Here is a 115343-nt window from a genome sequence, read left to right as displayed (position 1 = left end):
TCTGCTTATATGGATGAAGAAGGATACTTCTGGTTCCAAGGTCGTGTCGATGATGTTATCAACTCTTCTGGGGAGAGAATCGGGCCATTCGAAGTGGAGAGTAAGCTTGTAGAGCATCCAGCTGTTGCTGAGGCAGGAGTTATTGGTAAGCCTGACGTAACAAGAGGGGAGATTATTAAAGCATTTATCTCCCTGCGCGAAGGCTATGAGCCTACTCAGGAGCTAAAGGATGATATTTATCGTTTTGTGAAGGAAGGATTGTCAGCACACGCAGCTCCTAGGGAAATTGAATTTAAGGATAAACTGCCGAAGACACGTTCTGGTAAAATTATGCGTCGCGTCTTGAAGGCTTGGGAACTGGATCTACCAACAGGTGATTTATCTACAATTGAAGATTAATAGAATGTAAAGAGCAGCCTCCTGGCTGCTCTTTATTTGTATAATGCATAAATTATGAATTGTGATTATTCCCGTATAACGTATATCAAGAAGAAGGGACGCCAGAGTACATGAAAGTGCACTCTGGCGTCCCTATTTGTTTAACAGCTTTAATTCTTCTCAAAAAACACGGTAGCTGAAGGTGAGGACTGACCAATTGTATTTACAGCTGTAATCCGGAATGTTCCACTGATCGGAGCGCTGCTCTTATAGTAAAACTCATTAGACTGCGACGTTCCGAGTTGTTGGTAAATCCCATCATTGTTAGGGCTGTAATGAATGATATATAAACTTACTTGATCATCAGCTGGATTGCTGCTCCAAGAGGCTTTAAAGCCGTCTGGTGTAGCTTGAATATTTGGCTGTCCAGGTTGCTGTGGCGGAGTAGAGGGACTGTTAGAATCAGTCTCAGGCGTCTCTTGAGCTCCATCATCAGGTAATACCTCATCAGGGGTAGTATCTATCTCTGGCACTATTGGATTAACAATCTGTTGGTAACCGGCGATAGCACTCGGCTCAGATGCTTTACCAGCTACGTCTACGGCTACAATATAATAGCTTGCATTTCCAAGCCCAGTAAACTGTTTAGTAGCATCTGCCATAACAATCTGACCTGTTTGCATATAAGGGCCGTTGTTCAAAGAACGATAGAGCCTATAGCCGACTACATCAGGCGAACCGCTTGGAGAGAAGGTGATAACTCCATTGGAGTAGTTCACGTTCTTAGGAGGGGTTGGAGCCCTTCCATCGTCAACTCTCGGATCGACTTTCGTTGGCATGCCTTTATTAGCGTCTCTAGGGATGTAATACTCTAGCGGCTGGCGTTCTCCACGCATAACCGCGAAGGCAGCCTCTAGTTCCTTAATCAGTTCATCAATAGGCTTTTCACGCTTGATGACCATTTGCTCTTTAAGGAAATCTGAAGGTGTTCCATCTCTAGGTATATAATTAGCGCCATTGTAAGTAATGTACTTGGCTTTAACCAGACTGTCATCTCTCTCTGTAGGCACATACTTGACATTAAAGAGATCTGTTACAAATTTGTCAGTCAGCTCTGAAGGGAGTTTTCCACTATATGCTGAGACTGTTTTGGAGATAATTCCCTCAGGTTTTTTGAATTCTTTTGTTGGGAACAAGTCAGGCTTAAGATCGATAGCCTCATTCATGACTTTGGACCATATGCGCTGAGCATGTTTCTTCTGATCATCTACCAAGACATTAACGGATTGTTTATAACCGATCCATACACCCAAGGTAATGTCAGGAGAATAACCCATAAACCAGCTATCACCGTAGTTTTGGCTTGATCCCGTTTTTCCGACAACTGGAATGGTATTGAAATGCTTGTAGTTGTTGCGAACTGTGTCACCAGAACCATTCGTGATAACCGTACGCATCATATCCGTCATCAAGTAGGCAGTTTGATCGGAATACACCTGCACCGGATCTACCTTGTGCTGGTAAACAATCTTACCATTGGAATCTACAATTTTTTCAATCATATAAGCATCTGTGAATTTACCATGGTTGCCAATCGAGCTGTAGGCATTTGTTAATTCTTCTACAGATACACCGTATTTGAGTCCACCCAAGACACCAGTTGATGCTGCGTTATCGGCCTCGACTAGGGTAGTTATTCCGAGTTTCTTAGAGAAGTCCCATGCCTTATCGATACCGATGGCATTATTAAACAACTTCAGTGCGACTGTATTCGTTGAGTTATTCAAGGCTTCACGAGCAGTCATGAGACCCTTGTATCCTCTATAGACATTTCGTGGAATATGATACCCTTTTGAATAATCTTTCAAAATAATAGGTGAGTCATCTACGATACTGCCTGGTTGAACCTTACCTTCCTCAAGGGCGGGTAAATAAGCTGCAATAGGTTTCATAGCCGACCCCGGTTGGCGAACCATCTGTGTAGCATAGTTCATTTCCTCTGTCTTGAAGTCTCTGCCTTCAATCATTCCGAGGATTGCACCGGTTTTATTATCAATCATCATTGCAGCCGTCTGTTCTTTCCCTTTTGTTTGGCTATCAGGGTAGAAGTTACTGTTGTCTTCTGCGATCTTTCGCATAGATCCATAAATGGTACGATCGATGGTTGTGTAGATTCGATATCCACCGGTACTAAGTTGTGAGCGTGCTTCCTTCATCAGATCGCCGTTTTCTTTCGTTTGTTCACCATCAACGTCTGGATGGTTAAGCTTCATTAAAATTTTCGAAGCTTGACGTTCAACTTCCATCATCAGATATGGATAAGTTACATAAGCTTTCTGCGTGCGTGGAGCCAATGATTTCTTAATGTCAAACGCTTTGGCCGTTTTATGCTCTTCAGGGGTGATCTTACCCTCTTCTAACATACGGTCAAGCACGAGATTTTGACGCTTTAGAGCACGCTTGAAAGACTTCTCATCAAATTCTCCGATCCCGTTAAACGCCGAATAGGCAGAAGGGAGTTGTGGAAGACCTGCAAGGTAAGCTGCCTGAGCAATATTCAATTTATTCAGATCGCTGATATTAAAAATACCCTTAGCTGCTGCTTTGATTCCGAACACATTGTAGCCGTTTGAACCGTTACCAAATGGAACTTTATTCAGATAAGCTGTGATAATCTGTTCCTTACTTAAAAATCGCTCCAAGCGTAATGAAAGCAAAATCTCTTTAACTTTCCGGTCACTTGTCTTGTCGCGGCTTAAAAAAGCTTGTCGAGCGAGCTGCTGCGTAAGTGTGCTGCCACCTGTCTGAACAGGTTCATTCAAGAGGCGTTGTTTAACAGCGCGTGCAGTGCCCATAAAGTCGACTCCATTATGTGTATAAAACCGGTTATCTTCTATGGATACAACCGCATCAATGACGAGTTTCGGAATGTCATCATAACTCACCGGTCTTCGATCCTCTTCCGTCCGAAGTTGACCGATGGGGGATCCATCACCAAAGTAGGCGAAACCAGTGACGGCGTTGTCATTCATCTTTTGTTCGATGAGAGCCCTTGATCTTATGGGTTCATCTTTAACAATAGAGGTTACATAACCAAAGACGGCTCCTCCAACGAATAACGTACCCATCAAACCAATAACAAAGAGCCAGCCTATAACCGATCCTATTCTGCGTCCGATGGATCTCTTAGGAGGTCGTTGTTTATCTGGCTCCTTTTTTTTCTCCTCAACCATGTATGTTACTCCTCCTTTTAACGCACCTATTATAGCATAAATCGACGCATTTGAATCATCATATCGCATCCTGTCGTTCCCATTTTACGGAAGTTTTATTTTGTAGGAGACAGAAGAGAGGCATTCCTCCTAAAGTTGGCGTACAAAAAACTTAATAAGATGAGCATGAATGTTTGAGAGCGCGATAATTCTTCCTATTGTTCGCATAGGAAAGGATTTTCTTGCATTCGATTTAGAAGGGCGTAAGAGAATGTATTGATCATTATTTAAATATCATGAATGATCTTTTGATGTGATAAAAATAAGACGGACAAACCTGAAAGTTCGGTCTCACATTTAAGAAACGGAACTAAGAGGTTCATTCGTCTTTAAGTAGACAGGTATAAAAAAACCGGAGGCATAAGCCCCCGGCTGTTAAGAACTCAATCTTAACGGTTGTAGAATTCGACGATTTGCTTCTCATCGATATCTTGAGACAATTCGGAACGCTCTGGAAGACGGATGTACTTACCTTCCATTGCAGTTTCATCGAACTCAAGGTAAGCAGGAAGATGTACGCGATTAGCCAAAGCATCTTTAATTGCAGAAAGGCTACGGCTTCTTTCACGAAGACCGATTACGTCGCCAATGCTAACAGCATAAGAAGCGATGTCCACTTTTTTGCCGTTAACAGTTACGTGACCGTGTGCTACCAATTGACGAGCACCTGCACGGGAGTTGCTGAAGCCAAGACGGTAAACAAGGTTGTCCAGACGGCTTTCGAGCAATACCATAAAGTTCTCACCGGCAATACCTTTCATGTGCTGTGCTTTATCAAACAGGGTGCGGAATTGCTTCTCACCCAAGCCATACATATGACGAAGCTTTTGCTTTTCTTGAAGCTGCAAACCGTAGTTGCTCATTTTTCTACGTTGGTTAGGACCATGTTGTCCTGGAGGGAAAGGGCGTTTCAATTCTTTACCAGTGCCGCTTAGGGAAATACCCAAACGACGACTTAATTTAAATTTAGGACCGGTGTAACGTGCCATGTAATATAGACTCCTTTGTAATTAAGTTTCATTTAGGGCTCTATTTGCGCCGTATTTGTTTCATTCTGTCCGGTATCCGGCAGATCTGACGGGAAAGTTCAGCCGCTGTCCTGTCAGCAACAAATATCGTGAGGGTGACACAACGATTCCGCCCAAATTCAAATGAATGCAATGCATTCTTATCAACAATAAATATTATATGAAAAGCTGATATAAAGTCAAGTTGAAGATAAAGTTTATATACGGATAACTTTGTCTAAATTTGTCGATAGGCCCAAGGACCTAAAAAATATGAACAAAACGTCGAATTCTTAATGCAAAATGGGTAGGAAAAGAGTAAGATATATTTAATAGTAATTATTCTATTTGATTAAGTATACACAATTTAACGCGATAACGCTTGAAAGTGAAAGTGGAATAGGGGAGAAGCAACGGGTACATGTATATTCGTACATATTAGCGGGATGTTTTTTAGCTTATGACCAAGGTCTTTATAATGGTGCAAAGGAGCGCCCTTTATGTCAGAAGAACAACGTAAAGTTTCTGGAAGCTCTCCTGGTTCTACATCCAAGATAATGAATGTCGATCGGATTCTTAACTCGGAATCTTATGCGTGGCATCAATCTATGGATATAACACCTTCGGATTTTCCTTATCTTCAACAATTACTAGAAGAAAGCTTTCAAGAATGGAAGAGGGATAGCTCTGGACTTCAAATGATATTGCAATCTGATTGGGCTATCGTAGGTCCAAAAGGTGAATGGGTGACAGGCGATCCCAAACTGCAGAAGTATTTGTGGATTAAGGATGATGCTACACTTAGGCGAACATTGGAACTACAGGCGGTTACTATCGGTTTAAGTGAAGAGGTTTCTGGTGTTAGAACGATATGTGCTACACCTATTGTTTCAAGGAATCATCATGATGTATTCGCTGTGCTAATTAGTGCCGCGCCTCCGCATATCGACTCTGATCAAATTCAGTTTATGACTGAATCTGCAGCTGTTATGCTTCGCTCTTGTTTTTATCGGCGATTCGAACGTATTTTTGTAGAGGATATGGCAAAAATTCATGAACAAGCTCAGAGAGAGGCCAGTAGACGTTCCAATCTGTTTCATTATGTGAAGCGTATGCATGCTCAGATCAATGTAGATGGAGTACTTACAGAAGTGTTAGACAGTGTCCACGGTCTATATCCTTATGCTAACGTGCATCTTTTCATGTCACAGGACCATCAGAGTAATCATCCGCTAGTAAAGCCGTTACTGCTTCATCATTGGCAGGAGGAAGTGTATGTTCGTACCTTCATGGAGGGATCGCTCACGGTATGTGATGATACTCACCAGCCGGATAATATGGTTGAAATTGGAGTCCCTGTGGGTGGGAAGCAAGGTGTTTATGGTGTTCTCCATCTTCAAGTTGAGCAAGCACAACTGTCGGATATGGATCTTGAATTGCTAGGGATGATGGCGGATGCGGCTGGTACCGCATTCGAGAATGCTAAATTGTACGAGCAGTCGAATCTGATGATTCATGAATTACGTATGATCAACGAATTGACACAGCAGTTAAACAAAAGCTTACAGCTTTCAGACATATATCAATTTGCTAATGATGAACTTTTAAAAATTTTAACGGCAGAGTACTGCTGCATTTTAAGTTACAACGAGGAGCTTGGGGGACTTGAAGTCGTGTCCTGTAATGTTCCAAATCTTGAGAAAGAAGTGTTTGAGAAGAACTATGGTCTAGGTGGACATGTATTTCATTCCAAAGAGCCGCTGTTTATGGCTGATTATTCAGTGGAGCGTCCTGCGGATTCGAAATTAATGGAATCGACGGGATCGAATTCGATGATTGCTACACCTTTGATCGTTAATGGCGAAGTTCGAGGTGTTATTTTGTTAACCCATCGAAAAAGACATTATTTTTCATATGATAATTATCGTCTATTGCAAGCCTTAACGAGTCATATTGGGCTTGCCGTTGGCAACGCCTCATTACATGCAGAAGTACGATGGATGGCGAACCGTGACATGCTGACTGAACTATATGCACGTCATTACCTTGATGAAGCTATTCATGAGTGTCAGAGCCGTGATTTCTGTGGATCGCTCATTGTTGTAGATATTGACCAGTTTAAACAGGTGAATGATACCTTTGGGCATCAGCGGGGCGATAAAATATTGAAGCAGGTCAGTGGGATTGTGAAGACATCCATTCGACAAAGCGATATTGCAGCCAGATGGGGCGGAGAAGAGCTTGCTGTCTACTTGCCGGGTCTCGGCATTGAACAGGCGCTCCAAGTTGCAGAACGAATACGAATAAGAGTTGCAGAAGAGACTGAGCCAAGAGTCACTGTATCTTGTGGGATCTCAGAGTGGAACTGGATGCATGACAGGGTAAGTGTGGAATCTCTATTTTACAGGGCTGATATGGCATTATATGATGCGAAGAATAGTGGTCGTAATCGAATAGTTATTGAACGTACAGAAGTATGTGAATGAAAGGAACCCAGCGGCTATTCGTAGTCGGTGGGTTTTTTTCTGCATAAATGGGGGGGAGGCGGTTAGTCTAAGAGGAATGAATAAATGAAAGGCTGATTGCAATCATGAGAAAAAATCAATGTCGAATTAAACTACTATGGCTTGCTGTAATAGCTATATGCATGTTCATAACAGCTTGTGGTATGAATAAACTATCTGCAGAAGAATCCTTTACACGAGCGGTGGCCGGGCTTTCCGGTATGGATAATCTTGCTTTTAAAGGTAATGTTGTGATCAAAAGTGGGAATGGTGAACTGCATAATCAAGCTGTAGCCTTTGAAGGGCAGTTACAGGACCATAAATTGCTTACTATAACGACTTCAAAGTCACCTCCCTCATCAACTAAAGTTGCTAGTGATTTATCGGAGAACGCGGATTCCGAGGGTCTACAAGGGAAACTTCAGTATGATGGTAAGAAGTGGCATTCTCTTGCTAATGGTCATTCTAATGCAGACTGGATGGCCCGGATGAACCCGTTGGAACAGCTGAAGTTGATGGGTGAGTCTGATAAGAAAATTACAGATGAGGTAGGAGCTGCTAGAGGGACGAAAATACTTCGGATTGAGCTATCTCCAAGTGCTTCTAAGGAAATGACAAAGAACATGCTGACATATCAAATGCAAGCTATTCGCAGTCGAATGGAACAGAAAGGGGATGCTCTATATACTGACGACCCTAAGGTGAAATCTCGACTCTTAACAGTATGGGAGAGAGAAAATCAAACAATGAATCAGTTGCTTGATAAGTCAAATGTAAACACAGTCTTCCATCTAACGATTGATAAGAAAACATACCTACCGAGCAGGTTGTCTTCAGAACGAACCATTTCCACAGCCGGCTCCAAGGGACAGAAAAGAGATGAAACGTTGGTGTCTGACATTCTTTTTATGGACTATCAATAAAATTCAGAGGGAGCGGCTGACGCTATCCCTCTTACCGTGATACAATATAGGAATACGAATTTACCGCTGTTCAATTGAGGTTGTGCAGTGACTAGCTCAAGGGAGGTAAACATTTATGAAGGATCCAAGAATTCAGAAATTAGCAGAAAACCTGGTCGGTTATTCTGTTGATATGCAGCCAGGGGAAAATGTTTTAATTGAAATGATTGGTTCTGAGCGTGACTTGCTCAATGCCATTATTGAAGAAGTGGGAAAAAAGGGAGGACATCCTTTTGTCCAGCTTACAGATAAGACCGTTCAGCGCGCGATGCTGAAAAATGCAACAAAAGAGCAACTTACATTGTGGGCAGAACTTGATTTGGCCCGTATGAAAGAAATGGATTGTTACATTGGTATTCGTGCTGGAGAGAATGTGAATGATCTCGCTGATGTTCCAGAAGAAAACATGAAGTTATACAATGCGCTGTATTCGCACCCTGTACATAGTGAAGAACGTGTTAAACGCACGAAGTGGGTTGTGCTCCGTTATCCGAATGCAAGTATGGCGCAACTAGCGAATACGAGCACGGAGGCTTTTGAAGATTTCTATTTTGATGTCTGCAACTTGGATTACTCCAAGATGGATCGCGCACAAGATCCGCTCGCAGAATTGATGAGAACGACAGATAAGGTTCGTATTGTTGGTCCAGGTACAGATCTGAGTTTCTCTATTAAAGGGATTGGGGCCGAAAAATGCTCAGGACAAAAAAATATTCCTGATGGCGAAGTATACACCGCACCCGTTCGTGACTCCGTAAACGGCACGATTTCTTATAATTCCCCAACGTTATACAATGGTGTTACCTTTGAAAACATTAAATTCCGTTTTGAAAACGGCAAAATCGTAGAGGCAACGAGCAGTGATACTGAACGCCTTAACGAAATCCTTGATTCCGATGAGGGAGCTCGTTATATCGGAGAGTTTGCTATTGGTTTTAACCCTTATATTTTGAACCCGATGAAAGATATCTTGTTTGATGAGAAGATTGCTGGAAGCCTGCACTTTACGCCAGGTCAAGCATATGAAGATACGGACAATGGCAATCGTTCTTCCATCCACTGGGATCTTGTATTGATTCAGCGTCCGGAGTATGGCGGGGGAGAAATCTATTTCGATGATGTATTGATTCGCAAAGACGGTCTATTCGTCATTCCAGAACTAGAGGGGCTAAACCCCGAAAATCTGAAATAAGACGAAATATAGTTGCGCGAGAAAACGGATTCAAGGTATCATGAAGAAGCAATACAAAGCTTCCTAATATCCTAAAGTTACGGAGGGATTCGTATGTCCAATACTAATGCGACAGTCGTAGACATTTCTCAGACCGCAAGTCAATTCTCTTCCTCTATCGTTTTGCAGGCTGAGAACAAGTACATCGATGTTAAGAGTATTTTAGGTTTGTTCACTACACTTGTGAGCCACCAAAGCTATGAGTTACACGTTCATGGCCCAGACGCTGAGGAAGCAAAAAAGGCAATGATCGACGTGTTTACAAAGCATGGCCTTAATGTCACTGTAGTTGCTGAATAAGATCAGCAGAAACATCCTTCCTACTGTAGGAAGGATGTTTTTTTAGATTTAAGAAAGAATGATTATAAATAAGATTTCTAGGGTCTACTTTTTGAAGTGGTTCTTGTATTGACCTGCGATATCGTCTAATATTAGAGGTAGAACCGTGCTGTGATATTGACATAGGGGGGAAGATCATGACTTCATCTGATTTGCAAGAACAGCTCAACCTTAAAGCGATCAGTCTTCTAAATGAAGATGCAGATAAAATTCAAAAGCTCATTGAAGTACAGATGGAGAATCTGGCAACCCGTTATTGCCCTCTCTATGAGGAAGTGCTGGATACCCAAATGTACGGATTTTCAAGAGAAGTTGACTTCGCTGTCCGGGCTGGACTTCTTTCGGAAGTAACAGGGAAACAGCTACTCAGCAAGTTAGAGCGTAATCTGGCTCTTTTATATGAAGCCATGAATCAAGCCGAATAGCCTGTGTTATACAGGCGATACATAGAAACGCATGCGTGAGAAAGTGTCGGCATGCGTTTTTTTGATAAAAAATGTTTTAGAAACTTCAATAGGGATCTGCTACAAAAGACGCGTTATGTGGAAGCTTAAGCTCCGTATAGCGCGTCTTTTGTATGAGAAGTAAGAATATTTATAATCTTGTCTTAGACAAGGTAAAAGGAGAAGCCAAGTATTACATACACAGCCAGCAGCATCAGACCCTCATACCAGTTGGTTGCACCGTCTTGTGTGATGGATTTGGCAATAAAGACGGCTACACCGATGGCGACCAGCTCTATCGTTGTGAATACGATATCCATCGTGTCACCCATAAAAAAGCTGATAAAGACCAGAACAGGAGCAACAAATAGGGCGATCTGCAGGCTGCTGCCAACCGCAATTTCTACTGCCGCACCGATCTTGTTCTTCATAGCCAGCATAATCGCAGCACTATGCTCAGCAGCATTACCTACGATTGCAACAAGGAATGCACCAACAAACAGTTCACTGAGTCCATATTCATGACTTACAGGCTCAAGGACACCTACTAACCACTCACTGACAAAGGCGACCATAACGGTAGCTACAACAAGGTAAAGAATCGAGCGGCCTTTGGACCACGTGGGAGCGTGCTCATGAGCCAGCTCCTCTTGTTCACCGTCATTGCTGACATCATTTAAATAATCCTTATGTGTGATCATAGAGAAGAGCAGCCATGCTAGATAAGCGACGATGAGAATACCAGCGACCACGAGACTGAGAAATTTAGTATCCGACTCTGTTATGGAGTGCGTGTTCAGAAATACAGCCGGAATAAAGAGTGCGATAATTCCAAGAATCATCAGAGAACCATTTAATCCTGCAAGTGTAACGTTATATTTCTGAATCTTAAATTTCAGGCCTCCTGCAAATACACTTAACCCTAGAACAAGCAGTAAATTTCCGATGATAGAACCGGTTATGCTTGCTTTAACCATATCGTATAACCCTTGCTTAACTAAGAGGATAGCAATAATGAGTTCAGCAGCATTACCAAAGGTTGCATTCAGGAAACCACCGAGCCGTTGTCCAGCATAGTGTGCCACGCTTTCTGTCGCTTTTCCGAGAAAGCCTGCGACAAAAATAACTGAAATGGCTGATAAAATAAACTGCAGGGTGAAATTCCAACCCAAGAAATGACCCGCTGCACTAAGTAAGAAAGTAATAACTAACAGCGCTGGACTCAGCCATTTTTTCAACATAAACACCTACCTTATTAATATGTAAAAACTTTAGTATCCATACTTTTATACCCATTACAATGCCTTAAATAAACACAACTTGCAACTAGAGATTTGCTTTTTGGGCCTGTTAGGATTTACAATAACGGATAATGAGGGTGAAGGAGGATATGGCATGGCAGAACAACTTCAACTGGATAACGGGTTAATTCGAATATCGGATGATGTCGTCTCGAAAATTGCTGGAATGGCGGCTTTGGAAACTCCAGGGATCGCAGCGATGTCTGGTGGATTGTCCGAGGGCTGGGCGAAACGTCTTAGCGGCAAAAATGTACAAAAAGGTGTGACAGTAGAGGTAGGTCAGCTTGAAGCGGCGATCGATCTGCGCATTATTGTTTTGTACGAGACACCGATACATGAAGTGTGCCGTATGCTTCAGCAAAACGTTCGTGAGGCTGTAGAGAGCATGACGGGCCTTCGGGTTGTAGAAGTTAACGTTAAAGTAGAAGGCGTAGCTTTCAAAGACGATGAGATCGATGATGCTTCTTATCGTGCTAAATAAGTCGCATAAACAATTAAATTAGCAGAACACAAAAAGACTACCGGGCTGGCCGGTAGTCTTTTTTGACGACGGATTTTACATGTTCTTCTTTATCAGGTCGATTGCTTTCTCTGGAAATACTAAGCATAATCCCCATAGCAAGCATCATAACAAGTAGAGAAGAACCGCCGTAGCTGATGAATGGAAGGGTAACACCCGTGATTGGAATGGTGTTTGTCACACCACCGATATTAATGAACGCCTGAATGGCGATCAAGCCCATAATTCCTATGCCGGTCAATGTACCGAAAGGATCCGGGCAGCGGAGCGCAATAATAATTCCCCTCCATATGAAATACAGATATAGCATTAAAAATATCGTCGTACCAATAAATCCGAACTCTTCTCCGATGACGGAGAAGATAAAGTCGTTGTAGGGATTGGGTAGATAATGAAGTTTCTGAACACCTTCACCGTATCCTGCGCCTGTTACGCCTCCCTGGCCGATGGCAATCAGCGATTGAACTAGGTTATACCCGGTACCTGATTGATCCTTGAAAGGGTCAAGGAATGCCTCGATTCGACCCATCTTATAATTGCTACCTGTCTGGCCCTCGGCATCTCCCCCAGAAGAACCGAATAAGGAACCAATTCCAATGGTTAGAACCAATCCAAGCGCAACAAGAGATATACAGGCTGTAATATGCTTCATACTCGCGCCTCCGGCATAAATAATTAGGCCGCATGTAGCTACAAGAATAAATGTCGAACCCAAGTCGGGCTGAAGCATAATTAGACCGGCTACAACACCTACGATGATCAGTACGGGGAAGAATCCGCCCTTCCATTGACGGATCCGTTCCCCTTTCTTCGAAATCAGAGCTGCGAGGTACACAATGGTAGAGATTTTGGCCAGCTCTGACGGCTGGATTCCCAGCTTACCGAGATTAAACCAGCTGGAAGCACCATTGGTGGCCGCACCGAGAACAACGACCAGAATGAGCAGAATCATCGTAATGAAAAAGACAGGGATAAATAGCTTTTTATATTTCTTGTAATTAATGTTCATGGCAACCAGCATCACAAATGTCCCGAGAACTGCAAAAATAAGCTGTTTTTTAGAAAAGTAAAACGGGTCATAACTAAATTTTTCAGAAAAAACAGTCAAGCTGGAGCTGGAACTGAACACCATGATCAGTCCGAATCCCACCAACAGCAAGGTAAGGATCAGCAGCTGGAAATCCGGCGTCCCTCTCTTGGGCTGTGGTTTTGTTGTTTTCATAACATTACCATTACGCTTCCAGCAGCGATTTCAGTTCCTGCAACTTCTTATTAGCAAGATTCATAACCGGTTGTGGAGCTGGTGTCTCGTATTCTAGACCGTGTGGGAAGGTTGCCTTTCCCAAGTAAACGGCTTCAATCTGGAGTACAGTGTCAGGCTTCTCCAATTTTCCTTCAACAGCGCGTGTGTTGATGCGGAGGTAGTACTCTGACTCGCTTTTCTTATCTTCGATCTTCAAATCATATGTAGCTCTGTAGTATTCCCACTGCCAGCGGACGAAGCCTACCTTCTCTGCACTTTCATCAAGATAAGCTAAATCGCTTTTCAAGCCATCCAAGCCCGTATTTTCAAAAATCATGGCGTTAGTAACCTCCTTAATTAGTCCCTACAAAGTTCTTTAAATATGATAGTATGTTTCAAGAACTTGTGCAAGCCTGCCGGTTCGTCAATTGCAAGGTCCGACAGGCTGTTGTTATATGAAGAGATATGATGATGGCATATTGATCAATTTGAAGTATATGGGTCAACATATTTCTGATACAATGAAGAATATTATAACTTCCAATGTTTGGGGTTCATTAGCTAGAGGTTTATTTATTCTTATGATGATTTCATAGGAAAAGAGGTGCTATTATGAACCGCGCTATATATCAATCGCAATATTACGTCGTCGAAGAAACGAAGAACCACGAGATAATTGTTCATGACATGATCCCTGAATCAGCTTCAGTGGTCGTCATTCATCAGAATTGTGTGATGCTAGTGCGGCAGCATAGAGAAGCCATAGGCGAACAAACCTTGGAGCTGCCAGGAGGTACTATTAAGCCGGGGGAAGAGAAGGTCGTCGCAGTGCAGCGGGAGCTAGAGGAAGAGGCGGGGATCCTGTGCGGTGATATCAAGTATATAGGAAGCGCTTACCCATTGGCTTCACTTGCGAACAGAAGAGTTCATTTTTATTTCACCGATGATGTCCGGCAGGTCACAGAGCTTAGACAGGATAAAGACGAGGACGTTAACCCCGTATGGGTTCCACTCCGAAAAGTTTATCGAGAAGTGAGAGAAGGTAGGAGTAATGACAGCATGATAGGACATGCACTGATGTTATGTGTACTTCATGGATTGCTGAAGTTAGATTGATTCATTGAGACGGGGGAAGGATGAGTGATATGAACGAGGCAGTTGACTTGGAAGGATTATTTCCACAAATGGTGGAATGGCGTCGATATTTACATCAGCATCCTGAAGTTTCTTTTGAGGAACAAAAGACAGCTTCGTTCGTAGAGGCTCGTCTACGAGAAATGAATTATGAAGTAACCTCGGGTCTTGGTGGGCATGGCGTTATGGCTATTCTGAAAGGTGGGCAACCCGGGAGGACGGTCGTACTCCGTGCAGATATGGATGCACTCCCGATCCAGGATGAGAAGAACTGTGAATACAAGTCCACTGTAGAAGGTGTAATGCATGCTTGCGGGCATGATGGTCATACGTCTATATTGCTGGCGGCGGCATCGTATTTCAAGCGAATACAGGAACAGGTTCGAGGAGAGATCAGATTTGTGTTCCAACCAGCTGAGGAGGTATGTCCTGGGGGCGCGCTGGGGATGATTGAGGCGGGGGTATTAGATGGAGCAGATGTGATCTACGGTTTGCATTTGTGGACACCGCTCGCGCTTGGGAAAGCGTCCAGTGCTCCGGGCCCAATGATGGCGGCGGCAGATGAGTTTTTTATTGATATTATTGGTAAGGGCGGCCATGGAGGAATGCCACATATGACGGCTGATGCTGTAGTAGCGGGTTCTGCTCTGGTTATGCAGCTGCAGAGCATTGTTAGTCGGTCTGTCGATCCGCTTCAACCGGCTGTCGTTACAGTGGGAACTATCCAGGGGGGCTCAGCCCAGAATGTAGTTGCTGACCGCTGCCGTATTACCGGAACCGTGCGTACATTTGACGAAGAAACACAAAAGCTTATTCGTACTCGATTAGAGACGATAACAAAGGCGACAGCCGAAACTTACGGAACGGAAAGCTCGGTACAATATCTTACCGGCTACCCAGCTGTTGTGAATGATGAGAAGGAAGCGGAGCGCTTTTTCCAGACTGCCCCAAGCATATTTGGAGAGGAGCATGTTATGTTATCTCCTAAGATCATGCCTGCGGAGGATTTTGCATACTATTTGCGTGAGATACCAGGATGCTTTATGTTTGTAGGAGCGGGGAATATGGCGAAGGGGGCGGTTTATCCACATCATCATCCGAAGTTTGACTTTGATGAGGATGCTATGCTCCATGGATTAAAGCTTATCATTGAAATGACTCGTTCCTATCAGGATGAATAAATATAGGATTCTGCTTTCCGTTTAAGAGAGTACTAGACGCATTGAACCGGGAGAAATTGGGAAGAGTATAACTATGGGAAGTTCAGATCCGTGTATTAGACGGAGATGAACTTCTTTTTGCGAATAAGGCCAAATATTCAAGGGCCAGCCAAGGAGGACTACATGATGACACAAGACAAGCCGTGCATTGTACAGCGGGATCGGACTATCCTTTTGGAGGTGGGTCATACCGGTTTCGAGGAAGCCCGTGAGCAATTGTCACGATATGCCGATCTGGTTAAAAGCCCGCCCTCTTTCCATACATATCGAATCACACCATTGTCGCTCTGGAACGCAGCGTCTTCAGGTTGGACAGCCAAGGAAATATGCGAAAGCTTAGAGTCCATCTCACGCTGGGATGTACCCGCTGCACTAAGCGAAGAGATACAGCGTCTTGTAACGAGATATGGACAGCTGTCGCTAATACAGCATCCTGACCGCGAGCAGTCTCTTATTCTCCGATGCGAGGATGAAGAACTTATGGAGGAGATACGTAGGCAATCGTCGCTCTCCAAGATTGGCCTTCGTTTCATTACCCATTTAGTGGCAGAGATCTCGGCGGACCGAAGAGGGATGCTGAAGCAGGAGTTAACCCGACTTGGATTCCCTGTGATGGACTATGCCGGCTATCAGGATGGGCAATTCCTTCATATTCGATGGCATGGTGAACAAGATGAAGCAGAGGATAAGAATAAAGAGGAGTCTATATTGGGACAGAAACTTCCCTTTCGACTTCGTGATTACCAGCAAGAGGCAGTAGAAGCGTTTCGAGATAGTGGGGGAAAGGGCGGAAGTGGCGTGCTGGTGCTTCCTTGTGGCGCAGGGAAGACGATCATAGGTATGGCAGCGATGCGAGAGCTTCAATGTGAGACGCTTATTCTGACATCGAATACAACCTCTGTCCGGCAATGGATGACAGAATTGGAGGACAAGACAACACTTCAGGCGAACGAAATCGGTGAGTATACAGGACAGCGTAAAGAGGTTCGACCGGTAACGGTGGCTACCTATCAAATTCTAACCCATCGTCATAGTAAAGAGGACGAGTTACGCCATATGAAATTGTTTAATGAGCGAAACTGGGGTCTGATTGTTTACGATGAAGTTCACCTGCTTCCTGCACCCGTTTTTCGTGCCACCGCTGAGATTCAGGCAACGCGGCGACTTGGATTAACCGCTACCCTCATTAGGGAAGATGGACGTGAGCATGATGTATTCTCCCTAATCGGGCCGAAGCGTTATGAAATGCCTTGGAAGTCGCTAGAGGACAAAGGCTGGATCGCATCTGTGGATTGTGTTGAAGTGCGCGTGCCCATGCCAGAACAGTTGAAAGAGAAGTGCCTCTATGCAGGAACTCGTGAGCAGTACCGATTAGCATCAGAGAATCCTGCGAAGATCGATGTGGTGAAACGGCTGCTTCAGCACCATTCGGGCGCACAGATGCTTATCATAGGGCAATACCTGGATCAGTTAGAAAGGATCTCTACTCAGCTCGGTGTTCCACTTATCTCTGGCCAAATGCCACAGTCACAGCGGAATGAGCTATATGCGGCTTTTAGAAAAAGGGAACAACAGGTCCTTGTCGTTTCCAAGGTAGCCAATTTTGCAGTGGATTTACCAGATGCGTCTGTAGCAATTGAGATTTCTGGTAGCTTTGGTTCGAGGCAGGAAGAAGCACAGCGGCTAGGTCGTATTCTTCGTCCAAAATCTGGAGATAACAGAGCGTATTTCTATGCGCTCGTATCGCAAGACAGCCGGGAGGAGACATTTGCACTCCGGAGGCAACTGTTTCTGATTGAACAGGGCTATCGGTATCGAACGGTGACGGAACCCAATTTAATAAACGATACAATGCAAGCTATTGAAGATGATCCGGAACTTGGGAAGGAGGCGGCAGGTACGACATGAGCTTAGAACCATTGTCCAAATACGAAAGACTTGTGTTGCATCGAATTTGGCTATCCTATGCGGGGCAAGTGTTTACAGAGGAGAAATTGCTCGGACTTAACCTGTTGCCTTTGAGTGGCGCTGAAGTCATGACAGCTTTTCTAAAGTTGCGGCAAGAGGGATGGGTCTGTGCGGTCAAAAAGGCCTGGGGTGAGCGGTTATGCTTCATCCCTTCGGACAGATTACTTACGGTTCAAGCTGCATTCTATAGCCCATCGAAGGAACTAGGCGAGGTTTCCACAGCTTCTCTATTATTCGAGGCGAAGCCGGGACTGGTGCTAGATGTATTTAATGCATTGGTGTATACCGCCAAGAATGAGGGGCTCCCCTTAACTTCAAAAGGCACCATACATAAGAAGCATATCCAAAAGCTAGATGATGAAAAGGGTCTCACGGGAGAAGATATCGCTGCTATTGGACTGGAATATGCGCATTCAGACGTGTATCCACCGCGTGTTGCGGTAATGCTCGACTTGATGCTTAGTCTAGGTCTACTAATCAAGGAGAGTCACGCCTTCGTGTTGAAGGAGGATGCCGTAGAAGAATGGATGGATCTTTCATGGGAGGCAATGAACCATCTTCTTTTTCAGAGCATTATGGAAAGATACGGCCGTACTAATCCAGAAATTCAGCATTTCAGGCAACTGTTATGTCACGAAGCATTTAAAGATAACACATGGTACGATGTGAGCCTTATGCTGGATGAAATGATAACAGAAGGAATGGTGAATCCGGAGCATCGGGATGAGCTATATGAAAAGGGGAAAGCATGGCTTCGCTTCCTAGCTGGTGCGGGCTGGGCAGATGTGGGCATAGGCAGTGACGATCACTATCTTATTCGCTGGAAGGTTCCGATAAGAGAGCTAATTCATGGCATTATTACGAGAACGACTGAATCAAGAAATGGCTATTTATTTGTTCAACCCGATTATGAAGTGTTGGTACCGCCAGAAACCCCTTTTGCCGTTCGCTGGCGACTGGCTCGTTGTGCCGAGCATATATCTGATGATCATATGTCCGTTTACCGTCTAACCAAGGGATCTGTTGCGCTTGCAGCAGATCTGGGGATTAGACCAGAGTGTGTGGCTGGTTTTATAACTGAACAGGCGCTGACAGGCGTGCCTGATAACGTAGAGGCTGCCCTTGTACAGTGGGGAAGAGAAGTGGGAAGAACCTCTTTTGCAGAATTGACAGTCTTGCAGTGTGAAACTTCCGATGAAGGCGACCAGATTGCGGCTCATCCTAAACTTACTGAATGGATACATCGTTTGGGTCCGTTGCATTTTGCTGTGCAGCCACAGCGTGTTTCTGAAATTAGAAAAATATTAAACGTAGCAGGTCTTCCTCCAAAACGACAGATCGGCGGATTTGAACAGGTCTTGGGATCAAGTACATCTCATGCAGCTGCGGATGACTATGTTGACGATGGAGCTTTACGCGTTCGATATTTTGAAGGGGACTTTAACCACTTCGCCTCTCCGAGTCTCGTGTACAGTGGAAGAAATGAGCACTACTATGAGCCGGATGTAGATATACCAGATTGCGCAAGTTTATTTCCAGGACTTGAGAAGATTCCGGTGATGTGGACAAGAGATTGGCGTACATATCATGCTACAACAGCTAAACAGATATTAGAGCAAGCGTTAGATTGGAAGATTAAAGTGGAGCTTAGTATAAAGAATGAGAGAGTAGTGTTCATTCCACAGCGATTGCTTCGCAATCCATGGCGTATGCTAGGAATGATCTTTACACCAGATAAGACGGAAGCGGTAACGGCTGAGCTTGGTGAAGGAGATTGGCAAGAAATGAGGCTCATTGTACCTGATTTATCGTGAGGATAGTAATCACTTAATCAAGGAGAAAGCTCTCTGATCTTGGAACGGAGTGGTTCAATCTGATGAGATTCAAACTACAGTTTCCCCCTTCTTAAGCAGCGACTGATATGCTATGATAAAGAAGTCCACCTTTTGAGGAGGACTAATCTGTAAAGAAGTGGGATGAGATCATGAGCGTATCAGAATTGAACACGGTTGATATGGCCGAGGTGCTCACCTACGCCTATGAATTGGGTGACATGATTAATGCTTCCGTCGAAGTGGCGGATTATCTATATTGGAAACAGGCCGTCGAGAATGATCCGAATATTCAGGCTTTGATCCATAAGCTTGAATCGAAGAAGGAATTATTCGAAGAGACCCAGCGGTTTGGTCATTTCCACCCGAACTATCATTCAGCGAAGGATGAAGTTAGCGCAGTAGAAGCGGAGTTGGAAGCGTTTGAGGCTGTTACGCGCTTTAAACTTGCTGAGAAGAACTTGGATGACCTTCTGTTCAATATGTCGGAGAAGATTGCACTATCAGTTTCCGACACGATTAAGGTACCTAGTAATAATGCTCTTCCGAAGAAAGGTTGCGGGAGTGGCGGCGGTTGCCAGTGTGGCTAGCGTAAGGTGTAGATAGAGATAGAGATGAAAGAGAGGCGAGACTACGGATGTTGGCGGAACGAACCGGTTATATTATTTGGGTTAGTGATGTGAAGGCAGCTAGAAACCTTGAAAAGTATGGTAGTGTACATTATATCTCGCGCCGTATGCAATACGTTGTGATGTATGTAAATGCAGAGCGGGCGGAAGAGACTGTTAAGAATATTCGCAGACTTTCCTATGTTCGTAAAATCGAACGCTCGTACCGAAACGAAATCAAGACAGAATATAGCAGTAATGGGCCTGACAAGACCAAGTTTTTCGGACCTTAAGTTTGTTCCTGATTCTGGGTCTTGCCCGTAATATCTATAACGAAATACTTAGCAGCCGAAAGGCTGCTTTTTTTTATTTCTGAAAATTGTGTGGTTTTTTAGGCTGGAATTTTTTTAATATTCAAGAACTATTCACAATGAGAAATGTTTCTGCCTTGTGCATAATTAAGGAATGATGTAATATGTTGGGTATATATACATAGATACAAAGACCCATTTGGTGGAGAGTGATTATCCATGCGCGACAAAGGGACTGAGCGGTGGAGCACCTACGAACCGTTTTACATTACGTTAAATGATAAGAAGGTAGCTGACATTGTAATAACGAATCATGCAAAGAGCCGATATACGGATCGTGTGGAGCATAGTGATACTCCGCATGATGAGATTGGAGCATGGATGTGGGAATGTTTAAAGCAGGATCGCATTGTTCCGTATTATCGAAATGAGCAGGACGTGTATCTTATTGATGATGATCTTGTTGTGGTTGCGGAGTTTTCGGAGTTAGAACACGAACGTGATCTAATTGGAAACCCTCTTCATCGAATGATCATCGTAACTTTTCTGGGAAGAATGTCAGAGACAATAGAACTTCGGGATTTGAAATCCTATTACTCATGGCTGCGCCATTCTCGGCGTATGACGCTAATTAAGAACAGTCGTAAACGGAAGTAAGCATGCGTGCAGTTGCACGGATGCCTTTTTTTTGTACCAAAGAGATGTAATCCGCTAGAATGAAGGAATAATAGTGAATAAGGAAAGGGGCTGTAAAGATGGATGATCGTCCAATGAAATCAATCAACGCCATCCAGAAAGGCTGTGATCTACATACCCATACGCAAGCATCTGATGGAATGAACGAACCTACCGAAAATGTACGCCTTGCTTATGAAAAAGGATTATTTGCAGTTGCAATTACCGACCACGATACGGTTTCCGGCGTTCAAGAGGCAATGGAAGCGGGAGTGAAGTATGGTGTTAAGGTGATTCCTGGAGTGGAAATCAGCACGATGGCTGGTGGAGTAGATATTCATATCTTGGGTTATTTTGTGGATGCGAACAATCCTAAATTTTTAAACCGTCTTGCTAATCTCCGAAATACGAGAAATGAACGAAATGGGAAAATCATTGCCAATCTTCAAAAGTTAGGGATCCCTATTACAATGGAAGAGGTAATCTCTGGATTAGAACGTGAACTAAAACCAGACGAGAGTATCGGGCGTCCACATATTGCAGACACTCTCGTTCGAAAGGGATTCGCCACGGATATGCGTGATGCGTTTGATCGATATTTGGCACAAGGAGCTCCTGCATACGCTCCTCAGCCCCGTATTTCACCTCAAGAAGCATGTCAATGGATTAGGGAGGCTGGTGGGACGGCGGTACTGGCGCATCCGGGGTTATATGGTGATGATAAACTTGTTAGATCCATTCTTGAGCAAGCGCAGTTATCTGGCATTGAAGTATTTCATTCGGATCACAACCAAGAGGACGAACTTCGTTATTTGACATTGGCGGAGGAATTTAAACTGATCGTTACGGCGGGGTCTGATTATCATGGTGAGCGGCAGGACATTGTGTTTCATGGCGACCTTGGAGATAAGAGGGTAACCGAAGAAGTATTGGAGCAGTTAGAGTCAGCGCGTGGAAGGTTTTAAAGATTCGTAACTAGGAGCCACGAAGATAGAGTGTGGTCGATCGTGACATATATAAAGAATCAGGGATATCCGGGGGTCAAAGACCTTTTGGATATCCCTGATTTTGTCTGTAATGACTGAGGCTTAGACCTGTTGTTAATAGATTTTGTTGACAGGTGACTAGTTACGCTGATTTTTGATTACATTCGGCAGACTTTTAATGAGCTTCTCATCAGGTGTCACAAACAATGTCTTCTGGTGATCATAGATCACAAATCCGGGTTTGGATCCGCTTGGTTTACGCACATGACGAATCAGTGTGTAATCCACAGGGACACTACTGGACTCTTTAGCTTGGCTGTAATAAGCGGCAAGTTGTGCGGCTTCCTGAAGTGTATCCTCTCCGAAGCGATCGCTGCGAATAACAACATGAGAACCCGGAATGTCCTTCGTATGTAGCCAAGTATCATTCGAAGAGGCCAGTCGGTTCGTGACATACTCATTTTGCAAATTGTTCTTACCTACGTATAACTCGATTCCCTCTGAGGATGTATACATATGCAGGGTCGGCTTGTCGTTCTTTTTCTTCTTACGGGTCTTGCGGCCGCGGTCGCGGAGATAACCTTGCTGAACAAGTTCATCTCGAATCTCGTCGATATCATTCATTGACGCATGAGAAAGCTGTTGCAGCAGGTTCTCAATATAATTAATCTCCTCGTGTGTCTTGATGAGCTGTTCATCAATAACTGCTAAGCTGTTCTTGTATTTATTGTATTTCTTGAAGTATCGCTGCGCATTATCGGAAGGAGAAAGTAAGGGATCAAGTGGAATGATGATCGTCTTCTGATCCTCGTCGTAGAAGTTAACGAGTTCCACTTGCTTGTCTCCTTTTTGGATCATATGCAGTGAAGCAAAGAGGAGTTCTCCTGAAATACGGTACCGGTCAGCATCTCCTGCTTCTTCCAGATCCTTGTTCAGATTGTCCAGCTTCTTGATGTTTTTAGACCGCTCGTTCTGCAGGAAGCGAAGGAGATCACTCACCTTCTGCTTAACGGTGTCCCGCTGAGCCTTGTCTCCATAGTAGTCTTCTAAGCATTTGCTTGTTGATTCATAGGTCTTCGTATCTCCAGTAAGCATCGTTAGTGGTATAACGGAGAATACGAGTTTTCCTTTGGTGTTTAACCCAGCTGTCGGCGTAAATCGATAGTTTCTGACATCTTCCATGACCTCAGAGAAAGCGGTCCATAAACCGCCACAATTCTTCTCCGTGCCCACATCTTCTGTGCTAGATACATAACCAGCTCGGTGGGCTATTTCTTGTGCCGCTAACGGACTCATTCCACTAAAAGAATCTACGAGCCAAGTTATAGGGTTATCTGGACTAACAAGGCAGGATTCTCGGAATGCTTCCTGTTCGGTATCGAGCGGATTCAGCTTATTTTGCTGAGGTGGCTCTGTATAAGCAAAACCTGGCATAATGACCCGGTAGCTGCTAATGGCCGGTGTGACATGATGAATTCCATCTAGAATGGTGCCTGTGGATGGATCTGTCAGGATAATATTGCTGTGACGCCCCATAAGTTCGATGATGATCAGTTTGGAGGAAAGATCCCCGAGCTCATCCCGCTGACGAACACGGATATGAATAATCCGTTCCATCCCCACCTGCGTGATCTCCTCAATAATCCCACTCTCACAATGCTTGCGCATTAACATGCAGAACATAGGCGCTTCGCTTGGGTTGACGAAGGTCTCTTCTGTTAGATGTACCCGCGGATACGTTGGGTTTGCGGATAGCAAAATTTTAGCGTTTCCTTGCTGTGTGCGGATATGTAATACAATGTCGCGTTCGTTCGGTTGATATATTTTACTGATCCGGGCGCCTTTGCAGGCCTCAAGCTCATGCACGATCGCCCGTGTTACGATTCCATCAAGTGCCATTGGTCATTTCTCCTATCTGCTAGCATTGCCCCTACTTCATTCCTTCTCTATGATGCCACACTTCAGGCAAAAACTTAATAGCTATGCTGTGATATTTGTGAACCTGTCCGAATACATTTACGTTGAGAGGTGGAAAAGCTGTCATCCGCCGGAACAGGAGAAACAACCGGGAGGGAAAGGAAGCATGGAACAAAAGTTATGGCACCAGATGGATGTTGATGAACTGCAACAGGTGATGCGGGTGCATCCGCAGCAGGGCCTCACGGAAGAGGATGCTGAAGAAAGACGTAAAAAAAGCGGTTGGAACGAGTTGTCCGAAGGAGCCAAAATATCTCCGTTCACGCTGTTGTTGAATCAATTCAAGGACTTCATGGTGCTTGTGCTCCTTGGTGCCACACTGGTATCTGGATTGCTTGGAGAATATCTGGATGCCGTGACGATTATCGCGATCATACTGATTAATGGGGTGCTTGGTTTTGTTCAGGAGTTTCGAGCAGAACGTTCACTTCGTGCGCTGAAGCAATTATCAGCACCGACGTCTAAAGTACTTAGGGATGGCAAAGTTATTCATATTGCCGCAAAAGGATTGGTCCCAGGAGATGTCATTTTGGTGGAAAGCGGTGATCGGATCCCCGCAGATGTTCGCTGGTTGGAGACAAGCAGTTGCAGTGTGGAGGAATCGGCGCTAACCGGAGAGTCACTTCCTGTAAATAAGCATTCGGAGGCCATAGCCGAAGAAGATGTGCCACTTGGGGATCGTAAAAATATCGGTTACATGGGCACGATGGTATCGAGAGGGACTGCAAAAGGCGTGGTCATCCGCACAGGGATGGATACCGAGATGGGGAAAATCGCTGATTTGATCCAAAATACAGAATCGCAAGAAACTCCGTTACAGCATCGTCTCGAACAGCTCGGTAAGATTTTAATTGCTGTATCTCTCGTACTCACGATTCTCGTTGTTGTGGCTGGTATTTTGCATGGTCAGCCAGCATCAGGGATGTTCCTTGCAGGTGTTAGCCTTGCCGTTGCTGCTATTCCTGAAGGGTTACCGGCCATCGTCACGATTGCACTGGCTCTCGGTGTACAGCGGATGATTAAACGAAAGGCTATCGTTCGTAAACTCCCATCGGTTGAGACGCTCGGCTGTGCTTCTGTCATCTGCTCGGATAAGACAGGCACGCTAACCCAAAACAAGATGACGGTAACTCGTATCTGGCTTGATGGCCGAATGATGGAAGTGACAGGTCAAGGATATGAGCCTGTTGGTCAGATTCTAAAGAATGGTAAGCCCATTGAATTACGGACGGATCAGACTTTGAGAAGACTTTTGCAAATAGGTGGATTATGTAATAACGCGGAAATTTATGAAGATATAGCTGAAGCTCCAAAGATGAAGAAAAAGAACAAAAATGAAGCAGTATCAACCAATTGGGAGCTTAAAGGAGACCCGACGGAAGGAGCGCTACTTACGCTCTCAGCCAAAATGGGGTTAGGACAAAGCGCATTAGCTACCACATATAAGCGGGATAAGGAATTTCCATTCGATTCCGAGCGGAAGCTGATGTCTGTCGTTGTCAGTCATCAGGGAGGTCGACTGATATGTACGAAAGGTGCTCCTGATGTACTTCTGGATGCCTGCGCGTATATTTTATGGGAAGGTAATATCGTGCCTTTAACTGGAACCTTACGGCAAAAGGTACTTGCTGCGAACGAATCGATGGCTTCCTCTGCACTGCGTGTACTGGGAATGGCTTACCGTGATCTCCGTTCTTATGAAAAACCAGAGACGGAAACGGAAGCGGAATGCCAGCTGATATTCGCAGGTCTTGCCGGTATGATCGACCCGCCGCGGCGTGAAGTTCGAGATGCTATTGCAACCTGTCGCCGTGCAGGCATTAAAACCGTGATGATCACGGGTGATCATCGGACTACAGCGGAAGCTATTGCGAATCAGCTTGGCATTATGCCGCGTAACGGTCTTTCGATGACTGGGCAGGAGCTCTCTAGGCTTGACGATAAGGAACTAGATGCGAAGGTGGATCAGACCTTTGTGTATGCGCGGGTATCACCGGAGCACAAGCTTCGAATTGTGAAGTCGCTTCAGCGAAAGGGTCATGTCGTAGCTATGACCGGAGATGGTGTCAATGATGCGCCTGCGATCAAGGCAGCTGATATCGGGATTGCTATGGGGATTACAGGGACAGATGTCACGAAGGAAGCATCGGCTCTTGTGCTGAGCGATGATAACTTTTCAACAATCGTAGCAGCGATCGAAGAGGGGCGAAGCATCTATGAGAATATCCGCAAGTTTATTAGATATCTCCTCGCCTCAAATGTTGGCGAAATCCTGACCATGTTCTTTGCTATGATGATGGGTCTGCCGTTACCGTTAGTACCGATTCAGATTCTATGGGTGAACCTTGTGACCGACGGTCTTCCGGCGATGGCCCTTGGTGTCGATCAACCTGAGAAGGATCTTATGGAACATAAGCCTCGGGGTGCGAAGGAGAACATATTTGCAAGACGTCTCGGATGGAAAATTATTAGCCGTGGAGTGTTGATTGGTCTGTGTACTCTAGGGGCGTTCTGGCTTACATTACGAACAGCACCTGATCAAGCAGGACAGTTGGCTAAAGCGCAATCTGTTGCTTTTGCCACCTTGGTCATGGCACAGTTAATTCATGTATTTGACTGTAGAAGTTCCAGATCCATTTTCCACCGGAATCCGTTTCAAAATAAATATTTGGTACTCGCTGTACTCTCATCCGTTCTTCTCATGCTGGGTGTTATGTATATTGAGGCGTTGCAGCCAATCTTCAAGACGGTTCCGCTTGGACTTCGGGAGTGGGCAATTACACTTGTTGCAGCTGGTATACCAACGTTCTTAATGGGAATAGGCAGCGTATGGGGAGGGAAACGTCATCGTAATCGTCGCAACATGATGACGAAAAGTGCAAACCTTTCGGCATAAAGTAAATTTGAAAACCCATCTTTCTGCGGTATGCTGATTTTCATCAACAGCTGCAGAGGAGATGGGTTTATTATGATATTCACGAAAATGAACGGACTCGGAAATGACTTTATTATCGTATATGGCGAGCAAGAGATGCCTGTTAATGCTGCAGAATTAGCTGTAAAATGGTGCAACCGATTTTTTGGGATCGGTGCTGACGGACTTGTGTATATCTTGCCTTCTGAGAAAGCAGATTTTCGGATGAGAATTATAAATTCTGACGGTTCAGAAGCAGAGCAATGTGGGAATGCCATTCGTTGTGTGGCTAAATACGTATATGATTACGGGTATACCGTGAATAGTGAGATTACAATTGAAACGCTTGGAGCAGGTGTTCAAAAGGTTGGTCTTCGTTTAGAGGGGGATGTGGTCAAAAGCGTACGCGTTGACATGGGAGAACCGATCCTAGAAGGCTTAATTATTCCTACTACATTGAATCAGAGTCCTGTTGTGAACCAATCCATTGAGGTCGATGGACAGGAATTCAAATTTACAGCAGTGTCGATGGGGAATCCTCACTGCGTAATCTACGTCGAGGATGCCACTCAGTTCGATCTATCCTTGTGGGGGCCAAAGCTTGAAGTTCATCCGTTGTTCCCTAAGAAAATTAACGTTGAATTCGCGACTGTTCGAGCTCGGGATTATGTGGACATGCGAGTGTGGGAGCGTGGGGTTGGACCTACACTAGCTTGTGGGACTGGTGCATGTGCGACGTTAGTGTCTTCCGTGCTGAATGGTACTACAGATCGCGCTGCGGTGATCTCACTGAAAGGTGGAGACTTATTCATCGAGTGGGATGAGAAGGATAATCATGTTTATATGACGGGAGCGGCTGATACGGTATATGAGGGAAGGGTTCCAGAGTAAGTGCATATTTTTGAAATTTTCTTTGAGCTGATGGACTGATATTGGCAAAATAATGAAAGATAAAGAGGCAAAGAAGGGATAGAAGCTACCCTCTTTGTCTCTTTATCTTTTGGAACCATTTATGATACATTAAGGTGAAACTACAGTCAGGCGGGGGGAGTACGATGAGACCGGATCTGCGGCAAGCATGGGGAAATAAGGTACTAATCGGGGACGGGGCGATGGGTACATTTTTATATCAAAAAGGGTTTCCAGTAGGAATATCTTATGAAGAGTTAAATTTGATCTCACCCGAGGTTATAGGTGATGTTCATCGCCAGTATATAGAAGCGGGTGCCCAGATACTTGAGAGTAACACTTTCTCAGCGAACTACGACAAGCTTTCCAAATACGGTCTGGAATCCAAAGTGGATGAGATTAACCGGGCCGGAGTAAGGATTGCTCGTGAAGCTGCTGGCAAGAATGGCTATGTTCTTGGAGCGATGGGTTCCATTCGTGGGGGAAAGCGGAATAATATCTCAACCGATGAGTTGAAGAAGTACTTTCAGCAGCAGATTCATTCTCTACTAACTGAAGGCGTGGATGGAATATTACTAGAGACATTCTATGATGTTGAGGAAATGTTGCTTGCCTTGTCCCAAGTTCGCAAGGTAAGTGATGTGCCTATCATCTCGCAATTCGCAGTAGAGGATATCGCTCGGACGCTTGATGGATATACCATGAATGAAGCGCTTCGTATCGTACATCAGGAAGGTGCGGATGTATTCGGATTTAACTGCCGTACCGGACCTAACGGCATGCTGCGTGCATTGGAGACGCTTCAGGGCTACAAATCAATTCCTATCTCTATATTCCCGAATGCAGGGATTGCGGATTACGTGGATGGGGAATACCGTTATGGAGCGAGTCCAGAGTACTTTGGTCAGATGGCATTAAAGTTTGCTGAGCAGGGAGCTCGAATTATTGGTGGTTGCTGCGGAACTACTCCAGCCCATATTACTAAGATTGCAGCTGCGCTCAGTGACTATCTTCCAGCGCCTTTATCAGACACTTCTATCGAAGAGACGGATCGAATCGTACTGCACGAACAGGTAGAACCACAAGAAACTGTAGAACGCGGCGGAGAACCTACGCTTGTTGATCTTGTGAAGGAGCGGCATACCGTCATTGTTGAGCTGGACCCTCCACGCGATCTGGATATCACGAAGTTTATGAAGGGTGCTGAAGCGCTCAAAAGAGCTGGGGTAGACGCGCTTACGCTGGCTGACAACTCGCTTGCTGTTACCCGGATGAGCAACATGGCACTCGGACACCTTGCTTTTAGTCGTACTGGAATCCGGCCATTGATTCATATTGCTTGCCGAGATCGGAATTTGATCGGAACACAGTCCCACATGATGGGCTTTGATGCACTTGGTATTGATCATGTCCTCGCAGTAACGGGTGACCCTGCAAAGTTCGGAGATTTGCCTGGTTCCAGTTCCGTTTATGACCTTACCTCATTTGAGATTATTCGAATGATTAAGCAGCTCAACCAAGGTGTAGCATTCTCAGGTAAAACGCTCAAGCAGAAGGCGAAGTTTGTTGTTGGAGCAGCGTTTAATCCGAATGTAAGGAACCTTGATAAAGCGGTTCAGCGCTTGGAGAAAAAAATAGCAAGTGGTGCGGACTATGTCATGACCCAGCCAGTCTATGATCCAGAACTCATCGTTCAGTTGAAAGAGGCTACTAAGCATTTAGATATTCCTATTTTCATCGGGATCATGCCTTTAGCAAGCGGACGAAATGCAGAATATCTTCATAACGAGGTTCCAGGTATCCAATTGTCTGATGAGGTTCGTCAGCGGATGGCGGGGCTAGAAGGCGAAGAGGGCCGTGCGATGGGTGTGAAGATCGGCAAGGAATTATTGGATGTTGCAACAAAACATTTCAATGGTATATATTTGATGACTCCGTTTATGTTTTACGAGATGAGTGTTCAGTTGACAGAATACGTATGGGAGTTATCAGGGCGCCGATTGTCCCCCTTGTTTCATTAATAATTTTCAATTACAATAGTATAATGGATGTGATTCCGATGTCATTAAGTATGACCGGATTTGGTCAATCTGCCATCAAATTTGAAGGTTATACCGTTACCTTTGAAGTGAAGTCGGTCAATCACCGGTATTGTGAAGCAGTATTCCGCATGCCGCGCGAATGGGCCTGTTTCGAAGATTCTTTAAGGAGAACTGTACAGTCTCGAATTTCTCGAGGGCGGATCGATGTTTACATTAATAAAGAGAGCGACGGCGAGAGCTTCTCGGCGGTCCTTAATCATGCGATGGTTAAGGCTTATTTGAAAGCCGCGGATGAATTGGAGTGCTACGGCATTGAAGGGAAACCGACAATCACTGACATTCTATCACTGCCAGATGTTTTGGTCAGTCGAAGCGAACAGCTGGGGGAAGATAAACGCCAGCAGTGGAGCGAAATGCTCTGCAGAGGGCTTGACGAGGCATTAGATGGACTGATGCAAATGCGCATTGCAGAGGGAACTCACTTAGCCAAAGATATGGAGCAGCGGATTGAACGCCTTCAGCTCTTGCAAGCAGAGATGGTGAGCCTGGCACCGACCGTGACGGATGAATACCGGACACGCCTGCGTCAGCGATTGGAGGTCTTGAATGACGGCTCGTTGACTTTCGATGAACATATATTTGGAATGGAAATAGCTTTGTTTGCGGAACGCTCCAATATTGATGAGGAACTTACTCGTCTGTATAGTCATTTTGAACAGTGCAGACAGCTACTTCATCAGAGTGGTCCTGTGGGACGTAAGCTGGATTTTCTAATCCAGGAAATGAACAGGGAAGTCAATACGATTGGATCGAAAGCCAATCATCTGACTCTGGTAAACCGTGTTGTCGAAATGAAAGCGGAACTGGAGAAGATTCGTGAACAAGCCGCAAATGTAGAATGAACAGGCTTATTCGGCAAATAGAGTCAAATGTATAGGGGGAGCAACCGCAATATGGCAATCAAACTCATTAATATCGGCTTCGGGAATATCGTATCGGCCAATCGAATCATTTCTATCGTGAGCCCTGAATCGGCTCCGATTAAGCGGATCATTCAAGAAGCAAGGGATCGTCATATGCTGATTGACGCCACATACGGTCGCCGGACAAGGGCTGTAATTATTACCGACAGTGATCATGTTATTCTGTCGGCTGTACAGCCTGAGACGGTTGCTCACCGTTTATCCAGCAAAGATGATGACAACGACGAATAAAGATGGGGAGTATTATGTCTACAAAGGGATTATTAATTGTATTGTCCGGTCCATCCGGTGTAGGAAAAGGAACGGTATGTAGTGCACTTCGACCTCGTATTCCAGATCTCGTATATTCGGTGTCTGCAACGACGAGAAAACCACGTATGGGTGAAGTAGATGGTGTGAACTATTTCTTCAAGGAACGGGAACATTTCCTTTCCATGATTGAGAATGATGAACTCCTGGAATATGCGGAGTATGTCGGTAATTATTATGGTACCCCTCGTGATTTTGTTGAAGAAACCATCGCGAGTGGCAAGGATATCATTCTGGAAATTGAAGTACAGGGCGCCTTGAAAGTGAAGGAGAAATTCCCTGATGGTGTTTTCATTTTCCTTACTCCGCCGTCTCTAGATGAATTGAAGGATCGGATTGTAGGACGAGGCACGGAAAATCAGGCTACGATAGACCATAGGATGTCTGTAGCAGTTGATGAAATGGAATTGATCCGGCACTATGACTATGCGGTGGTCAATGATGAAATCAATCTTGCGTGCAAACGAATAGAATCTATTATTATTGCCGAACACTGTAAAGTTATGAAATAATGTACTTCTGTTTACAGTGTAAAGATAATTAGTATATGAAAATGAGGTGCTTTGAACTATGCTTTATCCATCCATCGATGAAATGATGAACAAAGTAGACAGTAAGTATTCGCTCGTTGTTGCGGCTTCCCGCCGTGCACGTCAACTGCGCGAAGGAGAAATCTCCGAGCTGAAAAACCCGAAGTCCCATAAACAAGTGGGCGTTGCTCTTGAGGAAATTTACGGTGGCTACCTTATTGTAGAAAAAGGCGAAGAGTAGATTTCGGAATAGACAGAATCTAATGAAATTGATTCATGCAGTTTAATAAATGCACTACAAAAATGTGACAACCGAAAGGTTGTTATTTTTTTGAAAATATAAGAAAGTAAGTTTGCATTTATACTTCAAGCTACAGGAGAGAAGCGGCTTTGAGATCCAAAGCTCTGCTTCTTTATTGTTTTAATACAGAAAGCGGGGGGAGCAGTCATGTTAAACGGTAAAGTTATTGTGCTTGGGGTCACGGGTGGTATCGCGGCATATAAAGCCGCTATGCTATGCAGCAGACTCGTCCAAAAGGGAGCCGATGTTCATGTGATTATGACAGAATCGGCTAAGCAATTTATTACTGAGCTAACACTGCAGTCGCTTACTAAAAATCCGGTTTACAGCGACACATTTGATGAACGTGATCCATCTGTTGTGTCTCATATTCATCTGGCTGATCTGGCAGATTTGGTACTGGTTGCTCCTGCAACTGCTAACGTTATTGGCAAAATGGCTCATGGTCTTGCAGATGATATGCTTACAACAACGCTGCTTGCAACGACAGCACCTGTGATGATTTCGCCAGCAATGAATGTTCATATGTATACTCATCCTGCTGTGGTTGCGAATATGGAAACGCTTGTGTCTCGCGGTGTATCTATGATTGAGCCAGGGGAAGGTCTTCTTGCTTGTGGATACGTTGGCAAGGGACGGATGGAGGAACCAGATACCATCGTAGAGGTAGTGGAAAGGTTCTTTGAGCAACAGGAGAAGGACCAAGCAAGGAATATTGATAGGAAATCACCTGAGCTTTTAACGGGTAAGAAGGTGGTTGTTACAGCAGGAGGGACGATTGAGCGGATTGACCCTGTACGTTACATTACGAACGATTCTTCTGGAAAAATGGGATTTGCCATAGCGAAGGTGGCGAAGGAGATGGGAGCTGATGTTCACCTCATAGCCGCTCATACGGATATCCCCCTCCCCGAAGGTGTGAATGCGGAACGCGTAGAATCAGCTCAAGATATGTATGATGCGGTGATGCGCGAGTTTGATGACAGCGATCTGATCATTAAAGCAGCTGCAGTAGCTGATTATCGACCCGTAAATGCAGCCTCTTCAAAGCTGAAAAAGCAGGGAGAGACGATGCTCCTAGAATTGGTCAAGACGACAGATATTCTTGAAACCTTAGGCAAACGCAAACAGTCTCAGTTTCTCGTTGGTTTCGCTGCGGAGACGGACTCGGTTGAACAGTATGCGATGGACAAGCTACGTCGTAAGAACTGTGACCTTATCGTTGCCAATGATGTAACCAAATCCGGTGTGGGATTTGGAACCGATACGAACAGTGTGAGTGTATACGATTCGGAAGGGCTTGCTCTTCATCTTCCGCTTATGTCCAAGGAGGATGTGGCCCGGCGCCTGCTAACCTTGGCAGCCGAGCGGATGACAAAGGGGGAATCCTAAATGGAAATGGCCAGAGTCATTGTGGACGTACCGTCCAAGGATACCGACAGGCCGTTCGATTACCTGATTCCCGAGCGATTGCGCCCTTGGATTGAGGTTGGTAGTAGAGTGGGTGTGCCTTTTGGACACCGGACACTCCAGGGGTTTGTCGTTTCTCTTCATCCTCGCCTTGAAATGGATTATGCCAAAATGAAGTCGATTCAGGAAGTGCTCGATTTTGCTCCTCCATTGTCACCTGAGTTGATAAGGCTTAGCGAATGGATGAAGGAACGCTATGCTTGCCGCCAAATTACAGTATTGCAATCCATGCTTCCGACAGCACTTAAAGGTAAAGCGGAACGGTACATTACACTTGGAAATCCGGAAGAAGATAGTGGGCCCGTAGACGGCCTATTTGCTTTGCCTCAAGAGAATGATATCGAACAAGCAGTTATCGCATTTGTGAAGCAGCGTGGCGAAGTTACGCTTGAGCAGGTGAATCGTGCTTTTCCTGATGATGCAGATCGTATCAAAGTGATGCTATCTCGTGGACTGCTTCGTGAGTATCAACAAATCAAGGACAAGATGCAGAAAAAGACGATGAAGGCTGTGGAACTGGCCGTGGATGTTTCGGCGGCACAGGAAGCGCTAGAATCATTTCCTGCTAAAGCGCAGCGTCAAAAAGAAGTTCTCGAATATCTTATCGAAATGGAATCTTTTCTTCCGATCGCGATGAAAGAAGTGCTCTCCTCGCTTGGAGTAACGGCCGGAACGGTCAAAGCACTTGCAGACAAAGGCTATATTCGTGTAGAGGATATGGAAGTATTCCGTGATCCATATAAAGGCCGGGATTTCAAACCGACCAAGCCGCTTGTTCTTACTCAAGAACAACAGCATGTATACAGCAGAATTGTTCATAAACTGGATCAGTTCCAGCACGGCGTTTTCTTATTGCATGGTGTCACTGGGAGCGGAAAGACAGAGATTTACCTTCAGACGATCCAGCGTTGTCTTGAACAAGATAGACAGTCTATCGTTTTGGTGCCTGAGATCTCACTTACACCACAGATGGTGGAGCGGTTTAAAGGGCGTTTTGGTGATCTTGTGGCCGTAATGCACAGCCGGCTATCCGCAGGGGAACGTTATGACGAATGGAGAAAGATCCATGAAGGCCGGGCATCGGTTGTTGTCGGTGCTCGTTCGGCTGTGTTTGCTCCCTTTGACCGTCTTGGATTGATTATTATGGATGAGGAGCATGAGACTTCTTACAAGCAGGAGGAGACTCCGAAGTATCATGCTAGGGATGTAGCCGTCCGCCGTGCTTCTGAAACGGGGGCTGTTGTCATCTTGGGCTCAGCGACTCCGTCTCTTGAGAGTTATCATGCTGCTAGATCACATTCCCAGGAGGGCTTTGAACCCGAGCTACTAGAGATGCCGACTCGGGCGCTCGGCAATCGTCTGCCGGAGGTCGAAATTGTTGATATGCGTGAGGAGTTAAAGGACGGTAACCGCTCTATGTTTAGCCGTCCCCTTCATGAGGCAATCTCAGCTCGTTTGGAACGGGGGGAGCAGACTGTACTTCTCTTAAACCGGCGTGGACACTCCACGTTTGTCATGTGCCGCAGCTGTGGTTATGTAGCGGGTTGTCCAGAATGTGATATCTCCTTGACGTACCATCAAAAGTCTAACAATCTTCGCTGTCACTACTGCGGATATGCTGAACAGGCTCCGGAAGTGTGTCCAGAATGCGGGAGTGAGCATATTCGTTTCTTCGGAACGGGTACACAGCGAGTGGAGGAGGAGCTGGCCAAGTTATTCCCAGGGATACGGGTCATTCGGATGGATGTGGACACCACAACAGAAAAGGGTTCGCATGAAAAGCTGCTGAAGCAATTTAGAGATAAGAAGGCAGATGTGCTCCTCGGTACCCAGATGGTAGCGAAGGGTTTGGATTTCCCTGATGTAACACTTGTCGGTGTGATTACGGCTGATTCTGCCCTAAATTTACCTGATTTTAGAGCGGCGGAAAAGACATTCCAATTGCTTACTCAGGTAGCTGGTCGTGCTGGTCGACACCAGCTACCGGGAGAGGTCGTTATTCAATCTTATACACCGGAGCATTATTCGATTATTCATGCTAGTGGTCATGACTATTTAACGTTCGTCAAAGATGAACTAAAGCATCGTAAGGCACTTCATTATCCACCGTACTGTAGACTCATTCTCGTGACATTATCCCATGAGCAGCTTCCGCTGCTTGTCCGAGTTGCGGAGAATTATGCTGCAGATTTGAAGGGAAGAGCTGACCAGAGAGGTTGGTTCGGCAGTTTGGATCGTTTTTCCGCAGACGCCTTAGATATTCTAGGGCCTGTCGCATCGCCTATTCCAAGGCTAAAAAATAGATACAGATTCCAATGTATGATAAAATGGCGTGGAACGATGGATGCTGTCTCGCTTGTTCGGCAAGTTGCCGAGGAGCTGCAGGATTCAGTGCGCGACACGAACTTGCAGATCAGCATTGACGTGGACCCGCAAATGTTAATGTAATACTGCATATATTGAATGAAAAGCGTGAGGAAGGTGTCATAATGGCAATACGCATTATTGTTAAAGAACCAGATGATGTATTACACAAGAAAGCAAAGGAAGTTACTAAGATTACACCGAATGTTCAGAAGCTGCTCGATGATATGGCAGATACGATGTACGATGCGGATGGTGTTGGTCTGGCCGCACCTCAAGTCGGCATTTTGAAGCGTCTTATCGTAGTTGACGCAGGTGACGAGCATGGATTAATCAAGATGATAAATCCGGAAATTGTAGAGAGTGATGGCGAGCAATTCGGACCCGAAGGTTGCCTTAGTATCCCTGGATGGAACGGCGATGTGCGCCGCGCGGAACAAGTGAAAGTGAAGGGACTTGATCGCGAGGGGAACGAACTGCTTGTGACGGCGACAGGGCTGCTGTCCCGTGCTTTCCAGCATGAGATTGATCATCTGAACGGTGTATTGTTTACAGATATTGCTGAACGGGTGTATGAATTTGATCCGAATCGCCCTCCACGGAGGGAGCTGGAAAATCGATGAATATTGTATTCATGGGTACACCTGCGTTCGCTGTGCCAAGTCTCGATATGCTTGTAGCTGAAGGCTACAACATTACCGCTGTCGTAACACAACCGGACCGTCCCCAGGGACGTAAGAAGGTGCTTACACCAACTCCAGTAAAAGAAGCGGCTCTTCGTCACGGAATCCCTGTGTTACAACCACAGCGCCTGCGTAGCCCTGAGGCTGTGGCAGAACTGGCGAATTATAAACCGGATATGATTGTGACTGCAGCCTATGGGCAAATCTTGCCTAAGTCTGTGCTCGATATGCCGGCACTTGGCTGTCTTAATGTTCATGGATCGCTTCTCCCTAAATATCGGGGAGGAGCTCCGATTCAGCGTTCTATTATTAATGGTGAGAAAGTCACTGGCATTACGCTGATGTATATGGCTGAAGGACTGGATACCGGCGACATGATAGCTCGTGTCGAAGTTCCTATTCTGGATGACGATACGGCTGGAACGATGTTTGACAAGCTTAGCATCGCGGGAGCAGCTTTGTTAAAAGAACAGCTTCCTCGATTGACTAGTGGCAAAGTGCAGGCTGAGCCTCAGAACGATGAGGAATCTACCTATGCTCCGAACTTGACGCGTGAGGACGAGAAGATTGATTGGAATCGTACATCGCGTGAAATCTACAATCAGATCCGCGGACTTGTTCCCTTTTCCGGTGGCTTTACACTCTGGAATGGTGAAGTGTTTAAGGTATGGTCGGCTGCTTTTCCGGATGTGGATGGTGCAAACGCATCTTCGAGTCAGGCGGGTCCAGGAACCGTGCTTGAACTGACAGAGACTGGTATTGTAGTTAAGACAGGTGACGGTTCGCTGACATTATTAACGGTTCAACCGAGCGGTAAAAAAGCGATGGATGCTTCGCAATTTGTCCGTGGGACAAGCATGACAAGCGGGACGGTGCTGACGTGAGCGGACGTGGAAACGGTGCTCCCAAAGGACGTGCAATGACAGCAAGGGAACTCGCCATGAATGTTCTAACACAGGTTGAGCAGGAAGGGGCTTACAGCAACCTGCTCTTAAATACCGCTCTCCAGAAGGCTTCGCTTGAAAAAGGGGATGCAGGGCTTGCAACGGAGCTTGTATACGGAACCATATCCAGGCTGAATACGCTGGATTACTTCCTCGACCGTTTTGTCAAAAAAGGTACAGCCAAGCTGCAACCTTGGGTCAGAGCACTGCTTCGCCTGAGTTTGTACCAGATTGTATATTTGGACCGGATTCCCGATCATGCTGTTGTTAGTGAGGCTGTGAACCTGGCAAAACGACGTGGTCACCAAGGCATATCTGGTATGGTCAATGGCGTGTTGCGTAGTATACTCCGGCAAAAGGAAGAGCTCGTTATTCCCGATAATCTATCACCAGCAGATCAAATTTCTCTTCGTCACTCCCATCCAAAATGGCTTGTGGAGCGCTGGATTGAACAATATGGCGAGGATACTGCCGAGGCGATCTGCAAGGCTAATAATGAGCCCCCTGCTGTTAGCATCCGGGTGAATACAACGATGATCAGCCGTGAGGCGCTGCTGGAGGAGATGAACAGCCGTGGGTTTGAGGCCGTATCATCCGAACTAAGCCCTTATGGGATTATCGTAAAGAGCGGCGGAAATATGGCTCATACTGAATGGTATCAGGATGGAATGATCTCGATTCAGGATGAGAGCTCGATGCTTGTGGCGGAGGTCGTTGATCCAGCACCCGGTATGCGCGTGCTAGACTGCTGTGCTGCCCCGGGTGGCAAGACGGCTCACATGGGTGAATTGATGAAGGATGATGGCTTGATCATCGCTAATGATCTGCATGCCCATAAACAAAAGCTGATTGCGGAGCAGGCAGAACGGCTTGGATTGGACCGTATTAAGACAGTTACAGGCAATGCCCTTGATCTCGCTCAGACTTATGAGCCAGCCTCCTTTGATCGGGTATTGCTGGATGCACCTTGCTCAGGCCTTGGCGTGATTCGCCGGAAACCTGATCTTAAATGGGTGAAGACCCCGGAGGATATTGGAGAGATTGCATCGCTTCAGCGTGAACTGCTTCAATCTGTGTCTACGCTGGTACGTCCAGGTGGTGTACTCGTATATAGTACATGTACGATTGAGCCAGGGGAGAATGAAGGTGCAGTCGCTGCATTTTTGGCTGACAACCCTAATTTTGAAGTTGCTGATAATGAGAACGGCAGCATGAGCAGAATTATGAAGAATGCACTTCCGAAGGGTGGAGGCGTGCAGATCCTTCCCCAACATTTTCACAGTGACGGATTTTACATTGTTAGACTTCGTCGGCTCTCATAAGAGGCGAATGCTTGTAAGACAATAGGAATGGCCCGCCGTGCCGGCGGGTTTTCTCTTTTACCGTCTCTTTTATTTATGTTAGAATAGGAAGAATGAGAAAAGAGATGCATATGAATGAAAAAGACAGGTGTGGTGAAATGAACCCTTTTATATACGACTATTCGCTAGAAGAGCTTCAGACATGGGCTCAAGAGAACGGAGAACCCGCATTCCGCGGTTCTCAAATATTTGATTGGCTGTACGTAAAACGAGTGAACTCTTTTGAGGAGATGACGAATCTACCGAAGGGTATTCGCCAAAAGCTGGAAGATCAGTTCAGCTTTGTAACCTTGACTGAAATTACCAAGTTTGAGTCGAAGGATGGTACAGTTAAGTTTCTGTTTGGATTACATGATGATCATGCGATTGAGACAGTTATTATGAAGCATAACTACGGTAACAGCATCTGTGTGACGACTCAGGTCGGATGCCGTATTGGTTGTACGTTCTGTGCTTCAACACTTGGAGGCTTGAAACGGAACCTGACTTCTGGTGAGATTGTCGCTCAAGTCGTTCAAGCTCAGAAGATTCTTGATAAAAAAGGTGAGCGTGTCAGCAGCATCGTAATTATGGGCTCTGGTGAACCATTTGAGAACTACGATGCAACGATGAAATTCCTTCGTACCATGATTCATGAGAAGGGACTCAACATTGGACAGCGCCACATCACAGTGTCGACAAGTGGTATTGTGCCTAACATCTATAAGTTTGCTGAAGAGAATACCCAGATTAACCTGGCGATTTCCATCCATGCACCTAACGACACACTTCGGTCCAAGCTGATGCCTGTAAACCGTCGTTTTCCGTTTGATGATGTTATTGAAGCACTTCGTTATTATCAAGCGAAGACGGGACGCCGCATTACGTTCGAGTATGCCTTAATTGGCGGTGTGAACGACCAGGCTGAACATGCAGCAGAGCTTGCAGACGTCATCAAAGATATGAACTGCTATGTAAACCTGATCCCTGTTAACCACGTACCGGAACGGAAATATGTCCGTACGTCGCGTAACGACATTTTCAAATTTCAACGTACGCTGGCGGAGAAAGGCGTAAATGTAACGATCCGCCGTGAACAAGGCCACGATATTGCTGCTGCTTGCGGTCAACTTCGTGCCAAGCATATGGAGTTGGGGTGAGAATAATTTGATCAATACGGTTCATGTCAGCCATGTCGGACGGGTTCGGCAGGTGAATGAGGACTCTGTCTTAATCTGTCAAATGGAGCATGGTTATACACTCGGCATTGTTGCCGACGGAATGGGAGGTCACCTTGCGGGTGATACGGCCAGTAGACTTGCGGTTCAGACCGTGTCTGAAGACTTAGCTTCCTTGGAACCTGATATGTCTATGGATGCTATTCAGGCTGCGCTTAGTGATGCTATCTTACATGCCAATGAAGTGATTTACCAGGAGGCCTCCGCCGATGAGCGGCTGCACAATATGGGTACGACCATTGTAGCAGTGCTACTCCGTGGTCATGAAGGCTGTATTGGGCATATTGGCGATAGCCGTGCCTATAAAGTATCAGCAGGTCAAGTAAGCCGGCTGACAGATGATCACACATTGGTCAATGAATTGTTCAAAAGCGGTCAAATTACTGAGGAGGAGTTAGAGTCTCATCCGCGTAAAAATGTACTTATTCGTGCTCTTGGTACAGATATTGATGTATCTGTTGAAATGAGTGCGGTAACCATTGAAGTGGGAGAGGCGTTGCTACTATGCAGCGACGGGCTAAGTAATCTGGTCAAAAGAGACCGGATAGGACAAATTGTCGGCTCACTCGATATTCCTCTACAGGAAAAAGCGGACCGCCTGCTTCAACTAGCACTTCTCGCCGGAGGCGACGACAACATCACTGTCGCCCTGTTAGAACATCAAGAAGAAGCTGCTGGGCAAAGTAAAAAGGGGTGGAATTCATGATCGGACATGAATTGGCTGGTCGTTACAAGATCATAGAGCGTATCGGCGGCGGTGGAATGGCGCTGGTCTATAAGGCACAGGATATTTTACTGAACCGAAACGTAGCGATCAAAGTGCTACGGCAACAGTTTGTGCACGACGAGGAATTTATCCGCCGATTTAGGCGTGAGGCACAATCTGCGGCATCATTGTCGCATCCAAATGTGGTTAGCATCTACGATGTTGGACAAGAGGATGAAATTCACTATATCGTCATGGAATATATCGAGGGGAATAACCTCAATGAAATCATTAAAGAGCGAGCGCCTCTTCAGGTTGACGAGGCAGTGCGAATTGCGACTCAAATCTGTGATGCGCTCGATCATGCCCATCATAATCAAATCATTCACCGTGATATCAAGCCGCACAACATTTTAATCGGTCGAAATGGCCGGGTAAAGGTAACAGATTTCGGTATCGCAAGAGCGGTAACTTCTACAACGATTACCCAGACGGGTTCCGTTATTGGGTCTGTTCATTATTTCTCTCCAGAGCATGCCAAAGGTGTAGCAACAGGAGAGAAGTCAGATTTATATTCTCTTGGTATTGTGCTGTATCAAATGCTTACGGCGCGTCTTCCGTTTCTTGGAGAAAGCCCGATCAGTGTGGCGCTTAAGCATCTCCAAGAGGAATTTGATGAACCGCGGGAAGTGAACCCGCTTATTCCTCAAAGCGTAGAGAATGTAATTCTGAAGTCGATGCGTAAGAACCCGCAGGAGCGTTATCAATCAGCTGAAGAAATGATGCATGATCTCGAAACTTGTTTGCTGCCTAACCGGCGCAACGAGCAGAAGCTGGATTTTGAAGAGGATGAGGATCAGACTAGAGTGATGCCTGCAATCAAAACGATGCAATCTGGGGATCACACCTACGCTACTCCTGATGATGCAGAAGAGGATGATCAGGAAGAGGAAATTGCCAAGGGAGATGGCTCTAAGAAAAAATGGAAAAAGCCAGCGTTGATTGTTGGTTTAGTCCTTTTGTTTCTGGGTATCCTTGCAGGTGTAGTTATTTATGTGAATAATTTATTTGTAGTGGATGATGTAACGGTTCCTAATGTGGTGAATATGACAGAGGAAGTCGCTATTAGTACACTCGAACAATTGGGTCTGGTTGTTGATGGTGATGTCATTAGAAACTACAAGCAGGGTTTCAATGAAGGCACGGTATATGATCAGAGCAGGAAAGAAGGAACGATCGTTAAGGAAGGCTCTGTCATTCAACTATCGGTTGCAGGACCCAAGCCTTTAAGCAAGATGCCTAAAGTTGTAGGTAAAAAGCTTGACGAAGCACTCCAATTATTGGAAGCTCAGAAAGTTGACGATAACAGGATTAATACCACTGAGGAGCACAGCGATAGCGTGCCAGCTGGGGAAATCATCTCTCAGTCACCAGATGAGGGTGAGGAGTTTGATCCGGATATCACGGTTGTAAAATTGGTTATAAGTAAAGGTAAAGAATCGGTAACGATGCCTGATTTGACGAATATGAGTCGTAGCGAAGCTGAGAGTAAAATCAAATCGCTCGGTCTTGAAGTCGGATCGGTAGATGAAGCACCGAGCTTTACCGTGGAAAAGGGCAAGGTTATTAAGCAATGGCCTTGGAACCCCAATAGCCCTGCAACACCAGGAACGGAGCAGAACTTAACGGTAAGCTCGGGTTATCCACCTGAGGCTATCAAGTATACTTTTAAAGTTCCAGTAGCTCCGATCCGTGAAGGGGAGAAGAGTAAGATTCGTATCGTTTTTTCTGATGCATTAGGAGACAATCGAGAAGGGGAAAGTCGTACAATCAGTACAACAGAAATCATTCCGGTTGAGCTTCTTCTCGCCCCAGAGAAGAACGGCTCTGTTCAGATTTACAGAGATGGTAAGTCGATTGAGACGTACTCTGTGTTTTACTCCGATGCTAAGAACGGGACTGTACCGGTTCCTGAGATCGAACCTCCACAACTCCCGGATGTTCCTGCGACAACCGATCCTTCCACAGAGACTGGTGGCGAGGAAGGTCATAATGAAGGACAGGAGCAAGGAGAGGACCAAGGCGATGGTCAAACGGAAGGGCAATCTGAGGAGAACGATCATTCTGATGATTCTGCTTCGAATAATCGGGGCAATAACGGAAATGGCAAAGGAAAAGGTAAGCATTGGAAAGAGCTTGAGGATAAGATTGAAGCCGCAGGCTGGAGTAGATAAAAGATCTAACATCAAACTATTGAAAGTGAGGCCTGCATATGCTTGAGGGACTGATTGTTAAGGCACTAAGCGGATATTACTATGTCAAACCATTGCGGGAAGGCAATGTTGTATCCGGGGAGGACCCATCGGTTCAATGCAGAGCCCGCGGAATATTTAAGAAAAGAGGCGTATCTCCGCTTGTCGGAGATCGCGTCTTATACACTTTGACTGAGAATGGGGAGGGGACCGTGGAGGAAATACTTCCACGGTCTTCCCAATTGATACGTCCTCCAGTTGCTAATGTGCATCTTGCCGTCCTTTTATTCTCGATAAAAGAACCGGACTTGAGCTTGCTCTTGTTGGACAAGTTTCTCGTACACGTGGAACACGCCGGTTTAGAGGCTTTAATCTGCTTCACGAAGCAAGATCTAGCTGACGAGGGTGATGATTCAGCAGAACGTGCGAGAAGCCTCTACGAGGCTATTGGCTACGAGGTCATCGTTACAAGCTCACAAGAGGGATTGGGAACGGAGATCGTCAAAGAACGTCTCGCGGGTCAAATTAGTGTGTTTTCTGGCCAATCGGGTGTAGGTAAGTCATCACTTCTGAATGCTTTAATGCCAGGCTTGTCTCTAGAGACAAGCGAGATCAGTTTGCGATTGGGCCGTGGTCGTCATACGACTAGGCACGTGGAGTTGATCGAACTGGATAACGGAGGTTTCGTTGTTGATACACCCGGCTTCAGCCAGCTGGACTTTCAAGAACTAGGTGTGGAGGAATTGTCGAGCAGCTTTAGGGAGTTCATTCCATTCGCCGAAAATTGCAGGTTCAGAGGTTGTAGCCATACGCACGAACCTGGCTGCCGTGTGATTGAGGCTAAGGATGAAGGACTTATCGTATCTAGTCGTTATGAACACTATGTTGAATTTCTTACTGAAATGAAAGATAAGAAGCGGAGGTACTAACATATGATTAAAATAGCACCATCGATACTTTCGGCGGATTTTGCAAAGCTTGGTGATGAAGTTGCAAATGTGCAGGCAGGAGGAGCTGACTGGATCCACGTGGATGTAATGGACGGACACTTTGTGCCTAATATTACGCTTGGACCTGCGATTGTACAGGCGATCAGACCTCATACAACATTACCGCTTGATGTTCATCTGATGATCGAACAGCCGGAGCGTTACATTGCTGATTTTGCAAAAGCTGGCGCGGATTATATTACAGTTCATGCTGAGACCTGCCCACACCTCCACCGTGTCATCCATATGATTAAAGAACATGGTGTTAAGGCGGGAGTTGCTATTAATCCTGGAACCCCAGCTCATGTCTTACAGGAGGTACTTCCTGATCTGGACCTGGTTCTCGTCATGACGGTTAATCCTGGATTTGGCGGACAAGCGTTCATTGAGCGTACGGTACAGAAAATTGAGCAAATACGTAAGTGGATTGCAAGTGGTCCAAATCCGAATATATATCTTGAAGTGGATGGCGGCATTACGGCTGAGACGGCTCCGCTAGTTGTAAAGGCAGGCGCCGACGTTCTAGTAGCTGGAAGCGCTGTGTACGGCAAGCCAGATCGAGCGGCTGCTATTGCAGAGATTCGGGCGAGCACGCAGGTCTGAGCTGTAAGTCTGAGAGTGACATGCATAGGGCGGCGATTCGCCGCATAAATATGGTTACATGAGCTAGGTTCTCATGTAGCCTTTTTTGTCGTGTTAACATCGATGGGCTTGGTGCATAAAATAAGCTAGAAGGCATGAGAATGATGGGGAGGGTGAGACATGAAATTCTATACGTTCAGGCTGCCGAAGTTTTTGGGAGGTTTTGTGAAGGCCATTTTGAACACGTTTCACAAAAGCTGACAGCTTGTCCCGGCATAACAAAACCTCCGCCCGGGACGGGCTTGTTGTAGCTAAACCGGGAAAGAGGCATTAAAAAAAGCACCTGCTGCGTTCAGGGTGCTTTTTGTTTAGTCATATGTAGCTAAACGCAAGAAAAACTTCCTGGTCCCGGGCAGCCCTTTAAAAAAGCTGGAGATTGAGAAGTTTTTCTTCAACATAAGAAGGTATAACAATTCATTATACTCGCTTATATTTCTTGCAGAAACGCGATCGTCCTGTTCAATGGACGACGCATTCGTTTCTACTTGTATGGGTGTTGATTCATTATACGCGAGTCACTTTACCGGACTTCAATGCACGAGTGCTAACGTATACACGTTTTGGCTTGCCGTCTACCAGAATACGAACTTTCTGAACGTTTACGCCCCAAGAACGTTTGTTGTGGTTGTTGGCGTGGGAAACGTGGTTACCAGTGCCTGGTTTCTTACCTGTTACATAACATTTGCGAGACATAGATTACACCTCCTTGTTTCATAACCCTGCATAAAACAATACCTAAATATCATATCACAGTAAAAAATGCTGCGTCAACTATCCTAAAAACATTTATTTCTCTTTCTTCTTATAGTACAATGTTATTTAGTCTATAATATTTCCTAAGAAATGTGATGGACTTGTCGGTTTGTCCTCTCTAAGTGGAGAGCAGTACCGAAGGCTTGGAGACGAGAGGCTAGCCCATGACCAGCGTTGTGACTAATTTATTTAATCATAGATGTCTATTCTTTGTTGGGCGATTATCGGCTCAAAGCTCTGAATCGAAATAAAAAAATATAATTGAAGCGTTTTTTTTGTATCAAGCCAGGAAGGGGAATTCTCATTGAGTAAGCGTTCTTTGAATGGAACAGAATTTACCGCGATGGTACTAGCCGGAGCGGAACAACTGCAGCTACATGCAGAACACGTCAATTCCCTAAATGTTTTCCCGGTGCCGGATGGCGACACGGGAACGAATATGAATTTGACGATGACTGCTGGTGTAGCAGAACTGAAAAGCAAGTATTCGGAATCGATCGGGCACAGTGCTGGTGTATTGTCTAAGGGACTTCTGATGGGAGCTCGGGGTAACTCCGGAGTAATTCTGTCCCAGCTGTTCCGCGGCTTTAGCCGCTATGCTGCATCATACACAGAACTGAACTCCACCCAATTTGCAGCTGCACTGCAAACAGGTGTAGATGCTGCTTATAAAGCGGTTGTTAAACCGGTTGAGGGTACAATCCTTACGGTAGCGAAGGAAGCTGCTAAGCATGCTGTTTATTTTTCACGCAGAAGTAGTGATGTTGTGGAATTAATGGAGCAGGTGCTAGCGAAAGCCAAGGAGACGCTGTCCCAAACCCCGGATATGTTGCCGGTTTTGAAGCAGGTTGGTGTTGTAGATTCCGGAGGACAAGGCCTCGTTTACATTTATGAAGGTTTTTTAAGATCGCTGAAAAATGGTGCTCCTTCTGCAGAAGCGGTTACGACGTCTGTAGGACATACTGTATCGCGTGACCTTCCTGAGGGAATTGTTACCCATCCAGATTTGGCCACTGTACAGGTTCCTGTATCAGCACAGTCTCAACTATCTACCGAAGAAATCGAATTTCTATATGATATGGAATTTTTTATCAACCGACAGCTAGGCAACTCTTCGTCTGCAACGTTCGATGAAGATAAATTTAGAAAAGCGCTTGCTGTAAATGGTGATTCTATTATTGTTATTGCAGACGATGACACAATCAAAGTACATGTGCATTCTAAGGCTCCAGGTGAAGTACTTAATTTGGCACTGTTGTATGGTGAAATTACTCAAATTCATATTTTGAATATGCGTGAGCAGCATCGCGATCTGTTATCGACGGGTATGGACATTGCACCGATGCCTGAGTTGTTCGCAGATATTCCTGCTGAGTCCAAAACACCTGAAGCACCTGCGGTTCCTCCTGCTGATGAGCTAGCTCCTTATGGATTTATTGCTGTATCGTCAGGTGAAGGGATCTCGAGTATTTTCAAGAGTCTTGGTGTGGATGTTGTACTAGCCGGTGGTCAGACAATGAACCCAAGTACCGAAGACTTTGTAAACGCCATATCTTCAATTTCTGCTCAGCAGATTTATATTCTGCCGAACAACTCCAACATTGTCCTTGCTGCTCAACAGGCAAGAGAGTTGTTGGAAGGTGAACGGAACGTAACTGTAATTCCGAGTAAGACTATCCCACAGGGAATTGCAGCGGCATTTGAGTTCCAAGAGGACGAGAGTGTTGAGACGAATACGGAGAATATGATTGAAGCTGTTTCAAGGGTGCAGTCTGGGCAAGTTACTTACGCGGTAAGGGACACAACGATTGATGAACTTCATATCAAAGCTGGTGAATTTATTGGTATCCAGAATTCGAAGATCGTTGCCGCAGCACCAGACTTATTGACTGCCTGTCAGGAGTTGCTCGGTAAAATGCTTACTTCTGGTGATGAAATCATCACTCTTCTCACAGGGGAAGATGCGACTGAGGAAATTACAGAGGGTCTGACTACATGGCTAGAGGATAACTATCCGAACGCAGAAGTGGAAGTGCATTACGGCGGACAACCAATATATGCCTATCTGTTCTCTGTTGAAGTCTAATTACGATATTTAATCGTATGATATCGTAAATGCTGTTTATGTTTAGGAGGGGTTCCCGGTGAAGAAAACCGTTATTGTCACTGACAGCACAGCGGATATTCCGGCAGACCTGGTGAAGAAATATGACATAAGAATTGTTCCGTTGCGTCTTATGTTTGGCAGTAATACGTATTTAGACGGAGTCGAAATTACGGCTAGCGAGTTCTATAAGCAACTTGTGGAATCGCCACAACTGCCAACAACTTCTCAGCCCTCTCCGGCGGACTTTGTAGAAGTCTATGAATCGATTCTAAAGGAGTATCCAGGCTGTGCTATTCTGTCGATGCACCTATCTTCCGGTATGAGTGGAACGTATCAGTCGGCATTACTTGCAACCTCGCTGATAGAGGGAGAGCCTGATATTACGGTGTGGGACTCAAAGTCAGCATCTTACGGTTTTGGACTGTTTGCTGTTCATGCGGCTAAGCTAGCTGCAGAAGGATCAACTGTGGATGAGATTATCTCTTCCACAGAAGAACTTCGGAGCAAACGTCGTCTATATTTTCTGGTAGATACACTAGAGTATTTACAGAAGGGTGGACGTATCGGTAAGGCCTCTGCCGTGCTTGGTACGCTGCTAAACATTAAACCGATCTTATCCATTGATGATGAAGGTATTATTTATCCAGTTGAAAAAGTAAGAGGCCGCAAAAAAGCAACTGCCAGAATGATTGAGCTGTTCCAAAAGGATCTGGCAGGTGTTACGAATATTAATGTAGCGGTGGGTCATACGGCAGATCCAGCTTCAGTTGATGACTTTCTAGCGCAACTGTCTACCGTGTTTACGGTGAAAGAAACGGTTCTGTCTGACATTGGCGCCGTCATTGGTACCCATGTGGGACCAGGCACCATTGCCGCGTATATCTGGCCCGCTTGATTGGGGGAGAATAATGAATCTCGATCTAGATCAAATATCCGTACGGCAGATCAACGGCGTGAGCGCTCTGAAAGAAGGAGAGCTTCACGCCTTTGGCGTCTCTACGGTTAAAGACTTATTGGAGTATTATCCGTTCCGGTATGAAGATTACCGCCTTCGCTCGCTTAGCGAGGTGAAGGACGGAGATAAAATTACGATACAGGCTAAAATTGCAGGTATTCCTGTGCTGCAGAGATATGGTAAGAAGTCTCGTCTATCCTGCAAAATGCTAGCTGAGAACTGGATGTTTACGGCAACATGGTTTAACCGCCATTTTCTAAAGGATCAGTTGACCCCAGGACGAGAAATTGTGCTGACGGGCAAATGGGATCAGCGGCGTATGCAATTGACAACGACGGAATCGGAATTCCCGGATAAAGGGGCTTTTCGAAGTGGCACGCTTCAGCCTGTGTACTCAGTTGGCGGGAAGATTACACAATCTTGGATACGTAAGACGATGGTACAAGCCCTGCAGCAATACGGTGACATGATTCCGGAGATTCTTCCGCCATCCCTGCTGCAGAAGTATAATCTAATGCCGCGTAAGCAGGCAATTATGACGATTCATCAGCCTGTGGACTCTAAGGAAGGTCAGGAAGGTCGGCGTCGGATGGTATATGAAGAGCTGTTTATGTTCCAGCTGAAAATGCAAGCTTTCAGGGCGCTCAATCGCGACCGGATGGATGGGGTTGTACATACAGTGGATAATACAACGATTCGGACATTTGTGCGTAGCCTTCCGTTTGAGCTAACAGATGCGCAGAAACGGGTAGAGCTTGAAATTCTGCATGATATGCGTTCACCGTACTGTATGAATCGTCTTCTCCAAGGGGATGTTGGTTCCGGGAAGACCGTTGTGGCTGCGATCGCCTTATATGCAACGGTTCGATCGGGTTTTCAAGGTGCTCTGATGGTTCCTACAGAGATTTTGGCAGAGCAGCATATGCGTTCCTTACAAAAGCTGTTTGAGCCGTTTGGCGTAACGGTAGGGCTCTTAACGGGGAGTGTAACAGGTAAGAAGCGTAAGGATCTGCTTGCTTCACTGCAAATGGGATTGATCGACATCGTAGTGGGTACGCATGCTTTGATCCAAGAAGATGTCTATTTCCGCCAGCTTGGCCTGGTCGTGACGGATGAGCAGCACCGTTTCGGTGTGAACCAGCGAAGTGTTCTTCGCAGGAAGGGCTATAACCCTGACGTGCTTACGATGACGGCGACACCAATTCCTCGGACGATGGCGATCACCGCTTTTGGTGATATGGATGTCTCGACCTTGTCGGAAAGACCGAAGGGCCGTATTCCAATTACGACGTATTGGGTCAAGCATGATCTGATGGAGCGTGTTCTTGGCTTTATTGCAAGAGAGATTGAGCAGGGGCGTCAGGCTTATCTGATCTGTCCGCTTATTGAAGAATCAGACAAGCTGGATGTACAGAACGCGATTGATCTATATGTTCAAATGCAGCAAGCTTTTCCGAAGTATCGGGTAGGACTCCTTCATGGTCGAATGACACCGGGGGAAAAAGATGAAGTGATGCGTGGGTTTTACAGTAATGAGCTGCAATTGCTCATCTCAACTACGGTAGTCGAGGTTGGTGTGGATGTTCCGAATGCAACCTTGATGATTATTATGGATGCTGATCGTTTCGGTCTGTCGCAGCTTCATCAGCTTCGTGGCCGAGTGGGACGAGGGGCTCATGCTTCTTACTGTATTCTTGTGGCGGATCCCAAATCTGAGGTAGGACAAGAGCGAATGCAGGTTATGACCGAAACCGAGGATGGCTTCGAAGTCGCACGCCGGGATCTGGATCTGCGGGGACCAGGTGACTTCTTCGGAACGAAGCAGAGTGGTGTTCCTGAGTTTCGACTGGCAGATATGGTTGCGGATTTTGAAGTGGTGGAGCAGGCAAGAGGAGATGCTGCCGAACTCGTTAGCGATGCGTCATTCTGGACTTCACCGACTTATACTCCTTTAAGAGCCTATTTGCAGAAGGAACAAATTTTCCAAGGTGATCTTATCGATTAATTGAATCAGATAGCACAATGGACGGGCCCTCGTCATATACTGAAACAATGACAGTAGTTATAACGGGAGGTGCCGAACGTTTTGAGTTATCAACAATACGGAATTAGCCCACAGCTTGTGGAACGAATTAAGCAGAAGCTGAAGAATCCTGCCGTCAAGGACAGGGTGAAGGCAGTGGTTCAAGGTCTGTCTAAGATTGATCTTCAGAATAGCGCAAAAGTTCAGCAATTAGTACGGACATGCACAAGTCTTCTGAATGAAAAGCTCACTCCTGCACAGGAACAGCAGATTGTTCAGTTTGTCCTTGCCCAGCGAATTGACCCGAGCAACACATTTCACCTCATTAAACTATGGGGGATGTTTCGCTAAACCCAGTGGTGAGGGCCAAGTAAATAGAGAAGAGCCTCTGCAAACTTTGCAGGGGCTTTTTCAAATGGTGGGTATGTGATTTAGCTGCCAATAGGTTGAATGCATTCAGGGGTTTCGTTCTTGACTGAATTGACAGTTATCCCGACGAGGGTGGCTCTCATCTCGGTTGCAGGGTAGGGTTCGAGTAGTCGTTTAAGCTCATCGCGACTTGTGCTGCGGCTCATCCATAGTGACTCATCCTCTGGTCTAAGAATGACCGGCATGCGGTCATGAATATCTTGCATCAGTGAATTGGGCTGAGTGGTGATGACCGTGCACGTACTTAGCTTGCTCCCATCCGGTGCGGTCCATATGTCGTATAAGCCCGCCATGCTGAAAATACTACCATCTTTCATCCCGATTCGGTGAGGCTTTTTAGTACCTTCAGTACGCTGCCATTCGTAGAAACCATCAGCCGGGATGAGGCATCTTTTTCGCAGGAAGGGGGTCTTATAAGCGGGCTTCTCTTCAAGGGTCTCGCTACGAGCGTTGATCATCTTAGCACTACCTGTGCTATCGCGAGCCCAGGAGGGGACAAGACCCCAGCGAAGCTGCCCGATTCGTCGGCGAACTCCGTCGTGAATGACAGCGGCAACCATCTGGGTAGGTGCAATGTTATAGCGGGGCGCGTGGAAAGGATCGGTAGCGTCAGGATCGATCAAGAATCGATTCAATAATTCTTCCCAAGTTACAGTTAGTGTGAATCGGCCGCACATATTATCTGCCTCCTTCTGGAACAATGATAATAGTTATATTTTATTTAGATGAATAAAGTATACACGTAATTTAGGCTCGCGAAAAATATGACATTCCTCTATAATAGTAGGTGCGTTTTTGCAACATGTGATTTTTACATTAGAAATGGAGGCAATTCAGTGTTTGATTTAAAAGCCAATGGAACTTCGGTCAAGACCGAAATTGTTGCTGGAGCAACTACATTTTTCACCATGGCGTACATTATGGTCGTAAACCCTCTGATCCTTTCCGGAGCGGGTGTGCCATTTGAACAGAGCTTTACTGCAACTGTGATTGCAGCGGTTATCGGTACCTTACTGATGGGTCTTGTGGCTCGTTATCCAATTGCTGTTGCGCCAGGGATGGGGCTTAATGCTTACTTTACATATTCGGTCGTTCAAGGACATGCGAACTTGTCTTATATCGAGGCGTTCTCGGCTGTATTCATTGCAGGGATTCTGTTCTTGCTTCTGTCGATGACTTCGCTGCGCAGTCGATTGATTGAAATGATTCCCCAGAACTTGAAGCATGCCATTACCGCAGGAATCGGATTATTCATTGCTTTTCTTGGGTTACGGATGAGTGGGATCGTGGCGGCTCACCCAGATAATCTTGTAGCCCTAGGTGATCTGCATCAGCCTAAAGTGGTATTAGCGCTGGTCGGTCTTACGGTAACCTTAATTCTATTGTCTCGTAATGTAAAAGGTGCGCTGTTTATCGGGATGATTATTACCGGTATTATCGCTTATTTTGCCGGGATGCTGTCCTTCTCAGAGGGAATCGTCTCTGTACCTACGCTTCCTGAAGGAATCTTGGTCTGGAATCCGATTGAGGCAGCTGGTGATGTCATTTCGCATAGCTTGTACGCTGTTGTGTTCTCCTTCCTGCTTGTCACCTTATTTGATACTACAGGTACAGTGGTGGGTGTAGCTGAGCAGGCTGGTCTAATGAAGGATAACAAGCTGCCTCGTTCTGAGCGAGCTATGTTCTCTGATTCCATCGCAACGGTTGCGGGTTCCATGGTGGGTACAAGCCCTACAACGGCATATGTCGAATCTGCTGCTGGTGTGGGTGCAGGTGGACGAACAGGGCTGACTGCGGTTGTGGTTGCAGTGTTGTTCGTAATTGCCGCCTTTTTTAGTCCGCTCGTTGGAGCAGTATCTGGGTTATCTGCGATTACCGCTCCATCCCTTATTGTCGTTGGTTGCTTAATGTTAGGCAATGTTAAAAGCATTCGTTGGGACGACTTCGACGAAGCGTTTCCTGCATTCCTCGTTATTCTGACTATGCCGCTTACATCTAGTATCTCGACTGGGATTGCACTTGGCTTTATCTCCTATCCATTGATGAAGGTGGTTAAGGGGAATTTCCGCGCGGTGCATCCACTTATGTATGTCTTTGCTTTATTGTTTTTATTGCAGTTGGCATTTGTTCCACACTGATTGTTTGTACGTTCATGACTGAAAAATGTTAAAAAGCCGGAGAATTCTCCCTGTGATTACGGGTGGGGTTCTCTGGCTTTTTTAGTGTTGGTCTGATTCGTCTGAATGCTGGTGAAGAAGATGGCTCAGTTTCTGGTCAATCTCTTTTAATTGCCGGTCATAATGACGGTAGGTGATATACCCGATCACTGCTTTTATGGCAAAGAATAAGAGAGCAGCGATGGCAATGAGTACATAATGATGGCCTACTTGATGTAGCCACTGTTCCAGGCTATTCAATGGTGTATGGTTCACCCTTTCAGAAGGATAATTACTTACATTCAGCATTTTGCCAAAAGTTCATATCACATGATTATCCTGTTCGAATGAGGGCTATTTTATGAATTTCCATTGTGCCAAATGCTCATCGGACTCAGCGTAATGATAATGGATGTGAGTCCAAGGTTGTTCTTCGCATTAGCGCAGCTCATTTCGCTTCCTTGGTGTAATCTTTCAGGAGTCTCGCCAGCTCCGACATATACTTGGTCAGCTGTACGCTGATCTCTGCTCGCATGACATCACGGGTCATGCCAAACTGGTCTTCATATCCCCGGCAATAATAGCGATGATAGATGACCAGATCGGATTGCTCTTCAGTCAATATTTTGATATTACGCTGCTTGAGCTCACGCCGTATTCGGTACATATCCTGCATGATCTGTTCGAGAATCTTCTGGCTTGCGAGGATGTACAAGCGCTTTAGAATATTGGTGGAGTACTCTGCATCAGCGATGCTTTTCTGAACCATCTTCTCCATATGCGGCAGCAGGATATAGTCACGAATCATCGTGCGTTCCTCTGGTGTAATGATCTTGCTTCCATGAGGCGTATGCTGCTGTTCATACTGCTCGACATGCTCTGTTAACAGCATTTTGGATTTCCAGCGTTCGTTACCATCAAGCTTGCTCATTTATAATGCCCTCCAATTTGTTCAGCTCTTTCTCGTGCTACGCCCGCTGCCTTCAGAGAAGACGCGCGCATAATGGCGCTGCTCCCGTACCGATGCTTGATCTCATCAATGACCCGTTCTTTGCGAAATGCAAGGGGGCGGTCATCAAAGAGGGTGAGCTGAATAACGCTATCGTCTGTTAGTTGCGACAAGGAAATGCTTAAGTTACTGAGAGGCAGACCGCTCCAATGATCGATGAACAGCTTGCGTGCAGCGGCAGCAACTTCATGGGTGAGTGCTGTTGGTTCAGGAAGCGTCATCTGCCGGCTGAACCAAGCTGTACGCTCACCGTCGGTCTCTGCGGCAGAGACCGAAACTACAGACCCCACATAGTTATGTCGCCTTGTACGCTGGCACACTTCAACGACAAGCTCAAGTAGAACAACTTCAATATCTTGCAGTCTGCGATACAGGCTCCAGCGGAGCGCTTTACCGTGGCTGATGGATTTAAGCTGATGCCGTATTCCGGATACGACGGGGCTAGGATCAATGCCGCGGGCAGTCTGCCAATAGTATGCAGCTTGAATATCACTTTGTTTACCCATTTCCCGGCGCATCCGTTGTTTAAATTCACCGAATTCCATGCGGGCAATATCACCGATGCAGCTCAGGCCCATCCGAGTGAAATGGCGAGTCATGGCAGAGGCTACCATGAACATATGGTGTACAGGTAGCTTCCATAATGTAGACTCCAGTTTGTCGAAGGATAGTTCAAAGATGCCTTCGGGCATCTTTTTGGCATAGTTATCGGTGGCCATCTTGGCGAGAATCTTCGTGGGACCGATCCCGACTCGGGTCCACACACCCGTGGATAACAGTACATGGTTCTGGATCGTCTTCGCCATCTCGTAAGGGGAACCGAAGTAAGTGATGGAGCCTGTGACATCTAGAAACTGCTCGTCGACACTGTACGGCTCTACGAGATCTGTATAGGATTCAAAGATTTGTGTGATAAATAAGGATACTTGAATATAGGTCTGCATTCTAGGACGAATGACAATCAGATCCGGGCACTTAGCCAGAGCCTCCCCGACTCTTGATGCTGTTGTCACACCACGAGATTTTGCGATGGGGCACGCCGCGAGCACAATTCCATTAAGCCTTGCGGGGTCTCCCACAGCGACAGGCTTATCCCGATATTCCGGATGAGCCGCCTTCTCTACTGAAGCGTAAAAAGACTGTCCGTCGATTAAAAAAATATGTCTCGACATGGGTTAACCCTCCATTGAAATACTGTAAATAACTGTTCTCTGTATGGTTGATAAATGGATCTATGGCTGAAATACGAATCAAGATACGAACAAGAGAATGCTTGCCTATCCCCGTAGTGAATGGAGCCTAGACCCCTGCCTCGAATCTTTTCCGTATCTTCATTTACTCTTCATTATTATATACCGAACATGTGTTCTATATGCAAGTGGTAAATACAGTTTGATGGAGGGGATAGAATTAAATTAATGTGGTGTGGTGTCATAATTATTGATAAATACATAATTAAGCATCTATATATAACAGCGAATGGTATCTTGCCTGCTATGATATTACCGAGAGCGGGGAAGAAGCAGGAATCATGGACGGTGGTGTCGTATCTCCAGTGGCATGACTTCAAGCCTTAATGTCTCCCTCCCATGAAAAAAAGGTGTGCATCAAGTGAATGATCAGCTTGATACACACCTTAGTACAACTAGTAAAGGCTATAATTAACCCTAAGGGTTTGTTGAGTCCCACCAACCTCTAGTAATATTCATGAAGAGATAGTTTCCTCCACTTAATGCAGGAAGTAAATTAATATCAATTGTATGAGGGGTATAACGATAAAGTGAATATGTGCACGATTGTTTATCCCAACATAATTTTTGTAAGTAACGCCACCGGAAGCAACCGTTTTCCCAAAGTTAATGGAAGTTACTGAACTATCAGGTAGTCCAGAAAGTAATTTGTATTTCACTTTAAACTTCATTAAAGCCTCTTACTTCACCATTATTAAATATTCTAAGCCCAGCGAGGTAAATCAAAGACTGTTGTCAGGATTACAACAGGAACGAAGCATATATCTGCTAAATTGAACCATCTAAGGAATAGGAGAACAGGATGACTACACTAAGAATAGCCGTAATAGGGATAGGACATGGACCGTATGATGATTCACGGCTTACTCATACCCCAAGATATTTTTTTACCAAAGTCGAAAATATAGGTGATGAGATATGTTTATTCGACTTTATATAAATGCAAAGAGTGAACCTGAAGCAGGTTTAGTTTTAGAGAAAGTTCTTAATGAACCTGTACTAAAAAAAGGAAATTCAGAAGGTAGAACCATATTGGAAGATAGATGGGGTATATGTTGTAGAAATTAAAATGTTAATTTCAGAAGGTGAAACTGAGGTAGGAATAAATGAGATTTTAGAAAACATTGCAGACAAATGGACACGATTTGGGAGTCCTACAACTGAGCTTCTAGCTTCTGATACAACTGAAAATAGTAATTTTATATTAGAAGGACAAAATGATAAATATTCATTTTGAGTAATAGGAGATCAATTACAAGTCTCACCTGGGTACAATTAGGATTGTAAATGGAACTAAGAACACTTATAAAACTGATGGAAAGGAAAACGCTACTTTATTTTTACAGGGAGGTAAAATCTTTGATTGATTTAAAAGCACCTATCATCCCTTGGGAAGGAATGGGAGGTATAAAGCTATATAGCCACATCAATGAGTTCTATTCAATGATAGAACAATTTGGTAAACAGCCGAAACTATTAGGGAAATATCTAATAAGGTATGAAATAGATAACTCAATAGATTTATGGTTTAATTTATTAAATGGTAAGTTATTCAAAATAACTGCTGCGAGTAACTATAATGGTACTTTATTTAATAAAATTAGAATTGGAATGCATATTGATGATGTTATAAAGCTAGAACCAAGTTTTGTATATGATGATTTTGAAGAAATTTATTGTAGTACTAAAGGAGTTTACCTTGAAACAGACCCGATTAAACAAACAGTTTTATGGATTTCAGTTTATATCAAAGAAATAGATAATCCAGATTTTGAGAGAGGAATTTGGTAGAACACCTTCGAAACCTTGAGTGGCTAAATGCCGTTTAAGGTTTCTTTTTTATCGACCTGATTTAAGTAGTAAAATTCATTTGAGTAGACTAGAGGAAGTTAAGAACTTTGATGAATTATTGAAAGTTGTTTTGTAGTTAAAGGAAAAGGATTACCATTTACACAATATTAAGATTAACCGATCTGATAAATACGGGGAAAATGAAAATTATATTATGTAGGAGAGGAACTTCCCAAAATAATAGATGTAGATACTTTAAAACAAAAATTAATATTAATGTCCAAAAGTAACTCATGCGATTATATCTTTTGTCTATTTGATTGAAACCCCAGCAAATATGGATGTTTTTTTTAAAATGAAGTTTGGAAAATCAATAAGTAATTCCCTATCAAAAACAAAAGTTAAATACGATGGACAATCAATTTATAGGGTAGAAAAGAAAACTAATAACCAGTATCTAAAAAAAGGCTATGGAGTTTATCTTGACGGATTACACAAAGACCATTTAGAAGTAATAGATAAAACAGGGTATGTGAAATACGTTTTGAATTTAAATGGTACTTTAAACCCTGATAAGACTAAGAAAGCACTTGGACGAGTAGTTAAGGATTGGAAATGAAAGTGGAGGGATTTAAATGGATAAAAAGTTAGAAGGAATATTGGACATTCTAGGTAAACTTAATTTAAGTATTAATATTTTAAACAAAGAAGATTTAGATGAACAGTACGGGAACCTTGAGGATTTTAGGACTTTAACTAGAGATTTAGATATTTTACTAAACAATTTTAATTCTGTGGATAAGAATGATGGTGATGAAGTAGAAAAAATGTTATTTGAAATTCATAGAATTATAACGACATTTGAATGGCATTTATCAGAAATCAGTGATTTGAACACAACAATTTTAAAAGTATATAAAGACAAAATTAAAAATGCCTAGTCTAGTAATGTGAAGACTTAAAAGAGAGTTATCGTCATTTTAAATAATTTAGACTCCTCGTACCGGGACCTGCTAGCCGTGACTCTATAATTATTGAAAGAATGAGCAAAATTATAAAAAAAGATGGTAGGTTTTTTGAAAGTGATGGAGAGACAAGTAGTACTCAATATTCCAATGCTAATGAATTGCTTGATAGCTACAATATTAAACTGATTAGTCGGGAATCTACCCCACCAATTAAAAATACTTTTTCGAAATGATTCATCCTAACCGCCTTGCGTTTATCGCTTGGCGGTTTACTATTAATTCAACGCTGTATCGCTAACAACACAAATATTCGCCAAAAAAGTATGAGCGGCAGCAAGTTCAATATAAGGGTAAGGGTAATGTTCCGAAGCAGACGATAATATCAAACAAAAGGAATATATACGATGTCACCCCAAGCTCAAATCATACTATAGTTACTACAACTCCCGGGTCGACTGGTAAACCAAACTCAAGCGTTGATATCGTTGACTTAAAGACGGGAGAATTGTTAACGAGAAGATGGTATGGTCCTGACGGAAGGGCAACGAGGGATGTAGATTATACACATCATAAGACTCCTCAAAGTCACCCTAAGGCACCGCACGAACATAGATGGACTTATAATAAAAATGGTAATCCTGATAGAAGCAAGTAAAGGAGGGATTTGAGTGGAATATACTGAACTCGTTCAAAGAGTATGGTGGGGCGAAGAGTTCCCGTTTTACTATCATAATGAGGAGTACTGGATTAGTAGAAATAAAGAAGGATACTATCTAACAAGAGGGGAGGATAGTTACACGCAATCATTTAGGACAGCAGATGAATTGCTTAGAGAAGGACAAATTAATGGGAAGACTATCTTCGAGATTTGGGATTTAATAGAGATTTAAAGTTTATTACCAAGTTTAATTCTTAAACGCCTATGAAAATATCGAATTAAATATAGAAGAAAAATTTACTTTAATGATCTGAGGAGAGCTCAGCTAGCGTAATCAGAGATCATCTAACTCAAGACATATTAGTATTCATAAGAATACAATTTATTATTGGGCGATGCTGGATGAGGATGGTCTGGTCATGCTGTAACCTCTTTCATGCGAGAGATTGCATATGTGGCCAAATTAGATAGTCAAGACTAGAGTTTATGGGAATTTAGATAGTAAGTCTGGTCAAGTGGTCTTTACTAAATTTGTTAGATCGGTGGTGTCTGCGATTTTAGATGTAGAACAATTAAAAGAAGCAATAATACTTTGGCAGATTGAGAAACAAACCAAAGAACAATTTTTAATAAATTTTAATAATTATATGGTTGAACAGAAGGAGGAGTTTTTGATTTTGATTTAATAATGTTTTAGTTTATTTTATTTGAGTCAAACGTCCAGTTTGTCACAAATTAACCATACAAAATTCACAAAGGAAAATTTGGAGGATAAATTGAAACTTATTGGAAGTAAAACAGAACAAGAAATCAGGGAACATCTTATTAAATCAAATCAGTTACTTTTCAAAAGTGAAGAGAAAAAAAGGCTACTTGAAGTTATAGAGTGTGAATTTCCAGACATGAAAGCAGCATATATTATTTATTGGATACCTGAACAAGGTGAGGATCTTTATAAGATACTAATAAACGATAGTTTAGTAGCAGAAATTGAATTAGAACGTAATAGTTATGAGGTAAAACCAAAAGTTAAAACTTTAACAGTTTCGCAGTATTTAAAAGGGCTTAGTAAGCAAAATCAAATTAAATTGGCTGTTGCTCTTGATTTAGTAAAACATGACTTAAAGATGTAGATTAATTTCATATCTTGCCTTGAAAGGTTATTGTCTTTCAAGGTTTTTTTTGTTGGTGGGTATACCTAATGCGAATATTTAACATCCCTTTAACACTTCTTCTAGGTCGAACTCAATGAAAGGCGGGAATTAGCGAAAGTCGGATAAGCCTTATTGAGGCAAGCGCGAATGTTTTACATTCTATGAAAATTTTTAAATTAGATCGCTTTCCTAGCAAGGGGGCTCTCAAAAACTAATAGGTCCTTATGAATGAAGCTTTGGGAAGACGAATGGAAGTAAGAAAGAAACTACGAAAACCCGCTACATTCATGGGTTTTCGTAGTTCTTGTAGAGAGCTTCATCTTAGAGATTTAGCCTTTATGCAAAAACACTCTTCATTTCATAGATTTTTTGGAGCGTGTGGACAAGATTCTTCTTCTCGTCATCGTTCTCTGTGTGGAGATATCCCTCCACAAGCCGATACCCGAACATGAGAAGGATCAGCTCGTAGACGCAATGATCGGCGATAGAGGATGCATCTGTATACTCCGAAAATCCTTTGTAATATGCAGGGACACATCGCTTATAGTATTCGACCATGTGATCGATATCTGCTTCATCCGCAATCAGGCTTGCGATATCCTCACCTAGGTAGCCCCATCCAGATGTATCCCAGTCGATGAGCACAATTGTACCGTCCGCATAGATCAGGTTAGTCACCCAGAAATCCCGGTGGCATAGCACGAGGGGCAATTTCTCGATGCGGGCGAGGATCTCGTCTGCGTGCTCATCAATGTCGATGAGCATTTGCCGTAAATGCTGTGGGAATTCGCAGTCTTCCGAACGTATATAATCGTAGACGAGCGGCCATGATCGATAATGCAGATACGTATTCTTCATAAGATCCGCATGGCTCAGATTGGTCAGGCTCTGCAGTACAGCGGGTTGCTCCGCATACAGTTTTCCTTGATAGCGCCCTAGCTCCAGCGCGGCCTGTTCATACATGTTACCGGTCAAGTCTAAACCGGATACGCCATCGATAAATTCCAGCCACAACTGAAACTGATCTTCTTCGGCATTGATCTCGGCGTGATAACATATCGGCCAGCGGAAGGTATCCGAGAACGTCGCGCCTAAGTCAGACGTATAGAGATCATATTCCCGGCGCCATGAACCCGGATCGCCGTAACGCTCCCATTTCTTTTGAGTTTTCAGCACGATGCGGTACGGCAATTTTTCACCATCCGCGGCTTCGGCAGTCCCCGTTACTAGGCACACATCTCCTACAGTTCCGCCCTGTAATGGTATGGTGTGGCAGTCAGCAGAGACGATGTCCTTCTTAAAAAGTTGGCTTAAGGTATAGATTAGCGTTTCGAATTTAATGTTCATATTTTCATTCCTCCGTTTTTCTTTGTTTGCTTGCTCCGCATAGCGATCGTTTTGTTTCGAGCTCTTTTATCGATGAGGTAGCTCGTTTTATCCTGGATATACTTGTTCTCATACTGTTGAGCGATATAATGCTCCCACCGTTCACGTGGCAACGAACCGTCTTTCAGCGCGGCGAGAACGCCACAACCCGGCTCGGTCTGATGGCGACAATCTGTAAATCGGCACTGAGTAAACCATTCCTCTACATCGGTAAAGCCTGTGCGGATACCTTCGTCGGCATCAAAAAGCCCGAGTTCACGCATACCAGGTGTATCGATGACCATCGCACCGGAGGGGAGCATGAACAGTTGACGGTGCGTTGTTGTATGCCGCCCTCGGCTGTCAACCTCCCGAATCTCCTGAACCTTCATTACGTTCTGTTCGATTAACACGTTAAGCAAAGACGATTTACCGACCCCTGACATACCGAGAAATACGACTGTTTTAGCAGGTAATAAGTAAGGAGCGAGTTCGTTTAGCCCTTGACCTGTATGACTGCAGATCGCGTGAACCGGCACATCAGGAATGCTCTGTGTGACTTCTGCGAGTGAGAGATAATAATCTGGAGCGAGATCCGCCTTGGTCAGAATGATGACCGGCTGGCCGCCGCTCTGTCTAGCTTGTGTCACATATCGCATGATTCGGTTAACGTTGAAATCCATATTTAGAGAAGAGAGGATAAACACGTAGTCAAAATTGGTTGCAACGACCTGTTCCAATACGGTTTTGGCATAGTCTGCAGCATGCCCTGAGTAATCCGCGCGTGAGAACTTGGAGCGGCGGGGCAGTACTTTAACGATGAGAGATTCTCCGCTCTCGTTGTAGTGCAGCAAGACAAAATCACCGACGCTTGGAAAGTCTACGCGTGTTTCCGCGCTGTGATAGAACGCTCCTTTGAGTACCGCCTTTACTTCGCCACGCTCGGTCATGATCGTGAAGCGCTCCCGCCGAAGCTCTGTCACCCTGCCGGGCAATAATCCGTCTTGAATTGCTTCTATTTCTGTGTAGCCATAAGTTTTCAAATCCACCATATTTTTTTGTTAGCTCCTTTAATATTGTTTTTTTGGACGCAAAAATGCCACGGACAAGCAGCCTCTAAAGAAGCTGCTGTCGCGCGGCATTATGACGCAAAAAAGATACGACCTTTATCGTATCTCGCAAACAGCAATATTCACGAAAGGTTACTTTGGATGGCATACCAAATAATACGGGCATTTTCCCGCCTTATTTCAAATATGCCTACTATTCAGTTTTAATACTGAACCACCATATAAGTAGTCGCCATTAAAAACATCTCCCTTCGTGTTAGGAACTTGCTTATCGCTAAGCTGTATATAAATTAACCTATTTTAGAAAAAATTTCAATGCCAAAAACGCAGATTGTGTTAGCCTGCTCTACTGATGTGGAGTTATTGACAAACACCCTACTGCGTGTTACTTTATAGCGGTAACTAGCAACACTTAATACCAGTGATACAGAATAGCAAGAGGTGATTGTTCTGGAAAACCTAACGGAAATGCTTAAAGGAGTACTTGAGGGCTGTGTCCTTGAAATTATAAGTCGTAAAGAAACCTACTGATATGAAATCACGCGGAGGCTAAATGACCTCGGCTTTACAGATGTTGTGGATGGAACGGTATACACAATCCTGGTCCGGCTTGAAAAAAACAAGTTGGTGGAGATCACCAAAAAGCCCTCCGATATGGGACCGCCGCGTAAATTTTTTATGCTTAACGACGCAGGGCATAAGGAATTACAGAAGTTCTGGGGGAAACGGGAGTTTGTATCTTCGAAAATCAACGAGTTAAAGGAGAGACAAGAATGAATTTTTGGGAAAAAATTACCGGAAGCGACATCAATAAAGAAATGAAAACTTTTGAGTTACGAGTCAAAAAGCTGCCAGTTGATTATCAAGAGGCATGGGAAAAGATTCATACGAGTCTTTGGGAACATTCAGATTTCACGGGTCGTAATCTCATGCCGATTTTTGAAGGTGTACTTAGCTTTTTCGAAGAAACAGCGGCAGAAGGTCAAAGTGTCCAAGAGGTTTTGGGTGATGATATCCGAGGCTTCTGTTTAGCATTGGCTGGCGAAGAAGGAGCAAACTCTTTACGCGACAAGTGGCGCAAGCAACTCAATAATAATATTGCAAAAAAGTTAGGTAAGTAGGAGGGTGAAATGAGAATACAAGATATCATCGAAGGCAAAAAAGAGTGGCGGGCACATGTAGCGCGTGTTAAAGGGCTCCCGGAAGACTATCAGATTGTTTATAAAGAGATTCAAAAATATTTCTTTAAGGTCGGTCCTGTTGACCTAACCGCTGGAATGAGTGTGCTTTCGGGAATGATCGATCTTTTTGAAGAGGGTGCAGCCTTGGGAAAGGGTGTACTCGAAGTGACAGGCAGTGACGTAGCCGCTTTCTGCGACGAACTAATGAATAATTCAAAAGCTTAAAGTATTGAGGATAAAACAAAGTTAAAAATAGAAGGGAAAGCCGTATCGGATTAAATTCTGATATGGCATTTTTTGTGTATAGAATAGTTCTGAATTGTTTCGGATATATATTTAATTTAATGAAATTAGACTGCGTGCCATACAGACTCAGGATTGGGAAAGTTGCTACGTAAGTGATTTTGATACTCCGGCACGTCGTTTTTTAGAGTGTGCAATTGAATTACCACCTACCATTTCAGGGGTGAAGAAGTTCGTAGAGGAGAATGCTGATTTTTCTTCAACGAATGGACGAATTATGTTTACTATTGAAAAACTAAACGGAGAAAGTATAGGCGGAATCAATTTAAATAGTATTGACGAGAGAAATGGTACGTTTAGCATTGGAATCGTAATCGATAAAGAGTATCGTGGTCAGGGCCACGGTACAAGGGCTATGGAGATCTTATTAAGGTATGCATTTCTGGAGCGAAGACTTCATAAATTTAATGACTATGTTCTCGAAGGAAATGAAGGTTCATCAAGGATGATGCAAAAACTTGGCTGCGTTCAAGAAGGTGTGCGGAGACAGGTAGTATATATAAATGGTCAATATTTAGATTTGATTCTGTTTGGTTTAACTAAAGATGAGTTTATGCAGAAGCAAGCGGAAAAACGCAAGATGGGATAACAAAGGTACAAATGATCTTGATTTTCTGTATGAAATTGACAAGGGATATAACAATCTTTTATAGAATAGTATCAGTAATGAAGGGAATGTATTCTTAGGGGGCTCGGAGCGTAGGTGAAATCTCCATTAACAGGTCTAAAAGTAGTTATTATTGGGGTTTTTGTTTTTTTTACTGCGCCCTGGATATTGTTATATATCGGTCTTTCATTAACGGAAAATCCTCCTAAACCTGCGTATACATATGGGGAATTCCCCTTTCACCTGGAATATGAAATCGATGGTCAAGTAAAGACCGTAGAAGATACAGTCATTGTCGAGTTTGATGGATTTGGACTTAGTGAAGGTTCTGGCGGTAAGTACGTACAGTGGAAGAAATCCTTGGCCAGTGGGAATAAGGAGATTGTCTTATATAAAGAGGGCAAAGGAAAAGAAAAAGTATCACTGCTCTTGTCCGTTTTAAATCAATCTTATGGATTGGAAAATGAGTTACAGAACGGAGAAACTACAGTTCCGGGTGTAATAAGAAGAGAAGGGAACATAACATCAGGTGCACACTTACACGAATACGAATTATTAACGGAGTATAAGATGAAATGGATCAAATTCGAATATGGCGAATCTATAATAAAGTAACCTGAGTAGCAATTCCAAAGCGATAAGGAGTGTGAAAGCTTCATAATGAAGATTCATTTTCTTGGGACCGCTGCGTCTGAAGGATTTCCTAATGTATTTTGCCGCTGCGATGCTTGTCTTACAGCTCGTAAACTCGGTGGGAAAAACATTCGCACAAGAGCTTCAGTCATCGTCGATGATTCCTGGAAGTTCGATTACTCAGCTGATTCACAAATGCAGGCTCTACGAGATCAGATTGATATGGGGCGAATCGAGCATCTACTCGTGACTCACACCCATTACGATCATTTTTACCCGAATGATCTGATCAGCCGGATTGAAGGCTTCGCGCATGGGATCAAGCATCCGTTACGGATTTACGGTAATGATCTAGCCATGTATCATGCTCACAAAGCCCTTGGGAAGTTTGAAGGCTCCAGATTTAGCTTCCAGCGCTTGATGCCTTTTCAACCGGCAGCAATTGGATCTGCTCTTGTTACGCCGCTGCTTGCAGATCACGATCCGATGGAAACTTGCTTGATCTACTGTGTTGAGAAAGATGGGAAAACTCTTTTATATAGTAATGATACAGGTTGGTTCCCTGATGTAACCTGGGCTTGGCTGAAGGGTAGAAAGATAGATTTGGCAATACTGGACTGTACACATGGAAATACAGGAGATAAGAAGCAGCGTGGTCATATGTCTGTAGAAACGATTCTGGAGGTCCAGAACGTATTCAACCAAGAGCAAATTCTTACGGAGGAGGGGCGGATTTATGTCACGCATTTCACCCATAACTCCGGCCTCCTGCATGACGATTGGATGAGAATCTTCGAACCTTATGGCATTGGGGTTGCGTATGACGGACTTATTCTTCATGTTTAATGATCTTTATTACTACATAAAAGGGCGCTCCGCAAGATCCTAAGATCTTAGGAGACGCCCTTTTCGGGTTTGATATAACAAATTAGAAGCATCAGCCTATATTTTGTGTTTTGGCAGGAGCTGGGGCCGCGCTGGGCGACTTCCGCTTAGCCAAATCCATTTTGCGCTGCAGTATGCCTAGCACAACATCCGCGAAGATAGCTAACACCGCAGCAGGGATAGCACCTGCAAAAATCCGAAGCGAGTTATTACTGTTCAGTCCTGCGTATATTTCACGCCCTAATCCGCCTCCTCCAACGAGAGGGGCGATCGTTACGACACCGATGGCAATAACGGCCGCAATACGAAGCCCTGACATGATATACGTCAGCGAAAGGGGGAAGCGCACTTTAACGAGCAATTGGAAGGGGCTCATACCGATTCCTTTACCCGATTCGAGGTAGCTTGGATCGACTTGCTTTAAACCGACGTAGGTATTACGAGCAATCGGATTAAGTGAATATAGGAAGAGTCCGACCATAACGGTCTTCGTTCCAAGTCCCAGCCACAGCATGAGGACGACGAGCATAGCAAGGCTCGGTACGACCTGAAGAATATTCGTTATAAATAGAATGATCTTGGCTGCCCATTTGTTTTTGGAGCAGAGAATGCCGAGGGGCACACCGATGATGACGGCTAGTCCGAGACCGATACCAACCATGGTGAGATGCTGAAGAAAATACTCCCAGAGCATATCTTTATTTCGTGATATATAGGACAAGAAGTCTGCAAATGTTAATTGTTCACTTTCCATAGTAACCCTCCTTTAGCTTTTCAAGAGGCCCTGCTCTTTCAAGTACGAAATGGCAACCTCTCGCTCACTTTTCTTCTCAATGTCCACCTGATAGTTGAGCGATATCATCGTATCTGCATCCAGATGACCGATTAAAGGCGCTATTGTATCCTGAATTTCAGGATGCTCTTTCAAAAGGTCCGAACGAAGTACCGGACTTGCATCATATGGAGGGAAGAATTGTTTGTCATCTTGAAGTGTCTGTAACTCGTAGGCTTTTAGCCGGGAATCTGTAGAATAGGCCAAAACAATATCGACTTGCTTATTAGCTACCGCACTATATACCAGACTGATCTCCATAGGGAATACCTGGCCGAATTTGATGTCATATGCTTTGGAGAAGGCAGGGTACCCATCACTGCTTCGTTCCAGCCAGGTGGTATCTACCCCGAGCTTCATCTTATCCATGTCTTGTTTAACATCGGAAATTTTGGTATACCCATTCGATTCCGCAATATCCTTTCTGACGGTGAACGCGTAGGTATTCTCAAAGCCCAGAGGGTCCATCCAAGTGAAACCGAAGTGTTCCCGAAATCCTTCTTGCGCTTCCTTCAAGACGGTGTCACGGTCTTTCGAGCCGCTGATTGGAAAATGGTTGTTAAAAATTTCACCGGTATAGAATGTCGCCATCTGGACGTCGTTTCTTTTCATCGCATCGATGATAAGGGAACTTGACGCTAAGTCAGGAATAATATCCACCTTCAGGTTGGTTTGGTCTTCGATCAAGGCTTTATACATTTCAGCAATAATTTTGGATTCGGTATAGGTTTGAGTCCCAATCGTAATCTCACTCTTTACTCCGCATGCTGAGGTGAATGAGGCAAGAGCGATCATACAGACTAGCATCGGTATCCATTTGAGTTTATTCAGTTTCATCACGTCTCCCTTATTCGGTCTGGTTCGCGGTTTCAAATTCATGTTACTCATACCGCAGCGTCCCGGGCCTGATTCTGATGGTAGTGTTTACTGAGCCAGCTCTCTAGGAGACCAAGCAGACCATCGGCTACAAGTGCCAGGAGAATGGCGCCAATACCACCGATGAATATCATCTCAGGCTTGTTAACCCCAAGTCCGGATACAATAAGCTGTCCCAAACCGCCAGCACCAATCAGGGAAGCGAGTGTCGCCCAACTGATGATGTAGACAGTAGTGATACGGATACCTGACATGATATAAGGGAGAGATAGAGGAAGCTGAATCTTCAGAATGGTCTGAGCAGTACTGTATCCCATTCCTTTGGCTGAAGTCAGCACACCTTTATCCACGGAATGAAAGCCGTCGTAAGTATTCCGCAGAATTGGCATTAAGGAGTATAGGAAGAGCGCCAGAATGGCGGGCTTCATCCCAATACCGAGTAAGGGAATGAGAATAGCTAGAAGTGCCAAGCTGGGAACAGTCTGAAATAGGTTCGTAATGAAAAATACAATACTATTAATCCAGTTTATCCGGTTGTATACAAGCAGTATTCCGATCGGTACTGCAACAATTGTCCCAAGTAATACGGAAGAGAACGAGAGGACCAGATGCTCCTGTAATGCCTTCAAAATATCCGGATAACGATCCGTAATAAAGCTCCAGAATGCGTTCATATTACTCATCCTCTCCGTTCGGCAGCGGAGGGGCCATAGCTGGATATACTTCGGCCAAATGTTTAACTACACTACCTCTTGTAATTAATCCGAGGAACCGGTTGTTACTATCAATAATCGGGAGATTGCTAAGCTGATGATTGTCCATAATCTCAATGGCTTGGGTCAGCGAGCTTCCGGAAGCTACGGAGTAACGGACTGGATGCATCACATCAGCTACAGTTTTCCCTTCTTCTCCGTATTGATCGAGAACTCGGTAGATTGAAACTGCGCCGTGAAGCTGGCGATTACGGTCTACAATAAGCAGCGAGTCTACCCGCTTCATCTCCATCAATTTGATAGCTTCAGCTAATCCTCTGCTTGGGAATGCTGTGACCGGATTCGTAATCATCACTTCATCTACAAGCGGAATTTCGTAGCTGCTTTCATTTTCATTTTGCAGACGGTTCGAACCGATAAAGTTACGTACATAATCGTTCGCAGGATGTCTTAGTATCGTATCCGGTCTACCGGTCTGCATCACTTCACCATCTTTCATAAGAACGATGGTATCTGCAATTTTGATCGCTTCATCCATATCATGCGTTACAAAAATAATGGTCTTATGGAGATCCTGCTGAAGCCGAATTAGTTCATCCTGAAGCTGCTCACGGCTGATGGGATCCAGTGCGGAGAACGGTTCATCCATGAGAATGATATCAGGTTCAGCGGCAAGTGCCCGCACTACACCTACGCGCTGCTGTTGTCCACCACTAAGCTCTGAGGGATAGCGGGAGCCGTAGGTTTTGTGGTCCAGTCCGACCATATCAAGCAATTCATTTACCTTTTGGTCTGTTTTGTCTTTATCCCATTTCTTCAGACGCGGAACGACACCCGCATTCTTGGAAATATTCATATGCGGAAATAAACCAACGCTTTGAATGACATAACCGATATTGCGCCGCAGTTCTACCGGATTCATCTCGGAGATATCCTTGCCGTCAATGAGCACTTTGCCTGAAGATGGCGTGTTAAGTGCATTGATCAGCTTCATGGTTGTAGATTTACCACATCCACTTGGACCGATTAGGACGGTGATTTCACCTTTTTTGAATTCGAGGTTAATGTCTTTCAGTGCGTGAAAGCCATTATCATAAACTTTGTTCACATGCTCTAGTACTATCATTCAATCGCCCCTTTGGAAGAAGTCCATATTATCAGGAGCATTCGGCATATGATCCGGCAGAGAGTAGAGGGTTACAACACATGTGTGATTCCAGAATTAAGAGAAGGCATCAGCCTTATATATGTAATAGCTGAAATGAAGCCAAGCAAGTTAGCTTTAAAAAATATCAAAATGGATAGGATTAATTGCATGGTTAAGGGATGGAAAAGCGTTAAAGAGGAACCCTGAAGGGTGCTAACAAATTCAAGTCATAATTTTCGTTACGGTATTGACTTATATACCGAAAATTCCACCTTTATATGCATAGTAGCTTGCTAAACTGTGTAATCCCCTGATGCATCCATCCGAAACATTTCAAGCCTGTATGCCATGCATACAAAAAAGTATGCGTTCTCACACATGAATTCCTGAAATACCTGTGATAGGTCAAGCAGCTCTTTAATGATGCTACTGCTTCTCTCAGCCCAAATGGATATATGCAAAATGCGTAAGCAGGTAACGAACCATCACTTGAGTAGGTCCGATTAACCGTAATAATATGCTTATAACAATTACCCACTGTGCACGGAGATGAAACATGTACATAGGACGATTTTGCAGGATTACTTTTTATAGGAAGTAGGATGGAGGCTTTGAATCGGATGAAAAATGATGTGATTCCATATAAAGAAGCTGCCCTAGGTCCTTACGGCCTAGTGAGCAGCTCTTAGTCGGATTGAAATATAAAATTATTGATGATTAGCTGTTTGGGCAACAGGCTCCAGAGATACTTCTCCGTGCTGGTCAGATGAATCGTAAATCGCTTGAATAATCTGGGAGGAGAGGATGACTGTATCGATATGCGAAGGTTGCTTTTCTCCGGTTTGAATGCATCGAATGAAACCATCGATTTCATTCTGGAACATGCTTCCGTGATTGAATTTTGGTGTTGTTTCAGTTAGTGCACCGTCATTTGTACTGTAAAAGGTGAAGTCTGCGCCATACTTCAATCGGATCCCACCTTTGTCACCTAAGAAGTCGATGTAACTCTCATCGGTACCAATATTTTGTGCCCATGCACCGTTTAGAGAAATAGTTGGACCTTCAGTGCGCACAAGAGCTGTGACGAAATCATCAACATCATAAGTGCCGTCGTATTTCGGTGGACCTGCCCACATGTTGAGGAAGGTATAATTCTCCATATCCTTGCCTAGTTTGCAGTAGGTTTGTCCAGAAACAGTCTTCGGCTTTGGATCGCCAGTACAGTACATTACGATATCGAGGTAGTGAACGCCCCAATCGATCAAAGCGCCGCCACCCGCGATGGATTTAGTTGTGAAGGCACCGCCCAATCCTGGAATGGAGCGATGGGAGCGGAAGCTCGCATATACATGATAGATTTCACCAAGATCACCATTTTGGATCATCTTCCTAATTCTGTTAACGCTTTCATTATACCGGTTGACAACCCCAATATTGAGCGTCTTACCTGTTTCGTGCTGAACCTTTTGCATTTCCAGTGCTTCAGCATAGGTCCGTGCTGCTGGTTTTTCGCATAATACATGCTTGCCTGCTCGCAAGCAGTCAATAGCGATGGATGCATGACCATCATTCGGTGTACAGATCGATACGGCATCAACCTCAGGGTCATTTAGAATCTGATGATAATCCTCAATGGCTTGACCGCACTCGTATTTAGTTACAGCGGCATCGGCCCGTTCCTTTACAAGATCGCAGAAATATTTAATTTCAGCATCTGTATTAGCCATGTAAGCAGGGATATGGGCACTGTTCGCAATCGTGCCGCAGCCAATCACGGCAATTGTAATTTTGTTCATCGGTTCTCCTCCAGAATCGTGGATTGATGATGCAGTGATTACATGAGCCTATCGCTTGATGTTATTGCTTGCCCCGAGTATAGCATATTGAATTAGGATTGGGAGTATAAAAATAGGATGAAAACATTATTTTTCCTCTTGGATTTTAAAGGATATTTTCTGTAACTAATTTTACAATGTTGAAAGATGCACAATATGGTTGATTTTGATAAAATAAAAAAAGGAGTTACAATGCGATTTATAAACAAATATTCTGAGGAAAGGAGCGTCTTTCGTCTAGAAGAAAATCCACTTTTAGGTGAGGAATATTTTGATTTGGTTAGAAGCATAATGAAATGATAAGCTCATTTGTTTAAAATTGTTACTAGATTAGAATTATTATAAAAAAGCTTGACATTTTTCGTTTTTTGGTTGATTATAATAATTACAAAGTACGTTCAAGGACATGCCAAATCGTCCTGAACTTACTATATAAACTAAATTACAATTAAAAGGAGATATAATCATGTCACTAATCGGAACAGAAGTACTACCATTTAAAGCATCTGCATTTCAAGACGGTAAATTTCTAGATATTACAGAAGAAAACTTCAAAGGTAAATGGAGCGTAGTTTGCTTCTACCCAGCTGACTTCACGTTCGTATGCCCTACTGAGCTTGAAGATCTGCAAAACCAATACGAAACATTGAAAGAGTTGGGTGTAGAAGTATACTCCGTTTCTACAGACACTCATTTTACTCATAAAGCATGGCATGCAAGCTCTGAAGCAATCGGTAAAGTAAAATACATCATGATCGGTGACCCTTCGCATACGATTTCCCGCAACTTTGATGTATTGATCGAAGAAGACGGTCTTGCAGATCGTGGTACTTTCATCATCGATCCAGACGGTATCATCCAGACTGTTGAGATCAACGCTGGTGGTATTGGCCGTGATGCAAGTGCTCTCGTTAACAAGATCAAAGCAGCACAATATGTACGTAATCATCCAGGTGAAGTTTGCCCAGCAAAATGGTCTGAAGGTGCAGCAACATTGAAACCAAGTTTAGATCTTGTAGGCAAAATTTAAGGTGGTAATATAAATGGCACTAGATCAAGATATTAAAAACCAACTAGCACAATATCTTCAAATGTTGGAAGGCGATATTGTACTCAAAGTCAGCGCAGGCGATGATGATGCATCCGCCGAAATGCTTGCTCTGGTTGAGGAAATTTCCAGCATGTCTTCACAGATCACGTTGGAGAAGACACAGTTATCTAGAACACCAAGCTTTAGTGTCAATCGTGTTGGAGAAGACACGGGTGTCATCTTTGCTGGTACGCCACTCGGACATGAATTTACTTCATTGGTGCTCGCGCTACTACAAGTTAGTGGACGAGCTCCAAAAGTGGAGCAGAGTGTTATTGATCAAATCAAGAGCATTCGTGGCGAATACACGTTTGAAACGTATATCAGCCTGAGCTGCCATAACTGTCCTGATGTTGTACAAGCATTGAACCTGATGAGCGTCCTCAATCCAGGTATTTCGCATACCATGATTGACGGTGCAGCATTCAAAGAAGAGGTAGAGAGCAAACAGATTATGTCTGTGCCTAGCGTATACCTCAATGGTGAGTTTTTCGAAAGTGGTCGTATGACGATTGAAGAAATTCTTGCTAAACTGGGTTCTGCTCCGGACGCTTCTGAGTTTGACAATAAAGATCCTTATGATGTACTTGTTGTTGGTGGTGGTCCATCAGGTGCAAGTGCAGCGATTTATGCAGCGCGTAAAGGGATCCGCACAGGTATTGTTGCTGAACGTTTTGGCGGTCAGGTTAATGATACAATGGGCATTGAGAACTTTATTAGTGTGAAATACACTGAGGGTCCTAAGCTCGTAGCGGCTATTGAAGAACAGGTGAAAGAATATAACATCGATGTGATGAAGCTGCAGCGTGCTAAACGTCTGGAGAAGAAGGATCTCATCGAGATTGAGCTTGAGAATGGCGCGGTTCTGAAGAGTAAAACCGTGATCATATCCACCGGTGCTCGCTGGAGAAATGTCGGCGTTCCGGGTGAAGCTGAATTCAAGAACAAAGGGGTAGCTTATTGCCCACACTGTGACGGTCCTTTGTTTGCAGGCAAAGATGTTGCAGTTATTGGCGGCGGTAATTCCGGCGTAGAAGCAGCGATTGATCTTGCGGGTATTGTGAATCATGTAACGGTTCTTGAGTTTGCTGAAGAGCTCAAAGCCGATGCTGTACTTCAAGATCGTCTCTACAGCCTGCCTAACGTTACGGTAATTAAGAATGCGCAAACCAAAGAAATTACCGGAACGGATAAGGTCAACGGTATCTCCTATATCGAGCGTGAGACAGGAGAAACAAAACATATAGAATTGCAAGGTGTCTTTGTACAGATTGGTCTTGTACCAAACACCGATTGGTTAGCTGATACACTTGAACGCACGCGTATGGGTGAAATCGTGGTAGATAGCCATGGCGCTACAACAATACCTGGTGTGTTCGCTGCTGGTGACTGTACGAATAGTGCTTATAAACAGATCATCATTTCTATGGGATCTGGTGCTACAGCAGCTCTAGGTGCTTTCGATTATCTGATTCGCAATTAATCAATATCGTTATAAGAAACAGCCCTCACTTTATAAAGTGAGGGCTGTTTTATTTGTGGAACTTCTTCATGATTTACAAGTATGATACATATAAGTTTATGTAAAAACGGATAATGGGGGTTATTTTTAGCTTGGAGCAGTTAAATTCGGAAGGGGGTTTCACAGAGCGAGGGCGTATAAGGTTAATGTAGGGAGATACTTGAAGTAATATTTATTGAAAACGTTTTCTTGAACTGTTTTACTAATCTCTATTAAGGAGATAATCGGTTGTGAAAATAATATTCTCAGCATGGGAGGTTGAAAATGGATGGGGAACAATAATTGCAAATTAATAGAAAGACGACCTGCACATGTTTGGACAGAGGCCTTTCCAATAGGGAATGGCCGTTTGGGTGGGATGATCTTCGGGGGAATTAGGAACGAACGGATTCAACTGAACGAAGATTCCTTATGGTACGGAGGACCGAAAGGAAATGACAATCACACTTCTTCTGAGAAGTTGGAGGAGATCCGAAGATTACTGAAGGATGGTAGACCTAAGGAAGCTGAAAAAATGGCTTTATTACATATGACGAATGCTCCTCATTATTTTGGCCCTTATCAACCTCTAGGCGATCTATTCATCCAGGTAGAAGATACTGACAATGCACTTAACTATCGGCGTGAGCTTAATATTCAGACCGGAGTCGCATCTATTGATTACCAAGTAGAGACGACGCAGTATCATAGAGAGATTTTTTCAAGTGCGGTCGACCATGTTATCGTCATCCATTTAACGGCATCTAAGCCAGCAGCTCTATCTATAACAGCGAGAATGAGCAGAAGACCCTTTGAGGGAGAGATTAATCGAGAAGGCCACGATATTCTCACAATGCAAGGACAAGCTGGGGAAGAAGGAGTGCGTTATGCTGGTGTTTTACAAGCCGTAGTGGACGGAGGGGAAATCCTTGTAGTAGGAAATTACTTGGATATTCGTCATGCCAACTCGATTACGTTAATTATGGCGGCGCAGACATCGTTCAGATGCAAGGACCCTTATCAACAGGCGTTAAGGCAAGCTGAGGAAGCTGCATCCATACCGTTTGCTGAGCTTAAGCGAAGACATGTGTCAGATCATCGGCAATTATTTGATAGAGTCAAGCTAGAGTTAAAGGGTGATGATGAGGAACAGCTTGTACAGTGTCCTACATCTGAGCGTCTTACGAATTACCGACTAGGTCGTGTTGATCTTGGTCTTGAAGTCCTGTTCTATCAATACGGAAGATATTTGCTGATAGCTAGTTCTCGGCCCGGGAGTCTCCCAGCCAATCTGCAAGGGATATGGAATGAAAGTTTTACCCCGCCATGGGAATCTGATTTCCACCTGAATATTAATCTACAGATGAATTATTGGGTTGCAGAAGCGGGGAATTTGGCGGAATGTCATGAGCCGTTATTCGACTTCGTAGATAGACTCCTTGTAAACGGTCGCCAGACAGCCAAAAATTTATATGGTGCTAAAGGATTTGTAGCACATACCATGACAAATCTATGGGCGGATAGTGTTATATTCGGGGCATTCACGACTTCTAACATTTGGCCCACAGGTGGTGCGTGGATTGCGCTTCACTTCTGGGAGCACTACAGATATAACGGATCTGAAAGCTTTTTGCGGGAAAGGGCTTATCCGGTGCTTAAGGAAGCAGCTTTATTTTTCCTCGATTATTTGATTGAAGATTCATATGGGCATTTGGTTACATCACCTTCACTATCACCAGAAAATAGCTATATAACTGAGGGCGGCGAGAAAGGTTCCTTATGTTATGGTCCGTCCATGGATTCCCAAATCATATATGCCTTATTTAGTGCTTGTATAGAAGCGGCAGAACTTCTTGAGCTCGATCGACCTTTGCAGGAACAATGGGCAGAAGTCCGAAGTCGGCTTCCTAAGCCACAAGTAGGCAGGCACGGTCAGATTATGGAATGGTCCATTGATTATGAAGAGGCCGAACCAGGTCACAGGCATATTTCGCACTTATTTGCACTGCATCCGGGAGAGCAGATCATACCTCACCGGATGCCTGAATTAGGGGCTGCTGCGAGACGCACGCTTGAGCGAAGATTAGAACATGGTGGTGGTCATACAGGGTGGAGCCAAGCTTGGATTGCGAATTTTTGGTCAAGGCTTGGTGATGGCGATAAAGTATATAGCAGCTTGCAGAACCTATTGTCCAAAGCGGTACATCCGAACCTTTTTGGTGATCATCCACCGTTTCAGATTGATGCAAACTTTGGAGGGGCTGCTGCCATTCAAGAAATGCTCTTGCAATCCCATGCCGGTGAAATCCATCTTCTTCCTGCACTTCCTTTAGAATGGTCCAAGGGTCGTGTTACTGGTTTACGTGCAAGAGGCGGGTTTATCCTTGATATGGAATGGTCACAGGGCCGTTTGTTAGAGGCAAAAATACAATCTACTCACGGGAATATATGCATAATTTATAGTGAAACTCCCATCCGGATTCTGGATTCTCATGATGAAGACATTTTCATTGAACTGAAGGATAAGAAATATCTCTTCAAGGTTCCCGTTGGAGTCACTTATCGAATCCGATTAAAATCCAATCAAGTATAAATAAAAGTTTTTCATTTAAGGGCCCCTTATGCGGGTCTTGAAATAGATCGCATCCAGATTGTATTCAGCCAGTGAACAGAAAATAGGGTGTGCCTTGGAGGTCAGGTGTTCAGCCTTAAACATGTCATCATTTTACAAATGAATGTCTCGTCTGTGCAAATACGATGCCGCTTCAGCCTATCTATAATTAAACTTGAACTCCATCTAATTATTGAGAGGGTGTATGCTGAATGATCGACGAACAAGACGTGCAATTTTATAAAGAGAACGGGTATTTGTTAGTTCGAGGGGTTTTTAATCAAGAAGAAGTAGAGGAGATGCGTGGGGCGATTGATAAGATTATTCAAAGAGCCGCGCAAGCCAAAGCTGATCAGAATCATGCATGGCAAGGAGATTATTTGGACCCCGAGCAGCTCAAGAAGTTAGTGCTAAAGGGGTTTCACGATGTGCAATATCATGATGCCGCTTTCATGCGTGCCGCTATACATCCGCAGATGACAAGAGTATTGAATGGAATCATTGGACCTAACGTGCAGTTGCATCATTCCAAAATGCTAGTGAAGCCGCCGGCAAACGGTGCAGCATTCCCTATGCATCAAGATTATCCTTACTTTCCTCATCGCGATCATACGATGCTTGCGGCTAGTGTTCATCTTGATGATGCAGACATGGAGAACGGCTGCTTATGTGTCATTCCTGGCTCTCACAAACAAGGTGTTTTGCCTCATGTAGGCGCTCACTATCTCAATCATAAGGAATATCCGATATCCTCAGGAACTCCATGTCCGGCTAAGGCTGGAGACGTGTTGTTCTTCAATTACTTAACCATTCATGGTTCGGACGTGAACCGAAGTGAGAGAATACGTAGAAATGTTTTATTCCAGTATCGGGACGCATCGGACATTCCAACGGTAGATACCCATTTCGATTGGGGAATGGGATTAATGATCAGCGGAGAGAATCCTGATTTCAACCATGTAAAGCCGAAGTATGAGATCATAAGTGAAAAATAGCTGATATTTAGAGTATGTGTGGATCTAGATAGATAAGGAGGACTGCTGTATGAAGTAGTCTTCTTTATTGTTAGGATATACAACAGATCCTGCCCACGCAGATTTAATCCTTTCAAAAGGAAAGAGCAGTGGTCATTATTTTACAGGATATTTAACGGATATCAATATCAGATACATTCGTGTGAATTACAGACATTGTTCAACTTTGGATAGAAAGGTATTCTAGGGTGGATCCAAAAGAAATAGATGTAAAGGAGAAGTTATTATGAACATTACATATACACCACCGACGTCTCCATTGACTGATGAGCAAATCCATTTTTTTAGAGAGAATGGTTATTTCTTATGGAAGAAAGGGATGAGCAGCGATATCATAGATGCTTTTAACAGACATATCTTTGATATACGAAATCAACAACCTATGCCTGATTGGGCAGCTTGCGATGAAACAAAAAAATACGCCCTGAGGCTATTTAATCCTCATAAGCACGACAGCTTCTCCCGTCAAATTATGAAACATTCTCTTGTTAGAGGAGCGCTCGCACAACTGATGGGAAACGAGGCTGTATGTGTTCAAAGTATGTATTTCTACAAAGAGCCTGGCTCACCAGGCCAAGCCTCGCATCAAGATTATTATTATATTAAAAATGATCCGATGACAATGATTGCAGCATGGACTGCAATGGAGGAATTAGTGGATGAAGAGAACGGTTGCCTGTGGGTGATACCTGGGACGCATAAGCTTGGTCTTTTGCCTCATGGAGCTGTGAAAAACTTGGAGGAACACGAGCACTGGACCGAAGAAACAGAAGGAATTGACACAAGTAATCAAATTCCCATCATTATGGAGAAAGGAGATATTTTATTCTTTAGTGAGTTACTGATTCATTCGTCAAACAAGAATCGGAGTCAGAACAGATGGCGACGTTCTTACGTGTGTCACTATATTCGTGAAGACTCGAATGTACTACATAGAGAAGACCTTCGCCAGAAGTTTTTGTTATATTAGAAATTAAAGGTCATAAGAGATATTGACAACGTCAGGATGAAATAGACTTGGCGTTTTTTTTGGCAATAAAACACACTATCTTCACATCGTAATTGATAATATATTTTTGTGGCAATAGTTGTTACCGGGGATGCTCATGAGCTAGTTTGATCCTGATACAGGGGGGATGCATATGATAATGATGCAGAATATACGATTAATTCGGGTGAAAATCGAATGAAGAAAGGGGAGCCCATGATCAAGAAGTTACCGCTTGAAGTCATAGCTGCATTACAGCCTCAAGAACCTTATGACGTTGTGTATTGGATGTTATGTGATCGAAGTATGGACGGGGAAGGTTATGCAAATACGTATGTGATTCTAAGTAAGGAAAAGCTATTTATCATATCGAATCCAGAGGATCTGTCGTGTGTAGAGTCGATTGATATCGATGAAATTGAAACCGTATTCACCGTTAATCTTGTTGCCTCAGGTCTGATCGTTCTGAAAGAGAATGAGGAGCGGGTTATCGGAGCATTTACGAATGAACAGATGTCGAGTGCAGCGAGGCTTGTCTCTGTCTTTAATAAGATCAAGAAGCAGGAAGAGATTAACGATGAAGATGTGGAGGAGCGTCAAGAGAACAATACTTGTCCCAAGTGCGGAAAGAGGTATCCGGAGGAAGGCAGACAAATTTGTCCCAAATGCATGAAGAAACATGCCATCTTCTCGAGGCTTCTATCATTCGCTGGACAGTATAAGCTCTTGATGTTTTTTATTGTGTTTTTTATGTTACTCAATTCGGCTACGGGTCTTGCCATTCCCTATCTGCAAGGTACAGTGTTATTCGATCAGGCCCTTGGGAATACCGGAGATTTCGCTGGTCAAATCGGTCTGGTAATCCTGCTTATCTTTGCATTTCGTACGATCTCTTTATTATTCGGTGTCCTATTCAGCATGCTGAATGCAAGACTCTCTGCGAATGTCGTATTTGATCTGAAGGCAAGTGTGTTCGCTGCGATGCAAAGGTTGTCCCTTAGCTTCTTTCAGAAAAAACAAACCGGTCAGCTCATGACAAGGGTTAGTAATGACGCGCAGGAATTACAGTTTTTTTTCGTAGATGGTATTTCTTATTTCATTGTCAATGCGATGAACATCGTTGGAATTACAATCATAATGCTCGTTATGGACTGGAAACTTACCTTGATCTGCCTCATCCCGATTCCATTCGTTTTGCTGATGATAAGGTGGGTATTCCCTAAACTGTGGCGATTATCCTGGCGCAGACATAGACGGATAAGTACACTTAACGCCATGATTAGTGACACGATTCAGGGTACGCGTGTTGTAAAGGCTTTTGGAAAAGAGAATCAAGAGATTCATCGTTTTCATAGAGCGAATACAGCCTATTCTGAATCTGAACAATCCTTTAACTTGATGAGCAGTACGATCTTCCCGATATTAACGATTATCACCCAATTTGGGGGTGTATTGATCTGGGCATTTGGTGGTTGGAGAGTCATGCAGGGAAGTATATCATTCGGTGAGATTATGACATTTGTAAGTTATATCTATATGCTGTATGGTCCGCTACAGTTTATGAATAACATCGTCAATTGGTGGTCCAGTTGTATGAGTGCGGCACAGCGTATTTTTGAAATTCAGGATTCGGTTTCTGATGTCGCTGAAAAGGAAACGGCGGTCCATGTGGATCAGATGAAAGGAGATATCCGCTTGTCTGGCGTCACCTTCGGTTATGAGCCAAATAAGCCAATTCTAAAGGAAGTATCCATGCATGCTAAGCCAGGTCAGATGATTGGTGTCGTTGGACATTCGGGTGCGGGGAAGTCGACACTCGTGAATCTCATCTCCCGTCTCTACGATGTTACAGATGGCGTAATCTCTATCGACGGGGTGAACATAAAGGATCTTAAACTGGATACGATGCGCAAGAACATCGGGATTGTATCTCAAGAGGTATATGTATTCATGGGAACCATTGCTGAAAATATTGCTTACGCAGACCCTGAATGCTCGATGGATGATATCATTCATGCTGCCAGGATTGCGAATGCGCATGATTTCATTGAAAAGCTGCCAGATGGCTACGACACGATCGTAGGCACCGGTGGGCATAGCCTATCGGGTGGCGAGAAGCAGAGGATCTCTATTGCACGGGCAGTTCTTCACAATCCTCGAATACTCATCCTGGATGAAGCAACAGCGTCGCTGGATACAGAGACCGAGCTGCAGATCCAAGAAGCGCTTGAAACATTAATTCAAGGCAGAACAACGATTGCGATTGCGCACCGCTTGTCCACTTTAAGAAATGCTGACTATTTGCTTGTGATGGATGCGGGCAAAGTGGTTGAAGAGGGAACGCACGATCAACTAATGACACAGGAAGGCATTTACCATGGCTTAGTTAAGAAGCATGATGAAGCACTGAGCATGAGAAAGGTGGGTTAATCTGTTAATGCAAACTACGAAATTGAATCAATCGGATTTGTCTGTCGCAGCAAGCATGAACTACCTGACGTCGGATAACACCGTTTTCACCAAAACAGAAGGTCGAATGCTTACGGTGAAAGTGAATGATGAAGAATATCATGGCGTGTATCTACATTGCTCCTTCCCTCATACCAACAATCGAGTTTATATATCGATTCGAACAGGAGAGAACAAAGAGATTGGCATGATTAAATCCATGGATGATGACTTTCCAAAGGATGTTGTTGCCTTGCTGGAGGAGCAAATAAAGATTAGATATTTTGCCCCAGAGATCACGAAAGTGAATGGAATCAAAGAGGAATTCGGTTACTCCTACTGGGATGCAGAAACGAGCGCTGGGAGCTGTGAGTTTACGGTTCGAAATGGCGGAGGCAATGTGAAGATGGTAACGGAGCGCAAGCTTCTCATTATTGACGTGTACGGGAACCGATTCGTCATTGTGGATATCAAACAGCTAAGCGAGAAGGAATATCGATTGGTGGAAATGTATATTTAGGGGGGAGGATGCAATGAACCTTCAATTTACGCTCTCTGAGCAAAATCTCCTAGCTGTTCAGCAAGCTTTAGGAGAGAGTATTACGTACTGTGTGCCCGCTGATTTATCGTTTGAAGGGCGAAGGACGGATGGTTATTTTGTCATCGGAGAGACCAAGTGGGCTCACGTTGTGCATGGAGCTGTGACTGAAGTCTGCAGCATTCATGAGGCACATGATTATAAGGTGGTTCCTTTAATCGGAAATGTGATCATTGAGGCAACACATATGCATACGCAAAGGATTATTATCCGCTGCTCGATGCAGCATGCAGCAAGGCTATCCTACATTGCTCAAATTCTGAATTATATGGCTTCAAATAGTAAGATTCGGATCTACAACAACGAGAGTGAAAATGTATGTTCTCAGTGTGGTGGTTATCTTGTGAAAGGTACGAGGTTGTGTCCGAAGTGTATGAACAAGGGAGCCGCTTTCAAAAAACTTTGGAACGTATCGAAGTCACACTGGAGAATTCTTGCTACGGCACTATTCGTTCTATTATTGATGTCTGTAGTAACCCTTACGGGCCCCTATTTTCAGAAAATACTTGTAAATTCGGCTTTGAAACCGCCAGAGGGAGAAAGCCCCAATACGCAGATATTTCTAATCGCGATTGCTGGGATTGCTTTTGGCTTAGTGGCAGGAGAGCTGTTAGGAGTACTTAGGGGAAGGATCATGGCCCGTGTCAGTTCAAGGATTGCAGCGGATTTGCGTATGCTTGTATTTGAGAAAGTTCAGAGTCTTTCACTGGGCTTTTTAACCTCACAGCGTGCTGGAGATATCATGAACCGAATTAATTCCGATACAGATCGCATTCGGAACTTGATTCAAGAAGTGTTTACAATGGCCATATATCAGGTGATTATGCTGGCCTCCGTAAGTTTTTTGTTATTCTACACGGACTGGACACTTGCACTTATTATTATTTTGCCAGCGCCACTCGTCGTATATATTCAATATTTTGTGTGGCGAGCGGTGCTTCGGAAGCTCTTTCGTAAGCAGTGGAGGGTCCATGATAAAGCCAACTCATTTCTACACGATGTGCTAAGCGGGATTCGAGTGGTTAAGGCATTTGGGAAAGAGGAGCGAGAGATCAAGCGATTTCGGGCATATCACCGTGAGTATGCCGAGGCGACCATCCGGAGTGAAAAAGTGTACAGTTATCTCTCCCCAATCTCTCATTATTTGATCCAGATTGGACAATACTTTGTCTTGCTTGTGGGTTGTAATATGATTCTGGGTGGGGAATTATCTCTCGGAGAGTTGGTTCAATTTACGGGTTATGCCGCAATGATCTATGGCCCCCTTGGGTGGTTAATGAATATGCCGAGATGGATCGCAAACGCCTTGATTGCGGTAGAGCGCGTCTTCTCGGTCATTGATGAACAGCCGGAGATCTTCGATACGGAAAAATCTCAAAATTATAAGATAGATGGGACCATCCGGTTCAAGGATGTTACCTTTGGCTACAAGTCGTATGAACCTGTGCTGAAATCCATTAATGTGGATATTAAGAAAGGCGAAATGATTGGTCTCGTGGGGCATTCAGGTTCGGGAAAATCGACGTTTATCAATCTAATCTCCCGTTTCTATGACGTTAATGAAGGCGTCATAAGCATCGATGGCGTGGATATCAGAGACATCAAGCAGGAGGAACTAAGGTCGCAGATCGGAGTTGTGCTGCAGGAGACATTTTTATTCAGTGGAACCATTATGAACAATATTAGGTATTCCAAGCCGGAGGCAACGATGGAGGAAGTGATACAGGCTGCGAAGATCGCGAATGCTCATCATTTTATTAGCCAATTCCCGGATGGATATGATACCAAGCTTGAAGAGAATGGGAACAATATTTCAGGCGGTGAGAGGCAGCGGCTCGCGATTGCCAGAGCGGTACTGAACAATCCGCGAATTCTAATTCTGGATGAGGCGACAGCTTCACTAGACATTGAGACAGAATCGGAGATCCAAGAAGCGCTGCAGCGTGTCACAAGGAACCGGACGACAATTGCAATTGCACATCGCCTGGCTACATTGAAGAATGCAGATCGACTGTTTGTACTGGATAAAGGAGTTATCGCTGAGATTGGGACTCATGAGGAATTGATTGCGAAGCAAGGTATCTATTATAAGCTGGTTCATGCGCAGCGGAACATGTCGAAGGCGAATTCGGAACAGATCCTGGAGCCAGAGCCTAGCTTGTATACTTAGTTGAAGCAGATTACTGTGATTACTAGAGTTGATACCTTTGCAATGAATAGCGTACCATGGATATGAAAGCGATTTATTAACTATCCTAATCCGTCTAAGGAGTACATATCATGAGTACAAAATGTAAAGTTATCGTTGTTGGCTGCGGAAATATGTCTAATACGTGGGTGGAATATGCAAAAGAAAGAGTAAATACGGAAATTGTAGCACTTGTTGATATTGAATCATCTTTTGCAGAAGCACTTGCCGCTCGTCATGGTTTAAGATGTCCTATATTCACGGATCTGGAAGAAGCTATTCGGGTGAGCAGGGCGAATATCGTATTTGATGTTACGATTCCTGCTAGCCATTACGGGATCAGCACAACGTCATTATTGGGCGGATGTCATGTATTTAGTGAGAAACCACTCGCAGAGTCGATGACACAGTGCCTGAATATTGTTGAGCTTTCTGAGAAGACCGATAGGATCCATGCCGTTATGCAGAATCGCCGTTATGATCCAAGGATTCGTGCCTATAAAAATCTGATTGAAGGATCGATTGGAAAGATTGGTTTTATAGGTGCGGATTTTTTCCTTGGTGCTCACTTTGGTGGATTCCGCGATCTGATGGAAAGTCCGCTGCTCTTAGATATGGCGATACACACCTTTGACCAAGCAAGGTTGATCAGTGGTGCGAATCCAGTCTCTGTATACTGTCAGGAGTTTAACCCTCCGGGATCTTGGTACGCTGGAAATGCGATGGCGGTATGTATTTATGAAATGTCGGACGGCTCAGTATTTAATTACCGCGGTTCGTGGTGCGCGGAAGGGGCTCAGACATCCTGGGAAGCCGCATGGCGTGTAACGGGAGAGAAGGGGACGGCCATCTGGGACGGGAACGATGCGATTTATGCAGAGATTGTTGCAAGTGGGGAACAAGCAGGGAATTTCACTAGGAAATATGAGCGCATAGAAGGTATTCTACCTGCTATGGATAAGACGGGTCATCATGGATGTCTTGAGGATATGTTTCAGGCGCTTGAAGCGGGGACCAAGCCCGAAACAGACTGCAGCGATAATATCTACAGCATGGCCATGGTGTTAGCGGCATTGGAGAGTGCCAAATCTGGGCAGAAGATTATGATCTCCGAGTTTATGAATCGGTAATATAACCTTCTAAAGGTCGGAGGCAGGCTCTAAATGAGTTCCTGTTTTCGACCTTTTTGTTGTTGTTTTTGTTGTTGTCATAGTACGGTGAAGTTTCAATGATCAGCTTCTTCATCTCTCACATGCCGGAACTCTCGTGGTGATCTGCCATTCATCTGCTTGAATAGCTTCGAGAAATAATGTACGGAGGAGAATCCATGCTTCTCCGCAATTTCCGTGACTGAAATATCTGAATTGCACAGATCATCTTTCGCTCGATTGATCCGGAACTGGTTGATGTACTGTGTGGGTGGTAAGCCGGTAGCTTTTTTGAACAATTCGAAGAAGTAACCGCGACTAATACGTAATTCGTTATAGTACATCTCAAGTGGATGGATATTGCCATGGATCAGATCCTGATCAAGTTGTTCTAACACCCTGCGAATTCGGTGATCCAGCATATGGTCATTTTGCAAGACGAATTGAAGAAAGAATTCAATAAATTGGAGAAAATGACTTTGACGCTTGAGATTGCGCATATAGGTATGTTCTGTCATGAAATGGTTCTCGGTATAAAATTTCTCGAAAAAATCAATCCATACCCGTAGCTTTTCCACCTTTATATGTTCGGGGATAGCATAAGGAAATGCTGAATCTATGAGGCCTGGGATCACCTGCTCAGAGTCATAACAAATGACATGAGGACTATCGAAGTGCTGCTTCCGATCTTGGTAGACCCAATCGAAATAACAACAAATATGTACCATCGGATTGTGATGATCTGCAATCCAATCATGTGGCTGTCCTGCAGGAATATATACCAAGGAACCTTGAGTGGGGTTATACGTACGACCACAAGTTCGAAGGATGCCGCTACCTTCTGAAATCAAATAGAGCGATGAGGAATAACAGTGTCGATTCATACTAGTTTGACCTTTGGAGAAAGGATACCGGGTAGCATAATTGACATGGGGATGAAAAGATGAAAAGACCACGATTTCATAACACAACCTTCTGTGATATTTATCATATTGCATGACGATTGTATAAAACACTGACGTTTATGTAAATACACCTTGTGCAGAAATTGCTAGAATGAACCTGTATTTAAACGAGTACAGAGGAGTGAATGAACAAGATGGCTAGCAGAAATCTGTTGACGGATGAACAAATGATGGATTTTATAGCAAAAGGTTATGTTGTGCTTCAGAACGATTTGCCGGAACAGCTCCATAGGAGTGTAATGGATAAGATATATCATGTGCTGCATGAAGAGGGCAATCCGGGAAATAACATTTTGCCCCGGGTCCCTGAAATTCAGCAGTTCTTTGAGACACCTGTTGTAAAGGGGGCTTTGACAAGCATTCTTGGTCCGGACTACTATATGCACCCACATCGACACTGTCATTACAACCAACCGGGTAACCAAGCGCCTGGTGGCGGGGAATGGCATAAGGATGGGTACTGGTCTTCCATGCGTAGTCACCGCCCATGGTGGGCTATGATTTTATATTACACACAAGATATAACTGAGGACTTAGGGCCAACGGCGGTTATGCCGGGTACACAATACTATGAGAAATTTATTGGTGACCGGGGGGAAACGTTACTCCCAACAGGTAAAGCGGGAACGATGGTACTTATCCATTTCGATTTATGGCATAAAGCTTCATATAACATAACGAATTTAGATCGTTATATGCTAAAGTTTCAGTTCGTGCGTCTACGGGCTCCCGAATATCCAAGCTGGAATCATCAGAGCAGCGAGATGATTGTTCCAAGCGGGATGCCACGTTTACATCTGAATTTATGGAAGGATAGTTGGGACTGGCTGCGGGGAGCTAGTGAATCAAGTGAAGATGTCGCTTCCGTAAGTAAGGATCAGCTTGAGCTACTGGCGAGTGACCTGAAGTCTAATGAGGAGGCCGTTCGAGCGAAAGCAGCGGATGAGCTTGGACTGTTGGGTAAGGCGGGAGCTACGCTTGCGAATGATCTGGGAATTCTACTGAATGATGTGGAGATGGTAGCGCTGAACGCAGCGTATGCCCTTGGACACATGGGACCAGCAGGTATTGAAGTATTGATGAATCATATCAACGAAGGAACAACGCAGGTCGCGGTAAGGGCTACATATGGTTTACAGGCTGCTGATATTGAAGCAATTCCAGGGATTGTGAAGTTATTACAGGAGCATCCGAGAGAGAAACGTAGAGCGCTGGCAGCATTCGTACTAGGCATGATCGGACCGAGGGCAAGCGAAGCTGTGCCTGCGTTGATCACATCTTTAGGAGACGAGAGTACATGGGTTCGACGCAATGCGGTTGAAGCTTTGGGCATGATCGGAAATGCTGGAGGAGAGGTATGTGTGGCATTGTCCAAAGCGCTTGAAGCATCGCTTCGTATCGAGGCGTATGATATGGATGCTTTAAATGATTTAAGCAATCAAGGGCATATTTTGAACAAAATCGGTTATACAGCTGCATTGTCTCTGCTCCGCACGTGTAGGGAAGATGACGCTCCATTCATCCTTCGTTCCTTGGAGATGGCCCTGCATAGTAAGGATCGTTACGTAAGAGCCTATGCATTCGAAGCGTTGACACATCTGCGTACAGATGAATCAGTGGATATTCTAATCCGGTATTATCGCACTTCAAGATGGTGTCCTGATACGAACAAAGCGAGTACGTTTTAGAATAGTATAGAAACAGCATATTTGTATATAAAAATTATGTAAAAAAGGCACCCTCGACGTTAAGTCCGTGGTATGATCCCCTTACGATAGACTGTGAGCCTCAAGTTCATACTTATGAGCTGAAGCTGCAGTTTATTGGAGGGGATTTTGTTAAGGAGGAAAGACCCAGCTGTGCTTGAAATCAAAAGTTTCATTGGAACGCATGATCACGATTGGGAAGATGAACAGCAGTGGCGACACCCGTATCTGGAGATTACCGTCATACTTGAGGGTAGCGGCATATTCCGTAGCGAAAATGATGAATGTACGGTGCATGCTGGACAAGTTGTCTTAATCCCGCCGAATGTTCCGCATTCTTTTCATGCCGTCACACCGATACGTTTTGGAGTACTGTTGATTCAAGATTTGCCTGTCTCAACAAGGGAGCTGTTCAATCGGATGATTACAGACGATCTTCCGCGCATCATTACCTTGTCTCCACTGGATCAGGAGCATTATGAACTACTGTTCCGTGAGTGGTTACGAGCGTTTGCATCGACCTTGAAAGAACGCGAACGAAATTATACAGCTTGGATTGAGATCCTATTGTTATTTTTGAATGAGCACTCATACGCTGATCAGCAAGCGCTTTCAATAGCGCGTGTAGGTGATTTTATAAGAGAGCATTTAAGCAGCCCCATTCAAATGTCGGCGTTAGCAGATATGACTGGACTTTCGGAGGATGGTTTTCGCAAAAAATTCTTCAAAGTGTATGAGATGACTCCCAAACAGTATCAGCAAGTATGCCGATTGGCGGAAGCGAAATGGCTCCTCAGCTCATCCGATAAAGACATGCAGAGCATCGCGAATCATATCGGTTTCTCACAGCTGCATTCATTCTCATTATGGTTCAAAAAACTAGAAGGCTGTCCCCCCACCGAATGGAGAAACAGCCAGCGTTTATATCATCAATAATGATGATGAATTAATGTGGATAAACATTGTCGAACTCGATACCGCAAGGGCCGCCGTCCGGATTCGCCTCAAGGTCAACAGGGGTCCCGTCTGCACGGAATAGTGGACGGTAGTGTGTACCGATATGCGTCGCCGATGCATTGGCATAATGGCAAATAAAAGCACGTCTAAATTGATCTTTCGTCTTATTACGGTAGGAGCCGTGAATCAGGTTTCCGTTGAAGAACAGTACATCACCTCGATCCATGATGGCGGGAATCGCTTTCTCCTCCTTAGGAGGTTTTACATAGTGAGTCGTAAAGGATTCATTCGAATCAGCAAGTTCAGGACACACAATTTCATAATCACTGGTCTTCGGAACAACAAGTAGTCCCCCATTCTCGAGTGTTGCAGGATCGATAGCTGTCCAGGCAGCAATGCAGTTACCGGGCTCTACTTGCAAGTAAAAATTGTCCTGGTGTAGCGCCTGTCCGCGTGAGCCTGGGGGCTTGTAATAGAACATACTCTGTGCAGCCAGTGCCTCTTCTCCATATAGATCTTCGAGTGCATCCAGTACAGGTCTATGGAGCATATACGACTTGGCTGTTTCGTTAAAACGATGTGGATGCATGACACGAGGATAACGTTTCAGAGGATCTTCAGCTCCTGCATTCATATCAGGTTCGAAATGACCGGGAATATGCTGATTGCTTATGGCGTCAAATGTTTCATCAATGATTCGAAGATCTTCTTCACTAAATAAACCTTTGACGATGACATACCCCTCAATTTGAAAATGTGATAATTGTTCTGGAGTTAGCTGTTTTAGTACTTTATTCATTATTTATCCATCTCCTTGTTTATATGAAATGATATTGTTCATTGACTTTAGCTTAAATCAATACATAGGAGAGAAGAAGTAGCATATTGGCTGTAAACTACATGGATACTGCTATAGCATAAATAGAAGTGGGGGATGAAGGGTGACTCCTCAATTCCAATTAGACGATGATACAGGCACACCGTATGGGAACATTTTATGTGGACATTTTGTAATGAATGATACGTATGTACTCCGTAGGCCAAAGGCTAGAGGTGACTGGTTAATGGTGTATACCTTGGGGGGAGAAGGATATTTTTGCACCCCGGAGGGAAGGAAAGAGACCCGAGCAGGACAGCTCTGTCTTCTGCGTGAAGGCGTGCCTCATGAGTATGGGACCGTACAGGGCAAGCATTGGGATTTCGTGTGGGTGCATTTTCATAAACTCCTTGAAATGAGCTATTTACCTCAAGAGGAAGTATTGGTCGTTCCCATATCTGATGAATATTCTCAGCAGAGGGTCATGTCCGCATTGGATCATATTTTATACCTGACAAGAGACCGTTCAGATTACTGGTATGCCCTATGTGAGAATTCCGTTCGTGAGATCGTACTGCTTATTGCGCAGCAGCTACAGACGAGACGCGATCCAAGAATTGTGTCTGTACTTCAGAGATTGTCGCAGTCCATGCAAGAGGAGATTAAGATTGGAGATCTGGCAAAAGCAGTCGGTCTGTCTTCTTCCCGATTATCTCATCTCTTTAAACAAGAGGTTGGCGAGGGCATTATCGAGTATGTGAACCGAATGCGAATCAAGCAAGCGGCCTTATTCATGGAGCATATGGGAAGGTCAGCCACGGAAGCTTCATTAGATGTAGGATTCAATAATTATAATCATTTTGCAGCGCTCTTCCGTAAACAGATAGGCGTTAGTCCAAGGACGTACCGGCAAGAAAAAGGAATGCGATAACATATTATAATCGAAGGGTTGGGAAGCGAAATGACACTGAGCATTGGATTGATTGGTACGGGTGGATTTAGCAAGGTACATGCAGATATTCTAACTACAATGGACGGAGTGTCTGTTAAAGCGTTCGTTGGGACTAGCCTGGATAAGGCTGAAAAGGCAGCGCAAGGTTACGCATCTGCCAAGGGTTATGGGGATATTGAGCACATGCTGGATGAGGCGAAGCCGGATGCTGTGTATGTTTGTGTTCCACCTTTTGCACACGGAGAGATTGAGCGTAAACTTGTTGAGAGAGGGATACCATTCCTCGTCGAGAAGCCGCTTGGTATTAACCTTGAAGCTCCTCAAGAGATTCTCAAAGGAGTTACATCTTCTGGATTAATCACCTCTGTTGGATATCATCTCCGTTATACGGATGCGGCATTAAAAGCAGTGGAAGTGCTGCGTGATCGGAAGACGGGTATGGCGCTTGGCTACTGGATGGGGAATATGCCACTCGTTTCATGGTGGAGAAAGCAAGATGGATCTGGGGGGCAGTTCATCGAACAGACTACCCACATGGTGGACATGCTCCGCTTCTTGCTTGGCGAGGTGGATGAAGTGTACGCGGCATTCTCTCAGCGAGTGATGCATGAAGTACATGATGGGGTTACCGTCCCGGATGTAGGAACCGTGACCTTGAAACTAAAGAGTGGAGCTGTAGCGACAATCTCGAATACATGCATGCTTCCGACATCTGAAAAGGTGGGACTAGCCATATATACCGATCAGGGTAGCGTTGATGTTCTAATGGATAAGCTCATAGTGAAAGAGAATAGTGGATCGGTAGAGTATCCGAATATAGCGAATGCTTATCAACGGGAAAATGAAGCTTTTATTCTGGCTGTACGTACTGGTGATACTTCCGGAATCTTATCTAGCTATGAAGATGCTTTCAAGACGATGGAGATTACATACGCCGCTCAGCAGTCAGCGGAGACGGGAATGCCGGTGAAGCTATAAGTAAAAGAAAAGAAAACAGCAGTGAACTTTGAGATGGGAGTTTGCTGCTGTTTTTGTGTTGGTAGGGTGATATTACCGAGGTTTGTGGATATGGTAATATTGGAGGTGACTGTGAATATTTTTAGGGGAGTGGCTGCAATGACACAAATTGAAGAACATTTTCAGGAGTTCCCTGTTCTTGAAACTGAACGAACAAAATTAAGAAAGATAAGTTATTCGGATCAGGATGATATGTACAGCTATTGTAGATTTCCATTGGTATCAAGATATACCGTTTGGGACACTCACCAGTCACTTGATGATACAAGAGCATTTATAGAATTTGTATTAAACCGTTATGACACACAGAAAGTAGGACCTTGGGGAATTGAGCACAAACAATTAAATAAACTAATTGGTAGTTGTAGTTTTGTAAGTTGGGATAATCGAAATAAAAGAGCAGAACTTGGTTATGTATTGTCAAATGAACATTGGAATCAAGGATACATGACCGAGGTTATTGGAAGGATTTTAGAGTTTGGATTCAATGAATTAGGGTTAGTTCGGATTGAAGCAAGATGTCATCTGGATAATATCGGATCCGCGCGAGTAATGGAGAAGACTGGGATGCGATTCGAGGGGGTACTGAGAAGGCATATATGGGCAAAGGGTGCATTTCAGGATGTAAAATTGTATTCAATTATCAAAGACGATTTTGACAAGTGAACTCGAAGAAGAGAGTGATTAAAATTGCGTAAGTCTATGATATGCATGTTTCTACTATTAATATTAATGGGGTGTTCTGAAGACTCCCAATACAAGGGAATTGAATGGGGGACATCAAAAGAAGAAGTAAAGAAGATCGAATCCTTAGAGCTTTTAAATGAATCAGATAAGGAATTAGAATATAAGTATAATACAAACTTAGTTGAAGAGGCTGTACTTCGATATTCTTTTGATGCGAATCATAATGGTTTAATAAATAGAGTTGTAGAATATGATTTCAATAATGAGCAAAATGAGAATCGACTGAAAAACTTAAATCTTGTGTATGAAAAGCTAAAAACTGAATACGGAACAGGTAAGTATACAAAAGATTCAGAGTTCCAGGGTTATAATTGGGCTATAGATGATACATATATTCGAGCAGTATTATCAGAAGGAACTAAGGGCTCAGTATTCGTTATTTATTACGATTATGAGCATTATAAGGCAATACTAAATAACAATTAAAAGGTTGATATGATGTATCAAAAGAGTAGATTAGTTCGTGAATTTTCTTGCTTTTAAGACCATTAGAAAGTTGTGATTTATCAATGATTTTCCGTTCGAAAATAGATACTTTTTTCATTATATTTATTTCCATAACGGTTTTAATTACAGGTGCTGTAACGCTAATACCTCCGTTCATTGATAAAGAAGCATCAACATCGATCGTAATAATTATGTCCGCTACCTTTATGATTTCAGCAGGTTTTATATTATGGATAGCTTTTTCTATTAAGTACGTTTTCTATGAAGATTATCTATTAGTGAAAGGTGGACCATTCAGGAGTAAAATCCCTTATCAAACCATAACAAAAGCTTCTCCAACGAACGATATTTTTACTGGTTATCGAATTTTATCATCTAGGAATGGACTTGAATTATTTTACAAGTCGGCACTACTTGGTAGTGTGAAGATTTCACCACAGAATCGGAAGGAGTTTATCACTGAGTTAAAAAAACGATGTCCAAATGCAGTAATTCAGGAATAAACCATTCAAGGTATTGATATTACGAATCCCCTTAATGGGGCTTTTTTTATGCACTTTCTTCTACGGTTCCATAACCTTATTCCATTCTAAAACGTTACTATTTATAGAACGACAAAGCCAATAATGAATTGTTCAGAAAAGAGAGGGAGTTATGAAAAGCATCATTATAATCATAGTATTCTTGATGTTACTGCCTGATTGTAATCCAACCAGTTACTCACGCTCAAAAAGTAGTAAACCAATAGAAACGGCTTCAACAGGAACTCCGATGTACTTAGATGAAGGGCAATATGCAGGGGATCAATTGGAATTGATCAAACTCATAAACCTACGAATGAAATACTTGTGGGAAGTAGATGAGACAAGTTATATGAAGCTGTTTCATAAGGAAAGTCCGATTAGCGGCATTCCATCATTTAAAATTAAAAGTACAACATTGAGAAGTGAAATCACAATTCGTGAGCACAAAAATGTATATCAGGCAGTAGTAAGCGTCACTGAGTTAAGATATGACAATGCGGAGGAAGAGAATCCAACCTATGTTTTTCAAAAAGATAAAACTAAAGGCGCTGAATGGTGTATTCGAGATATCGATTAAGGGTGGAGAACCAAATCTCTAACAAAGGATGAAAGTTGATAATGAGGAATCTATTCTTGAAGGTTGCATGGACGACGAAGTCGAAGGAAATGGATGCGTTATTGGCTATGGATGATCTAGAGATCTTAGAATTAGGGTCAGGGATGGAGGCAACTGTATACAAAGTAAGTTCCACCATGATGAACCGGAGTTATGCATTGAAACTATGGAATAAACGCCTTCCTACGGATGTGGAGAGGCAGTATCATGTGCTATTGCAATTACTTGAGGCAGGAATGTCTGTCTCCAAGCCATATGGGTGGGGACGGAATTTAAATGGGGAATATATCTTACTCACAAGTTACGATGGTGAGCCACTCCCTTTTAATAGCGTACATAGTAGTCATATGAAAGTAATCGCTCATCAGCTTGTAAAGATCCACAGTCTAAGACTATCTTATTTGGAGGAATACCTCCCCCGATATGATGACATTATGGGCTACTTCTTCCCTCGAAATGAAGTGCACTCTGACATCTTGGAGTTATTACAGAAAATTCTTGAAGATATTAATGTTAGAACGAATTGTCTCATTCATGGAGACTACAACCTTGGCAATATTCTAATCGATCAAGGGCGGTTTACTATCATTGATTGGACCAATGCTCAACAGGGAGATAGTAGGTATGATTTTGCTTGGGCTAGTTTCTTAATCAAGATTTATAATGGCGAGAAATGTTATGCAGAGTTTGTTAAAACCTACATCGAACGTATTCCTACGGATGACAAAGACGTTTATTTGTTTGAGATACTCGCATGTCTGAGATGGATTTGGCTCAGTCGTATAGCGCCCATTCCCTTACATAAAGATACTCTACATCGTGTGAAGAAATTTATAGAGGATCATAGAGAATTAGAAGACATTGTTTTGAAAATGTAAAAGATCAGAAATGACTTCGATTTTGAATTAATAAAGGTGCTAACATCATGTAACAACGAATAAACAAATAAAAAACGAGGATGAGAGAATGAATTCAAATATGCTTAATGATTTTGAACAGCAGTTGAAAAAAGCAAAGATCAAGAGTTGTCTTATGATAAGGGAAGAGCATTTGATTTTTGAGTACTATAAGAATAAAAAAGTTAAAGCTAATCCACAAAAAATCAATTCGTGCACTAAAAGTATTCTATCCATACTTATTGGAATTGCAATTGATAAAGGATATATAAAAAGTATTTCAGAGCCAGTTAGTTGTTATTTTCCTGAACTCATTCATAATCTCGTTGATCCTAGGAAGAGATCTATCACGATTGAAGATTTGCTTACAATGTCGGCGGGGTTTGACTGGCCTGAATTTGGTGAATGGAATTACTTTGCTCCAATGGTGTTTAGTTCTGACCTAGTGAAATATGTGTTTGAGCGAGAGCTGCAAGATAATCCAGGGGATAAAATGAATTATAATTCTGGTTGTTCACATGTATTAACAGCAATTTTACAGAAGGCTACAGGAATGAAAGCTAGTGAATTTGCAAACCTTCATCTCTTCAGACCTTTAGAAATTACGAATACGAATTGGTACGAAGACAGTAAAGGTATTAATCGAGGTGCTGATGGCTTAACTATGAGCACTATTGATATGTTAAAGATAGGGAACTTGATTTTGCATGAAGGTGTTTGGAACGATAAATGTGTTGTGTCTGCAGACTGGTTGAAGAAATCCACACAACCTTATTATTTAACTTATGAATCTATCGGCCATTATGCATATCATTGGTGGGTAAGAGAATTAAATACCAAAAACGACGAAATGAGTAGAACTGAATTGATTTTTGCGTTGGGATTTGGTGGTCAGTATATATGCGTTGTGCCTAAATTAAGAATGGTTATTGCAATAACTAGCGAGCTCTACGAGGATTCGATGAAACCATTAAGAATACTTGAAAAACTCATTGTTAATATCCAGGGGATTTAAAATAGAAGGGAGATTGATTTGATATGTCTGCTTGGCCTAATCTTGCTAGTCTTGTGTTTGGAATTATCGCATGGATTGTCCCAATATATAATATATTTAGATATGATGAACGTTCTAGGAATTGGCCTACTCTTTCTATGGTAAGCATAAGTGCTTGTGCCATTTCGTTGTTTTTCCAGACACTTAGTTTCTATGACCGTGTTAAGGCTGAAGATTGGACTGCTCTTATGGATACAGTAAGTGTTATCGCATCTGTTCCAGCAATTCTGCTCATCGGTACAATCACACTAAATGTAATTACATTATATATATACCGTAAAAGGGCAGCGTAAAGAATGTCGATTTGAATGTGTGCCAAGATTAGAGAGTGGTGTGATGCTATTGAGGGGATTTTTTATAATATGAAAAATAGAAATAAAAATGATTTTAATACTATAAGTTTACGCTTAAAACTCTTATTATTTTTGCTTCTGTTTGTGTTCATATCGGACACAACATTAATGTTACTAAGTTTTAATGACTATCGTTTTATATTTGATACCTCTGGATGGAAAACTCCTATTTTAATTAATTTAATATTCGTACTTTTAATATTTTTTATAACTAGAAAAAAAATAGTATGGGTACCGATTATTCTTTTACTTTTTTTGTTAGTAGCAAATCATTTTGGTTTTTTAATTATGGATTGGCATTATACCCAGGTGGTCTCTCCTAAAGGTACGGAAACCCTAATTATAAAATACCGCCAAGCAACATTAGGAGAAAGTCATTATTGGTATGAATTCTATCAAAAATCTTATTCTATCTTAATGAAAAAACACATTTATGATGACATGGGATTTATCATTTTTAATGGCCCTTTAAATGCTAGACAAGCATTAGGAATTGACGATGCTAACTGGTTGAATGAAAAAGCAGTCATCTTTGAAACAGCAAACGGTAGAAAAAGATTAATTTATACTAAACTATGAGGGACTCCAAAAGCTTCATCAGGTTAAAAGCTTATCAAAGATTCATTAAATAGATCCTTGTCACAACTATAATATATCCTAAGCCCTTGCTATTGTTGGTAAGGGATTTTTCTATCTAATAAAAATTGGTATACTCCAGTAAAAAAGGGTATTATTGTATTCTCGATCAGATAGGTAATATATAATAGATATAACTAAAAATCATCAAAGGAGAGTAATTAAATGTGATGCGTTTTAAACTATTACAACGAAAACAAAAAGAGAAAGATGTTACGAGTGAGCTTAATTTAAGAATGAATATATTCTTTTTTTCTACATTTATTATATTTTGCATCATTATTATTCGGCTTGCCATCCTTCAATTTGTTGAGGGCCCTGAGCTTACCGAGCAAGAGAATTCTGGTCGAACAAAAAATGTCCCTCTTCAACCGGTTAGAGGAAATATTATTGATGCTTCCGGAGTTCCTATAGCTTTTTCTAAGCCGTCAAATGCACTCTATGTAACTTTATTAAAGAATTACGATAACAGGACAGAAATTGGTAAGGAGAATCTTCCTGAAATTGAATCTATTGCAGAGGATATTTATCGAGTATTTGAGAAATATGGAGACAAAGATGGAGAGAGGCTGTCAGTTGAAGAAATAGTAGCACAATTGGATATTCAATTCAAAAAACAAGGAGGATACGAACCCCGAAGGATAAAGGGTGATCTTACTGATCAAGAAGTAGGCTACTTTTTAGAGAATAAAAATACCTTTCCAGGCATTGAAGTTATTGAAGAGAATAAACGATATTACGATAAAGATAGCGTAGCTGTTCAGACAATTGGATATCTTAGGTTTTTCAAAGGCGTCAAAGATTCAGAAAAATATAAAATAATCGATGAACAAAACAAAAAACAAGAAGATCCTAGCTTAATATATACCGAAGACGAGTATGTAGGTAATGATGGATTGGAAAAAATGTTTCAGGAGGATCTTCGAGGTAAAAATGGTTATATGAGCATACCTATTAATCCACAGAATATGGTTGATGGTGTCCCAACACTTATTCCTCCTGTGAAGGGTAATAATGTCTACACCACTATTCATAAAGAAATTCAGCTCCGAACTGAACAAGCAATTTATGATCAATTGAATTGGCTAAAAACAACACAATTTTCAGGACGTACACATCCAGAAGCCCAGACGGGATATGCTGTAGCTATGGAAGTAGATACGGGCAACATTATTGCTATGGCGAGTATTCCAGACTACGATGCTAACGTCTGGACTGAGGGAACAAATGAGTGGGATAAAGTAAAGCCCTATTGGGGGAACGGTACAATAAGTCCCTATAGTTCTGGAAAGTCTGTAAATAATTTAGAATCTGTTATATTGCTTGGTTCTACTATTAAACCATTAAGTGTACTAATTGGACTTAATGAAGGTTTATTTAATGTGGATTCTTATTACCCTGATAAGGGATATTCTGAATTCGGTAGGGATAAAACAAGAGTTCGTAACTCTCAATCCAAAGTTTTAGGATCAATCGATCCCTCAGCTGCTCTCCAGAACTCTTCTAACGCTTTTATGGTCGATATGGTTGGTAGAAAATTATTTGATAAATATGGAGCCCAAGGAATAGAGGTCTGGCATAAATATATGTTGGAATTTGGACTTGGAATCCCTACCGAAGTTGGGCTTCCTGGTGAGTATCGGGGCAGATATGAGTATAAAAATATAAAACAAGCCGGAAGCCCACTAGCAGCATTAGCCTATGCCTCTTTTGGACAGTCTGGGAAATATACAACAATGCAGTTAGCACAATATGCTACTACACTTGCGAACAAAGGAAAACGTATTAAACCACAGCTAGTAAGTGAGATTAGAGATCAGGAAGGAAACGTCATAAAAAAGTTTAAGCGTGAAGTATTGAATGAAATAGACTTTCCAGAACCTTATTGGAATGAAGTTATAAAGGGAATGAATACTCAAGGTATTAAATCATTTGAAGGTTTTCCATATGATTTCGCTCGAAAAACAGGAACATCACAGCAATATATTTTCGATAAAAAAATGAATGCTGATAATGGTATTTTTATTGCTTTTGCCCCACGAGAGAACCCTAAACTGGCAGTAGCTGTTGTGATTCCTGAAGGTGGTTTTGGAGCCTATAGTGCTGCTCCTGTTGCACGTAAGATCTTCGATGCATATGATGAAATATACGGCTTAGACGGTACACCACATCCTAAACAGAAAGATACCTCAGGTCAGAAAGATTAGATGGTAGGAGACTACACTATTGACTGAGATAAAACCCATATTTTTAATTACAGGTGCAAGTGAATCAGGAAAGCAAGGTATTGGTCTGACGAGCTGATAAATGATCACAAGGAATTTAATGAGTGGATATTGAATAAAATGCATATACGGCATTTAGTTCAAGTATGCCTTTGATTAATACCATTGAAAGTTCTCCTACTGTGGTTGCAGCTGAGATTACGAGGCTTGTTGATCAAGTGCTTTCCTTGATAAGGGGCTGATGAGAGGATTAATATTAATAGCTGATTTTTGGAGGAGGTTAATCACATCATTCAAGATCATAATCGTATGAGGTTATTAAAATTACATAAAGAGTATCTTTTAGTATTACTAGTTTCTTTGTTTGTATTGCTTTATTTCATTTATGTTATTGTACCTTATGCTGATTATAAGGGTTTCTTTAATGAAAATGACACACCCGCGAATAAAGAAGCTTTTACTTACGCAGTGTTATGTTACCCAGTAGCGATTTGCTATGCTGTGTTTGTATTTTATTATTTTCGTAAGATTACTTTTTTAAAGAGTTTAAATTATCCCTTGATTATTGTGAATTTATATATTGGTTTATTCCTATGCTTATTAGTCATGGGTGGTGCAATACTATGGTTCATGGTATTAACAATAACTTTTGCAGTAGTAGCAATATTGGTATTATTCATCAATGGTATTAATAAAGACTATCTGTACATAAAGAACCATCATAGCAAGATCCTAGGCTAATAATTTAGTAAGGGGTGATAAATTTGAAGATAAGATATTTTTTTGTGGTGGCGATGTTGTTCGTCAGTATGTCCCTTTTAACGGGGTGTGTACCTGGAGATGGAGCAAATAATAATCAAGACCTTGCGGGATTCTTCTGGGGGATTTGGCATGGATGGATTGCTCCCATCTCATTAATCATTGGATTATTCAACCCTGATATTCGGATATATGAAACATATAACTCGGGATGGTGGTACGATTTTGGATATTACATCGCGATTATAAGTGGCTTCGGTGGGATTTCACTGTTTCGTCGCAATAGAAGAAAATGATACTGCGTTTGCAACGAAAAAAGATTAACGATGGAAGATTAATAATAAAGGGAGGTTTTCTAAAATGAGTAAAGCTACATTTTCCGGATCAACGATGGTGTTTCTTGTAAGTGATATTGAGAAATCAATTGATTTTTATAATAGGCTTGGTTTCAAAGAAGAATTCATTGGTGGTCCAGATGTTCAACATGTACATATGACAAGAGATAACGTAACGTTTATTCTCCATCAAGCACGTGATCCTAAAGATGTAAGACCATTTTCATCGGTTGAAGGTGGATTATATTTCGATGCTTTCTGTTATACCAATGTGCGTCAATTACTAGAAGAGATAAAAGATAAAGATATCCCAATTGTTAGAGGCCCTGATTTAAATGATTTTTTCAGTGAATTTACGATTCAAGATGTAGATGGATATAGAATTTCGTTTGGAGGAAATGGTTAGAAGGGATTCAGAACATGCAAAATTTCTTATTAGTTGTTTTCATTTTTGTATTTTTACTAGGTATAACTTCAGCATTGATTTTCAGAAAAAACACAGGGAAAACAATAGTAATTATATTAATTATGATGTCAATAAACGCATGTATCTTTTTTACAATCTTAAAAATCCATGATAATACCCTGAGGAAGGAAATAAAAAATGTAATAGCATCAAGAAATGGTGAGGTTGTGGATATTCGAAAGATTCAGATAGAAGATGCTGGCTCAACACCGTTTCATGATGAAGTTAGTAGCAAAAATCTTATATATAAAGTGGAATACAAAAAAGATAATCATTATTTTATTGCATGGTATAGAGGCGTCAATACTATAAATGATATACATAGTCAAAACCCTGGTAGACATGGAATGGGTATTGGTGAGAAATGGATATTTATAGAGGATGAATAAGGAAAATCTAATTGAAGGCTGGTACCTTATTAAAATAGTGTACATAAGTATGGATTACTTAATTTGAACATCGGATGTATAATTACGGAAGCTGTAACATGACAAACACCTCAACCTAAGATAAAGCTATCTAAGGGTGGGGTGTTTTGTATTAGAATTAGAATGGAACTGTTAAAACATCAACCTGATAGTATAAAGTGACAACGCTATAAATAGGTTATATACGGATATTTCCCGTGCAATATTCTCAAGTATAATGGGAACTTTTTTAAAAGATTCCAAATAACTTGTTGATTTTATGTCCGAAAAGTAGTCTCAAAAAAAGTTGAATAAACGTAGGTTTATGTACAAAGGAGAACTCTGAGAATGTATTTTGTGTGGAAGGATTATGATCAATCGTATGCGAACGAAATCAATCAATGGTTGAAACATCATGATACCTATAAGTATACCGAAATAGAAGACTGGCATGTCTCATATAAAAACATCATTGATAAAGTCGATTTTTATTATGCCAATGGTTCTGACGGAGAGAAGTGCTACTACGAATTAAATGATGATTATTATTGTAAAGTGGTATTTGATCAAGAACAATTGATTGCTGTATTAGATGTGTATATTAATTCTCTTGGGACAGAAATTATCATAAACCCGATCATTGTTTCTCCCAGCTATCAAGGTAGAGGGTATGGGACTTTGATCACTAATGAATTTACCATGCATAGGAACAGAATTCTTAAAGAAGGTGTTTTTAGCAAAATTAGCGTGATCATAGAAAAAAGTAATATCCCCAGTATTAGATGTTTTGAAAAGTGTGGATTCATGTATGTGAACGATAGTGACAAAGGTGCATTTTTAATATATGAGTATGAGCTTGTTTAGAATATCATCACATATTTTCTATGAATAATGGGAATTAATCTACTTATTGAGGTGAGATGATATGCCAATACACTTGGAAACTGAACGATTAAAATTACGTCCTTTCTATAATACAGATGCAAAAAGAGTTCAAGAACTAGCTGGAGATAGAGAAGTAGCAAAGACCACTCTGGGGATCCCTCACCCCTATACTGTTGAACATGCGGAACAATGGATTTCTAATCACAGTCAAAATATTGAAGCTGGGACGATCTTTCCACTTGCCATCGTATTAACCAACAGTGAGGTTTTATTAGGAACTATGACGTTAAGAGTGGATAAACAGCATAATAAAGGTGAATTAGCCTATTGGGTCGGGAAAGACTTTTGGGGAAAAGGTTATGCTACAGAGGCTGCTTCTTTAATAATGAAATTTGGTTTTTACGAGATTGGTTTAAATCGGATCTGGGCCATGGCGATGTCTAGTAACCCTGCATCGACGAGAGTTATGCAAAAAGTAGGTATGAAAAAAGAAGGAACTTTAGTAGAGCATATTAAAAAGTTTGATAAGTACGAGGATCTTGATGTTTATGGAGTCTTAAAGAATGAATTTACTGATTACCTCAAATGAAGTGAGCGTGCTTTATGGTTAATATATGAGGTATTGGGGAGAGAGTTGATGAGTCATCATTAAATATTTCATTAAAATTAATATAGTTAGCTTACTCTATGCATTGTGTATTTTTATTCCAATCGAGTTAATGTTTCATGTGTATAAAATCAGTAGGTTGACAGGCTGGGACATCCCAATAGTAAGCAGATTTAGTGAGATAACGTTCGTTGGTGAGTTAATTTTGGGTGCCATTCTATTTTATTTCCTAACAAAAAAATGGCTCGGAAGAAGAAATCTAAACTATCTTACTGCAATACTTTGGGTGCCATATTTCTTTATCTTGGGGTATATGTTTACCGCAGTCGTTCCTTTCACAGAAGTTGAAGACGCTGCTAATCCTGCCACAGGATTAATTGCAATTGGCTGGATGCTATTGTTCCCTATTTACATTTGCATCATTAATTATTGTAGTCAAATCAAATTGGAGATGAATAAATTCTCATGAGTAGATTAAAGATGAAAAAGGTTCTGGTCATAGGATTAGTCATTTCTGTTATTGTTAATGTTTATTTGTTAATAAAAACTAATGATAATCTCAACTCAAGACAAAATCAAAATCAATCTAGTATCTGGGCGATATCTGTTAGTGGAGAGAATCTTGCTAAGAACCTAGAGGAGTTTCTTAATTATTCGCAGGAAGCGGAGCCAATGGAGGTTCAAGCTAAGCTTTTCAATTCGTGGAGAATCGTTCAAGGAGAAAGTCGAAACATTCATTATTATCTAGGAGCAATGAATCCGCAGTATATGAAGGAGCATCAAAATAAGTGGAGCCTTTTACAGTATAGTTTATTAAAAGTGGATAGTTTCTTACATGATTTAAACAAGAAATTTTTAGATAAAGGTATTTACTCGATGAATAATAAGGAATTTTTGAAGTTAAAAACTGTAACTTCTGTATATGAAAAAATTCATGAAGAAGTGAAGAAGGATTCTGTCCATCCGGAACTTGTCATCGACTTATTGACTGAAGAAATGCTCATTTTAGACGACTATTATCCAGAAACCTTGAAAAAATTAGAGTCATAGTATATTGGCGAACAATTTGCAAGACAGCGAGGAGGTTTTATAATTGTCCAGAATTATGATCATTGGGTCGGGTGGATCGGGCAAGTCTACATTTGCTAAAGAACTGGGAGATATTTTGGAGAAGCCGGTTTATCATCTAGACGCATATTACTGGAAGCCTGGATGGACACCAACACCCAACGATGAATGGGATCAGTTCTTAAATGAAATCATTTCAGAAGATGAATGGATTATCGATGGAAATTATGGGAGAACTCTTGAACTAAGAATGAAGAGGTCAGATGTTATTGTTTTTTTCGATTTGTCCCCATGGATTACAACGTACAGAGTCATTAAACGAAGAATTAAGTACCATGGCAAGACTAGAGCGGATTTAAATGAAGGATGCCCAGAACAATTAGATTGGAATTTTGTGAAATGGGTGTGGAATTTTCGGAAGAATAAAAGACCGGAAATAAGCATGTACAAGAATATTCATGAAACAAAGATAAGTTGATAGTGTTCCCGGGGGTGTAGAATGAAGCGGAAATACGCAGATCGATTAGATTGGTATCGAGTATTAAGGAGAACATATGCATGTGAATATATTGAAGAAGCTGAGTTTAGCGGGCATATTTCTCTAATCAGTATTGATCAAGTCAGTTCCCCGATAATAATAAGAATTGGTGATGAAAATCTCTGTCTTGCTAATGATGGATACTATTGGATGCAGCATTTTCCTAAAGGATCTAATTATTGTGTAACTACTATGCTAAATGAGAACAAAGAGATTATCCAGTGGTATTTCGACATATCGAAGAGCATTGGACTGAACGAAGAAGGGGTACCTTACTGGGATGATTTATACATAGATATTGTAGTTCTCCCCAATGGAGATTTTTACATTAAAGATGTAGATGAACTTGAAGATGCCTTAAATGAAAAGAAAATTGACGAAGGCGATTTTTTGCTGGCTAAGAACACATTGGATGGATTAATACAAGAAATTACATCGAATGAGAATCGTATTATAAGGAATAGCATGAAACATTTTGAATATCTATTAACTTCAAATATAGAAGGGGAATGAACTTGTCGAACCCGAATAAAGGAAGATGAATTCATGAATATAATAACTAAAAACATTTTTAACCAGGGTCATCACATCCATTATGTAGATACTAAATACGAATCCAATGATGCATTAATTCCATTATTGATATGTCCGGGGTTGTCTGAAACTGCCGAGGAATACGTAGACTTGTTGGCTAGTATTCTGCCAAGGAGAGGAATAGTTTTATCCTTTAGAGGAAGAGGTCAAAGCGGGACCCCATTAAATGGATATGATTTAGGGCAACATGTTACCGATATTGCATCAGTTGTCGATGATGCAGGAATAACTAGGTTTCATATACTAGGGAATTCACGTGGAGTATCGTATGCGTTAGGCTATGCAAGGAGCAATTCGAATAAAGTCGCGTCACTAATCTTGATAGACTATCCTTTAGAGCATAAAGCGATGTCTGAAGATTGGGCAGATGATTATATCCATAATTATTTAGTACCATGTAATCGTATAGACAACATACGTCCTGCTGCTGTTCGAGGAATTCAAACAGAATCAACACAGGAATCTTTACAATTTCACTATGAAGAACCGGTACTCGTGATTCGAGGTTTACTGGAAGGATCTTTGGTATCTAATCATGAACTAGAAAAATACAAGAATAGTTTTATGAATATAGAAATAGAAGAGTTTCAGAAAAGCGGACATGATATAAGAGTTACAGAAAGAGCATTATTATATAAAAAGATAATAGACTTTATAGATTAAGAAGTTATCACTTATATGTTGAATTGAAAAAAACCGCCAAGAGCGGCCAGATAGGCACTTTTGACGGTTATTTCTTGTAAGGGATAATAAAATATAGATGCTATTTGCTAGTATTTCGTTTCAAAACCTCATAATCTGCAGTCGTATAATTACCCATATACCACAGGGAAACCCCGTGAAGTCCATAATACTTGGCTAACCAGATCTTGGCCTCAATGCTCTGTTCATCCTCGTACCAGATCACATGACTTCCACGGTCATCTTCAAATGTAATTTTCTCTAAAAAGTAAGGATAAGAAAATACGGTTTTGCTACCCGACCTAGCTGCTCGCTCCTCGACCAGTTTAATGGCTGGATTCTCAAGAGTCACCGTGCCATCCTTGCGCGAAATCCATTGATTCGCTTGCTTCGAGATCCCCAGAACGATTTTCTCCTTAGGGATATCCTTAAGAACAATTTGGATGGTTTCATTGACTAATGGAAGTGGGGCCGAAGGCAAGTTGCTCTCCAAATGAGTATAGTCGTAGGCCATCACAATCACTTGATCCGCAATTTGACCGATTTGACGTAAGTCATAACCTTTGTACCATTCCGTTGGCGGGACTGCTACCGATAAGGTGAGTCCATCAAGACTTTGACTTAATGCCTTCAAAAAGTCTACAAAAGCAGATCGTTCTGAAGCATTTAACAAGCCTTCAAAATCGATAGAGATCCCAGTAAAACCATACGTATTATTCTTCATTGTATCTTGGACGGATTGAATAAAGGCCTTCTGTGCAGGTAGATCCTTCAGAAACTTGCTTAGCTTTTGATCCTTGTTATCTGAAAATACACTAAGCTCTTTCTGGACTTGATACTGATCAGCAACCTGGATAGCAGACTCCCAGCCTTTAGGTACAGAATAAAAACTATTATTCAGGTCTAGTGAAGCTGTTCCATCTGCCTTATAAGACAGTTCCGACCAACCGAATTTCACTTCATTCATGAACTGCATCTGCTGAGCCTGTTTGAAGGATTCAATAGCGTAATAACCAATGCCTGCTACTTCCGTTTCCTTCATTCGTTCATTAATCATGCGTTCGATAATGACCGCAGCTTCTTTGCGGGTAAGGGAGGCTTTGGGTCTGAATCTACCTGCTTCATCACCAACCATCATCCCGAGCTGGGCACTGTAATAAAGATCTGCTTGATAGCTTGCATCAATTTGAGTAGCGTCTTTAAACTTTCGTTTATTTGCTTCTGCCTTCCAGCCTGAGTTATTCCATGAATCCTGCTCCTGCTTATCTAGTTCTTGAAGTAGCATACGACCGGTGAGTACAGCGACTTCTTCGCGTGTAATCTCTTGCGTAGGTTTAAAGCGGTTATCCTTGATCATAAAATTGATAAGGTCTTGATCATAAGCACTTTCAATATAAGGATAGGACCAACGTTTTGGATCCTGCATATCTTGTAATTTCATCGACTTTGCTGAAGAGGATTCAATTTGAAGTGAAGCCATTAGCATTTTCACAAAAGCTTCTCTCGTCAGCACTGCATCGCCTTTAAACGTACCTTTTCCCATACCCGAAATCACGCCTACTGCAGATAGCTTGTAAATACTGCTGGCAGCCCAATCATTCGGAACGTCAGAAAATGCCTTTGTCTGTGCGCTATATGCCATTGTACTGCTTGAACCAGCGCAAAGCATGATAGCCATCGAAAATAAAGCGATTCTTTTAAGCATATTACCCTCCTAATGTTTACTCTCTAAAAGTTTAAAGTCTCGAAAACTCTCAGATATCTGTGATAGAATCATACAAACAGCTCACAACTAACCCTTATTCTACCATTACGACCATGTTCTTTATAGTATTATTTTACATGTGAGATTGTTTCGCTGATCATCTATGATTCAAAAACAGGAATTAAATGTTATTTAAAGATGATCTACTAAACTTTGAAGCTAATAGAGAAAGGGTGGCTATATGAATATTTTACAGAGTATTATAGGACTGTTGATTTTAATTTTTGGAACGGTAGCGGGCGTTTATTCAGGGAACCTCCTCATATTAATCATTAGTTTTACTTCGGGATTTTTACTGATATCTCTATCTAAATTGGTCGATAATCTAACAGATATAAACCATAAGTTATTGGGTTTACCTTTTACAACAAGCCAGTTAAATACAATCTTAAAATATTCACCTCAATATTTTGTTGAGTCTTCAACGTTGGACGTATATCCGGATAATGAAACCTTATATCCATTAATTAATTTAGAGAATGAGTTGTATATAAGAACAAAAGTATTCTATAAATATCTGAGTCAAAATGAACATCAATACACATTCCGTTTGCCAGAGAAAGGGGCCATAGTTCTTAATTGTTCATCTGCGTATTATCAGGGGGTTGATTTATTCCAATATGGAGAGCAAGTTCTGGTAAAACTATCGGTTCTAAAGTTGAATATATCAATCTATAAAGATCGTTTGATTCTAAAATAGAAAACTTGAAGGGAACGGATTGGCATGGTTGTATTCCCAGATATCGAGACCCATAGACTCTACCTTAGAGAATTGACTTTATTAGATGTTGAATCTGTATGTAAACATTTCTCGGACCCCAACGTAACACAGTATATGGATATTGAGCCATGTAAGACAATGAAAGAAGCAGAAGAAATCATTCAATTCCATATTCACGATTCAGGGTGTAGATACGGAATATTTCATAAAATGGATAATAAACTCATTGGTACATGTGGTTTTCATTGTTGGGTACAAGGGGAAGAGTCTAAAGCCGAAATCGGGTTTGATCTATCGAGTGATTTTTGGGGGCAAGGATTCATGAAGGAAGCTCTCGCGGAACTCATTAGAATCGTCGGTATTGATGTTATGAAGCTTCATTATATTGAAGCAACAGTTGAGCAAGAGAATATTAGGTCACAAAGACTTTTACAAAGCATGAATTTTAGAAGGCATGAAGAGTTGAAAGACGGCCTTATCTATTACACATGCAACGTAGATGAATGATATTCTGCAAGTATCAAAAATCGGTTTCAACTAGTTGTAACAACTAGTTATCACATCAAAGATCCTGCATCTAAAGTTTAGGGATATATCAGAGGTAGATATAAGGAGGAAATTATAATGAATAGTCCGATAATTAACAGAATTGATACTGTGTTTATACATGTAACTGATCTGAAGGAAGCTGTGAGATGGTACTCCAAGCTTTTGGCAATCGAATTTAAAGAGGATACTCAATTTGATGGCCCAATTCATACAATTCCTATGGGTAAGAATAGACCGGGAATAACATTTGATAATCATTGTTTTGATGAAGAATATAGATTTATTCCATCAAATCAACCATTATTTAATCTGAGCACAGAAGATATAGATGAGGCTTATGAATTTGTTAAGAGTATTGGAGCAGAGATTGTAACAGAAATTGCGAGATATTCAGATCTTTCTGACTTTTCCTTCAAGGACCCTTGTGGAAATATCTTGATGATTTGTTCTTGTATAACGGAAAATTGAGGTTCATAGACTAAGATATGAAGGTGAAACTTATGAAAAATTCAAATCTGATCATGACTGGCCTAATTCTGATTATAAGTTTTTTAGTATATCAAATATATGATATGAAACAAGAGGTAAGAATGGTTGATTCCTCTCAGCCACAAATATCGTTCCCGAATGGATTTGATATTTATGGTCAAGTGACTGGGGGAAGTAGTCAGGATGGCTACTGGCTTTATAAAAATGATGAGAAAATATTATATTACTTTTATTATGATCCAGAAACGAATGAAATCGTAAAAACGGAGCGAGGTATATATGATTGATATTTCAAGTATTGACCCCAAACAACCCATTAAGATTATTGTTGGAGCTTCGTCACAATCATATTCTGGTTGGATACAGACGCAAGAATATGAACTGAATTTATTGAATCGAATGGACTGGGACAAGTCATTTGGAGAAAAAAGAATAAGTGCTATTTTATCAGAGCATGTCTGGGAACATCTATCTTTTGAAGAAGGTGTGGAAGCAGCAAAAATCTGTTTTGATTATTTAAGACCTGGTGGATATATTCGTTGTGCTGTTCCAGATGGATATTTCAGGAATGAATGGTATCAGAACATAGTGCAAGTAGGTGGGCCTGGACCCAAAGATCACCCAGCAGCGAGCCATAAAATTGTACATAATTACAAAACACTTAGCATTTTATTCAATGAGGCAGGTTTTGCTGTCAAACTGCTTGAGTATTGTGATGAAGCTGGTCAGTTTCATTATAACGAGTGGGATCCAGAAGAAGGTTTTATCTATCGATCGTATCGTTATGACCATAGAAATAATAATGGGGAATTAGGCTTTGTATCCTTAATCATAGATGCGGTTAAGGGATAGATGGAGGACAATAATGAAGGGCTGCTTAGCTTGCCAAAGTATTCATGTCAAACAAACCAGTTCATATGTAACTAGATTATTACTGTCGATTTATATATTCTTATCTTTTTATTTTTTCACGGGGAGTGTAGATTACGGAGCGCTAATTGCTTTGATACCGCTCTTTATTCCTTATAGATTTGTGTGCTCTGACTGCAAAAGATACTATTTTAGGATGCCTGTATTCAGGGGTTCCCATAATTTAGGGATAAGAAATATTCAAGATAAATTAGTTCTAGCAATGCTACCTTCCATGCTTACAATTCCATGCTTACAATTACACTTTTAGTATATCATTTTCCATATACAGGCCTTCAGCGCATTGTGTATTTAGTAGGGATATATTTTATCAACAGTATGATAATCTTTATTAGTTTATATAATTCTAGAAAACTAAATAAAACACTAAAACTTTTAGTATGGGTATTGACCATTCTAACGACTGTTTTGTTCTCTGTGCTATCTTATCCACAAGATTCAGGGGAAGAAATCTTAGATCTGATATTCAATTAATACATTTTTAATACATTTTATTTATTTACTGCATTCATCATTCATCACTCAAGTGAAGGCTGGTAGGAGCATATCATGACAATCATTGGACTAATTAGGCACGGAATAACCGATTGGAATGAACTTGGTAAGGCTCAAGGAATCTCGGATATTCCTTTGAATCAAGCAGGACTAAGACAAGCAGAGGCTATAGCCAACAGAGTTTCACAAGAACGTTGGGACATGGTTTATTCAAGTGATTTAACGAGGGCTTACAAAACATCCGAAGTGATAAGCGCAGCTTTGGGGATTAACTCTGTTACTACAGATGAGCGACTTAGGGAGATTAACTGTGGGCTTATCGAAGGGACAACAGAAGAAGAGCGGATCTTACAATGGGGAGAGGAGTGGCGCCTTAAGGACATCGGAATGGAGCCCTATGATGAAGTCGCAAGGCGAGGAATCCATTTTCTCGATGAGATAAGCTTTCGGCACCCTGATCAACATGTTCTAATCGTGAGTCACGGAGCGCTAATAGGGTTGACTTTACAACGACTATTACCTGAGTTTTTCACCAAAACATATATTGATAATGCGGCATTAACAGTGATTGAGCGTAATAGAGATAATATTTGGCAATGTAATCTTTATAATTGTACAAAGCACTTGGGAAGTAGATAACCTTCTGGTTAATCTAGCGAGCCATGACCGTAATGCATATTTTTTATTTAGAACCGCCATAATGGCGGTTTTTGTTATAATAAGATTATATTTCAAGAAAAAGGAGTACATCTATTGCCTCAGGCATTGGGAACTCCGCTTGTGATCGACTAATCATTCGGCGTGATCATGCTTATTTGCTGCCTAAGGGCAATGAGCTACCTTTTTCTCCAAAAGGTCCAGTATTTCGGATCAGTTAAGAAAGACAAACTCCCTTCTTCATACGTAGATAGGGAGTTTGTTGTCATAACTAACTTGTTAAACACTTATAAGGAGCGGCGTAATGAACTTGAATCATACCAGATTAATTCTAGTTGAAGGAATACCAGGATCGGGTAAAACATCTACAGCAACGTATATCAAGGACTGGTTGGAGAGAGGGGGAATACCCACTCAATTGTATCTCGAAGGTGATGTAAATCATCCAGCGGACTATGAGTCTGTTGCTTGTCTTGGGATTAAGGAATATGGAGAGCTGAAGGACAAGTTCCCAGAATTAACGGATGTATTAGATCAGGTTACTGATGATGTACAAGAATATAAGCTAACTAGCTATGGAAAATTACAGGAGCAAATTGATACAGAAACCTATAAAGACTTAATCGATGCGTTAAGACAATCAGATGTATATAATCTTTCCCTAGATCTATATCAAGAGTTAACGTTTGAAAAGTGGCAACAATTCGTTAGAGAAGTTCAACAGACTCGTGAAACGGTGGTATTAGAATGTTGTTTTATGCAAAATCCGGTTACGATGATGTTTGGGCGATTTAACTGCTCTGAAGAGAAAATCATAGACTTTATAAAAAGGCTAGAGCAGATCATAATTCCCTTGAATCCTAAGCTCATTTACTTCTATCAAGATGATATTAGATCAACCATTGAAAGAGTTAAAAAAGAGCGTTCAGCAGAGTGGCTGAGACATTTAATATGGTATTTTACGGAACAAGGGTATGGAAAAGAAAATGAATATCAAGGTTTGAATGGAGTCTATGAAGTGTTGAAGAAACGAAAAGAATATGAGTTAAATATTGTAGATCAATTAGATATGAATACAATATCAATGAATAATTCTGCATTTCATTGGGATGTTGTATTACAGGACGTAAGAGATTTCTTGCAAGGAGAAGACGAAATGAACAGAACTTTAAGAGAGGAATAAAATGATGATGTTCCCGGTACTTAAAACCCAAAGGTTGGTCCTTAGACAATTGCGGCAAGAAGATGCAGCTGCTGTATATCATTATTTTTCAACGGATGAAGTAACGGCGTTTTATGATTTGGATCGTTTTACAGAGGTACGGCAAGCAGAAGATTTAATCCAGTTTTGGAATGATAGATTCGATAGCCTCCAAGGGATAAGATGGGGAATTACGCTTAGATCAGAAGATCGAGTTATTGGAACGTGTGGGTTTTTTAATTGGTCTAAAAAACATTATAAAGCTGAAATAGGGTATGAATTATCACCTGAACACTGGAGCCAAGGGTACATGACCGAAGTATTAGAATCTGCTATTTATTTTGGGTTTAAAGATTTGGGATTCAATCGAATCCAGGCTTTGATACATCCTGAGAACGTAAAATCTAGGGGATTGTTAGAGAAATCAGGATTTACGAAAGAAGGATTATTGAATGAGTATTATTTTAAGAATGACAGATTTGTGGACGCGGTAATATTCTCTAAATTGAAAAAGGAGTGAAGCTTATGAGTGCTTCTGATGTTGATAATATTTTTCAACTTTCTGAATTAGGGTTTAAGGTCATTAGTATTTTAATCATCGTAGCGATAATTATAGGGTTAATTGCTTTATTCATTTTTTTCCGAGTTTTAGATGGGAAGAAAGTTATGTTGTTCGGTTTGCAGTTCATTGTTCTAGGTTTTGTTTTCAATGCAATTGCTGATTTTCGGATGTATTATCCTAGCCTAAGCTTCATTACCATCTTCATTGGGATAATCGTAAGTACTATTGGATTGTGTAAGCGGGATTAATGTGTTCATGTACATAGCGGAGAATTGGAGGGAATTTATGAATGCTGGATTAGACCCAGAAACAAAAGAAGATATTCTAAACCTAATAGGAAAAATATCACCACAGGCAAGGATTTTCGTGAACGAAGCATTCCATGAAGACAAGGTGACCGTGTTTTATTATGATCAGTCCATTGATAGTCATGGTGTGTTTTGTATAGCCGAGATGGATGATTGCAATATTGCTTATTATTCTTTTTTATATGGACCTAAGAATGAATGCTATAAAGATCTCATCTGGTTCAAGATAAAGCCATTCATAGATGCAGTGAATGAAAGAGAATTATGTTTTAACATCTATGGAAAAAATATTGAGGCTATAGAGTTTGTACAAAGCCTTGGTTTTAAAGTGGATATGGAAGGATATCACCTTGTGTACAATCGTCAAGAAGCACCAGCAGTATCTCAAACAGATCTAATAGAGAAACAATATGAGGATAGCATGTTGGAAGATTTAGTGCATTTGTTTGATGAGGCATATTTTCAATTAAATAAAGACAATGGATGGCGCACAGATTGGTACTGCACAAATTCACAAACATTCCAATCAAGTCTTCTAGAGAAAATAGAGAAAGATGAGTTTCGATCGTTCTGGATCGATGGACACCTAGTAGGTGCATACATAGTGAATGGTAATTACATTCAGGATATTGTTGTCTCCCCAGAGTATCAAAATCGAGGTTACGGAAGCCTAATCTTGGCTCATTGTATTAGACATATGATGCTTAGTAAGCATCTGAAACAAGTTTATTTACGTATCGCAAAATCTAATGTAAGAGCGAAGCAGCTTTACGAGAGAAATGATTTTGAGGAATTGGCTTGTTTTGCAGAACATACTTTTGAATCAAACAGAGAGGAGTTCAAATGAAATCTTTTAGAATAATCGCTGTCTTATTCGTCGTTTCAGTCCAATTCCTGATATCCGGTTGTGCACAAGATAATAAAAGTTTAATACTTGGAGTCTGGGAAGGTAATCAAGTAACTCAGAAAGTCGGAAGTGATGAGGAGCATTTTAATTATTTAGAAATAACCGACACTACGATTCATGCTAAACATTTTAATACGGTAGCAATCGAAGGTGGAATACCTCAAAAGAAATTTAATGATGAAACAAAAGATATGAAATATGAATGGAAATCAAAGAATGAAATTTTAATAGAAGACTCATTATTTGAAGTAGAATTAAAGAAAAATGAAATGATTTTAAGTAATGAGAATATTGAAATAAACTACTCAAGACAGCGTTAAGGGCATGTAGTTTCAATTTCACGTCATTTACTGGGGATGACTGGAGGAAGAGCACATTGAAGATTTCTCTTAGTAAGGCAGATTTAAACGACGCTTCTGATATTCTTGAAATGCAAATCAAAGCATTCATACCTTTGTTACATAAATATCAGGATTATGAAACAAGTCCTGCGAATGAGACCATTGAACGAGTAATCAGTCGAATGCATCAATCATTCTCGGAGTATTACATCATTAAAAATACCTCCATTCCCGTTGGTGCTATTAGAATCATCAGAAAAAGCAATAAAACATATCGCATCAGTCCTATATTTATTCTACCGGAACATCAAGGACAAAGAATTGCGCAGCAAGTATTTGCAATGATCGAAGAGATGTATAATGACGCGATCGTGTGGGAACTAGACACCATTCTGCAAGAACACGGGAATTGCTACCTATACGAGAAGTTGGGCTATACGAGAACGGAACATATAGAAGTGATAAACGAAAAAATGACAATCGTGTTTTATGAGAAGTATATGACCTAACTGGACGTGAACATGTAAACACTATAAGATAATAATTCAAAACCACAAGAAACAATGATGAAAGGTGCATCTATGATGAAATCAATAAAAATTATGATATTCGGTGCAGCATTAATTTTAGTTAGTTTATTCATTCAAGGAGAACCGGGAATAAGATTTTATGGAAATGAAGTTTTTATTGGGGCTATCGGATTCATTCTAGTCTGTGTGGGCCTCTTTATGAAAGAGGAGTAAGAAGATTTTTCTGTCGCACCTAGTTGCTGACTTTGCGTGGGCCTTACTGACTAAGATGAGAGCCATCTAGGTCAGTTGAGCAACACTTACTTTGGACATTTTTAGAGATTTGATAATATTAATTTCATATAACAATGTATTATCGATCTTATTGTATTTGTATAATCAATGAATAGTGGATGACAGTAAGAGATTATCGAGGGAGGGGAGATTGTGCAAGCAATGCAGAAAGTCGCAATGATCCTTGTGAGCATTGCTGTGGCCTTGATGAGAGAAGCAGGGAGTATAGAAACTAGGGACGGCAAAGATTTTTTTATAAGGCTCAGTGGTGAAGGGAGCAATAATTTTGGAGAGCTGCCGTTTAGAAAAGGAGAGTCGTTCACACTATCAGTGAGTAGTGAAGAGGCAAGATCGCTAGAAATTGGACTAAAGTCTATTTCGACTGAAAAAGTGTACAAAGAACTCGTGAGAGAAGGAACCGGGTCCGTGGTCATTTCTATTCCAGAGGACGGGAAATACCGAGTCTATATAAAAAATAAATCTTCAGATACTGCAGAATTCAAGCTGATCCTTAGTAAGGCAATTGAGGG

117 protein-coding genes and 1 pseudogene (2 of these 118 only partly in view) are annotated in these 115343 nt (G+C 42.6%); 97 read left to right on the top strand and 21 right to left on the bottom strand.

Going from position 1 to position 115343, the window contains the following annotated elements:
* Window positions 1-399, top strand: partial view of an acetate--CoA ligase gene (gene acsA / locus AC3WJJ_RS06650; RefSeq protein ID WP_492539050.1) — the end only. The gene continues 1326 nt to the left of window position 1, outside the view; 399 of the gene's 1725 nt are visible here — the last part of the coding sequence; its start codon lies off the left edge, out of view; it ends in the stop codon at window positions 397-399.
* A gap of 149 nt (window positions 400-548) precedes the next feature.
* On the opposite strand, the gene AC3WJJ_RS06645 is transcribed toward acsA, so the two are convergent.
* Both AC3WJJ_RS06645 and rpsD read right to left on the bottom strand, forming a co-directional pair.
* Complete coding sequence (locus AC3WJJ_RS06645; RefSeq protein ID WP_492539048.1) at window positions 549-3611, bottom strand: transglycosylase domain-containing protein; 3063 nt, start codon at window positions 3609-3611, stop codon at window positions 549-551.
* Window positions 3612-4039: 428 nt separating this feature from the next.
* Entirely contained in the window at window positions 4040-4639 is a 600-nt protein-coding gene (rpsD, locus tag AC3WJJ_RS06640) for a 30S ribosomal protein S4 (RefSeq protein WP_422660465.1), read from the bottom strand.
* 518 nt (window positions 4640-5157) lie between these two features.
* Here rpsD and AC3WJJ_RS06635 point away from each other — a divergent pair.
* From AC3WJJ_RS06635 to AC3WJJ_RS06615, 5 genes are all read left to right on the top strand, one after another.
* Complete coding sequence (locus AC3WJJ_RS06635; protein WP_492539046.1) at window positions 5158-7143, top strand: sensor domain-containing diguanylate cyclase; 1986 nt, start codon at window positions 5158-5160, stop codon at window positions 7141-7143.
* A gap of 104 nt (window positions 7144-7247) precedes the next feature.
* The gene (locus AC3WJJ_RS06630) at window positions 7248-8084 is read left to right on the top strand and encodes a hypothetical protein (RefSeq protein ID WP_492539044.1); all 837 of its coding nucleotides are present in this window, start codon (window positions 7248-7250) and stop codon (window positions 8082-8084) included.
* A 115-nt stretch (window positions 8085-8199) separates the two neighbouring features.
* On the top strand, window positions 8200-9315 hold the full coding sequence (locus AC3WJJ_RS06625) for an aminopeptidase (protein ID WP_492539042.1): 1116 nt from the start codon (window positions 8200-8202) through the stop codon (window positions 9313-9315).
* A gap of 93 nt (window positions 9316-9408) precedes the next feature.
* Window positions 9409-9654, top strand: a complete 246-nt coding sequence (locus AC3WJJ_RS06620) for an HPr family phosphocarrier protein (RefSeq protein WP_422660469.1) — start codon at window positions 9409-9411, stop codon at window positions 9652-9654.
* Window positions 9655-9830: 176 nt separating this feature from the next.
* The gene (locus AC3WJJ_RS06615; RefSeq protein WP_422660470.1) at window positions 9831-10118 is read left to right on the top strand and encodes an Fpa/YlaN family protein; all 288 of its coding nucleotides are present in this window, start codon (window positions 9831-9833) and stop codon (window positions 10116-10118) included.
* A 182-nt stretch (window positions 10119-10300) separates the two neighbouring features.
* On the opposite strand, the gene cax is transcribed toward AC3WJJ_RS06615, so the two are convergent.
* Entirely contained in the window at window positions 10301-11374 is a 1074-nt protein-coding gene (gene cax, locus AC3WJJ_RS06610) for a calcium/proton exchanger (RefSeq protein WP_422661413.1), read from the bottom strand.
* 157 nt (window positions 11375-11531) lie between these two features.
* On the opposite strand from cax, the gene AC3WJJ_RS06605 reads away from it, so the two are divergent.
* Window positions 11532-11918, top strand: coding sequence for an Asp23/Gls24 family envelope stress response protein (locus AC3WJJ_RS06605; RefSeq protein WP_422660471.1), 387 nt, complete (start codon window positions 11532-11534; stop codon window positions 11916-11918).
* 37 nt (window positions 11919-11955) lie between these two features.
* Here the strand turns inward: AC3WJJ_RS06605 and ftsW are convergent, their stop codons facing one another.
* Window positions 11956-13179: a putative lipid II flippase FtsW gene (ftsW, locus tag AC3WJJ_RS06600; RefSeq protein ID WP_492539039.1), complete on the bottom strand. Its 1224-nt coding sequence runs from the start codon at window positions 13177-13179 to the stop codon at window positions 11956-11958.
* A gap of 10 nt (window positions 13180-13189) precedes the next feature.
* Entirely contained in the window at window positions 13190-13537 is a 348-nt protein-coding gene (locus tag AC3WJJ_RS06595; protein ID WP_492539037.1) for a YugN family protein, read from the bottom strand.
* Window positions 13538-13812: 275 nt separating this feature from the next.
* On the opposite strand from AC3WJJ_RS06595, the gene AC3WJJ_RS06590 reads away from it, so the two are divergent.
* From AC3WJJ_RS06590 to AC3WJJ_RS06555, 8 genes are all read left to right on the top strand, one after another.
* A complete protein-coding gene (locus AC3WJJ_RS06590) occupies window positions 13813-14316 on the top strand; it encodes an NUDIX hydrolase (RefSeq protein ID WP_492539035.1) in 504 nt (167 codons plus the stop codon).
* Between the two features lie 29 nt (window positions 14317-14345).
* Window positions 14346-15515: a M20 family metallopeptidase gene (locus AC3WJJ_RS06585; protein WP_492539033.1), complete on the top strand. Its 1170-nt coding sequence runs from the start codon at window positions 14346-14348 to the stop codon at window positions 15513-15515.
* Window positions 15516-15680: 165 nt separating this feature from the next.
* Window positions 15681-17462, top strand: a complete 1782-nt coding sequence (locus AC3WJJ_RS06580; RefSeq protein ID WP_492539031.1) for a DNA repair helicase XPB — start codon at window positions 15681-15683, stop codon at window positions 17460-17462.
* Window positions 17459-19336: a helicase-associated domain-containing protein gene (locus AC3WJJ_RS06575; RefSeq protein WP_492539029.1), complete on the top strand. Its 1878-nt coding sequence runs from the start codon at window positions 17459-17461 to the stop codon at window positions 19334-19336. The genes AC3WJJ_RS06580 and AC3WJJ_RS06575 overlap by 4 nt, the downstream gene beginning before the upstream one ends.
* Window positions 19337-19506: 170 nt before the next feature.
* Entirely contained in the window at window positions 19507-19944 is a 438-nt protein-coding gene (locus tag AC3WJJ_RS06570; RefSeq protein ID WP_492539027.1) for a YlbF/YmcA family competence regulator, read from the top strand.
* Window positions 19945-19991: 47 nt separating this feature from the next.
* Complete coding sequence (locus AC3WJJ_RS06565; RefSeq protein WP_422660479.1) at window positions 19992-20255, top strand: YlbG family protein; 264 nt, start codon at window positions 19992-19994, stop codon at window positions 20253-20255.
* 237 nt (window positions 20256-20492) lie between these two features.
* Window positions 20493-20930, top strand: a complete 438-nt coding sequence (locus tag AC3WJJ_RS06560) for a hypothetical protein (protein ID WP_422660480.1) — start codon at window positions 20493-20495, stop codon at window positions 20928-20930.
* Between the two features lie 98 nt (window positions 20931-21028).
* Window positions 21029-21913 carry a PHP domain-containing protein gene (locus AC3WJJ_RS06555; protein WP_492539025.1) on the top strand — a complete coding sequence of 295 codons (885 nt, stop codon included), beginning with the start codon at window positions 21029-21031 and terminating at the stop codon, window positions 21911-21913.
* Between the two features lie 159 nt (window positions 21914-22072).
* On the opposite strand, the gene AC3WJJ_RS06550 is transcribed toward AC3WJJ_RS06555, so the two are convergent.
* Complete coding sequence (locus tag AC3WJJ_RS06550; RefSeq protein WP_492539024.1) at window positions 22073-23833, bottom strand: Rqc2 family fibronectin-binding protein; 1761 nt, start codon at window positions 23831-23833, stop codon at window positions 22073-22075.
* A 184-nt stretch (window positions 23834-24017) separates the two neighbouring features.
* On the opposite strand from AC3WJJ_RS06550, the gene AC3WJJ_RS06545 reads away from it, so the two are divergent.
* The 18 genes from AC3WJJ_RS06545 (at window position 24018) to spoVM (ending at window position 44728) form a co-directional block, all read left to right on the top strand.
* Window positions 24018-26807, top strand: coding sequence for a calcium-translocating P-type ATPase, SERCA-type (locus AC3WJJ_RS06545; RefSeq protein WP_492539022.1), 2790 nt, complete (start codon window positions 24018-24020; stop codon window positions 26805-26807).
* A gap of 72 nt (window positions 26808-26879) precedes the next feature.
* Complete coding sequence (gene dapF / locus AC3WJJ_RS06540; protein ID WP_492539020.1) at window positions 26880-27716, top strand: diaminopimelate epimerase; 837 nt, start codon at window positions 26880-26882, stop codon at window positions 27714-27716.
* 164 nt (window positions 27717-27880) lie between these two features.
* Complete coding sequence (locus AC3WJJ_RS06535; RefSeq protein WP_492539018.1) at window positions 27881-29755, top strand: bifunctional homocysteine S-methyltransferase/methylenetetrahydrofolate reductase; 1875 nt, start codon at window positions 27881-27883, stop codon at window positions 29753-29755.
* A 38-nt stretch (window positions 29756-29793) separates the two neighbouring features.
* Window positions 29794-30678, top strand: a complete 885-nt coding sequence (locus tag AC3WJJ_RS06530; protein WP_492539016.1) for a YicC/YloC family endoribonuclease — start codon at window positions 29794-29796, stop codon at window positions 30676-30678.
* Window positions 30679-30729: 51 nt separating this feature from the next.
* Complete coding sequence (gene remA, locus AC3WJJ_RS06525) at window positions 30730-30990, top strand: extracellular matrix/biofilm regulator RemA (protein ID WP_006209218.1); 261 nt, start codon at window positions 30730-30732, stop codon at window positions 30988-30990.
* Window positions 30991-31004: 14 nt separating this feature from the next.
* The gene (gene gmk, locus AC3WJJ_RS06520) at window positions 31005-31580 is read left to right on the top strand and encodes a guanylate kinase (protein ID WP_422660487.1); all 576 of its coding nucleotides are present in this window, start codon (window positions 31005-31007) and stop codon (window positions 31578-31580) included.
* 58 nt (window positions 31581-31638) lie between these two features.
* A complete protein-coding gene (rpoZ, locus tag AC3WJJ_RS06515; protein WP_492539014.1) occupies window positions 31639-31839 on the top strand; it encodes a DNA-directed RNA polymerase subunit omega in 201 nt (66 codons plus the stop codon).
* A gap of 207 nt (window positions 31840-32046) precedes the next feature.
* Window positions 32047-33291 (top strand): bifunctional phosphopantothenoylcysteine decarboxylase/phosphopantothenate--cysteine ligase CoaBC, encoded by a 1245-nt coding sequence (coaBC, locus tag AC3WJJ_RS06510; protein ID WP_492539012.1) that lies wholly within the window; start codon window positions 32047-32049, stop codon window positions 33289-33291.
* The gene (gene priA / locus AC3WJJ_RS06505) at window positions 33292-35817 is read left to right on the top strand and encodes a primosomal protein N' (RefSeq protein ID WP_492539010.1); all 2526 of its coding nucleotides are present in this window, start codon (window positions 33292-33294) and stop codon (window positions 35815-35817) included. It abuts the gene before it with no gap.
* 41 nt (window positions 35818-35858) lie between these two features.
* The gene (gene def / locus AC3WJJ_RS06500) at window positions 35859-36356 is read left to right on the top strand and encodes a peptide deformylase (RefSeq protein WP_422660491.1); all 498 of its coding nucleotides are present in this window, start codon (window positions 35859-35861) and stop codon (window positions 36354-36356) included.
* The gene (gene fmt, locus AC3WJJ_RS06495) at window positions 36353-37300 is read left to right on the top strand and encodes a methionyl-tRNA formyltransferase (RefSeq protein WP_492539007.1); all 948 of its coding nucleotides are present in this window, start codon (window positions 36353-36355) and stop codon (window positions 37298-37300) included. Before def ends, fmt begins: the two co-directional genes overlap by 4 nt.
* Before the next feature lie 35 nt (window positions 37301-37335).
* On the top strand, window positions 37336-38682 hold the full coding sequence (gene rsmB / locus AC3WJJ_RS06490; protein ID WP_492539615.1) for a 16S rRNA (cytosine(967)-C(5))-methyltransferase RsmB: 1347 nt from the start codon (window positions 37336-37338) through the stop codon (window positions 38680-38682).
* A 137-nt stretch (window positions 38683-38819) separates the two neighbouring features.
* Window positions 38820-39860, top strand: a complete 1041-nt coding sequence (gene rlmN / locus AC3WJJ_RS06485; protein WP_492539005.1) for a dual-specificity RNA methyltransferase RlmN — start codon at window positions 38820-38822, stop codon at window positions 39858-39860.
* Window positions 39861-39867: 7 nt separating this feature from the next.
* Window positions 39868-40644 (top strand): Stp1/IreP family PP2C-type Ser/Thr phosphatase, encoded by a 777-nt coding sequence (locus AC3WJJ_RS06480; RefSeq protein WP_492539613.1) that lies wholly within the window; start codon window positions 39868-39870, stop codon window positions 40642-40644.
* Window positions 40641-42878 carry a Stk1 family PASTA domain-containing Ser/Thr kinase gene (pknB, locus tag AC3WJJ_RS06475; RefSeq protein WP_492539003.1) on the top strand — a complete coding sequence of 746 codons (2238 nt, stop codon included), beginning with the start codon at window positions 40641-40643 and terminating at the stop codon, window positions 42876-42878. The genes AC3WJJ_RS06480 and pknB overlap by 4 nt, the downstream gene beginning before the upstream one ends.
* 38 nt (window positions 42879-42916) lie before the next feature.
* On the top strand, window positions 42917-43825 hold the full coding sequence (gene rsgA, locus AC3WJJ_RS06470) for a ribosome small subunit-dependent GTPase A (protein WP_492539001.1): 909 nt from the start codon (window positions 42917-42919) through the stop codon (window positions 43823-43825).
* Between the two features lie 3 nt (window positions 43826-43828).
* On the top strand, window positions 43829-44488 hold the full coding sequence (gene rpe / locus AC3WJJ_RS06465; protein ID WP_492538999.1) for a ribulose-phosphate 3-epimerase: 660 nt from the start codon (window positions 43829-43831) through the stop codon (window positions 44486-44488).
* Window positions 44489-44647: 159 nt separating this feature from the next.
* Window positions 44648-44728 carry a stage V sporulation protein SpoVM gene (gene spoVM, locus AC3WJJ_RS06460; RefSeq protein WP_422661416.1) on the top strand — a complete coding sequence of 27 codons (81 nt, stop codon included), beginning with the start codon at window positions 44648-44650 and terminating at the stop codon, window positions 44726-44728.
* A gap of 303 nt (window positions 44729-45031) precedes the next feature.
* On the opposite strand, the gene rpmB is transcribed toward spoVM, so the two are convergent.
* The gene (rpmB, locus tag AC3WJJ_RS06455) at window positions 45032-45220 is read right to left on the bottom strand and encodes a 50S ribosomal protein L28 (RefSeq protein ID WP_054957233.1); all 189 of its coding nucleotides are present in this window, start codon (window positions 45218-45220) and stop codon (window positions 45032-45034) included.
* A 364-nt stretch (window positions 45221-45584) separates the two neighbouring features.
* Here rpmB and AC3WJJ_RS06450 point away from each other — a divergent pair, with 364 nt between their 5' ends.
* From AC3WJJ_RS06450 to AC3WJJ_RS06435, 4 genes are all read left to right on the top strand, one after another.
* Complete coding sequence (locus AC3WJJ_RS06450) at window positions 45585-47366, top strand: DAK2 domain-containing protein (RefSeq protein ID WP_492538997.1); 1782 nt, start codon at window positions 45585-45587, stop codon at window positions 47364-47366.
* Between the two features lie 58 nt (window positions 47367-47424).
* Complete coding sequence (locus AC3WJJ_RS06445; RefSeq protein ID WP_492538995.1) at window positions 47425-48282, top strand: DegV family protein; 858 nt, start codon at window positions 47425-47427, stop codon at window positions 48280-48282.
* Window positions 48283-48295: 13 nt separating this feature from the next.
* On the top strand, window positions 48296-50347 hold the full coding sequence (recG, locus tag AC3WJJ_RS06440; protein WP_492538993.1) for an ATP-dependent DNA helicase RecG: 2052 nt from the start codon (window positions 48296-48298) through the stop codon (window positions 50345-50347).
* 81 nt (window positions 50348-50428) lie between these two features.
* Entirely contained in the window at window positions 50429-50716 is a 288-nt protein-coding gene (locus AC3WJJ_RS06435) for a stage VI sporulation protein F (protein ID WP_422660500.1), read from the top strand.
* Between the two features lie 80 nt (window positions 50717-50796).
* Here the strand turns inward: AC3WJJ_RS06435 and AC3WJJ_RS06430 are convergent, their stop codons facing one another.
* The gene (locus AC3WJJ_RS06430) at window positions 50797-51471 is read right to left on the bottom strand and encodes an SOS response-associated peptidase (protein ID WP_492538991.1); all 675 of its coding nucleotides are present in this window, start codon (window positions 51469-51471) and stop codon (window positions 50797-50799) included.
* Between the two features lie 159 nt (window positions 51472-51630).
* On the opposite strand from AC3WJJ_RS06430, the gene AC3WJJ_RS06425 reads away from it, so the two are divergent.
* Window positions 51631-52932 (top strand): NCS2 family permease, encoded by a 1302-nt coding sequence (locus AC3WJJ_RS06425; protein WP_492538989.1) that lies wholly within the window; start codon window positions 51631-51633, stop codon window positions 52930-52932.
* 81 nt (window positions 52933-53013) lie between these two features.
* On the opposite strand, the gene AC3WJJ_RS06420 is transcribed toward AC3WJJ_RS06425, so the two are convergent.
* The 3 genes from AC3WJJ_RS06420 to AC3WJJ_RS06410 all read right to left on the bottom strand — a co-directional run bounded on the left by AC3WJJ_RS06420 (window position 53014) and on the right by AC3WJJ_RS06410 (window position 55131).
* A complete protein-coding gene (locus tag AC3WJJ_RS06420; RefSeq protein ID WP_492538987.1) occupies window positions 53014-53259 on the bottom strand; it encodes a hypothetical protein in 246 nt (81 codons plus the stop codon).
* A gap of 139 nt (window positions 53260-53398) precedes the next feature.
* Window positions 53399-53881 (bottom strand): YhjD family protein, encoded by a 483-nt coding sequence (locus AC3WJJ_RS06415; RefSeq protein WP_422660503.1) that lies wholly within the window; start codon window positions 53879-53881, stop codon window positions 53399-53401.
* Complete coding sequence (locus tag AC3WJJ_RS06410; RefSeq protein ID WP_492538985.1) at window positions 53878-55131, bottom strand: DNA polymerase IV; 1254 nt, start codon at window positions 55129-55131, stop codon at window positions 53878-53880. The genes AC3WJJ_RS06415 and AC3WJJ_RS06410 overlap by 4 nt, the downstream gene beginning before the upstream one ends.
* A 1147-nt stretch (window positions 55132-56278) precedes the next feature.
* Here AC3WJJ_RS06410 and AC3WJJ_RS06405 point away from each other — a divergent pair.
* The 7 genes from AC3WJJ_RS06405 (at window position 56279) to AC3WJJ_RS06375 (ending at window position 59759) form a co-directional block, all read left to right on the top strand.
* The gene (locus AC3WJJ_RS06405) at window positions 56279-56446 is read left to right on the top strand and encodes a hypothetical protein (protein ID WP_492538983.1); all 168 of its coding nucleotides are present in this window, start codon (window positions 56279-56281) and stop codon (window positions 56444-56446) included.
* 122 nt (window positions 56447-56568) lie between these two features.
* On the top strand, window positions 56569-57000 hold the full coding sequence (locus AC3WJJ_RS06400) for a hypothetical protein (protein ID WP_492538981.1): 432 nt from the start codon (window positions 56569-56571) through the stop codon (window positions 56998-57000).
* Window positions 57001-57316: 316 nt separating this feature from the next.
* Window positions 57317-57619, top strand: coding sequence for a hypothetical protein (locus AC3WJJ_RS06395; protein WP_492538979.1), 303 nt, complete (start codon window positions 57317-57319; stop codon window positions 57617-57619).
* Between the two features lie 16 nt (window positions 57620-57635).
* Window positions 57636-57941 (top strand): hypothetical protein, encoded by a 306-nt coding sequence (locus AC3WJJ_RS06390; RefSeq protein ID WP_492538978.1) that lies wholly within the window; start codon window positions 57636-57638, stop codon window positions 57939-57941.
* 695 nt (window positions 57942-58636) lie between these two features.
* Window positions 58637-58858 carry a hypothetical protein gene (locus AC3WJJ_RS06385; RefSeq protein ID WP_492538976.1) on the top strand — a complete coding sequence of 74 codons (222 nt, stop codon included), beginning with the start codon at window positions 58637-58639 and terminating at the stop codon, window positions 58856-58858.
* A 313-nt stretch (window positions 58859-59171) separates the two neighbouring features.
* Entirely contained in the window at window positions 59172-59312 is a 141-nt protein-coding gene (locus tag AC3WJJ_RS06380; protein WP_492538974.1) for a hypothetical protein, read from the top strand.
* A gap of 90 nt (window positions 59313-59402) precedes the next feature.
* The gene (locus tag AC3WJJ_RS06375; protein WP_492538972.1) at window positions 59403-59759 is read left to right on the top strand and encodes a hypothetical protein; all 357 of its coding nucleotides are present in this window, start codon (window positions 59403-59405) and stop codon (window positions 59757-59759) included.
* Between the two features lie 357 nt (window positions 59760-60116).
* Here the strand turns inward: AC3WJJ_RS06375 and AC3WJJ_RS06370 are convergent, their stop codons facing one another.
* Both AC3WJJ_RS06370 and rsgA (AC3WJJ_RS06365) read right to left on the bottom strand, forming a co-directional pair.
* Window positions 60117-61127, bottom strand: a complete 1011-nt coding sequence (locus AC3WJJ_RS06370) for a phosphotransferase (protein ID WP_492538970.1) — start codon at window positions 61125-61127, stop codon at window positions 60117-60119.
* Entirely contained in the window at window positions 61124-62128 is a 1005-nt protein-coding gene (rsgA, locus tag AC3WJJ_RS06365) for a ribosome small subunit-dependent GTPase A (RefSeq protein ID WP_492538968.1), read from the bottom strand. Before rsgA (AC3WJJ_RS06365) ends, AC3WJJ_RS06370 begins: the two co-directional genes overlap by 4 nt.
* Before the next feature lie 537 nt (window positions 62129-62665).
* Between rsgA (AC3WJJ_RS06365) and AC3WJJ_RS06360 the strand changes: the two are divergent.
* The 6 genes and pseudogenes from AC3WJJ_RS06360 (at window position 62666) to AC3WJJ_RS06335 (ending at window position 65785) form a co-directional block, all read left to right on the top strand.
* Window positions 62666-62992: pseudogene (locus AC3WJJ_RS06360) on the top strand (PadR family transcriptional regulator).
* Window positions 62989-63336, top strand: coding sequence for a DUF1048 domain-containing protein (locus tag AC3WJJ_RS06355; protein ID WP_492538966.1), 348 nt, complete (start codon window positions 62989-62991; stop codon window positions 63334-63336). Before AC3WJJ_RS06360 ends, AC3WJJ_RS06355 begins: the two are co-directional and overlap by 4 nt.
* Before the next feature lie 9 nt (window positions 63337-63345).
* Entirely contained in the window at window positions 63346-63621 is a 276-nt protein-coding gene (locus AC3WJJ_RS06350; RefSeq protein ID WP_492538964.1) for a DUF1048 domain-containing protein, read from the top strand.
* A 124-nt stretch (window positions 63622-63745) separates the two neighbouring features.
* Window positions 63746-64288 carry a GNAT family N-acetyltransferase gene (locus AC3WJJ_RS06345; protein ID WP_492539612.1) on the top strand — a complete coding sequence of 181 codons (543 nt, stop codon included), beginning with the start codon at window positions 63746-63748 and terminating at the stop codon, window positions 64286-64288.
* Between the two features lie 114 nt (window positions 64289-64402).
* A complete protein-coding gene (locus tag AC3WJJ_RS06340; protein WP_492538963.1) occupies window positions 64403-64921 on the top strand; it encodes a hypothetical protein in 519 nt (172 codons plus the stop codon).
* A 45-nt stretch (window positions 64922-64966) separates the two neighbouring features.
* The gene (locus tag AC3WJJ_RS06335; protein ID WP_492538961.1) at window positions 64967-65785 is read left to right on the top strand and encodes an MBL fold metallo-hydrolase; all 819 of its coding nucleotides are present in this window, start codon (window positions 64967-64969) and stop codon (window positions 65783-65785) included.
* 91 nt (window positions 65786-65876) lie between these two features.
* Here AC3WJJ_RS06335 and AC3WJJ_RS06330 read toward each other — a convergent pair whose 3' ends face one another.
* From AC3WJJ_RS06330 to AC3WJJ_RS06315, 4 genes are read right to left on the bottom strand one after another with little or no spacing between them, the layout of a single operon-like run.
* Window positions 65877-66578, bottom strand: a complete 702-nt coding sequence (locus AC3WJJ_RS06330; RefSeq protein ID WP_492538959.1) for an ABC transporter permease — start codon at window positions 66576-66578, stop codon at window positions 65877-65879.
* A 12-nt stretch (window positions 66579-66590) separates the two neighbouring features.
* Entirely contained in the window at window positions 66591-67493 is a 903-nt protein-coding gene (locus tag AC3WJJ_RS06325) for an osmoprotectant ABC transporter substrate-binding protein (protein WP_422661418.1), read from the bottom strand.
* 47 nt (window positions 67494-67540) lie between these two features.
* Window positions 67541-68206, bottom strand: coding sequence for an ABC transporter permease (locus tag AC3WJJ_RS06320; protein ID WP_492538957.1), 666 nt, complete (start codon window positions 68204-68206; stop codon window positions 67541-67543).
* 1 nt (window position 68207) lies between these two features.
* A complete protein-coding gene (locus AC3WJJ_RS06315; protein WP_492538955.1) occupies window positions 68208-69371 on the bottom strand; it encodes an ABC transporter ATP-binding protein in 1164 nt (387 codons plus the stop codon).
* Window positions 69372-69419: 48 nt separating this feature from the next.
* Here AC3WJJ_RS06315 and AC3WJJ_RS06310 point away from each other — a divergent pair, with 48 nt between their 5' ends.
* Window positions 69420-69599, top strand: coding sequence for a hypothetical protein (locus tag AC3WJJ_RS06310; RefSeq protein WP_492538953.1), 180 nt, complete (start codon window positions 69420-69422; stop codon window positions 69597-69599).
* A 500-nt stretch (window positions 69600-70099) separates the two neighbouring features.
* Here AC3WJJ_RS06310 and AC3WJJ_RS06305 read toward each other — a convergent pair whose 3' ends face one another.
* On the bottom strand, window positions 70100-71188 hold the full coding sequence (locus AC3WJJ_RS06305; protein ID WP_492538952.1) for a Gfo/Idh/MocA family protein: 1089 nt from the start codon (window positions 71186-71188) through the stop codon (window positions 70100-70102).
* 505 nt (window positions 71189-71693) lie between these two features.
* Here AC3WJJ_RS06305 and ahpC point away from each other — a divergent pair.
* The 9 genes from ahpC (at window position 71694) to AC3WJJ_RS06260 (ending at window position 84815) form a co-directional block, all read left to right on the top strand.
* The gene (ahpC, locus tag AC3WJJ_RS06300; protein ID WP_422660531.1) at window positions 71694-72257 is read left to right on the top strand and encodes an alkyl hydroperoxide reductase subunit C; all 564 of its coding nucleotides are present in this window, start codon (window positions 71694-71696) and stop codon (window positions 72255-72257) included.
* A 13-nt stretch (window positions 72258-72270) separates the two neighbouring features.
* Complete coding sequence (gene ahpF / locus AC3WJJ_RS06295) at window positions 72271-73800, top strand: alkyl hydroperoxide reductase subunit F (protein WP_492538950.1); 1530 nt, start codon at window positions 72271-72273, stop codon at window positions 73798-73800.
* A gap of 307 nt (window positions 73801-74107) precedes the next feature.
* Window positions 74108-76411, top strand: a complete 2304-nt coding sequence (locus AC3WJJ_RS06290; protein ID WP_492538948.1) for a glycoside hydrolase family 95 protein — start codon at window positions 74108-74110, stop codon at window positions 76409-76411.
* Window positions 76412-76641: 230 nt separating this feature from the next.
* Window positions 76642-77424 (top strand): phytanoyl-CoA dioxygenase family protein, encoded by a 783-nt coding sequence (locus tag AC3WJJ_RS06285; protein ID WP_492538947.1) that lies wholly within the window; start codon window positions 76642-76644, stop codon window positions 77422-77424.
* 265 nt (window positions 77425-77689) lie between these two features.
* Window positions 77690-78433, top strand: a complete 744-nt coding sequence (locus AC3WJJ_RS06280) for a phytanoyl-CoA dioxygenase family protein (protein ID WP_492538945.1) — start codon at window positions 77690-77692, stop codon at window positions 78431-78433.
* A gap of 216 nt (window positions 78434-78649) precedes the next feature.
* Complete coding sequence (locus tag AC3WJJ_RS06275; RefSeq protein ID WP_492538943.1) at window positions 78650-80881, top strand: ABC transporter ATP-binding protein; 2232 nt, start codon at window positions 78650-78652, stop codon at window positions 80879-80881.
* A gap of 7 nt (window positions 80882-80888) precedes the next feature.
* Complete coding sequence (locus AC3WJJ_RS06270) at window positions 80889-81419, top strand: DUF1854 domain-containing protein (RefSeq protein WP_492538941.1); 531 nt, start codon at window positions 80889-80891, stop codon at window positions 81417-81419.
* Window positions 81420-81432: 13 nt separating this feature from the next.
* A complete protein-coding gene (locus AC3WJJ_RS06265; protein ID WP_492538939.1) occupies window positions 81433-83667 on the top strand; it encodes an ABC transporter ATP-binding protein in 2235 nt (744 codons plus the stop codon).
* Window positions 83668-83777: 110 nt separating this feature from the next.
* Window positions 83778-84815: a Gfo/Idh/MocA family protein gene (locus AC3WJJ_RS06260; RefSeq protein ID WP_492538937.1), complete on the top strand. Its 1038-nt coding sequence runs from the start codon at window positions 83778-83780 to the stop codon at window positions 84813-84815.
* A gap of 95 nt (window positions 84816-84910) precedes the next feature.
* Here AC3WJJ_RS06260 and AC3WJJ_RS06255 read toward each other — a convergent pair whose 3' ends face one another.
* On the bottom strand, window positions 84911-85717 hold the full coding sequence (locus AC3WJJ_RS06255; RefSeq protein ID WP_492538934.1) for an AraC family transcriptional regulator: 807 nt from the start codon (window positions 85715-85717) through the stop codon (window positions 84911-84913).
* A gap of 215 nt (window positions 85718-85932) precedes the next feature.
* On the opposite strand from AC3WJJ_RS06255, the gene AC3WJJ_RS06250 reads away from it, so the two are divergent.
* On the top strand, window positions 85933-87486 hold the full coding sequence (locus AC3WJJ_RS06250; protein ID WP_492538933.1) for a HEAT repeat domain-containing protein: 1554 nt from the start codon (window positions 85933-85935) through the stop codon (window positions 87484-87486).
* Between the two features lie 171 nt (window positions 87487-87657).
* The gene (locus AC3WJJ_RS06245; RefSeq protein WP_492538931.1) at window positions 87658-88440 is read left to right on the top strand and encodes a helix-turn-helix domain-containing protein; all 783 of its coding nucleotides are present in this window, start codon (window positions 87658-87660) and stop codon (window positions 88438-88440) included.
* Window positions 88441-88450: 10 nt separating this feature from the next.
* Here the strand turns inward: AC3WJJ_RS06245 and AC3WJJ_RS06240 are convergent, their stop codons facing one another.
* Window positions 88451-89260, bottom strand: a complete 810-nt coding sequence (locus AC3WJJ_RS06240; protein WP_492538929.1) for a phytanoyl-CoA dioxygenase family protein — start codon at window positions 89258-89260, stop codon at window positions 88451-88453.
* Window positions 89261-89402: 142 nt separating this feature from the next.
* Here AC3WJJ_RS06240 and AC3WJJ_RS06235 point away from each other — a divergent pair, with 142 nt between their 5' ends.
* From AC3WJJ_RS06235 to AC3WJJ_RS06140, 20 genes are all read left to right on the top strand, one after another.
* On the top strand, window positions 89403-90209 hold the full coding sequence (locus AC3WJJ_RS06235) for a helix-turn-helix domain-containing protein (RefSeq protein WP_492538927.1): 807 nt from the start codon (window positions 89403-89405) through the stop codon (window positions 90207-90209).
* A gap of 30 nt (window positions 90210-90239) precedes the next feature.
* Entirely contained in the window at window positions 90240-91208 is a 969-nt protein-coding gene (locus AC3WJJ_RS06230) for a Gfo/Idh/MocA family protein (RefSeq protein ID WP_492538925.1), read from the top strand.
* Window positions 91209-91346: 138 nt separating this feature from the next.
* Window positions 91347-91913 carry a GNAT family N-acetyltransferase gene (locus AC3WJJ_RS06225; RefSeq protein ID WP_492538923.1) on the top strand — a complete coding sequence of 189 codons (567 nt, stop codon included), beginning with the start codon at window positions 91347-91349 and terminating at the stop codon, window positions 91911-91913.
* 45 nt (window positions 91914-91958) lie between these two features.
* Window positions 91959-92420 carry a hypothetical protein gene (locus tag AC3WJJ_RS06220; RefSeq protein ID WP_492538921.1) on the top strand — a complete coding sequence of 154 codons (462 nt, stop codon included), beginning with the start codon at window positions 91959-91961 and terminating at the stop codon, window positions 92418-92420.
* A 47-nt stretch (window positions 92421-92467) separates the two neighbouring features.
* Window positions 92468-92944, top strand: a complete 477-nt coding sequence (locus tag AC3WJJ_RS06215) for a PH domain-containing protein (protein ID WP_492538919.1) — start codon at window positions 92468-92470, stop codon at window positions 92942-92944.
* A 151-nt stretch (window positions 92945-93095) separates the two neighbouring features.
* On the top strand, window positions 93096-93542 hold the full coding sequence (locus tag AC3WJJ_RS06210; RefSeq protein WP_422660557.1) for a hypothetical protein: 447 nt from the start codon (window positions 93096-93098) through the stop codon (window positions 93540-93542).
* 56 nt (window positions 93543-93598) lie between these two features.
* The gene (locus AC3WJJ_RS06205) at window positions 93599-94459 is read left to right on the top strand and encodes a phosphotransferase (RefSeq protein ID WP_492538917.1); all 861 of its coding nucleotides are present in this window, start codon (window positions 93599-93601) and stop codon (window positions 94457-94459) included.
* A gap of 88 nt (window positions 94460-94547) precedes the next feature.
* Window positions 94548-95492, top strand: a complete 945-nt coding sequence (locus AC3WJJ_RS06200) for a serine hydrolase domain-containing protein (protein WP_492538915.1) — start codon at window positions 94548-94550, stop codon at window positions 95490-95492.
* A gap of 23 nt (window positions 95493-95515) precedes the next feature.
* Window positions 95516-95824, top strand: a complete 309-nt coding sequence (locus AC3WJJ_RS06195) for a hypothetical protein (RefSeq protein WP_492538913.1) — start codon at window positions 95516-95518, stop codon at window positions 95822-95824.
* A gap of 15 nt (window positions 95825-95839) precedes the next feature.
* Entirely contained in the window at window positions 95840-96463 is a 624-nt protein-coding gene (locus AC3WJJ_RS06190) for a hypothetical protein (RefSeq protein ID WP_492538911.1), read from the top strand.
* Between the two features lie 227 nt (window positions 96464-96690).
* Entirely contained in the window at window positions 96691-98727 is a 2037-nt protein-coding gene (locus AC3WJJ_RS06185) for a peptidoglycan D,D-transpeptidase FtsI family protein (protein WP_492539610.1), read from the top strand.
* A gap of 782 nt (window positions 98728-99509) precedes the next feature.
* Complete coding sequence (locus tag AC3WJJ_RS06180; protein ID WP_492538909.1) at window positions 99510-99800, top strand: hypothetical protein; 291 nt, start codon at window positions 99510-99512, stop codon at window positions 99798-99800.
* 64 nt (window positions 99801-99864) lie between these two features.
* Window positions 99865-100245 carry a VOC family protein gene (locus AC3WJJ_RS06175; RefSeq protein WP_492538908.1) on the top strand — a complete coding sequence of 127 codons (381 nt, stop codon included), beginning with the start codon at window positions 99865-99867 and terminating at the stop codon, window positions 100243-100245.
* A 14-nt stretch (window positions 100246-100259) separates the two neighbouring features.
* On the top strand, window positions 100260-100694 hold the full coding sequence (locus AC3WJJ_RS06170; RefSeq protein WP_492538906.1) for a hypothetical protein: 435 nt from the start codon (window positions 100260-100262) through the stop codon (window positions 100692-100694).
* A 366-nt stretch (window positions 100695-101060) separates the two neighbouring features.
* Complete coding sequence (locus tag AC3WJJ_RS06165; protein WP_492538904.1) at window positions 101061-101576, top strand: GNAT family N-acetyltransferase; 516 nt, start codon at window positions 101061-101063, stop codon at window positions 101574-101576.
* A gap of 73 nt (window positions 101577-101649) precedes the next feature.
* Window positions 101650-102186, top strand: a complete 537-nt coding sequence (locus tag AC3WJJ_RS06160; protein ID WP_492538902.1) for a GNAT family N-acetyltransferase — start codon at window positions 101650-101652, stop codon at window positions 102184-102186.
* 483 nt (window positions 102187-102669) lie between these two features.
* Window positions 102670-103254: a hypothetical protein gene (locus tag AC3WJJ_RS06155; protein ID WP_492538900.1), complete on the top strand. Its 585-nt coding sequence runs from the start codon at window positions 102670-102672 to the stop codon at window positions 103252-103254.
* A gap of 43 nt (window positions 103255-103297) precedes the next feature.
* Window positions 103298-103750, top strand: coding sequence for a DNA topology modulation protein (locus AC3WJJ_RS06150; protein ID WP_492538898.1), 453 nt, complete (start codon window positions 103298-103300; stop codon window positions 103748-103750).
* A 21-nt stretch (window positions 103751-103771) separates the two neighbouring features.
* Window positions 103772-104323 carry a ribonuclease FAU-1 family protein gene (locus AC3WJJ_RS06145; RefSeq protein WP_492538896.1) on the top strand — a complete coding sequence of 184 codons (552 nt, stop codon included), beginning with the start codon at window positions 103772-103774 and terminating at the stop codon, window positions 104321-104323.
* A 33-nt stretch (window positions 104324-104356) separates the two neighbouring features.
* On the top strand, window positions 104357-105067 hold the full coding sequence (locus tag AC3WJJ_RS06140; protein WP_492538894.1) for an alpha/beta fold hydrolase: 711 nt from the start codon (window positions 104357-104359) through the stop codon (window positions 105065-105067).
* Between the two features lie 100 nt (window positions 105068-105167).
* Here the strand turns inward: AC3WJJ_RS06140 and AC3WJJ_RS06135 are convergent, their stop codons facing one another.
* Complete coding sequence (locus AC3WJJ_RS06135) at window positions 105168-106790, bottom strand: glycosyl hydrolase family 18 protein (protein WP_492538892.1); 1623 nt, start codon at window positions 106788-106790, stop codon at window positions 105168-105170.
* Window positions 106791-107031: 241 nt separating this feature from the next.
* On the opposite strand from AC3WJJ_RS06135, the gene AC3WJJ_RS06130 reads away from it, so the two are divergent.
* The 14 genes from AC3WJJ_RS06130 to AC3WJJ_RS06065 form a co-directional block, all read left to right on the top strand.
* The gene (locus AC3WJJ_RS06130) at window positions 107032-107550 is read left to right on the top strand and encodes a hypothetical protein (RefSeq protein WP_492538890.1); all 519 of its coding nucleotides are present in this window, start codon (window positions 107032-107034) and stop codon (window positions 107548-107550) included.
* 24 nt (window positions 107551-107574) lie between these two features.
* Entirely contained in the window at window positions 107575-108078 is a 504-nt protein-coding gene (locus AC3WJJ_RS06125) for a GNAT family N-acetyltransferase (protein WP_492538888.1), read from the top strand.
* Window positions 108079-108195: 117 nt separating this feature from the next.
* Window positions 108196-108588 carry a VOC family protein gene (locus AC3WJJ_RS06120; protein ID WP_492538886.1) on the top strand — a complete coding sequence of 131 codons (393 nt, stop codon included), beginning with the start codon at window positions 108196-108198 and terminating at the stop codon, window positions 108586-108588.
* Between the two features lie 32 nt (window positions 108589-108620).
* Complete coding sequence (locus AC3WJJ_RS06115; protein WP_492538884.1) at window positions 108621-108896, top strand: hypothetical protein; 276 nt, start codon at window positions 108621-108623, stop codon at window positions 108894-108896.
* Window positions 108889-109461, top strand: a complete 573-nt coding sequence (locus AC3WJJ_RS06110) for a class I SAM-dependent methyltransferase (protein ID WP_492538882.1) — start codon at window positions 108889-108891, stop codon at window positions 109459-109461. The genes AC3WJJ_RS06115 and AC3WJJ_RS06110 overlap by 8 nt, the downstream gene beginning before the upstream one ends.
* Window positions 109462-110088: 627 nt before the next feature.
* Complete coding sequence (locus AC3WJJ_RS06105; protein WP_492538880.1) at window positions 110089-110673, top strand: histidine phosphatase family protein; 585 nt, start codon at window positions 110089-110091, stop codon at window positions 110671-110673.
* Between the two features lie 322 nt (window positions 110674-110995).
* Window positions 110996-111874 (top strand): P-loop NTPase family protein, encoded by an 879-nt coding sequence (locus tag AC3WJJ_RS06100; RefSeq protein WP_492538878.1) that lies wholly within the window; start codon window positions 110996-110998, stop codon window positions 111872-111874.
* A gap of 7 nt (window positions 111875-111881) precedes the next feature.
* Entirely contained in the window at window positions 111882-112412 is a 531-nt protein-coding gene (locus tag AC3WJJ_RS06095; protein ID WP_492538876.1) for a GNAT family N-acetyltransferase, read from the top strand.
* 5 nt (window positions 112413-112417) lie between these two features.
* Complete coding sequence (locus AC3WJJ_RS06090) at window positions 112418-112702, top strand: hypothetical protein (protein ID WP_422660579.1); 285 nt, start codon at window positions 112418-112420, stop codon at window positions 112700-112702.
* A 37-nt stretch (window positions 112703-112739) separates the two neighbouring features.
* The gene (locus AC3WJJ_RS06085; RefSeq protein WP_492538874.1) at window positions 112740-113609 is read left to right on the top strand and encodes a GNAT family N-acetyltransferase; all 870 of its coding nucleotides are present in this window, start codon (window positions 112740-112742) and stop codon (window positions 113607-113609) included.
* The gene (locus AC3WJJ_RS06080; protein WP_492538872.1) at window positions 113606-113989 is read left to right on the top strand and encodes a hypothetical protein; all 384 of its coding nucleotides are present in this window, start codon (window positions 113606-113608) and stop codon (window positions 113987-113989) included. The genes AC3WJJ_RS06085 and AC3WJJ_RS06080 overlap by 4 nt, the downstream gene beginning before the upstream one ends.
* Window positions 113990-114045: 56 nt before the next feature.
* Window positions 114046-114519 (top strand): GNAT family N-acetyltransferase, encoded by a 474-nt coding sequence (locus AC3WJJ_RS06075; protein WP_492538870.1) that lies wholly within the window; start codon window positions 114046-114048, stop codon window positions 114517-114519.
* A 75-nt stretch (window positions 114520-114594) separates the two neighbouring features.
* Window positions 114595-114753: a hypothetical protein gene (locus tag AC3WJJ_RS06070; RefSeq protein ID WP_422660582.1), complete on the top strand. Its 159-nt coding sequence runs from the start codon at window positions 114595-114597 to the stop codon at window positions 114751-114753.
* Between the two features lie 213 nt (window positions 114754-114966).
* Window positions 114967-115343 carry the 5' portion of a hypothetical protein gene (locus AC3WJJ_RS06065; RefSeq protein WP_492538868.1) on the top strand. Its footprint extends 13 nt past the window's final position, so only the first 377 of its 390 coding nucleotides appear in the window; it begins with the start codon at window positions 114967-114969; its stop codon lies beyond the right edge, outside the window.

Source organism: Paenibacillus sp. FW507-14B1B (assembly GCF_058781425.1).
Note: the sequence above shows the minus strand (reverse complement) of the source record. Positions and strands in the feature narration are given on the sequence as shown.

What these genes read in the sequence shown, in the direction of transcription:
- AC3WJJ_RS06135 (WP_492538892.1), bottom strand. Translation starts at nt 106,790, where the DNA reads ATGCTTAAAAGAATCGCTTTATTTTCGATGGCTATCATGCTTTGCGCT.
- AC3WJJ_RS06190 (WP_492538911.1), top strand. Translation starts at nt 95,840, where the DNA reads ATGTGTGCCAAGATTAGAGAGTGGTGTGATGCTATTGAGGGGATTTTT.
- AC3WJJ_RS06275 (WP_492538943.1), top strand. Translation starts at nt 78,650, where the DNA reads ATGAAGAAAGGGGAGCCCATGATCAAGAAGTTACCGCTTGAAGTCATA.
- AC3WJJ_RS06240 (WP_492538929.1), bottom strand. Translation starts at nt 89,260, where the DNA reads ATGAATAAAGTACTAAAACAGCTAACTCCAGAACAATTATCACATTTT.
- AC3WJJ_RS06620 (WP_422660469.1), top strand. Translation starts at nt 9,409, where the DNA reads ATGTCCAATACTAATGCGACAGTCGTAGACATTTCTCAGACCGCAAGT.
- rsgA (WP_492539001.1), top strand. Translation starts at nt 42,917, where the DNA reads ATGCTTGAGGGACTGATTGTTAAGGCACTAAGCGGATATTACTATGTC.
- rlmN (WP_492539005.1), top strand. Translation starts at nt 38,820, where the DNA reads ATGAACCCTTTTATATACGACTATTCGCTAGAAGAGCTTCAGACATGG.
- AC3WJJ_RS06090 (WP_422660579.1), top strand. Translation starts at nt 112,418, where the DNA reads ATGAGTGCTTCTGATGTTGATAATATTTTTCAACTTTCTGAATTAGGG.
- AC3WJJ_RS06335 (WP_492538961.1), top strand. Translation starts at nt 64,967, where the DNA reads ATGAAGATTCATTTTCTTGGGACCGCTGCGTCTGAAGGATTTCCTAAT.
- recG (WP_492538993.1), top strand. Translation starts at nt 48,296, where the DNA reads ATGAATCTCGATCTAGATCAAATATCCGTACGGCAGATCAACGGCGTG.
- ftsW (WP_492539039.1), bottom strand. Translation starts at nt 13,179, where the DNA reads ATGAAAACAACAAAACCACAGCCCAAGAGAGGGACGCCGGATTTCCAG.
- AC3WJJ_RS06265 (WP_492538939.1), top strand. Translation starts at nt 81,433, where the DNA reads ATGAACCTTCAATTTACGCTCTCTGAGCAAAATCTCCTAGCTGTTCAG.
- AC3WJJ_RS06370 (WP_492538970.1), bottom strand. Translation starts at nt 61,127, where the DNA reads ATGAACATTAAATTCGAAACGCTAATCTATACCTTAAGCCAACTTTTT.
- AC3WJJ_RS06260 (WP_492538937.1), top strand. Translation starts at nt 83,778, where the DNA reads ATGAGTACAAAATGTAAAGTTATCGTTGTTGGCTGCGGAAATATGTCT.
- AC3WJJ_RS06420 (WP_492538987.1), bottom strand. Translation starts at nt 53,259, where the DNA reads ATGCTGAATGTAAGTAATTATCCTTCTGAAAGGGTGAACCATACACCA.
- AC3WJJ_RS06220 (WP_492538921.1), top strand. Translation starts at nt 91,959, where the DNA reads ATGTTTCTACTATTAATATTAATGGGGTGTTCTGAAGACTCCCAATAC.
- rpe (WP_492538999.1), top strand. Translation starts at nt 43,829, where the DNA reads ATGATTAAAATAGCACCATCGATACTTTCGGCGGATTTTGCAAAGCTT.
- AC3WJJ_RS06595 (WP_492539037.1), bottom strand. Translation starts at nt 13,537, where the DNA reads ATGATTTTTGAAAATACGGGCTTGGATGGCTTGAAAAGCGATTTAGCT.
- AC3WJJ_RS06415 (WP_422660503.1), bottom strand. Translation starts at nt 53,881, where the DNA reads ATGAGCAAGCTTGATGGTAACGAACGCTGGAAATCCAAAATGCTGTTA.
- AC3WJJ_RS06255 (WP_492538934.1), bottom strand. Translation starts at nt 85,717, where the DNA reads ATGAATCGACACTGTTATTCCTCATCGCTCTATTTGATTTCAGAAGGT.
- AC3WJJ_RS06630 (WP_492539044.1), top strand. Translation starts at nt 7,248, where the DNA reads ATGAGAAAAAATCAATGTCGAATTAAACTACTATGGCTTGCTGTAATA.
- AC3WJJ_RS06405 (WP_492538983.1), top strand. Translation starts at nt 56,279, where the DNA reads ATGTTAATTTCAGAAGGTGAAACTGAGGTAGGAATAAATGAGATTTTA.
- dapF (WP_492539020.1), top strand. Translation starts at nt 26,880, where the DNA reads ATGATATTCACGAAAATGAACGGACTCGGAAATGACTTTATTATCGTA.
- rpoZ (WP_492539014.1), top strand. Translation starts at nt 31,639, where the DNA reads ATGCTTTATCCATCCATCGATGAAATGATGAACAAAGTAGACAGTAAG.
- AC3WJJ_RS06145 (WP_492538896.1), top strand. Translation starts at nt 103,772, where the DNA reads ATGAAGCGGAAATACGCAGATCGATTAGATTGGTATCGAGTATTAAGG.
- AC3WJJ_RS06070 (WP_422660582.1), top strand. Translation starts at nt 114,595, where the DNA reads ATGAAATCAATAAAAATTATGATATTCGGTGCAGCATTAATTTTAGTT.
- AC3WJJ_RS06200 (WP_492538915.1), top strand. Translation starts at nt 94,548, where the DNA reads ATGAATTCAAATATGCTTAATGATTTTGAACAGCAGTTGAAAAAAGCA.
- AC3WJJ_RS06545 (WP_492539022.1), top strand. Translation starts at nt 24,018, where the DNA reads ATGGAACAAAAGTTATGGCACCAGATGGATGTTGATGAACTGCAACAG.
- AC3WJJ_RS06550 (WP_492539024.1), bottom strand. Translation starts at nt 23,833, where the DNA reads ATGGCACTTGATGGAATCGTAACACGGGCGATCGTGCATGAGCTTGAG.
- AC3WJJ_RS06170 (WP_492538906.1), top strand. Translation starts at nt 100,260, where the DNA reads ATGCAAAATTTCTTATTAGTTGTTTTCATTTTTGTATTTTTACTAGGT.
- AC3WJJ_RS06195 (WP_492538913.1), top strand. Translation starts at nt 95,516, where the DNA reads ATGTCTGCTTGGCCTAATCTTGCTAGTCTTGTGTTTGGAATTATCGCA.
- rpmB (WP_054957233.1), bottom strand. Translation starts at nt 45,220, where the DNA reads ATGTCTCGCAAATGTTATGTAACAGGTAAGAAACCAGGCACTGGTAAC.
- AC3WJJ_RS06625 (WP_492539042.1), top strand. Translation starts at nt 8,200, where the DNA reads ATGAAGGATCCAAGAATTCAGAAATTAGCAGAAAACCTGGTCGGTTAT.
- ahpC (WP_422660531.1), top strand. Translation starts at nt 71,694, where the DNA reads ATGTCACTAATCGGAACAGAAGTACTACCATTTAAAGCATCTGCATTT.
- AC3WJJ_RS06155 (WP_492538900.1), top strand. Translation starts at nt 102,670, where the DNA reads ATGAGTAGATTAAAGATGAAAAAGGTTCTGGTCATAGGATTAGTCATT.
- AC3WJJ_RS06280 (WP_492538945.1), top strand. Translation starts at nt 77,690, where the DNA reads ATGAACATTACATATACACCACCGACGTCTCCATTGACTGATGAGCAA.
- AC3WJJ_RS06330 (WP_492538959.1), bottom strand. Translation starts at nt 66,578, where the DNA reads ATGGAAAGTGAACAATTAACATTTGCAGACTTCTTGTCCTATATATCA.
- AC3WJJ_RS06570 (WP_492539027.1), top strand. Translation starts at nt 19,507, where the DNA reads ATGAGCGTATCAGAATTGAACACGGTTGATATGGCCGAGGTGCTCACC.
- AC3WJJ_RS06230 (WP_492538925.1), top strand. Translation starts at nt 90,240, where the DNA reads ATGACACTGAGCATTGGATTGATTGGTACGGGTGGATTTAGCAAGGTA.
- AC3WJJ_RS06185 (WP_492539610.1), top strand. Translation starts at nt 96,691, where the DNA reads ATGCGTTTTAAACTATTACAACGAAAACAAAAAGAGAAAGATGTTACG.
- def (WP_422660491.1), top strand. Translation starts at nt 35,859, where the DNA reads ATGGCAATACGCATTATTGTTAAAGAACCAGATGATGTATTACACAAG.
- pknB (WP_492539003.1), top strand. Translation starts at nt 40,641, where the DNA reads ATGATCGGACATGAATTGGCTGGTCGTTACAAGATCATAGAGCGTATC.
- AC3WJJ_RS06130 (WP_492538890.1), top strand. Translation starts at nt 107,032, where the DNA reads ATGAATATTTTACAGAGTATTATAGGACTGTTGATTTTAATTTTTGGA.
- AC3WJJ_RS06095 (WP_492538876.1), top strand. Translation starts at nt 111,882, where the DNA reads ATGTTCCCGGTACTTAAAACCCAAAGGTTGGTCCTTAGACAATTGCGG.
- AC3WJJ_RS06315 (WP_492538955.1), bottom strand. Translation starts at nt 69,371, where the DNA reads ATGATAGTACTAGAGCATGTGAACAAAGTTTATGATAATGGCTTTCAC.
- AC3WJJ_RS06635 (WP_492539046.1), top strand. Translation starts at nt 5,158, where the DNA reads ATGTCAGAAGAACAACGTAAAGTTTCTGGAAGCTCTCCTGGTTCTACA.
- AC3WJJ_RS06430 (WP_492538991.1), bottom strand. Translation starts at nt 51,471, where the DNA reads ATGTGCGGCCGATTCACACTAACTGTAACTTGGGAAGAATTATTGAAT.
- AC3WJJ_RS06085 (WP_492538874.1), top strand. Translation starts at nt 112,740, where the DNA reads ATGAATGCTGGATTAGACCCAGAAACAAAAGAAGATATTCTAAACCTA.
- AC3WJJ_RS06325 (WP_422661418.1), bottom strand. Translation starts at nt 67,493, where the DNA reads ATGAAACTGAATAAACTCAAATGGATACCGATGCTAGTCTGTATGATC.
- priA (WP_492539010.1), top strand. Translation starts at nt 33,292, where the DNA reads ATGGAAATGGCCAGAGTCATTGTGGACGTACCGTCCAAGGATACCGAC.
- AC3WJJ_RS06305 (WP_492538952.1), bottom strand. Translation starts at nt 71,188, where the DNA reads ATGAACAAAATTACAATTGCCGTGATTGGCTGCGGCACGATTGCGAAC.
- AC3WJJ_RS06580 (WP_492539031.1), top strand. Translation starts at nt 15,681, where the DNA reads ATGACACAAGACAAGCCGTGCATTGTACAGCGGGATCGGACTATCCTT.
- AC3WJJ_RS06100 (WP_492538878.1), top strand. Translation starts at nt 110,996, where the DNA reads ATGAACTTGAATCATACCAGATTAATTCTAGTTGAAGGAATACCAGGA.
- AC3WJJ_RS06615 (WP_422660470.1), top strand. Translation starts at nt 9,831, where the DNA reads ATGACTTCATCTGATTTGCAAGAACAGCTCAACCTTAAAGCGATCAGT.
- AC3WJJ_RS06250 (WP_492538933.1), top strand. Translation starts at nt 85,933, where the DNA reads ATGGCTAGCAGAAATCTGTTGACGGATGAACAAATGATGGATTTTATA.
- rsmB (WP_492539615.1), top strand. Translation starts at nt 37,336, where the DNA reads ATGACAGCAAGGGAACTCGCCATGAATGTTCTAACACAGGTTGAGCAG.
- AC3WJJ_RS06350 (WP_492538964.1), top strand. Translation starts at nt 63,346, where the DNA reads ATGAGAATACAAGATATCATCGAAGGCAAAAAAGAGTGGCGGGCACAT.
- AC3WJJ_RS06270 (WP_492538941.1), top strand. Translation starts at nt 80,889, where the DNA reads ATGCAAACTACGAAATTGAATCAATCGGATTTGTCTGTCGCAGCAAGC.
- AC3WJJ_RS06535 (WP_492539018.1), top strand. Translation starts at nt 27,881, where the DNA reads ATGAGACCGGATCTGCGGCAAGCATGGGGAAATAAGGTACTAATCGGG.
- AC3WJJ_RS06140 (WP_492538894.1), top strand. Translation starts at nt 104,357, where the DNA reads ATGAATATAATAACTAAAAACATTTTTAACCAGGGTCATCACATCCAT.
- AC3WJJ_RS06110 (WP_492538882.1), top strand. Translation starts at nt 108,889, where the DNA reads ATGATTGATATTTCAAGTATTGACCCCAAACAACCCATTAAGATTATT.
- AC3WJJ_RS06605 (WP_422660471.1), top strand. Translation starts at nt 11,532, where the DNA reads ATGGCAGAACAACTTCAACTGGATAACGGGTTAATTCGAATATCGGAT.
- AC3WJJ_RS06320 (WP_492538957.1), bottom strand. Translation starts at nt 68,206, where the DNA reads ATGAACGCATTCTGGAGCTTTATTACGGATCGTTATCCGGATATTTTG.
- AC3WJJ_RS06410 (WP_492538985.1), bottom strand. Translation starts at nt 55,131, where the DNA reads ATGTCGAGACATATTTTTTTAATCGACGGACAGTCTTTTTACGCTTCA.
- AC3WJJ_RS06225 (WP_492538923.1), top strand. Translation starts at nt 91,347, where the DNA reads ATGACACAAATTGAAGAACATTTTCAGGAGTTCCCTGTTCTTGAAACT.
- AC3WJJ_RS06590 (WP_492539035.1), top strand. Translation starts at nt 13,813, where the DNA reads ATGAACCGCGCTATATATCAATCGCAATATTACGTCGTCGAAGAAACG.
- AC3WJJ_RS06575 (WP_492539029.1), top strand. Translation starts at nt 17,459, where the DNA reads ATGAGCTTAGAACCATTGTCCAAATACGAAAGACTTGTGTTGCATCGA.
- fmt (WP_492539007.1), top strand. Translation starts at nt 36,353, where the DNA reads ATGAATATTGTATTCATGGGTACACCTGCGTTCGCTGTGCCAAGTCTC.
- AC3WJJ_RS06210 (WP_422660557.1), top strand. Translation starts at nt 93,096, where the DNA reads ATGAAAAGCATCATTATAATCATAGTATTCTTGATGTTACTGCCTGAT.
- AC3WJJ_RS06585 (WP_492539033.1), top strand. Translation starts at nt 14,346, where the DNA reads ATGAACGAGGCAGTTGACTTGGAAGGATTATTTCCACAAATGGTGGAA.
- AC3WJJ_RS06120 (WP_492538886.1), top strand. Translation starts at nt 108,196, where the DNA reads ATGAATAGTCCGATAATTAACAGAATTGATACTGTGTTTATACATGTA.
- AC3WJJ_RS06105 (WP_492538880.1), top strand. Translation starts at nt 110,089, where the DNA reads ATGACAATCATTGGACTAATTAGGCACGGAATAACCGATTGGAATGAA.
- AC3WJJ_RS06285 (WP_492538947.1), top strand. Translation starts at nt 76,642, where the DNA reads ATGATCGACGAACAAGACGTGCAATTTTATAAAGAGAACGGGTATTTG.
- AC3WJJ_RS06560 (WP_422660480.1), top strand. Translation starts at nt 20,493, where the DNA reads ATGCGCGACAAAGGGACTGAGCGGTGGAGCACCTACGAACCGTTTTAC.
- AC3WJJ_RS06290 (WP_492538948.1), top strand. Translation starts at nt 74,108, where the DNA reads ATGGGGAACAATAATTGCAAATTAATAGAAAGACGACCTGCACATGTT.
- remA (WP_006209218.1), top strand. Translation starts at nt 30,730, where the DNA reads ATGGCAATCAAACTCATTAATATCGGCTTCGGGAATATCGTATCGGCC.
- AC3WJJ_RS06355 (WP_492538966.1), top strand. Translation starts at nt 62,989, where the DNA reads ATGAATTTTTGGGAAAAAATTACCGGAAGCGACATCAATAAAGAAATG.
- AC3WJJ_RS06565 (WP_422660479.1), top strand. Translation starts at nt 19,992, where the DNA reads ATGTTGGCGGAACGAACCGGTTATATTATTTGGGTTAGTGATGTGAAG.
- spoVM (WP_422661416.1), top strand. Translation starts at nt 44,648, where the DNA reads ATGAAATTCTATACGTTCAGGCTGCCGAAGTTTTTGGGAGGTTTTGTG.
- gmk (WP_422660487.1), top strand. Translation starts at nt 31,005, where the DNA reads ATGTCTACAAAGGGATTATTAATTGTATTGTCCGGTCCATCCGGTGTA.
- AC3WJJ_RS06530 (WP_492539016.1), top strand. Translation starts at nt 29,794, where the DNA reads ATGTCATTAAGTATGACCGGATTTGGTCAATCTGCCATCAAATTTGAA.
- AC3WJJ_RS06555 (WP_492539025.1), top strand. Translation starts at nt 21,029, where the DNA reads ATGGATGATCGTCCAATGAAATCAATCAACGCCATCCAGAAAGGCTGT.
- AC3WJJ_RS06175 (WP_492538908.1), top strand. Translation starts at nt 99,865, where the DNA reads ATGAGTAAAGCTACATTTTCCGGATCAACGATGGTGTTTCTTGTAAGT.
- AC3WJJ_RS06125 (WP_492538888.1), top strand. Translation starts at nt 107,575, where the DNA reads ATGGTTGTATTCCCAGATATCGAGACCCATAGACTCTACCTTAGAGAA.
- coaBC (WP_492539012.1), top strand. Translation starts at nt 32,047, where the DNA reads ATGTTAAACGGTAAAGTTATTGTGCTTGGGGTCACGGGTGGTATCGCG.
- AC3WJJ_RS06165 (WP_492538904.1), top strand. Translation starts at nt 101,061, where the DNA reads ATGTATTTTGTGTGGAAGGATTATGATCAATCGTATGCGAACGAAATC.
- AC3WJJ_RS06080 (WP_492538872.1), top strand. Translation starts at nt 113,606, where the DNA reads ATGAAATCTTTTAGAATAATCGCTGTCTTATTCGTCGTTTCAGTCCAA.
- ahpF (WP_492538950.1), top strand. Translation starts at nt 72,271, where the DNA reads ATGGCACTAGATCAAGATATTAAAAACCAACTAGCACAATATCTTCAA.
- AC3WJJ_RS06115 (WP_492538884.1), top strand. Translation starts at nt 108,621, where the DNA reads ATGAAAAATTCAAATCTGATCATGACTGGCCTAATTCTGATTATAAGT.
- AC3WJJ_RS06390 (WP_492538978.1), top strand. Translation starts at nt 57,636, where the DNA reads ATGGATAAAAAGTTAGAAGGAATATTGGACATTCTAGGTAAACTTAAT.
- AC3WJJ_RS06310 (WP_492538953.1), top strand. Translation starts at nt 69,420, where the DNA reads ATGATCCGGCAGAGAGTAGAGGGTTACAACACATGTGTGATTCCAGAA.
- AC3WJJ_RS06645 (WP_492539048.1), bottom strand. Translation starts at nt 3,611, where the DNA reads ATGGTTGAGGAGAAAAAAAAGGAGCCAGATAAACAACGACCTCCTAAG.
- rpsD (WP_422660465.1), bottom strand. Translation starts at nt 4,639, where the DNA reads ATGGCACGTTACACCGGTCCTAAATTTAAATTAAGTCGTCGTTTGGGT.